The following is an 85,826-nucleotide window of genomic DNA, read 5'->3' on the forward strand; positions in this document are numbered from 1 at the left end:
TAAGGAGCCCGACCCCATGCCGATCCCCGATGAGCTTCGTGATTACACCACCCGCTATATTCTATCAATGGATCATGTGGTATCACCCGATCTTGAAGTTCTTTTTCCTGAAGGAACCCGGTTAAACAGTCACAATGGATTACGAGATGAAATCAAAGGGCTCTACTTCAGGGATAATCCACTGGAAAAGCAGCGAGTAATAAGTACCATAGTGATGCATATCATCTATCAAACCATACCGGAATGCATGGTAGGAGAAACGGCTTATTATTGGGAACCCATAGCCAATAAGGTGTATCTGAAAGAGGGAGAAAAGCTTGTCGAAACAGATTTTAAGGCTGAACCTGATAATAGATACAAAGTGTTGCATCACAACATGTTATCCAAGATGCAACAGGATTCAATCCATCCTGAAGGATCAACCTATTTGACCCGAACCTTTAAAAACAGTCAGCTGAGTGAAGAAAAAATTGTATCATTGTTGGAAACCGTTTTAAGCGCGACAGAAAAGAAAGCCGTAGCGTCGGTGATTGAAAAAAAGATTGGGAGAAAGTTAGAACCCTTCGATATATGGTATACGGGATTCAGCGACAATACGAATTATAAAATGGATGAACTGGATCAGTTGATCAAAGAAAAATATCCCACCCCAATGGCATTCCAGCAAGATATTCCCAACATCCTCAAAAGAATTGGTTTCCCGGATTTTGAAGCTGAATTTTTTGGCAATCACGTGGTTGTTGATCCCATTCCCTCCGGAGGACATGCCAATGCGCCACAAATGAAAGGTGCTAAAGCACATTTGCGTATCCGTTTTGAAAAGGATGGCCTGGATTACAAAAATTACAGGGTAGGGATGCATGAAATCGGCCATACCATTCAGCAGAATGTAGGCACCTACATGTCGGATTATTATTTACTGAAAGGCATCCCAAGCAGCCCGTATACAGAGGCGATGGCAGATCTTATTGCTTACCGAAACTTGATTGCCTTAGGAATAAATGAGGAATACAGTGCCCGGGAAAAGCAGGATAATGCATTGGCCGCATTTTGGTTTGTTTGTGAAATGGGATCAGAAGCGCTTCACGAGATCAGGGTTTGGCATTGGCTGTATGATCATCCGGATGCTACGGTTGAAGAGCTTAAGGCTGCAACCATTACGATTGCGAAGGATATCTGGAACCAGTATTTTGCAGAAATTTTTGGTGTTAGGGATGTCCCTATCTTAGCCATTTATAATCATTTCATTTCCGGGGCGCTCTATTTGCACAGTTATCCCATTGGAAATATTGTCGTCATGCAATTGGAGGAGCAGTTCGAGGGAAAGGATTTTGCGACAGAAATGATACGAACATGCAAAATCGGAAAACTTACTCCGGATCTGTGGATGATTGAAGCAACGGGAGAGCCTTTAAGTGCTAAACCACTACTGAGTGCCATGCGAAATGCGCTTGAAGTATATAAATAACTTTTGTGCAAGGCTTTACGGCATCTCCGGAATAATTGTAAAAAATTTAACCCCTAAATAAATACCCTATTATGTGTAGTAAAACCAGTAAATTTCGCCATCAAATAATCTTCCCTTTACTTTTTTTAATTGGGTGCGTCACTACTGTGCATGCCCAAAAGAATAAATTACCGGCCGACACTTCTCTTGTCTCTTCCAATGAAGTAACGGTTAACGGGAAAAGAATACCCTATCAAGTTACCGTAGGTACGCAGCCGGTATACGGTGAAGATGGAGAGCCTGATGCAGCGCTGTTTTATACCTATTACAAACGAAATGATGTCGATCAGGTCGAAAATCGACCCATTGCATTCTCATTCAATGGGGGGCCAGGAGCTGCATCGTTATGGATGCATTTGGGTTATACAAGTCCGAAACGGCTGGAAATAAGTGATGAGGGATATCCCATACAACCCTATGGTATCGTCGATAATCCCCATTCCATTATCGATGTGGCAGACATCGTATATGTTGATCCCGTTAATACGGGTTTTTCCCGCCTATTGAATGACGGCAAGCGGGAAGATTTTTTTGGGGTGTATCAAGACATTACCTACCTGGCTGACTGGATTGACAATTTCCTATCACGACAAGAACGTTGGAGATCCCCAAAGTATCTGATTGGGGAAAGTTATTCGGCAACACGTGTAGCGGGCTTATCTGATGAACTGCAAGACGACCATGGGATTTACCTTAACGGAGTAGTTATTGTTTCCGGGACTAAAATGGAACTACCTATCGCAAGTAATGAAGTACTACAGTTGCCTAACTACACTGCGGTAGCCTGGTATCATAAAAAGCTACCTGAAGATTTACAGAAAAAAAGTCTTACGGATGTTCTCTCAGAAGTTGAAGCGTATGCCATTGAGGAATATTTACCGGCAGTCGAACGAGGTGGATTTATTGGTGAAGATCAGAAACAAGCCGTTGCAGAGAAATTAGCCCGTTACACAGGTCTCAAAAAGGAACTCATATTGGACCACAATCTGACAGTCTCCAGAAATGCTTTCAGAAAAGAGTTACTAAGGGACGAAGGATATTTCCTGGGTCTTTCGGATGCACGGTATAAAGGTATCGATAAAATGGATGGGGGTGATACCTTTACCGGAACTGCACCGGAGTCAGCTGCCTGGGATAATGCCTTCACTCCTGCAATTAATACGTATCTTCGAGATGAGTTAAATTTTAAAACAGACCTGCAATACCATGTTTCCGGTGCTGTATTTCCCTGGCCCTGGGATAGATTTACGGATGGGACCGGAGAGAAATTGCGTAATGCCATGATGCAGAATCCCCATCTTCAAGTATTATTTCAAGCAGGATATTACGATATGTTGGTCAATTATTTTAGACAAATGAATGGCATGTGGAAGCTAGATCCAAGCGGTAAAATGAAAGACCGTTTGCATTTTAAAGTGTATGAAAGTGGTCACATGATGTATGTGAGGGAGGAAGATTTGGTAACGTCTACCAATGATCTCCGGGAGTTTATTCAACAATCAATTCCCTTGAAGGGTGAAGCGGCAACGTATTGATGTAGGCTTTCTGTCTCGGCCAACTTTTGCAACTAACTTAAAATTTTACCCATAGCTCGGCGAAACCAGACAGCATCCAGTTACGGTGTTTTGATAAAAAAGGGATTGGGTTTGTCAGCAAATTCTTCGCCAGTCACCTGTGCAGAAAGATAGTCAACCTTCTTGTCGATGGTTTTTCTAAACCGCTCAAAAGAAACAGGCTTTATCAGGTAATCATTCACATCCAGCGCAAACCCATTTACCACCTATTCCTCATACGCAATCAGAAAACAGCTCCTCCAAATTTAATACAAATCCCTCAACAGCTTTTGAAGACACCATGTCTCCATGGGTAAAAATCTTCGATGCATCATACCGTCCGTTGATTAAGGTATACACCAATAAAGTGCACTCATTCGGATGTATCACCCAATATTCCTTGACACCCGATTCTTCATATACCTCATATTTATGTTGCAGCTCCTTCTTGTTATTGCCTGGAGATAGGACTTCGACTACTAAATCCGGCGCACCTAGGCAACCGGCCTCGTCGATTTTGCGAGCATCACAAATCACGCAAATGTCCGGTTGCACTACTGTATCAATATCTTCGTTTCGTTTTGATTTTAGCGGAAGCCGGACATCAACCGGAGCAATGAATACCTCACACTTTTTACCTCTTAGATAATTAGAGAACTCCACAAAAACGTTCCCGGCAACCCGTTGGTGGATTACCCGAGGTGCAGCGGCTTGTCTGAATACCTTACCGCGAATCAACTCCACCATTTCATCTATCTGCCAGGTCAGGTAGTCAGCATAGGTGTATCTTCCATATTCGGAAAATGGCTCTTCAACTTTGTTGGGAGTATCATGATCATTCATCGTTTAAAAATGCGTAACTCATTTAGTTGTTGGTCAACCTCGCCGATAGGTTGTTTGGACATGGCTCCCTTGTATCGGCCCCAGTCTGTAGCATCCTTTTTACCAGCCTTTTCTTTCCTTATTCGAATCAATTTAAGCAATTCTAAATCCTGTAAAAGATGGATGGCCTTTTCGTTGATAATATCAATAGTGATCGATTTCATTTCTCAATTATTTAGTGACAAAAACCTGTATGGTTTTGTGATAACGCTGAGCTACGCTTCATTCTCCGAAAGTTATAAAAAGGAACGATAAGAAACCTGAAATAAAGGCTTTTAACAAAAATATGGTTTCTATTTATACGAAACAAATGCTAAAGGTGTTGTTTGCTAGCGCCTATTTGCTTGTCTTTTAACCAAGAAATACGATTCAAAAAAAGTTTGATACAGAGAAAAAATACACTCACTTGGGTGTAATTTGCAATTTCACCTTTCTATCGCCCTGATTTTATGTGTTTTCAATCCTGATCACGATTTAGGGTTTAAGAATATCGAGCATTGATTCACCCATAAATTTCCCAATCAGAAAATAAGATTCGGCATTTCTATTCCAGTGATAGGACTGATTGGCGGGTGAGTCTTCCGCTTTACGCCAGAAATCTCTTGTTTCCACCACTTTGACATTACCCATGAATTCCGGGAATTCTGCTACAGCCAATTGGGCCTCCATCAAGGATAAGGCCCTTGGATGGGTTTCATTCCAGCCTGACATTCCTGTCGTGGCAATGACAAACGGAAGTTTCGGCACACCAAGGTCTTTTCGTACATCTTTGATAAACTGGATCATATTCTCCTTGTAGGCATCATTAGCCTCTTGATTGATCCGGTCATTCCATCCCTGATGCCAGCCAAAGCCCATAATTTCATAGCCCTGACCTTCATAAGAAGGCACATAATCTTCCAAATGGCCTACAACTTCATTAACTGTTGATATCATCTGAACATAAAAGTATCCGGTATCTCCGGCAGCTAAAGGTGGTTTTGTATCCGTAAGGTCACCGGAAGGGAAAAAATCAACGGCAAGGCTTTTTCCACCCCAGGCGGTTTTTATAATCAAAACATCGCCATCGTAATGATCTCCTACAACATGGCCAAATTGTAATTCGGGGCCTATTGTATTTTCATTGGCACCATAGCCAACGGTCAATCCACCCGTACGAATTTTTTCCTGATGGTTAAAGTAAATAAATACATCATCCCGTATCTTCCAATCGCCTTTTTCATCTAACAGGTGCTGGTATTCTCCGTTTTCATCATTTCCAACCAGGTAGTTAAGATTTCCCCGATCTCCCTTTTCAACCTCCCCATGACCTACCATATTGGATTGTCCGGCAAGAATAAACACTTTCAGAGGGGCAGGGCCTTTTGGCGTAAATGACGTAAATAGCAAGATGGTAATTAGGACCCCTAAAAGGCCAATTCCTGGAGTATTTACCGATTTTTTTTCCATTATATTCAGAGGCTAAAATTAATTAAATACCTGTATTGTCAACTGATGGCTAACACATTCAGTTGCCGGATTAGGACATGTTTATCTGGTAGATTAAATTCCTGAAGTAGCTTTTTTAAAATTGTGACACAGCATATTGGTCTAAATGAAGTTTATTGTGGCCCTGCCGGTAAATGGTTAAGCAAATACCTCACCATATAAAGCCTCAAATGCAGTGAAGTGCCTTTTCCCTCACTCAGACCGTGGTTTCGGTTGGGATAGGCCATATAGTCAAATGGCTTACCCAACTCGATCAGGCGATCCACCAATCCTTCGGTAATTTCAAGGTGGGTGTTGGTTTCACCTGTTCCGTGAATGATCAGAAGATCCCCCTTTAATCCTTCTGCGAAGTTTATTGGTGCCGATTTGCGGTAGCCTTCAGGATTCACCTCAGGAGTTTTCATGTATATCTCCTGAAACCAGGCATTGTAAAGGTGTGGTTGTGGCTTAGGGGCAACAGCGATTCCCACATCATATACGTCCGGTTTACGAAACATGGCGTTTAGGGTATTTGACCCGCCGCCGCTCCATCCCCAGATCCCTACCCGGCTAAGGTCAACATAGGACCTGTTTCGCCCAAGCTCCTGTAATGCTGCTGCCTGCTCATCCGTTGACAGGGGACCTAAACTTCCGGCTACCGCCCGGCGCCATGCTGCTCCTTTTGGGGATGGGGTTCCCCGGTTGTCAAATGACACTACCAAATATCCCAGATCGGCGATAACACGGTGATATTCAGTCATGGCATGTCCCCAGGAATCCATTACAGTTTGCCCGTGAGGTTCTCCGTATACGTAAACAAACACAGGGTATTTTTCAGCCGAATCAAAATCGGAAGGCTTGATCATCCAGGCGTCCATAACCACCCCATTGCCTATATCAAGGCTAAAAAACTCTTTTGGCTGTGGGACCAGCAATTTGACTTTTTCATGGAGCTCAATGTTACCTTCAAGTACACGTTCCACTTTATGCTCCGGAAGACTGACAAGTTCAGTTACAGGAGGTGTATTTGCAGAAGAAAACGTGTGAAATGCCCAGTTCCCTTCAGGAGAGATCGTATAATTGTGCGTCCCCGGCTGATCTATTGGAGTTATCCTTTCCGCTTTTCCTTTTCCGTCAATCCGTACCCTGTATAAATACTTTTGGGTCCCATTGTCAGGAGAGGCATAATAGTAAAACCACCCTTTTTGCTCATCCATCCCTACCCTTCCGATGACATCATAATCTCCTGGTGTTAGTAATACCTCTTTCTTTTCATTACGAGATACCAAATACGCGTGTCTCCAACCATCCTTTTCAGTCAGGACAATAAAATTGCGGGTATCAGTAATCCAATCCACTCCTCCGTTAGTTCTATAACTTGCCACTACCCATGCCGGATCAGATTCTTCGTAAGTAGTGCTTATACTTCCATTATCAATGTCGGCAATCAAAAATTGTCTTTGGTCCCTGAATCGGCTTCTTTTTTCCACAAGAACCTCCTCCGAATTTCCTGCCCAGCTAACCTCTCCAATATAATATCCTTCTTTTGGTATGGGTATTGGCAACCATCGAATGGCTTTTCCTGAAGTGTCCACCACACCTACACGCAATACAGCGATATCTCCACCCACCCTAGCAAATCGCTGCTCTTTTATTTCCGGATAAGAAGGATCACCCGGAACCAAGGAAGTCCTTTTTCTCACCTTTTTCACATCGGATTGAACAAATGCGATATGCGTACCATCAGGACTCCAAACAGCCCTGCCGTTGGTAACCGTTTCCGAATGGGCATCAAACGTAAGTCGGGTAGTATTTTTAGTAATCAGGTTATACACATAAAGATCTCCCCGTTCGGCGTAGAGAATTTGCGTGCCATCCGGAGAAATACGGTTATTTGCTCCGGCCACAACTTTTTCATTGGTACCTGTTTTCCGATCCACCATCCAATAATCGGACCCGGTGAAATCGTTGTCCTTACCGGACATTTCTACTAAAATTTTGTCACCCTCCGAAGACAAAACATAGTTTTCAATGATAAAAGGGACTGAATAACCAAACCTGTCAAAATCCTCTGGGGAAATCAGCACCGTTCGGTTGCCCCCGGGCACATCATAATTTACCAGTGCCTGTGTATCCTCTCCCGGTAGATTTTCAAGTAGAAGGTATCCCGAATCATCAGGAAGCCATCTGCCATTAAATGATTTTGCTGAAAAAATATTTTGGTCATAAATTTCTTTCAATCTCTCTTTAGTGTGGTCAGGGACAACAATCTGGCAACAGCCGATGTTCGATAGGAAAGCAGCCTGAACCAGCAAAACCAATACAAGTAATAATGAGTTTTTTATCATTTCATTTAACTATATATTTCTATCTAAAGCTTACTCAATAGGCCTGTTACATGAATTCTCCCTTACATTTTTGCCAGTATTCCATTCAAATCATTGAGCTCTAATAGCCAGATTACTCCAATCCCTGTCGAGTGACGATTGGCACATACCCTACCTCCATACCCGCCGGTGGACTGACGATCAAGGCCGGATCAATATTTGCCAGCTCTCCTATCAACGGTGGAGGCAGGTATTCCTGGTCTTTTTTCCAATGCTTGTGCAACAGTTCCACCCTTCTTTGCATTTCTTCACGTGCTGCTTTGCTCATGTCGGCATTGAGCAAGGCAGGTTGGTCGGCAAATCGATACCAGTAATAGGTAAGGGTACTACCATCGCCCAGTTTGGCCTTGAAAGGCCCAGCCGCCGGGCCTGGGTTTTTCCAGCTACTATCTCCCTCTTCAGGAGTAACATAAGTAAGGGAGGGCCTGTCGTCTTCAGCCCTATTAAAGCTCACAGTATGGAGTCCTGTTTCAGAAGGGACCTCTTTCGGAGCCACTGCCACCCATTGCCCCATATCGTCCTCGCTGGATTTCTCCATTTTATAGTATTCAGGAAGTGTGATCAGGTCATGGCTATTTGTTTTTCTTTTTGTAATCAGGTCTCCTTCCCAGCGAACCCTTAAGGTAGCCGAATCAGTGACATTTGCGTCCATGTAGGAAGTAATATTCATTAAGGCACGTTTGTCCTTGGGAATATGCTCTCCATAAAACTTCCAGTTAGACCTGACACCTTTGTTAAATTTTTGCATGAGCGCATGCTCCACGTTTATTTTACCATCAACAGTATCACCTCCGTCAAACCATGCTTCGACATCGTCCCAAAGGGCCTCCTTTTTATAGACCATCAAGCGGTGAAGCAGATCCGAGTTGCCATCTGGACCTGCCGGATATTGTGTCGGAGACATACGTGCATACGTTTGACCCTTGGAGTCAGTCGCTTCATAGGAGTGAATATGCTGGGTTTCCATTTGAAAAGGTTTATTCGGTTCTGAGGGACGTTGATCTAAAAACAGTCCACTCAGACGAGGGTCCTCCACTGATGCTTGACTCCAAAAATAAGGAGTGAAGAATGCCACGGGGCCCTTAAAATTTCCGGTATTTAAAAATAAGGTCCAGCACTGATTGCCAGTGGGTACAGCTGTACCTGCGGTGGCAGGTGTCGGCTCAGTCAGCGGTAAAGGCAGGTATCCACTACCAAATAACTCACCACTGGTGCCTTGTTTGAGATTCAGACCATCAGGAGGCCAGAGTAGCCATGGACTCAGTTGAGCTACGCCGTATTTCCCTTTCGGGTCGCTCCAGTCCCTTCCTCTACCGGCCCCTGGACCGTTGGCCCATCCTGCAAAATTAAGTTGTACACCGCCCATTATAAATTTAGGCGTTGTTGTTGCAAACTCGGTATCGCGCCACCAGCCAAGACCTCCTTCAATATCCGTATACAACTTTTCTACCGGCAAAGGCCCGTCATGCTCCGGGTGCATCCAGGTACCAAACAAGCCTGATTGAAAACTCCTTCCTGAATATTCCCTTAATAAAGGCCAGGCCGCTGCATACATGGAGTAGCCTGCATTGTATGATTCATCAACCTTTTCCCTTTGAGTAATCATGTAACCGCCAACATTTGCCTTTCGGATCTTACTTGCGTCGGATTTATCTTTATTATTCTGTGCAGTAACAGCAGTGAAAAAGAACAAGAGTATAATAGAAAGTCCCATAGCCACTGTTCTGGTATCCGCCGGATTCTTACAACTAAAATAGGATAGGCATGTCCCTTTAAGTCGATGCCCGTACAAGTTGTTTTTCTTAATTACAGTCATTTGATATCGTTTTTCTACCTGCTGGGAAAATGGATGCTATATGGAAAGCAGAAGTCCGTTATCCTATGACATTCATCAACAGAAGCAGGTAGAGGGTAATAAAAGCTTTTTGCGGGTTTATTAAATTTACCGCCTCTTATGGTTCTGATTATTTCGAATAACGGTTCAGAACTGAATAGTCGACACCTGAAGTGCCGAGGACCAGCAGAATTAATCTAAAAAAACCACTAAGGGAATATAGTAATTTTCTGTAAATTATTCGCAATAAATATGGGACGGTGTTTTTTCTTTACTTGACTCCGATAGCAGGAAGCGAATCTATTCATCAAAAATTCATCTTCAAATTAGGCTGGTGTAAAAATTGATCGGTTGGTTTATGGTAAGGTGCTTTTTGTTTCCGTAAAGAAGAATATTATGTATTATGCCTCGTCTAAGTCTCCTCCAAGAGTGGGAGGGAACAAAAATTCAGATTCCCTGAAGGAATAAACAGGAGAAATAAGTAGCTTATTTATGAAGAGGAAATAATCACCTTTTTTAACGTGACTCGTCCTGAATTTGGTTTACGCAAAAAATGAGGAAAATGGAAAAAAGGAGTAAAACTAACTTAGGACAATGGATAACTTTGGATTATAAATAAGCAAGCTGCCTAATAGTAAAAGAAAAATTGTAGTGCCTTATTGAGAAATAATTTCACACATTAGTAAAGGGAAAACATGCATAAAACCCTGTATCCGCTTTTTGGCATCGTGACGGTTTTGAACACACCCTTCAAAGCAGACGGAGGTATCGACCATGCTGCCCTCCGGAAAAATGTCCGGGAGGCGCTGGAGGCCGGGGTGGCTGGATTCCTCGTGCCGGCAATGGCTGCAGAAGTGTACTCCCTTTCCCATCCGGAACGGATCAAACTAGTGGAAACCGTTTTGGAAGCCGTAAATCAAAGAGTTCCGGTCATTGCAGGGGCAGGGGAGGCGGACCCGGCAAAAGCAAAATCCCTCCTAAAATCCTATATTGATATAGGCTGCAAGCAGGTGCTGTTTCAAATCCCCTATCAAAACGAACAACAATTTAAAACTGATTTTTATCGGTTAGCCGAGATCGACGTGGAAATGATCATGTTGCAGGATTGGGATGCTTCGGGCTATGGACTGCCTGAAAGCCTGATTTGCGAATTATTTGAGAGTGTGGAGGCATTCAAATGCCTGAAGATCGAAACGGTGCCGGCTGGATACAAATATTCCAGGATACTTTCGCTGACCGGCGGACGTTTGAATGTAAGCGGGGGATGGGCGGTGACCCAACTGATAGAAGGACTGGAAAGGGGAGTGCATGCCTTTATGCCCACCGGTATGCATTGGATTTACACGGAAATCCACCGGCTCTGGATGAAAGGGAAAACATCCGAGGCAGCGGAACTTTTTGAAAGCATCCTTCCCGTACTGGCATTTTCCAACCAGCACCTGGAGATTTCCATTCCCTTTTTTAAAAGGCTGCTTTACCGTCAGGGAATGTACCCTTCCGATCTTGTCCGCGATTCTGCGATTTCTTTTGATGCTTATCATGAAAAAACAGCAGACAGGTTGATCCAAAGGGTCATCGAATTGGAAAATCGGATAAAGAACCAACGAGCAGGCCTTTAAAACAGGCAATTTGGGTACCTGTTCGGCAAATGGAAAATCTTTAAAAATAATGGAACCATATCAGGCATTTAAGGAAATATAAGGGGTTTTTTAGCACTCCTGAGATAAGTATACCCAATTTGCCTGGGGCATTTTTGTGAATCTCCGCTTCCTTCGGCTCCGCTCAGGGACCTGTAGGGGGCCAACAGCACCCGCGGCAGTCTTTCGTTGCACGTATCCAATTCTCGTTTTCTACTTCATTCATTTCTACGAAGGACTCGCGTTTTCGCTCCGGATCAGATTGCTCCCTTTTCAGGCTGAGCCTGGCGAAGCCCGACAGGCTCAGGGACCAATGATGGGTTTCTTCATCCCGGCGGAAACTGCCATCACTGTGAGGCAAAAGGGTTAACATACCATGCCTTTTGGTTAAGATCGTGGAAGATTTAACCGATGCCTGGCCTTACATTTATAATCTTTTCGTCTTAATCCATTTATATTCCCTTGGTTCGCATAGTCTCAGGCCTGTACATATTTGATATTTCTTTCCGTAACCCGGCAGTATCCCCACTTTTGCTGGTAATATGGCTGTTCGTTTTTACAGGCTCTGGCTGTACGTCCCGGCAAGAAAAAGAAAAACCGGATGCCCTTCTTTCGGAAGAAATTTTTCGCAATCCGGCTACCGAATACCGTCCGCTGGCATTATGGACCTGGATGAATGGGTATGTGGATACCGTAAAACTGGTGGATGAGCTAAGGGAAATGAAAGACAAGGGGATGCGAGGCGCCATTATTTGGGATATCGGTGCCCTGATCAATCCCGATGACCTGATTCCGGATGGTCCGGCCTTTCTCGGGCCTGAATCCTTACAATACATTTCGTTAGCCTTAGATACCAGTCATTCATTGGGGCTTGACCTGGGCATTAGTTCGGCCAGTAGCTGGAATTCGGGGGGTGGATGGATTGAAATATCGAATGGTTCTAAAGAGTTATTAACGACCTCTGATTCGGTAAGGGGTCCTTCCAGGATGAAGTTAGCCCTGAAGAATCCCGAATCATCCAGAGGAATAGCCGAGAATTGCGCACTCCTCACCGTGATAGCGATTCCTCATAATTCGGCAAAGGTTTATGATCCGAAGGATGCCATCATTCTTTCAATCAGCGAAAATGCAGGAGAGCCAATAGAATGGCAGGTACCGGAGGGACGGTGGGAAATCCGTTCATTTTTCAGCTGCAATACCCTGCAGCCTTTGGTCGTCCCCAGTCCCAATTCATCAGGTTTAATCATCGATCACTTGAGTGAAAAGGCCACTGAGCATCATTTTGAAGAATTATTCTCAAGGTTAGACCAGGTCAGTACGCCTCAGAAACAGATGGATTTCATTTTTCTGGACAGTTATGAGGTGTGGGAAATGACGGATTGGACACCGGCATTTATGCGGGAATTCGAAGACCGGTACGCCTACGATCCCCGGCCCTATCTACCCTTATTGCAGGGATTTCACCATTCCGATTCCTTGATCCAGGACCGGTTTGAAGCAGACTACAGGCGTTTGGTCAGTGATTTACTGATCGAAAACCACTACGCAAAAACGGTGGAGATGGGAGAGGAACAGGGCGTTCAGATGGTAACCGAAGCGGGCCATGGAGGCAGTCCGAGAGTGGAACCGCTGAAAGCTCTAGGGAATTCCCACATTCCCATGGGGGAATTCTGGAACCGTCAACGGCACTGGGTTACGAAGGAAGCCGCCAGTGCTGCGCATATTTACGGAAAGAATATCGTTGCCTCAGAATCGCTAACGGGCTGGAATCATTGGCAACACGGCCCGACAGACTTTAAGCAGCTTATTGATATTGCCTTTTGTGAAGGGCTGAATCAGGTGGTTTTTCATACATTTTCCCATAATCCGGAAATTGCCGGAAAGCCCGGGTTTGTGTACCATGCTGGGGAACATGTCAATGTCAACGCTACCTGGTGGGAAATGGCCCGGCCTTTTATGGATTATATAGCCAGGTGTTCCTATATGTTACGCCAGGGCCATTTTGTAGCCGACGTGCTCTTATACTACGGAGACGAGGCACCTAATTTGGTGCCTCCCAGAAGGATGGATCCCAACTATACCCCCGACATGACGGGCATTTTCCCTCCTTATTTTTACGACGAAAGTAAGTGTCCCCACTGCGGCAGGCCCAAACCGATCAACCCCGGGAATCTGCCGGGTTATCAATCCGATTATATCAATGAGGACGTGATTACCAAAACCCTGGAAACCGAAAATGGAAATTTGGTATTACCGCATGGATCGGCCTATAAAATGATGGTGCTCCCGGACCGGGCGGATATATCCCTTGAAGTGTTAAAACGGCTGGATAAATTGATAGCTGACGGAGCAGTGGTGATTGGGAGAAAACCCGAAAGAAGCACCTCCTTAAAAAATTATCCGGCAAGTGATCAGGAAGTGAAGCAAATTGCGGACAAAATTTGGGGCGATTGTGATGGTGAAAAGGTCCTTTCCCACGAGTACGGAAAGGGCATCGTTTATTGGGGCAAGTCGGTGCAGCAAGTTTTGGAGGAGCAGTCCATACCACCGGACCTTCAGGTTAACGGGATCAATAATCAGGACCTCCATATCGATTTTGTTCACCGGCAGACGGAGGATGAAGATATTTTTTTCCTGTCCAATAGCAGCGAACAACAAGAAAAAATCACCTGTATTTTTAGGGTAGATCCGGACAGCAAACCCGAATTGTGGGATGCTGAAACAGGACTAATACAGCGGCAGGTCGAATTCACAAAAGAAGATAACGGATTGCAAATGGAGCTTACGATGGATCCGCTGGCATCCAGATTCGTGGTTTTCCGGAGGGATACGGATGGAAGAGATTATGAGGACTTGCACCAAGACTTGCAGAATGGATTAATAGAACACCTCCATTCAAATGAGAACCTCCGGTCAATTGATCTTTCCACCAATTGGGATATTGCCTTTGATCCCGTAATGGGCGGTCCGGATTCACTGAAATTAGACAAGCTTATTAGTTGGTCTGCGTTGGAAGATGAAGGGGCCAGCTACTATTCCGGTTCCGCCACTTATACCCGGGAATTTACAATCAATGCGGATGTGCTAGCTGCCGAGGCAGAGGCTTTCGTTTCATTTGAAGACATTCAGGAAATGGCCAAGGTATTTGTTAATGGGAATGACTGTGGGATTTTATGGCTTCCTCCTTACGCAACCCGTATCACGCCGCATTTGAAGCAGGGTAGCAATACCATTACCGTAAAAGTAATCAATACCTGGAATAACCGAATTGTCGGGGACCTGAGGAACCCGGATAAAATCCCGTTTACCCAAACAAATGCCCGGGGGAAATTTACGAGCAAGAGCCCATTATTGCCCTCTGGCTTGTTGGGTACAGCCGCCATCAGTTTTATTAGAAAAAAATAAGATGATAATGAAAAACCGATACCGTTTATTTTACGCTAAGATTATGCAGCATTTTCAGCGCTTTGTTACCTTTTTATTTTGTACATCCATCTGTTTGTCAGTTAGCTGTGCTCCCAATACAGAAGAAAAAAAGCCCAATATTATCTATATTTTGGCAGACCAATGGCGGGCTTCGGCCACAGGATATGCAGGAGACCCGAATGTAAGGACACCTAACCTGGATCAACTGGCAAAAGAAAGTTTCAATTTTCGTAATGCAGTCTCTGTGATGCCGATCTGCACGCCCTATAGAGCGTCCCTGATGACAGGCCGTTATCCTACTTCCACCGGTATGTTTTTAAATGACCTTCACCTTCCGGCCTCGGAATTATGTATTGCGGATGCCCTGGTTTCCGGAGGGTATCAAACGGCCTATATCGGTAAATGGCATCTGGACGGGCAGGGCCGACATTCCTTTATCCCTCCCGAACGCCGTCGTGGGTTTCAGTACTGGAAGGCAGCCGAATGTGATCATAACTACAACCATTCGCATTATTATACAGGCGACTCTGATGAGCAATTATATTGGGAAGGTTATGACACCTTTGCCCAGACAGCGGATGCCCAGCAGTACATTCGGGATCATGCCGGCAGTGATAAGCCATTTGCCTTATTTCTTTCCTACGGCACACCGCATTTCCCTCATCACACGGCACCTGAGGAGTATAAATCCCGCTATCCGTTGGATGAGATTACCCTGCCCGCAAATGTACCGGAATCTAGAAAAAGCGAGGCACTCCAGGAAGCACAAGGATATTATGCACATAGTGAGGCCCTTGATAAAAGTATCGGGGATTTGCTAGCCACCTTGAATGAAATGGGCCTTGATGAAAACACGCTGCTGGTATTTACCTCGGATCATGGTGAAATGCTCGGCGCTCATGGCGTAAGGCCAAAGGCAAAACAGGTACCCCTTGGTGAATCCGCAAGCGTTCCGTTTTTGCTGCGGTATCCGGCTATCCATGGAGAGAAAGGAATGGTAGTAGACATGCCTATTACTACGCCTGATATTTTCCCCACCTTATTTGGATTGGCCCGCTTACCTATCCCCGAGACGGTTGAGGGAGAAGATCTTTCATCTGTGGTACGAGAGGGGGTGGAAAAGGAAGACCGAGCCGTCCTATACATGCAAGTCGCCCCCTGGGAAAGAGGGGAATACAGCCGGGAGTATCGGGCGGTAAAAACAGCCAGATATACCTATGTACGGTCCCTCGATGGCCCCTGGCTTCTTTTTGATGATCGTACCGACCCACTTCAAATGAACAACCTGGTTTCGAATCCGGAGAACTCGGATTTGGTTCAGGAGTTGGATGCAAGGCTTCAGGATTTGCTAGCAGAGATCAATGATGACTTCAGACCTGCCCAATCCTACATTGATGAATGGGGGTTGGTATTGGCACCCCATGGAAGTATTCCCTATTCAAACGACAGTGATGCCGGACCCCAACCACCGCAAACACCGCAGAGAAAAGGGAACGGTGAGTAGTCATCTATTTTCTGTTTTACAAGCTGGAAAAAATAAGTACATTTCGCACATGGTAAAAATCAACCTCTTTTTCTTTTTTACGCTAAGTAGCCTACTTTTTTTAAGTTGTGATCAATCGGGAACAAAAGAAGCAGAATATGCTCCGGTCAATATACTTTTGATAACGGCGGATGACTTGAATTATAATTCACTTGGCTGCTATGGTAATTCGATAGATCAAATTTCTCCAAATATTGATAAACTGGCCCAAAGCGGCACGCGGTTTACCAATGCCTTTGTCAATATCGCTGTATGCCAACCCTCCCGTCAGTCCATTTTGACGGGCAGGTATCCGCATAATAACGGGGCTCCCGCTTTCGACCCCATCGATAAAGCCGTCACTACCTTGCCGGAACAGCTTCACAGCGTCGGCTACCTGAATGGGATTCTGGGAAAGGAAATACACCTCAAACCCACGGAAAAGTTTTTCTGGGATTATTACATCCGGGAAGGAGATCTCGCCTCCGGGCTGGGTATTGGAAGGGATCCGGATCTGTATTACCAGTATGCCCTGGAATTTTTCACGAAATCAAAGAAAGAAGCGAAACCCTTTTTTCTTATGGCAAACAGCCATGATCCCCACCGTCCCTTTGCTGGCAGTGATCAGGAAAAAAGGCTTTGGGGAGAAGACTTGCCGGAAGTCACCCGGACCATTCTCCCTTCGGAGGTAGAAGTGCCGGCTTTTCTTCCCGATTTGCCGGAGATCCGGAAGGAGATTGCGGAGTATTATACCTCTGTTCACCGTCTGGATCAAACTGTTGGGGCCCTGCTGCGAGCTCTATCCGACGCAGGAATGGACGAAAATACCATGGTGATGTTTATTAGTGATAACGGCATGGCCGTTCCGTTTGCCAAATCAAACTGCTACCTCAACAGTAACAAAACCCCTTGGATCATTAAATGGCCGGGGAACGTACCGGAAGGACTGGTGGACAGTACCCATTTTATATCAGGTATTGACTTTATGCCCACGGTCCTTCATGCCTTGCATTTACCGGTGGTGCCAGATATGGATGGTGCTTCTTTTTTACCTGTACTCCAGGGGCAAACTCAGCAATATAGGAACACCGTTTTTACGGAATTTCACCGAATTTTTGCCGGGATTGACTACTCAATGCGCGCTGTCCAAAAGGAAAAATTTGGGTATATTGTCAATTTCTGGAGCGATGGGGACCATGAAATCAGGGGCGATGCGGCCAGTGGCCGAACGTTTCAGGCCATGAAGGAGGGGGCGCGAGAAGATGAAGCCATCAAAGAACGCCTGGACATGTACGTTTATCGGGTTCCGGAGGAACTGTATGATTTTAAAAAGGATCCCGATGGGCTGGTAAACTTAATTGATGATCCGGCCTATCGGGAGGAAATCGTCCGGCTCCGGGAGCTTGTCCGGAAAGAAATGAAACGAACAGCAGATCCCATTCACGATGAATTTGTAGAACGGTTTATGAACGAATAGCACCGGGCTTTCTCTATATACCAAAAACTATAGTTAGTAAAAATGATGAAAAAACACCTGTTATTAATCCAACCAAGGCTGCGGAAGCATTCCGGAAATTTGCTGAGTTTATTGTTTATAGTAAGTTTTTTTCTTACCAGTTGTCAACAAGAAGAAGTGACTGAGAAGCAGCCCAATATTCTTTTTATCATGACGGATGACCACACCCAGCAGGCCATAAATGCCTATGGACACGGGTTGCTGGATAGTGTTTATTTTCCAAATATGGATCGCCTGGCGAAAGAAGGAGCCCTTTTTAAAAACAGTTTTGTCACCAACTCTATTTGTGCCCCCAGCCGTGCGGTCCTGCTGACAGGAAAATACAGCCACCTCAACGGGAAGGTAGATAACGTGGGTCCTTTCAACTGGGATCAGAGTATCTACCCCAAGTTGTTGCAGGAAGCGGGGTATGCAACGGCACTTATCGGAAAAATACACCTGGGAGGAAAACCGCAAGGGTACGACTTTTCGCTCACCCTACCCGGGCAGGGAAGTTACTATAATCCTGAATTCATAAAAAACGGAGAAGAGGAAGTAAAGTTTGAAGGGCACTGCGAGGCGCTGATCCCTCAGTTTGTAGTCGACTGGATAGAAAAGGATTGGGACCGAAGCAAACCTTTTGCCATTAACTACCATACCAAAGCTCCTCATCGGGACTGGATGCCGGAAGAAAAATACCTGTCTTATTTGGAAGATAAGGAATTTGAGTTCCCGGATAATTTCTTTGATGATTATGAAGGGAGAGGGACTGCTGCCCGGGAACAGGAAATGGAAATTGTCGACAATATGTATTGGGGCTGGGATATGAAATTTAAGGAAAATCCCTTCACCGGTGAGCAGAGTCGCCTGGCTGCGCCTTTCGGTCGCATGACGGAGGAGCAAATGGAAGCTTGGAACGCCGTATACGGTCCACCCAATGAAAAATTCAAGGAGGACTTGCCCAGGGGGGAAGAACTTGCGAAGTTTATGTTTCACCGTTATTTGCGGGATTACCTAAAAGTAGTAAAATCGGTAGACGATGGCATTGGGGAGGTCCTGGACTACCTGGAAGCAAATGACTTACTGGATAACACGATCGTGGTTTACACTTCTGACCAGGGTTTTTACCTGGGCGAACACGGTTGGTATGACAAGCGCTTTATGTACGAACAATCGCTAAGCACGCCCTTGCTGGTGAGGTATCCCAAGGAAATCAAAGCCGGCACGGTCGTCGAAGATCTGGTGATGAACCTGGACCATGCGCCAACCATACTCGATTATGCAGGATTGGAAAAGCCCGATGATATGCAGGGAGAATCCTGGCGTGGTCTGGCTGCCGGAGAGGAAATTCCCTGGAGGGATGCCATTTATTATCACTACTACGAGTACCCGGGTCCCCATGCCGTCAAACGGCACTACGGAGTTCGGACAGATAGGTATAAATTGATTCATTTCTATTACGATGTTGACGAATGGGAAATGTATGATTTGGAAGCCGATCCGAACGAAATGAATAGTGTTTATAACGATCCCGACTACCAGGAGGTGCAGGAAATGCTCCATAAGCGGCTGGAAGAGCTTCGGGAACAATATGGCGATTCGGATGCCTTGAATCAGCAATTTATCGATCAATCGCTTTCCAAAAATTAACGATCATTCTATCCCATGCAAAGTCAAATGAAAAGGAACGTTCTTTTTCCAGGAGGAAAAAGCCTGGCAGTCCTACTTTTAGTAATCGGTTGCTGGAGTTGTCAGGTTCCGGAAAAGGAGGGTGCCACCGAAGACGAAAAGCCAAATATCATTTTTATCCTGACCGATGATCAGCGATGGGATGCCTTGGGATTTGCCGGAAATGACATTATTCATACCCCGAACATGGATAAATTGGCCGCTGAAGGCTTGTATTTTGAAAATGCCTTTGTCACCACGCCTATTTGTGCGGCAAGCCGTGCTTCTCTGTTTACCGGGCTGTATGAGCGGACACATGATTTTACGTTTGGCAAACCTCCTTTACAGGATGCCTATATGGCCAATAGCTATCCAAACCTTCTCAAAAAGGCCGGTTATCGTACCGGTTTCGTGGGGAAGTTTGGGGTGAAGGTCAATGAAGGGATTGAGGATTCCATTTTTCACCAGATGGACAAAACCTTTTGGCCCTACTTAAAAGAAGTGGAAGGTGAAGAGGTTCACCTGGCAGACATCAATGGGGACCTTGCCATTGACTTTATTAATGCTAGTGCGGATCGGCCTTTTTGCCTTTCCCTATCCTTTTGGTCTCCGCATGCAGATGATGGGGCAGAAGAGCAATATTTTTGGCCGGAATATATGGATCATTTATACCGGGATGTGAGCATCCCGGTGCCGGAAACAGCCGATCCTTCTTTTTATGATAGTCTACCTGAATTTTTACAAAACACCCTGAACCGGGAAAGATGGTATTGGCGATATGATACCCCGGAGAAGCACCAGAAAATGGTAAAAGGCCACTACCGAATGATTAGCACCGTGGATAGCGTTTTGTCAAGGATTCGATTGACCTTGGACGAAGCGGGAGTGGCCGACAATACGGTTATCATCTTTATGGGGGATAACGGCTATTTTATGGGGGAAAGAGGCTATGCCGGAAAATGGCTGTTGCACGAAACTTCCATTCGGGTTCCTTTGATCATTTACGATCCCCGTCAGCCTGAGAGCAAGCGAAGCAAGACCCTATCCCAGATGGTATTGAATGTGGATGTCACACCTACCATTTTATCCTTGGCGGGGGTAACCATACCGGACGATTATCAGGGAAAAAGCCTCACCCCGTTCTTTGAGGGGTCCCCCGACTCATGGCGCAAGGGGGTTTACCTGGAACATCGGCTTGAAAACAATCCCAAGTTGCTTAAGACATCCGGTTACCGGGATGAGGAATTTAAATTTATTCGTTACGATGACAGTGATGTGATCGAATTGTATCATCATCAGTCGGATGTTAATGAGGTCAATAACCTGGCGTTAGAGGAGAAATATGCTGAAAAAGTAGCCTATTATTCAACCAAATGTGATTCCATTGTCCACCAATTAGTCCAGAAAAGAGTCACGAATCAATGAAACCAAAAGCTAAAATTCTTGATCTCTTAGTGAGATGGCCCCATGTCTTTCCAGTCCTGGTTCTGGTATTTTTTTCATGTTCCGAGAAACTGGAGAACAGCGCTCCAAACGTTGTCATTATCTATGCGGATGATATGGGGTACGGAGATGTCAACGTCCAAAACCCCAACTCGAAAATTCCGACACCTCATTTGGACCAGCTGGCATCAGAAGGGATGCGCTTTACCGATGCCCACAGTTCCTCCGGGATTTGTTCTCCGAGCCGGTATGCCTTGCTGACGGGAACGTATCATTGGAGACGGCAACATGGAATCGTCGGCGCTTTTGGAAAGCCCTTCTTTAATGCCTCCGATGTAACCCTTCCACAGGTACTTCGAGAGAACGGCTATGCCACGGCCTGCATTGGGAAGTGGCATTTGGGCTGGAATTGGGAATTTAAGAATCCTCCGTCAGGTAGTGTCATGCAATGGGGAAGAGAGGTAGCTTTTTATCGCCCGGAAGATGTCGATTGGAACAAACCCGTTTCAGGAGGCCCCCTTGATCGCGGATTTGACTATTATTTCGGGGACGGGACCATCAATTTTCCGCCGTATGCCTGGATGGAGAATGACCGATTGATTGAAGCGCCAACAGAGGTCATGGATATTCATGAGATTGGCTATGACACGAAAGAGGGAAATTGGGAGTTTCGACCCGGACCTAAAGTGGAAGGCTGGAATCCCTACGATGTATTACCTACGATTACGGGGAAAGCGACCGAATGGATCGGTCAGCAAACCGCTGATAAACCCTTCTTTTTATATTTTCCCTTACCTTCACCCCATGCTCCCATTATTCCAAATGACGAATTTGATGGCAAGTCAGAGGCAGGTGCATATGGTGATTTTGTTTATCAATCAGATTGGGTTGTGGGGCAGGTTTTAAATGCGATTCGGGACCACGGTTTTGAGGAGAATACGATTGTGATCTTCACCTCCGACAATGGTCCGGAACGGTATGCCTTTGAAAGGGCTGAAAAGCACGAGCATTTCAGCATGGGATCCTTTAGAGGCCTGAAAAGAGATATCTGGGAAGGAGGCCATCGTGTACCGTTTATAATAAAATGGCCCGGGCACATACAGGGTGGAGGGATATCCGATAAGCTGGTTTCCCAAATAGACATCATGGCAACCCTTGGTGCCTTGACCGGCATTAAACTTCAGGATGGTGTTGCTCCGGATAGTTATCATTTCCTTCCTTTCCTAAGTCAAAATTCGGATAGCGTATCTCAAAGAGCGGTTTTGATCCATAATACAATGGAAAATAGATGGGCGGTTCGTGAAGGAGATTGGTTATATATCAATGACAGTACGGGCCAACATTCGATGATGCCGGAATCCTTTTCTAAACTCAGGGGATACGTTACCGACACCACGCCGGGCTTGCTTTTTAACCTTGCTATCGATCCCGGGCAGCGCAATAATAAGTATGAGTTGCAACCCGAATTGGTAGCAAAAATGGACAAGTTGATTTCGGAAAACAAGGCCAAAGGGTATCTGATAAAAGATGAATAAGGTCTGGTAAATGAGAAATACGAACAAACTACTTAAGAAATATTGTATATGATCTTTAGCATAAAATTTAGAAAACTCCTTTTGCCCTTGTGCTTTGTTTTTTGGGGTAGCCTTTCTGCGCAAGAGGTGATTGTTATTGATGATTGGAACCAATTTGGCGACATCCCTAAAACATGGGAATTGGTAGGAGGGGTGACGACCGATTGGGAGCAGGATTCGTTTTTGTCAACAAATCCGGGAACGGGCATTCTGGTGAATCCACCAAAGTCAAAAAACGGCCCGCATTTGATTTCAGGATTTGAACATGGAGACATGGAATTGGAACTGGAGTTTATGGTTCCCAAAGGGTCCAATTCCGGAATTTACCTGCAAGGGCGCTATGAAATTCAGATTTTGGATAGTTGGGGTAAAATCAATCCCAATTCCGGAGATGCAGGAGGGATTTACCAGCGCTGGGATGAAGAGAAAAAACAGGGCTTTGAAGGAAAGCCGCCCCGGACCAATGCGAGCAAGGCACCTGGCTTGTGGCAAAAGGTAAAAATCGATTTTGAAGCGCCAAGGTTTGATGCGGCGGGCAAAAAAGTGAAGAACGCGAAATTTAATCAGGTGTATTTGAACGGTGTATTGGTCCATGAAAACGTGGAGGTGACCGGACCGACCAGATCTGCTTTGTTTGAAGACGAAAAACCGCTTGGCCCGCTTATGATTCAAGGGGACCATGGTCCGGTAGCGATCAGAAATATAAAGTACAAACCCTACGGAGATCCGATTCCTGAAATATCGGACTTGAAATTTGCCTATCATGAAGGAAAGTTCCAGTCAAATGAGGAGTTCATGGCGAATACCCCAAACGAAAGCGGGCAACTCAACAAAATAACCTGGGACCTGGGCCATGGGGTGCTTGATTTTGCATATGTGTATTCCGGGAATTTAGAAATTCCGAAATCGGGGGATTATACCTTTTCCCTGACTGCTTTCGGTAAGACCAGCCTTTATTTGGATGGTGAAAATGTTTTGGACGATCAAATCCAATTCCCGAATAATCCTCCCAGGAGCAGCACCTTACCACTAGAGAAAGGTACGATCCCTTTTCAGTTGGTGTTTTACAAAAATAATTATCCGGGCAGAAGTCCACAACTCGGCGTTTATATAGAAGGTCCGGGGATCAAAAAAAGCCCTTTACACGATCCGAATTCTTACAAAGAATCCGCTATCCAGAAACCGATTTATTTAGAACCGTTGCAGAAACCCATGATTACCCGCGGGTTTTTCCAGCATAAAGACGAGAAAAAGACGCATACGGTAGCGGTAGGAGAACCATCGGGTTCAAACTTTGTCTATGATCTTCAACAAGGAGCGATTTTGAGCGTTTGGAGGGGAGGCTACCTGGACACCTCACCCATGTGGAGACAAAGGGGGACCTCGCAGTTGATGCTGCCCACAGGAGCGGTCGTCGAATTGGCAGACGGCCCCTTCCTGGCCAAATTAGAAAACAAGAATAGCCCCTGGCCGGATTCTCTCAGTAGTGATCTGATTCAAATTCAGGGATACACCTTAGATCGGGACAGACGGCCTACTTTTAACTATGCCCTTGAGCAAATTGCTGTTGAAGACTTCTTTGAACCGGAAAGGGGTGGAAAATTTTTAACCCGGACCATTCGCTATACGAATCCTCAAAAAACGCCGGATGTCTGGGCCCGGATTATCGCTGCGGATAAAATAGCGGATCTTGGCGAGGGAATTTACCTGGTTAACGAAGGTGAATACTACGTAAAAACAGCTGCACCCATGTTGGAGGGTTCCTTGTTACGAAATACGGCTAAGGGTCAGGAATTGTTATTTCCGCTTAACTCAACAGAAGAAAACGGACAAATGAAATACAGTATTATTTTCTGATGGGTTTCGGATATTTAAAAAAAGAATTTATTGAAAAATAAGCATATGAAATTAGATGATAATGGATTGTTGATCAGGAACGCTAGCTTAAATTTTTTACTCCAAAAATCGCATTCCAATCGGTTTTTGGGATGCTTATTAGCTGGGTTTTCCTTATTTATTTCGGTTTCGTTGCCTGCCCAACAGGCAGCGGACCCGGAGGATTTGATTGCCCAGGAAGAAGACTACTATTCGATAGTGGATATCCCTATTCCTGATGGTATTGAACTTGAGGTGGGTGGCCTGGCCGTTATTCCAGATGGTAGTTTGGGGGTAGCCACGCGAAGAGGGGAGGTCTGGCTAATCGAAAACCCCTATATGACCGGTTCGCGGATTCCCCGGTTCAGCCGGTTTGCATCTGGTTTACACGAACCGCTAGGACTTGCCTACCACGAGGGAAGTCTGTATACCAGCCAACGGTCCGAGCTGACCAGATTAACAGATAAAACCGGAAACCGGGAGGCGGATGCTTACGAGACGGTCGTTTCCTGGCCCCTTTCGGGAAACTACCACGAGTATTCCTATGGACCCCTATTCACTCCGGAGGGGGATATGCTGATCACCTTGAATTTAGGTTGGATAGGCCATGGGGCCAGCCTGGCAAAATGGCGCGGCTGGATGATGAACGTTGCTCCGGATGGTGAAATGATTCCGGTGGCGTCCGGGATGAGATCTCCTGCCGGCTTTGGCTACAATGCAGAAGGGGATGTTTTTTACACGGAAAACCAAGGGGACTGGGTGGGTTCCGGCCGCATTACCCACGTAGAGAAAGGTGATTTTGTGGGGAATCCGGAAGGCCTGGTTTGGAGTCATCTGGAAGAATCCCCCGTTAAATTGAAGCCCGAAGATATACCCGATACGGGACAACCCATGTCCAAGGTAGCCGCCGACATTCCCGGATTCAAGACCCCAGCCGTCTGGCTTCCTCATGGGCTTATGGGGATTTCCACCTCCGCTATTCTTACCGATCAATCCGGTGGAGCATTTGGGCCCTTTACAGACCAACTCTTTGTGGGAGATCAGGGGCATAGCAAGATCGTAAGGGTCTACCTGGAAAAAGTAAACGGTGTCTACCAGGGAGTGGCTTTCCCCTTTAGAGAAGGTTTTTCTTCCGGTATCCTGCGAATGGTATGGGGCAAGGATGCTTCCTTATTTGTGGGCATGACGAGCAGAGGCTGGGGATCCACGGGCAAGGATCCGTTTGGATTGCAACGACTGGTTTGGACAGGTAAAGTACCTTTTGAAATCAAAACCGTAAAAGCCAAACCTGATGGATTTGAATTGGAATTCACCCTTCCTGTTAAGGAATCGGTGGCCAAAAATCCGGACTCCTATCAACTATCCAGTTTTAACTACAAGTACCACCATAATTACGGGAGCCCTGTCATCGAGTTGGAAGACCTTGACGTCAGAGCGGCGATTGTTGCTGAGGACGGGTTGTCTGTGAGATTGGTGGTAGATGACCTGAAGAAAGGATATATTCACGAAATTAACGCTTCGGGGATCAAATCTGAAACGGGTATGGATTTATTGCATGCCGCTGGATATTATACGCTTAATGAAATTCCGGCCGGTGAAAAAGTAAAGCTTTCGGTAGTAGATAATTCACCTGTCAACTCCCATCAAGGCCACCAAAATAGCGATGGAAGTACATCCAAAAAAGAGGTAAGCGCAGCTACTTCAGCGGCAGCAAGGACGAAAAATTCTCCGAAAAGAATGACAGAAATGCCTGAATCCTGGTCGGACGGGCCGGACCAAACCATTGTGGTGGGCACAAAACCCGGCTTGAAATACGATCTGGATAATTTTGAAGTAAAGGCAGGGAGCAAGGTAAAGGTCACCTTTAATAATAATGACGATATGATGCACAACCTGGTGATCGTACAGCCAAATACCGCCATCGAAGTAGGAGAGATGGCCTTAGAGATGGGATTGAAAGGCTCCCAAAACGACTATATCCCCGATTCTGATAAGGTACTCTACCATACCAACATTCTTTCCCCGGAAACTTCTGAAACCATCTATTTTGAAGCGCCGGCTGTTCCTGGAGAGTATACCTATGTATGCACGTTTCCAGGGCATGCGTATGTGATGCAAGGGATTATGAAGGTGGTAAAATAAGGGAAAATAGTAGGCGAATCGTAAGTTCTTTCCGCCAGTAATTACGCCGCTAACCCATACAAAAGATTAGTTCTCCCTTGACCCATTTTGCCAATGGCTTGATGGCTGAACGAGGAACTTTTTACCTTTTATCAAGAAACGAGTTTTTGGGATTTAGAGGACAATCCATGGCGTTTTGGGAAACTTCTTAGACATCAAGAAGCTTTAAGAGGACGAAGCGCCGAAAATTCCTTGTGCTTACATCCCCAATAAATTCCCGGGCCAGCATCAGCAAAAAAGCGCTGGGCTATTGCCCAGCGCTTTGACGATTTATTATTTTAGGATAGGGGCTGTTTTATCAATAGATAAATACCTTTTTTGTCAGGATTTTATTACTGTCAATCACTTGAATCAGATACAATCCGGAGCCAAAACTACCAAAGTTAAAGCCTGGCGTATTTGCGATTTGACTTCCATGAATTAACCGACCATTGCCTTCATAAATCATTACCCTCGCATTTTCCTTTAAGAAGGATGGGTATAGAATATTCACAAAATCCTGGGATGGCTGAGGATAAACTTTCAGATCTTCTAACTGATCTATGCGGCCTGCCCCATTTTCAGCGGCTTCGGACTCACGCTGGTTTACATTTAGAGTGTTCAGTCTTAAATTATCTCCGTGGTTAAACCCGGCTTTAAAGTTTATCGTCAGCATTTCCCCCTTCATGTTGTCGCCACCATAGGGAGTGACCACCAACTGATATTCTCCTTCTGGTAGGTATTTTCCACTGTAATTGCCAGCAGGATAGTCACCGAATAGGGCATAGGGCAAAACCCTTTCCGTGGAGGAATGGCTAATCGGTCCGGTGAGATGGAATGTCATTGACGAAATTCCGTTTCCTTTACCATCCGCGCGAATATTCAACCTGACATTTTTAAATTGATTCAAATCGATATAGGACCCTTCTGTTAGCGGCATGATGTCTTTATCTGTATCGGCATCCACCAGCGTCAGTTCACCAACTTTAATGTTTCGAATCACTTCAAAATGGATCGTCACCTCTTCCCCGCCAATACCAGTGTTTGTACTGGATGTAGTTGGAAAAGCGGTAACAGACAGGGTATACATTCCCTCAGGTAGGTCTTTTCCGAGATAGTCTCCACCATTATCTCCGAAAATTGCGAACGGAGCTAGTTTCTCAAATCTTGCAAAGGTTACAGGACCATCAATGCTCATTTCCAGTCCACCTTCCTGACCATCCGGAACAGATGCTCTAATGTTGAACTTTTTACCATAGAAGCTGGAAAGGTCCACCACGTCACCGTCTTTTATTTCGGTAATATCGGAATGGTCGGTGGCATTGACCAAGGTGAATTTTTCCACCGTTCCATCAAATAGTACTTCAAAATCGACGGCCTGCTCGCTTCCCTGATTTCCTGAAAGGTTTTTCATTTCATAAGGGGTTGCACTGAAGCGGAACGAACCAGGTGCTATCGTTTTGCCCAAATAATCCCCATTGGTATCTCCAAACAGGGCATAGGGGACGACATTTTCTGTTCTGCCACTAGTGCTGACAGGACAATCTGGGCATTGTGTTAAGGATTCCATTTCCAATTTCACGCTTCCCACTTTTTCCGGGTCAGTCATTACCATGAAGTTGACCGATTTGTCTTTTACAAGCGAGTAGGGAATAATATCCCCGTCTTTGATCTCACGGATAATCGTATTGGTCAGGGCATCCACTAGCCAGAAACTTTCAATTTTCAATTCTTGGTTCTCGGAAACGATGCTAATGGTGGCATTTTCTTCTTCGCCACCCTCAAAATAGGCGGTTATAGCTAATGTAGCCTCCTGCTCAAGGGTTTGGCAAAATTCTACCCGACCATTTTCATCCGTAATAGCTTTTCCATAAAATACCCCATTGACATCAAAGGATACTTCTACGCCTGCTAATGGAATCCCAAATTGATCCAAAATGGTGGCCGCCAGACAAACCTTCTCTCCAATCATGCCCTCCACCTCGTTGTCGACAAAAGTAATAATGGTTGGTACGGGGGTTTGGTCAAGGACCGAAATGGTAGCGGTAACGGTATTGTCGCTTGAATAGTAGAAACTGTATTCAAATTCACCAAGATCCTCCAGGAGGTTGCAATAGGTCAGCATCCCTTGCTCATCTGTTATTACGGAACCGGAAGGTTCTCCATTTTTGGTAACAAAAACTTCAATTGCTCCTAGTGGATTGTCGAATTGATCCAAAACCTGCACTTCCATGCACACTTCCTCACCGGGAATTATTATTTTACTGGTAGGATTAACCGAAATCGTAGTAGGTATGAGTAATACCTGAGTTACATTTATAGTACCTACAGCAGGGACCCCGCCTTCATAAGTAGCAGAAAACGCCAGTTCGCCCAGGGTGTCTGTAATCAAACAATACTCGACGATTCCTTCATCATTACTGGTCAGCGTAGCGACAATAGCTCCATTCAGTGTTATGAAAACTTCTGTGTTGGGTAATGGATCTCCGTTTTGATCCAAGACCAGGGCTTGAACGCAAGCCTCACTTCCCAAAGTCACTTCGGTTATCAAATCGGTAAACGAAATGGAACTGGCAATCAGCACTCCACCGCCACCATTGCCGCCGTTACCGCCGCCTCCGGAAACTACCACATTAACGCTGGTGATCGCAGGGGTACCTCCTATATAGTTAGCAGAGAATTCAATAACTTCCCCGTCTTCGCCCTCAGCCGTTTTGCAAAATTCGGCAACTCCGTTTTCATCGGTTATCTCAGAACCGGCGGGTTCTCCGTTGATCTCCAACTGGACTTCCACACCTTCCATCACCTCGCCATACTGGTCTCGGATAGTGGCGGTAACGCAGATTTGTTGCCCTGCATTCACTTCATTTGCCGAGGGCGTTAAGCCGACTGATGAGGGTATCGGTGCCGGGATTGCAACGGAAACAATCGTTTCTGCTTTCTCTCCTCCATCAAAGTAGCTGCTAAATTCCAGGTCCCCGCCGTCTTCAGGTTCGAAACAGTAGAAAATTTTCCCCTCTTCATCCGACTGGGCATTGTACAATACCGTATTCATGTATTCAATAAATAATTCTTCGCCTTCAATCGGGTTTCCGAACTGATCCAATACTTGACTGGTTAGGCATAATTCCTCCCCTATGGTAATCGTTTCAGGCAAGGGGGTTAGCAGTACCGTTTCGGGTCTTGGAAATGAAGTAACGATCGTTGCCTCAGCAGTAGTAATACCAACGGAAGCGACAATTTTATCCGTTCCTTCGTTCACAGCATCCAGGCAAAAATTTGCAATACCCTCGTTATTGGTTACTGCAAACCCCACTTTTCCATTAGGTCCCTGTACTTCAAAATCCACCCTGACTCCAAATATGGGAGCCCCATTGTCATCCGTGACGGTTGAATTAAAACAATAGGTGGTTCCTTGTTGAATCTCCTGCTCCAAATCCAGATTTATGTTCCGAACTTGTTCAACCCGGGCTAAGGCCTGACCTCCAGGATAGCCGTACGAATCATAGCTTCCAAATCCATACATAAAAGATCCAAATGCCAGGTTTCCGGATAAATTGTGGGTACCCTCAGACACTTCGACTTGTGCCCCGGCGAAAGTTGATCCGGGTATATCTGTAAAAATAGATGCGGGTAATAAGGATCCATCCAATACTATCTGGCCTTTTTGAGAGATGGGAACCGCTAAATTGATAAAATGCTTATTAAAACCCGTGGCGGGCGTGCTGACCGTATAGCTGTTCTGAAATTGTTCAAAGGGTGGTATGAGCATCATAAAGGGGTCAGAAATGACATTGTCTGAGGTCTGCCCTTTGGAATACTGTGCCACCAAAATAGCCTGGTCAGAAACAATTCTTGAGTAAACGTCACTTGGAATATCTAATTCTTTAAACTCGCCTCCGTTTAATGAAAAATTCTCCGAATAACCATTTGTTCCGTTTACTGTCACGTTGGTCCCATCTTTTGTGGCGATGATTCTAAAAATATCTCCGGCCCTTCTGGAAGCCAGGGGAACGGTCACAAAACTTTCTCCCAATGAGTTAGCCGGAGGAATCTGTTCGATCAGATGGTCACAATAGGTGGTGTTCTGCGGAACATTACTGCAAGTGTGACCACTAAATACGGCCACGGGCTTATTTGATGAAACAATACTTCCGGTAAGATCCGAACCGACTATTCCTGCAGCCAACTGATAAGTTTCTCCCATTTGCAGGGTAAGCTGGTAGGGTACGCCAGCTTGCCTGTTATTAGTATTACTGGCAGGGGTGATCGTTACTACGGTATTATCCATCGTAGCCACCACTCCGATCACCGAAGATAAGGTATTACCGGATCCCCACGTAGTATAGGAGGCAATAATGTACTCATTACCCAAAATATCCGTGGGCAAGGCTAAAAAGGCATCCGTAGAGGCTCTACGTTGATTCAATCCATAGACGGTAATCTCATCTTCCGCAATAATGTGAATTCCCCGATTGTCAATGCCATCTGCCAGGACGGCAATAAGCGAGCTGGGAATATCCACGGTGGTCACCACCCCCGGAGTCACCGAGAAGTTCAACACCGTTGAATTAGGAAGAATAACTTGTCCCGAAGTGGCCGTTTCTCCGGAGATAAAAAGATCCAGGTTAATGCCTAGATTATCAATATTTCGGTTAAACATTAACCAAAATTCCTTTCCCTTATTATCGGGAATCTCGTTCTGAGAATACACCATCACGGTTGGCAGCATAATCAGCAGAAAAATGAAGCTTAAAATGTGGTAGGATTTCTTCATGACATACATGTTTATGGGTTTATTATACATAAATATATATTTAAAAACCTAATAAACAAGGGGTTGTCTTTATATTTTTAAAAAAAAACATTTCGTTTTTATTTTAATATAAATCGTAAAATAGCCTCCAAATAAGTCACCAAACCCATCAAATGTTATCTAAATAAAAAATGAAAAAAAGCGATTTTCTATTACCAGATGAAGAAGTATTTCCGCTTAGATTTTTTGAAAGGGGATTAGTCCGATGATGATGACTGCAAAGCAGGAATCCAATAGTAGGGACACAAACCTCCCCCACCTAAACTGCTCCAGGTAGTGTAGTTGAATTTTTTATTCAGATAGTAGCACTTTCTTCAATAATTTTTTGCAGCATTTTTGATAAACTACAAACCGCAAACAGGAAAAGAACCAGGCCTGCAATTATCGAACGTATAATGGCAACCATTGGATAAATGGAAAATAGGTAAAAGCTTGCTGGAGTGGTCTGGGTACATGTTATGCAAAAATAAAATTTTACAAACCTGGCTCTTTGAAGTTAGTTTTTAATCTTTTGCAATTTCCTGCCAGACAGGTGGTGATCGGATCGTTGCTGTAAGTGGCTCATGCCACAGAGTGTAAATTTCCCCTGCCCATGCTGGTACTGGTGTAGGTTTTCCATCACCGTATGGTCTATCAAATTGGCATTTGTAAAATCAATCCGGATACTTTTTCCTTTTGGGAGGGTATCCAGGGATTTTTTAAGGTTGATGTAGTTGCTGAATACAGCAGAATGATGTACAAAAACGGTATACTCCTCCTTTTCTTTCTCGAAACTAACGGTAAATAGTGGCTTGAACAGGTATTTCAGCGGGAGCCCATTAGCAAAGTGAATGATCAGTTTGAGCAGAATGCCTGCTGCAATTCCAAGTAGTAAATCCGTAGCCAGGGTTACCAGCAGGGTGGTCAGGAAAATGGATAGCTGCTCCTTTCCGATTTTGTAGGTATTGACAAATTCCTTTGGGGAACTCAATTTATAACCCGTATACACCAGCATGGCAGCCAGAGCCGCTAGCGGGATCTGGTGAATCAGCAAGGGGAAAAAGGCCACAAAAAGAAGCAGAAAGACGCCGTGGAAGAAATTCGACCAGGCGGTTTTTGCTCCATTGTTGATATTGGCCGAGCTTCTCACAATTTCTGAAATCATGGCTAATCCACCGATCATTCCAGCCAGGACATTTCCCAGCCCCACACCCATCAGGTCCCTGTTCATATTTGATTTCCTGCGGTATGGATCCAGACTGTCTACCGCCTTTGCACTGAGCAGCGACTCCAGGCTTCCCACCAACGCAAACATAATGATGTACTTAATGGAAGTCATGGTCAATACCTGTGAGAAGTCAGGAAAGGTCACTGCTGACAACATGTTTTCTGGTAAGGTGACCAGAAATTTTGGCCCAATGCTGTATTCGTGTCCATCCAGAAACAGGTACTTATGTTCGTGTTCCAGATCAAAATAGATCCCCATGGGGATGGCAACCAAAATAACCAGCAGCGGTGCCGGAAACATCCGCAGGTATTTATTTTTGATTAGGGGAAATAAGAAGAGGATCAGTAAACTGATGCCACCAATGATGGCAATATCCGGATTTGTTGCTGTCAGCGCATGAGGGAGTTCCCTGAACAATTCCAGCGTTTCATTGGCCTCCGGTTTAACTCCGACCAGGGTAAATAATTGCTTCGCAATAATGATAATGCCGATAGCGGCCAACATGCCATGTACGGCAGCCGAAGGAAAGAAATCGGCTAAGATGCCAGATTTAACCCAGCCAAATACGACCTGCAATAAGCCGGCAACCACAATGACGGCTAAGGTCAGCCGGTACCCCATTAGGGCATCGCCCTGGCCTAAATCGGAAACGGCCCCGATAGCGATGATGATCAATCCGGCAGCAGGACCTTTGATGGTCAAATGAGAACCTCCCAGGAAGGTCACCACCAATCCACCGATAACCGCAGAAAAAATCCCCGCCATCGGCGGAAAGCCGGAGGCCATGGAGATGCCCAAACTAAGCGGTAATGCAATAAGGAATACCAGGAATCCCGATACCAGATCTGATTTCCAGTTTTCACGAAGTCCGGCCAATCCGGACTTGGGAACTTCCAATAGACGATTTTTCATGAGTGTAGTTTTAAGAAGATTTTAAAGCGGTGGTATGGTAATTTTTGATATGTGGGCCAAGGAACAGCCGGGCATAGATCCGGATAAGAGCAATGCCCCCAAAGATGAAGCTGATGGCATTAAATGCCGCCAGGACATACTGGTCTTCATGGATATGGCTGAATAGTAAATCCACTCCTATGAAGGTAGGACTGATAGGAAAACCCATTAGCGCCAGTGCGGCAAGCAAAAAGATCAGGGCAAGTTTGGGGTGCTAGTATACATGCCCATAATATTGATTCAGGTCAAAATGATCCTTCTCCTTTTTCCTTAGCCGATTCAGTATCCAATATCCCGTGCCCCCCGCCAGTACCACTCCACTGAGGTAAATCAAGGTCTGCTTGTAATCGAAGGTTTCATTAAAGGAAACTGCCAGGGCTATCCAGAAATGATTGGCCATCACCAGCATCAAAGCCAGCCTGGGATGATTTCTCTCCGAAAAAGCCTTGAATACCATCATCAAACCTAAAAACCCAAAAAGCCCGGGCATGAAGTACTGAGATGTTTCAGGAATAACACCCTGATTGAAATACAGTAACAAACCGAGTAGATAGAGGGGTAAAAAATACTGTAACAGATTTTTGGGTGTCAGGAAATCAAGTTTTTGTTCCCAGTCTTTTGACCGGCTTGAAGACCAGCTTGTTCAGCATCGTATCCAAATTCCATTCTTTGAGAGATAGGATATAAAGGCTGTAAGCCAGTCTTTTGGAGAAAGAATCCTTTAGACGGATTGGTTTGGGCGTGAAATGGTAAAACTGATCCCTGATCATATAAGCAACCACCGAAGGAGATACCAGTAGTTGATAGGTTCTTAGAAAGGCATTTCCTGCGAAGTGAATCAATACCAGCGTCTGAAGCCCTAAGGCAATTTCGATAAACATGATCCCTATCTGGGCGATGGAAGCGTAGGCTATCTGGGTTTTAATGGTCGTTTGCACCCTCGCAATCGGATAGGCAAGCAAGGCTGTCAGCAGGCCCAAACCAGCAATTAATATTCTAGCCATCAGTTGATGCTCCCAAAAGGGGAAGGTTCGAAGCAGGAGAAAAACCCCAAAATGTACCGAAAGGGAGCCATAAAATATGGCCGAAGAGGGTGTCGGTCCTTCCATGGCTCGCGGCAACCAGGAAGAAAACGGAAACTGAGCAGATTTGGCTGCAGCGGCAATTGCCAAACAAACGGCAATGAACAACCCGATACCCCCGTGAGCGCTCATTTGTTCGGATACCAGATCCCCATCCAATAATTTGATAAAGGTGATGTTTTCATGCCATAGATGGTGGCTAGCCCACATAGCGAGGATAATGCCTATATCCCCAATCCGGTAGATGGAGAAAACCTTTACCGCATTCCTTACCGGTAAATAGCGATCCCTGTAGAAAGCGATCAACAGGAAGGAAGCGATTCCCAGCATTTCCCATCCTATAAATAAGGTTTCGAAATTCCCAGCTACCACGGTAACGTTGTAAGCCAGGTAGAAAAAGAGCAAGGTATTGAAGTATCGCTTGTACCCTTCTTCCAGGTGCATGTAAAACCGGCTATACCGGGTTATCAGAAATGTAATAAAGGCACCCACCCAGAGGTAAACCGCTGTAAGGCTGTCAAAATAGAAATCCAGCAAAAACTGGTAATGACCATTATTGTAGATTTCCCACTCCCGGATGTTCACCGGGTGCATCCCACTGAAAATCCAGTAGAGAACATAGCCTGTGATTCCCAATAGCTGCAAACTTACCGATCCCATTGCTAACCTGGAAAAGCGGGTTTCATGGCCGTCCGGAATCAGCAGGGATAAAACAAAAGCTACCAGTGGCAACAAGACGAAAAAAGCAATCATTATGTGATGTTCCATGGTATCAGGAGATTTGGTAAACGGGGAGGTTTTCAGCAGTGCTGGCGAGGAGCTCATCCAGGTTTTGAATCGCTTCGATTGTTTGTGTAACCGGCTGGTACTGGGCAAACGCTCCTTCCTTGAAAACAAAGGCTTTTTTGCTTTCCGGGTGAATGCAAACCAGCTTCACCCAATCGTTGAAAAACCACTCATAGGTTTGCTCATGGGTTTTGATGGTTTTCAGGACGACCTCGGGATAGTGCTCCACGGTGATCAAAATCCGAAGCGGGTCGTGGATATTGACCATTTGCGAGGGCAATCCTGTCCGTAAGTCCCCATCCATCCCATTAGCTACACCGATCAGTCCCATTACGTTGTGCGGTAGCTTACTTCCTGCACCCAACCTGTCGTTATCTACTTTGGAGAAGTAATACTCCAAATTGATTCCTCCGCATACAGGAGCTACCGCTTTGAGTATGCCGAACAGGTAACTTCCCTGCGGATCAATGCGGTGGTCATACGAATTTAAGAAGGCGCGCTTATCTAAAAACAAGTGCCGGTTATTTTCCCGTTTTCCAATTACGCAGAGTGCATTCGTAGCGTGGTTCCATTCCGGCCGGGTTACAAAAAGGGACAGGGCTCTTTTTTTCACCTTTTCATGGACCTTCCTGGCATCCTGACTGGAGTCGACGGTATGAAATCTTCTGGACCTTTCTTTGGCATTGTAATCCAATGCCGTATCGAAGGTCTGTTTATTTCTTTCATGTAAGCGTCTGTTAGCTTTGAGCAGCAGCTCCTCATCATAAAACTCCATTTCATCCTTGGTAGTGTCATGCAGCCCACCAACAAATTGGGTCGTGTCGGGAATAGAAATTCCTCTTTCAGAAAGTATTTTCCTTACTTCAGGATTGTTGCCAATTGAAGCTGCCACGCGGGCATTGACCGATCCGGCACGTCCGCAGCAGGCTCCACAATCGTATCCGGCATAATGCGTATTATTTACCGAACTGGCTCCATGCCCGATTACATAAATCAAGGGAGCAAAATCCTTCACCAACCCGATGCTTTTTAGCAAGCCTTCCATTGCATCAGCCATTTCTACCAAGGTAAAGCCGACCTGAAGGCCAAGTTGTTGCTGTTTCTGGTTTTTGATACTGAGTTTACCTTTGGGGTCCATGTGCTTGAAGGAAGAGACCATGGCAGGCGTTTCCGCTGGGAAAAAGATGCTTTTGGCCATTTTCAACGCGGACCAAAAACCCATGGTCTGACTGATGGCCCATCCGCCGAAGACCCCCTTGGTGTGCTTACTGAAATGCACATCTTTTTCATGTCGGATGTTGGATTCGGTTTCTTTGATCAGAAGTCTGGGAGTGATTGGTGCAGGACATACTTTGGTCATAAACTTCCCATGTTCCGGCTGAAAGTAGAAGGGGAGGTTAAAGAAGCCCGCAGTACCATAGGTTTGCGCATTCGGGTCAAACCTTTCCACGTAGCGCCGGATCGAACAACACCTGTCATCTATGCAAAACATGGCCTGAAAGGATGCGGCTTTTTGAAAATCCTCCTCATGACTAAGCTGTAATCCCCTGATGACCTGGTCGTAATAGGTCCATTCCAGCGCTTCTTGCCATAATTTATGAACTTCAAAAAATTCAGAATACCTGGATTTTTCAAATAATAGGGGTAAATCTGTGGGGATCCAGTCCGCCAAAGTGCCCCATTGATCCCCTCTTCTTCTGTCCAAGGCATCGATTTCCAGCAGACACTCCAGAAAAATCAGGTCTTTGAGGCAAATCTTTCTTTTGTCCAGCAGGCTGCTTTCATTTTGCTCCAACGCGGCCACCATCCCCGACCAACCCGGGTGGGCAAATTGCTGGTCGAAAAGGTACTGGCCGTTGTATTTGTCATTACCCACCAATAGCTGTAGCAAATCCTCCAATTGGGTGTGGGGGTCACGAAGGAGTTTTCTTGCGCGCTCGCTTTTGATAAAGGTACTGAAACTGTTTTTTTCCAAATCCCTTACTGCGGCTAAAAGCCCGTTGGTTTTGGCAGGGAATTTCCAGATAGCAATTCCCTGATCCAAGTAGGAACTCACCAATCGAAATAACGTCTGATGGACCTCCTTGTCCAAATTGAGGTTGTAGGCTTTTCTCCAGAGTTTTCGGATTTGGCCCACTCGCGGTTCAGGATAGTCAGAGACGGGTTGATGAAGCAGCAGGTGAGTCCAATGGGCCAGATCATCTGCACCTTTATGGGAGATGATTACTCGTTTCAGAATTTCTGCATTTATTTTCTTTTCGTGAAATTGAGCCCTGTATTTTTCAAGGTTCCAATAGACTTTGAAACCGAAGTTTTCAGCGGCATCTTGTAAGGCTTCATGAAAAGGCAACCGCTGGAATGCATGCAGCGTATTGTGGTGCACAAAATCCCTTAGCGGGGATTGTGCAGGAAGGTAATGGGCCAATTCGTGGATAGCATGATCCAGGCCCGATGACACGCGATGCGCCATAAGTAACGAAAATTAAGGTGGAAGGATAAAATTTAAAAGGCTGATAAAAAATCAGCTTAGGCATTGGCTTCAGGCCAGATCCAGTCGGAGGTTTTGAAAAAGTAGGTAAAAGGGGACCTTGGGATAAATAACAATGGCAGGACTAAAAAAGGATTGTGCAATCAGGAACGGTTTCATTCCATGAAATCCAAAAGGAGTACTTCCGGTACCCAGGGAATGTTTAGATGATTTTTCTTCCTGATTCTCTTCCTCTTTTTCTTCCGCTTCCTCCATGTAGAAATCCGCAGTTTTTCCGGGGATTTCGTAGGGATCGGTGGCCGAAACCCTGGTTGGATGTAATGAAATGCCTCCATCTTCCACCACCATATCGGTTAGTTGGAAACCTAAAAAACCTAAAAAAAACAAACCTATGAAAATTCCAAGTGCGGGGGATTTCCAAAAATTTGTCTCTCTTTGAAGTTCGTTGGACATTGCTAAACGTTAAAATCCAAAAGTAACGTAAATTGAATATAATCTCGTTAATTTTCTTATTTTTTCGAATCATAAAGTTAGACCGATCCGGGTGAATTGGTGGTGATTATTATCACTTAGGCGTCTGGTGTCCCTTTAAAAACGCCAGCAAAGCAGCCTGGGACGATAAAACGCCCGGATTATTACTAGTTGCTTTTTTATTGATCAATCGGCAGCTTTTCCAATTCTTCTCTATTCCATTTTGAGGTGATCGCTGCGGCCTCATAGGTGCTTTGCAAAAAACTCAGGAGCATTTCCTCCGGATGATCCGATTGTTGCACGTCTTCGTATTTCAGCATAAACTCTCCCATTTCAGTGCTGTAAAAAGCGGCGTTCGGAAGGACCTTTTGTTCCCCAAATTGCGGGTCCGCAGGATAGGCGTAGGAATAGAAGATAGCAGAGGGGAAATCTTTTGACCCCGGCCAAAAACCGGCACTGCTGACCTCTTTAGAGTAGGCTTCCTGCATGACATCCAAGGGCATGTTGGGAACGCCTCCCGGGTGCTGCGGTGCAGGTCTTCCTGAAAAGCGGGTGACCGCCAGGTCGAAGGCACCCCAGAACAAATGAACCGGACTGCATTTTCCGATAAACGCACTTCTGAACCGGCTAAAAACGTCGTGTACCCTGGCCATGGCCATCCATACCGTATGGGCAGCAGTGGGATCATAGAATCGGTTAATCGTATTTTCCTGGAATGGAATGGCGGTTTCCAGTTCATTGGGACTCCCATGGATATCCACATGGATGCCCAGATTGGCAAGCTTCTGGAACAGCTCCACGTAAAAATCAGCTACCGTCATGGGCCTAAGATCCATACTCAGACTTGCCCCATGGGCGCAGGAAATAAATAGTTGGTGCTGCCTGAAATCAAAATCGATCTGAAAAAAACTTCCCTCATAGGGAATGACCTGAGTAGTGTACCCATGCGCACTCAGGTATAAGGTGGTATGCCAGGAATGATTTTGCCAGGGCATGGTTTGAAGACGAATCTTGCCTACAATTTGAATCCACTGGTGCAGGGTTTCCAAGGTATCTTGGATTTCTCCGAAATTCAAGACAGGCCAGGCTAAAGGGTTTTTTTCTGATTCCATGTATTAATTTATATAATTTTTTTTGGATCACCAATAGGCCAGCAAGTCTTCAGGTATTAATTTAATCAATCTGTTGATTAAAATAGTTAATCGCCAAGTTACCGATCAATGAACTCTGGGCAAACCGACTTTACATGGTTCAAGAATAATTGCTTTCGATCTTGCATGAGAATTTCTTGTTTCGTTAACTCCGAGATTTAAACTGGAAGCGGGCCGGTCCCGCACCCCTTTTTTCTGGTATTTGTTGGATTTTATAACCAATTTTATTTCTGGAAGACACGGGGCAAAAAGCAAGTTTTGGGTATATTGGTATTAGTTTAACAATCAGAATTAGTTGAAGTCTCCTTAATATCTGCGAATAACTTTTTTTATGTAATATAGATAGGGTTAAAAAAATACAACAAGTATAGATGGATCGGTGAATCTTAATCATTTTGTGATACACGTTATAGGAGAAAAAATATCTATATAAAGATCAAATCTAAATAACAATTATAAAAAAAACCTATAGTTAAACAGGTAACCATAGGGTTTTAAATGTTTATGCGCTGGCAAATTGATTGCATCCGAATCCGGCACCCGTAATGAATTCTATTGATTTGGTATTCTGATCGATGGGTTTCCCATCGTTCAATACCGGGATGATGTAATCCGGATCCATCTTAGACTCCAGGTGACTGAGTTTGTTACATTCACCAAAATTTTCTTTGTTGGCAACTACCGGCGCTTTAGGCTCCCAATAGTTGCAGTTAGAACATACATTATCCATAGTTTTTTTTCTTTGTTTGTTTATATATACTGCAACAATAAAGAAATGTTCACGGTATACCATGAATAAGAATAATTTATAATTGAACTAAATTACATCTTATAGATATATACATATTGTTTAGATATAGTCTATATAAAAATAATTGCGATCGGTATTAGGTGGAGTGGGGGTGGATGATTCGGTGCAGTAATTGTTTATCAGATGCATCCGGGAATAAGCCCCATGATGGCTTTTTTAGAGGATTTTGGTGGAAGTGCTATGCGGTGGATGGTAGCTTTATTCTATAAACGAAGACGTACTTGGTAAGCCAGCCCGTCAGTCTAAAGCCAGCGGCTCCCAGGATAGCGAATACAGAAAATCATAAAAAATGCATAGAACCGACCATTTCGGACTGGTTTTGAACGGATACTCCGTGGGTCTCCTGCAGAAATTGATTGAACGTTCATTATGGTCGTACTTGCACCTGCCACGCATGCCATTGGAATCAGGTGAGTTGAGGTCAAATCGTTGGTAGCTTGGTTTCCATCTGAATCCATAACCTAAATTAGCAGCATTGGCCGGATTGTACACATTTGTGGCGTTGCCATGCTGCAGCCTACCTGATAAAGCAATCTTAATCTTCGGGCTGCGAAATGCTGGAAATTCGTTTGCCTTTTGTATCTTTCCCACTTCAAACCCTAAAAAATTCAAATATATGAAAAATCCAAAATACCTCAATTTAGCGGCAATCTTGACCCTTATGTTATTTTTCTCAGTGGTCTACCAATCCCATTCCCAGATTCAGGCTCCAGCTCCCAGTCCGGCTGCTTCTGTCTCACAAACCGTGGGGTTTACCACCATCCGCATGGATTATTCTTCCCCGGGCGTAAAAGGCAGGATGGTATTCGGGGAGCTCGTTCCCTATGGTGTTCCCTGGAGAGCCGGCGCCAACGCACCGACAACCATTGAATTCAGTACCGCTGTCAGCATTGGAGGCACAACGCTCGGTCCTGGAAAATACTCTGTATTCATTACCCCCGCCGTTACAGGAGACTGGACCGTCCACTTCAACAATAAGGGAAATGCTATTTACGCTTACATGCAGGGGGATACGGTAGATGCCGCCGCCCTGTCGAAAGACGATGCAGTAGCCATTAGTGTGAGTCCGGTAATTACCGGAAAGCAAAAAGAAAGACTTTCTTACAGCATTTCCGCCGCCGATAACAAAGTCGCCGAGGTGGTTTTTGAATGGGACGATGTCATGTTTTCATTTGAGGTGGACACGCAGGTTGACCAGAAAATGGAAAACTTTAAGGCAGCCTTCAATTAAGAGAAAGGTGCCGCATTTGGGCGCGTCTTTTTCAACGGAATTGGAACTGAAAAATGACAAAAAAACCTCCAAACGGAGGTTTTTTTGTGAGGAATAGTTCAAAGCCGACAATAACTGGTATTTCAGGTTTTCGCTGCCGGATACCATCGGCCGAAGCAAATCGTTATCAGCCCCTGGAGCCCTACTCCTTCCTGCGTGCTGCTGCCACAGCGAGATTCAGGTTGATATGCGCATTCATTCCCAGCATAACATGTTGAACAGTTATCAGTGGCTTGTCCACCTGATCAAAGGCATAGGCCCAGGCGGCGCTTATCTCTTAGTTTTTTTTTAGGCGCTGTAGGCATCCAGATATAATTGGGCAAATACCACGTCAAATTTTTCCAGGTGTTTGTTATCGTCAAAAGGACCCAAAGCAATTTCGCAAGCGATCTCAAAGGTAGTACGCTGGTAGACATAAGCAAACAAGCTTATCATGCTGTTGTTATCGATACTCTCCTCTATGATACGATTAAGCTCCTTAAGGAAACCCTGAATGGTAGTGGTTTTATCAATTTTGATGACCGAACCTTTCTAACTCAAATCACAAGTCAACCATTCGTTTTTAGCGGCTAGTCCGATCTTTTGGGTTGGCGGATAAGCTAAAAAAAAAGCCAAACCATCATGGAAACAGCATACCAAATGTGCTGGGGTTTGCCTTGCAATCCGAAGGTTTGCGAAGGGGTTGACCTTAGAGTTAAAGCAATTTACTCATAAATTCAAAGTTCGAGAGACGGTTAAAATTCCTGTCAAGATTTTAATGCTGCAAAATAAACTAATGGCCTTCCATTGGTTTTATAGGCAGGCATTCCATAAGCATAATCTTCAGTTATTTCGCTGTCTGCATTTATCACCTATGTTCTAATTTTGTTTAGAATTTCCTGAACATCTTTTGGGAAGGAGCCTATGTTCTTGTCTACTTCATTCATAGGGTTAAATTTTTTTTAATAGTCATTGTTGTGATTTATTCTTTTTATTGTAAAAATAGCCTATAAGAAAAAAAGTAAGCGTAAGAGCAAAAGATATACCTGTAAAATAAATAAGCCCCATCTTTTGTATAATAAGTGGAGAAAGCCCTGTAATTAAACCACCTCCGACAAAAGGTTCAAATAAAAGCTGTTTTAATGCAAATGCTTCTTTACCGTTACTTTTATTGTTTTTGTCTACAATAGATTGAAACATTAAGCCAATAGATGTGGTCCCCATCGACTGCCCATAATCAGCGATGCCCCTTTCGAACGCGTAATTTGGAATAAGAATTCTATATGTTAATAGAAAGCAAGATATATTCCATAAAAAACCGGCAACCAGCAAAACAAAGACTAAAATAATGTTATCCTTTATAACGGTTAAGTTTATGGTCCCAATGGCCATAATGATGACAGCATCCAGAGAAAAGGTTTGAATTTGCTTCACAGTTCTTCTATTAACTATATCAATCGAAATAAATCTATTAATTAGGACTTGTAGAATGGCCCCTCCAAGTAAGGCCAACGGAAAAAATGGGATGTACTGTACAAATTCGGTTTTATATAAAAACTTTAATAATACCGTACTTTCGATATAGTAAAGGGAGTCCAATAACAACTGACCCAATACTATGGCGATTCCGATGATAGCCAGTTGTATAATGAAAGTGTTTTGAAACCTGCTAATTTTTATTACTTCTTTATTACTTTCCTGCTGTTCAAGATGGATTATTTTATCTTGATTTTTAAAATTAATTAAAAAAATACCGCTTAAGATTCCGGTTAACATAGCCAACGGTGCAAGAGCTACTGTTATAGACTTTGCGTCAGTTAGACCAATAGACCTAAATGTCTCATCCATTCCTACGGCAACTCCCACGCCTCCTTGAAAACTTATCTCAATAAAACTAGCAACACTTGGGTCCAGGTCAAAAATGGGAATCAATACAAAAAATGTGAGTAAACCTCCTATTAAATACTGCCCCCAAGCGAGCGTCTGTCCTAATGAAGCTTGTGGGATTGCCAACCTCATTGAAGTTTTAAAATTGGGGATTTTTCTTCCCAGAAAAATGCATGCAAAGACTATATTGACAAAAAACAATGCCAACTCATTCCATGAGTCTTGTATGTCCTGAGAGATAAAATTTAAATCGAGAGTTCGCCCAAAAACCTGAGGACCAGCGAGAAGAGCGATTAACCCTCCCAAGAAGGCCCTTGGGATGTGATATTTTTTTAGAATTGGAACAAAACTTAAAATGAATTCTGCTAATAGTGCAAAAACCGTTGCGAGAAATAAAGCTTTAAAATAAATTGGGATGGATTCATGCATAAAAACATTTATTTGTATGTCATACTTAACAAAATAATTGTTTTAATTAAAGCTCTTTACTGATTCAATTATTTAGCATGTTTCAATTGGTTTATTTCAAGGCAAATGCTGCGCTTTCTTTTCAACCAAATGGATCAAAATGATTTTGAATAAACGACAAAAGGCACTTTAATAGGCTCTAAGGTACGAAATGTTTCTCTGTATACTGCAAAGCTTCGACCAGACTGAGATAAAACCAATTTTATGTAAATTTTGTTTTTAAATATTTACCCAGATTTTTATTTTTTAAAAAGTACTTTGTTTTGTGTTTTGTACGGTTTTAATATTTATAATTATTAAGGTCTTTGTTGATCAGGTATTGGACAGGTTTGTAAAAATCTGGCAATAAGGTTAAGTTGGCGCGAGGTTAGGTCTTCAGGCATATTCTGACAGAATAGAAAAAAGCCGTAAGGGTTTCCCATAATCTAATGGTCCCGACAAAAAAACTGGTACAGTTATAAAATGAAATAAGTGCTCAATAATACTTAAACGTGTGGACCGATTTCGGGTTAGAAAGAAAGTTTCCAATTATCAAAAACGAAATGAATAGTAAGCTAAAAACCTTTTAGAAACAAGCGCAGACTTTACCGATTTAATAGTAAACCTTTTTTAGAAATGCAACACAGACAAGAGTATGATAAAAAAGCGATGGGCCTATGGACAGCCACCTCGATCGGAGTAGGTGCAATGATCGGAGCCGGGATTTTTGCCCTCATGGGCATTGCCGTTCAAATTGCTGGAAAATTTGCCTATCTCTCATTTATAGTAGCCGGAATAATTGCTGCCTTAACCAGCTATTCGGTGTCCAGACTTGCCGTAAAATTTCCCAGTAAAGGCGGGCCCGTTGAATATTTAAACAAGGCCTATGGTAAAGGTACATTTGCAGGAGGATTGAATATCGCGATGTGGTTAGGTTACCTGATTGTAACCTCTCTCTATGCCAAAGCCTTTGGCGAATACGGAACTGCGCTTTTAGGAATGGAGAATAGTTCATTCCTGTTACCCATTTTGAGTAGTTTCATTGTGATTTTTTTTGTTTTTATAAATTTTATAGGTGCCTCATTGGTAGGTAAATCGGAATTAGTTACCGTATTGGTCAAAACCGGGGTTCTCCTGTTGTTTTGTGCAGTTGGCTTAACTACAGTTCAGACCGAAGAGCTGATGGCAGCAACATCATTTCGTTTTTCAGATGTCGTGTTCGCCAGTGGAGTAATTTTCATGTCCTACGAGGGTTTCGGCCTTGTGGCAAATACAGCTGAAGATTTAAGAAAACCATCTAAGAATCTCCCAATAGCGCTGTTTTTAAGTGTTGGCATTGTCATGCTTATTTATATTTTGGCCACAGTGGTTGTGGTGGGCAACCTTTCTCTACCTGAAATAGTAAACGCTAAAGAATACGTGCTGGCAGAGGCTGCCAGGCCTTTGTTGGGGAGTTTAGGGTTTGAGATAATGGCTATTGCGGCTTTATTTTCGACTGCATCGGCCATAAATGCCACTATCTATGGTCCAGTGAACATGGTCCAGGAGACGTCTAAGGCCAAACAGTTACCATATTTCTTTACGAAAGATCTTTTTGGACACCAGTCCGGTATAGCACTATTGATAACAGGAGGAATTGTACTGCTGATCACTAATACGTTAAATTTAGAATCGATTGCAGAGGTAGGGAGCTTGGTGTTTTTGATGATTTATACCGCTGTGAATATGGCCAATTTTAAACTGCGACATCAAACCAAAAGTAAAATTTGGCCGGTAATGCTGGGAATTTCAGGTACTACCTTTGCTTTTGGTGCGCTTTTTTATTACCAATGGCAAAAAGACAGCCTCTCTATATCTGTTTTTCTTGGCTTAATTCTGCTCTGTTTTATGTATGAGTGGGTTTTTCAGCAGAAGAAAGGATTAAGGTGAGTAATAAAAGGGGCCGTTTCCAGATAGGGAAAAGATGATGCCAGCCGTTGATCACCTAGTCGGAGGCTTTTTGCTATTAGGCGAATCTTCTGAACTTACTTAGGGTCTGCTTAGAAAATAAAAAAGTGACGTTATAAGGATATTTAGCGGTTTTTTTCACAATTTAATGGTGGACAAGTGCAAGCAACTATGCGAAAGACCACTAAAAGGCGTGCACCACGCAGCGAATATACCAGCCCAAGTCAGCTTTCCTTTTCGGGATTTGAGACACCTTCCTGACTGCCGCAGGCGGGTTTACAACCAACTGGATCCATCCAACTGCTGGGTGGTGCTCAGTAACCAAATTCCTTGGGATGTCCTGGTTAACATGTACAACAAACGAAACCCACCTTAAAGCAACCGGCAGGCCTGCCCTTAATCCAAGAGTCTTGATCGGAGCAGTGATTATGAAGCATATGCTCAATCTGGATGACCGGGAAACCATTGCCCAGATTACCGAAAACAGGTACCTTCTGTACTTTCTCGGGTACAGTTCCTATAACAAACAACCTCCTTTCGATGCTGCACTTTTCGTAGATATCAGGAAGCGACTGGGGCAAGAGCTGATTGCGGAAATGAACCAAAAGATCCATGGATTCTACCTGGAAAGAACGGCTGTGAAAAAGGATAAAAGCCGTAAAGACGATGATGAGCCTCCGTCGGGAACAGATGGAAACAAAGGGGAGGTGATCTACGATGCCAGCGTCTGTCCCCAGGACATCGCCTATCCCACAGATCTGGGACTGCTCAACAAATCCAGGGAGATCACAGAGGAAATCATCGATGAGCTTCATGCGGCAGACCGATCAGGAAAGAAGCCCCGGACTTACAGGGAAATAGCGCGAAAAAACTATCTGAAGGTGGCGCAGAATAAAAACCCCTCAAAAAAAGTAATCCGCAAAGGCATCAAATCCCAGCTTCAATACCTGAGACGAAACTTCAGAACCATTGAAAAAATGCTGGACAGCTTTGAGGTTTTTCCCCTGAGCCACAAGTTACAGCGCAAATACTGGATCATTCAGACTGATTATGAACAGCAGCTCAAGATGTGGGTATGCCGCGGCCATCAGGTGGACGACCGCATCGTAAGTATCCACGAACCCCATGTACGGCCCATAGTACGTGGGAAAGCAAGAGCAAAGACCGAGTGCGGAGCCAAGATACATATGAGTATGGTAGACGGTTTTGCGTTTCTGGACACACTGTCCTGGGATGCCTTCAATGAGGGTAGCCATCTTAAAGATTATGTAGAAGAGTACCGGAGCCGGTTTGGGTTTTATCCGGAAAAGGTGCTGGCGGACAAACTGTACTGCACCAGGGAAAACCGGAAATGGCTGAAGGAAAAGAACATCAAACTGGCGGCCAAGCCCCTGGGAAGGCCCTCGGCCAAGGCAATGGAAAAACACGTAAGACCCGGGGAAAGGAATCCGATAGAGGGCAAGTTTGGACAGGCCAAAAACGGATACGGTATGAACCGAATCCGGGCACGGCTCAAAAACACCAGCCAATCATGGATCGCCTCCATCATCCTAGTGCTCAACCTGGTCAAATTGGCCGGGATGGCACTCCCGTGCCTGAGTTTTTCAGCGTGGAGAAAGCTGAAATACATCATCAAGAGCATCACAATCCAGATTATAGAAAACCTGAAAGCACAAAACAAGCCCAGAGAGCTCTCTGGGTTGGTTATATGAACTTGTCTTTTTTGAGTTTTTCAGCAGACCCTATCGTATTGATAAAATGGGGTTTTTTGAGGACTAATAGCTTATCTCTACCCGAAACCCTTGCGATGTTTCGGAATTGTCGGCCTGTTTACTGTCTGCATTTCCTACAAACAGGTATTGCGCATTTGTTGGGACCACTATTTCCATACGTTCCTCGTCAATTCTAAAATCTTCCTCAATGTCCGTAATGTGGTTATTTTCGAAGGTGTTGTCAGTGACTCTATTTTCTCCGGCATCAATGGCATCCACCACCCGACTTCGCTCAGAGATACCTAATAGTTGCATGGAACTGGAAAAAACCCCGATAGCATCGTTTCTCCTTGCACCCGAAGGGCTATTGATGAATTCGCCCAGGGTCCGCATTCGTAAACGGGTACCGGGAGCAATACCAATTGCTTCCAGTTCAATGATCAGTGGGTCGGATGGGGTGTCTGAACTGTCCGACCGCAGAAAAGTGGCGGTAGCAGGAACCTGAAAAACTTCGCTTCTTAATTCAGGTTCCTCCTGGCAAGCCGTAAAGATTAAAATTAACATCGCTACCAAAATAATGGTCCTTACGTTACCGGGTTCGATTTTTTTTCTTCTCATTATTCCTGTGGTTTCTTTATTTCCTATTAAATATCGTATGGATTATTAAAATGTCATCGTGAAGTGTAAAATTATTTTTCACCGAATTCACTAAAATTGATTTTCCGGATAAACCATAACCCCTTGCCGGTTGGCCCGATATTCCCAGCCGAAACGATCCGTTCATTTTAAATTTTATATTTCCATAATTGACTAACCGAAAGCATTCTGCAAGCGCAGGTTAGTGGCCGGGTAAAATGTCCCAGCTGATCGGGCATTACCGACCTGAATTCATTTTTGCTTGCAGAATCCATCTCCTGAACTCATTTAGTCCAAAAATCAGATCGTTGGATCAAGGGTTTTTTGCCTTAAGTTGAGACAAATAGACACCCATAAATACTACTGCAAGTCCGACCATATCCATGGGTTGGATTTTATCTCCAAAAGCAAGCCAGGCCATAAACATGGTTACGGGAGGCCCCAGGTAAAACAAACTGGCCACCCGGGTAGCTTCAATTCGTTCGATTAACAGCCATAACAATACATAGGCTCCCAGTGAAACAGCAAGCGTTAGCCAGATCATGGCGTAGATGAATTCGGCCTCCCATTGGGTAGCTAATTTTTCAATAAAAATAGCGGGTAACACCAAGGCCAAAGTGGTTGCCAGGCTTTGATAGAACAAGGCGAGGTCTACTGGTAATTTTTTACTTCTTTTTTCTACTTCCATCCGTCGCTGTATCAGACTTGCCCCAGTCATGCCAATAACAGATCCCAACGGAATAAGGTATCCAAAAATGGATGAATAGCTCCCAAAATCAATTCGGAAAGCCACGGTGATAACAACGCCCAAAAAGCCCAATACCAGTCCTAACCATTGATACCAATTTGCTTGTTCCCCGCCAACAACCACTCCGGAAAGTGCACCAGTAGCCAAAGGCTGTAATGCCACTATTAATGCTACAATACCCGCCGGAACCTGGTAATCCAGTGCTAGCAAAACACAAGTAAGCCACAGGCCGTGAGCCAAAATACCAATCAGCATATGGGGAGCTGCCAGGTTCCAACTTACCCATCGAAAACGCTGTCTTAGCAGCAAGTATAAAACGATTACCAACGTTAGCGCCAGGTACCGCCAAAAAACCAAGGTGAAAGGTCCGGTGTAGGGAAGCCCATAAACGGCACCGATAAATCCCGAATTCCATAGGAGAACAAATCCCGTGATTAGTATAAGCGTGGTTCTTTTCATCAAAGCCGACACCGTATAAGCAACATTATTTTTATTTTGGGTTTTCTTTTACATCAGTCCGGTTGTCAATTAGGGTTTTTAGGACGGACAAGCATCGATAATAAAAGATAAATTCGTTTTTAATTAAGAGGCTGGTTCGATTGTAAATGAATGATGTTCATGTTCCCTCGCCCGGTATTGCTGGGAATAAGTTAACAATTCCATTCAAAAAACAAAGCGAACCGATTTCATGTAGGTAGGAAACGACCAGGATACCATCGTAGACCAAATTGAATGGTACCCGAAAGGTATTTTTCTTGTTTTCGCACGAAAATGGCTTTTCTTGTCCAAACGGCATCGCACTCTCTCGGGAAAGGACCCATGGATGTGCCTCATTTCCATTTTTGTCTAGCGTAGTGGTTTACTTTTTCGGTAACAATCTCCATTTGGGATAAGATACCATATTTTTTGGCTAAGATGTAGCATAGGTTTCGCCATACAGAATTCTAAATTAGCCTATCCTTTCACATCTAATCAACGCTTATGAAAAATGTTACCCTACATCCCCTATTTCACAGGACTTTCCTTTGCATAGGGGCAATGCTGCTTTTGGGGCTGTTGGCCTCTGAGGCATTCGCACAGACCCGGGTCAGTGGTACGGTTCGCAACGAGTCCAGAGAGCCCTTACCTGGAGTCAGTATATTAGTGGTGGGCACCTCCATTGGAACCGTTACGGATATTGAAGGCCAATATGCCCTTTCCGTTCCCGAGGGCTCTCAACGGCTTTCCTTTTCCTTTATCGGTTTTGAATCCCAGACTATGGATCTTAATGGCCGTAGCAACCTGGATGTGGTGATGCAGGAAGATTCGCAGGACCTGGGTGAAGTGGTGGTCACCGCCTTTGGTGTACAGCGGGAGCGAAAAGAACTGGGCTACACCGTGCAGGCACTGAAGCCGGAAGACCTGACCACGGCCAATGACTTTAACCTGGTCAATTCCCTGAGCGGAAAAATCGCCGGCGTGCAGGTAACCAACAGTGGTTCCCAGGTAGGCGCGTCTTCCCGAATCGTAATTCGGGGAAATGCTTCCTTCTCCGGAAACCAGCCCTTGTTTGTCGTAGACGGAATTCCCATCGATAATTCCAGCAGCAATCTGGGAGGAGCCGGTGGACTGGATTATGGCAACACGGCCGCAGATATCGACCCGGAGAACATTGCCTCCCTGACCGTACTGAAAGGGGCCAATGCAGCCGCCCTGTATGGCAACCGGGCTACCCATGGGGTAATTTTGATTGAAACCAAAAAAGGAAAGCAAGGAAAAGCCGGATTGGGCGTGGAGTTCAATACCTCCATGGTTTTTGACGTACCCAGTTTTTTTATGGATTTTCAGAACGAATACGGCCCCGGTCAGCGGGGTGGCGAATACGACTGGCAACAGTACCTGGAAAATAACCCTGGATCCAACCTGAGTTACAACGAATACGCCAAGCAAAACAGTTACAATTATGTCGATGGCATCGGGGGAGGTGTCAATGAAAATGCCACTTCTTGGGGACCGCGATACGATGCCGGCTTGCTTTTGGACCAATGGGTAAAGGGACCCGATAGTCCCTGGGAATCCATCCCAAATAATATACAAGACCATTATTTTCAGACCGGAAAGAACTTTATCAATCAGGTGGCGGTGACGGCCAGGGGAGAGGATGCCTATGGTAGGGTGGCCTTTTCCAACCGGCAAATGAACGGGACCTTTTTCAATACCGATCAGACGGTCAATACCTTCAATGCCAGCCTGACACTCCTGCCCACCGACAAGTTGAAAGTGAGTACCGATTTTAACTATGTCAATCGATACAGTGATAATATCCCGGTGGTTTCTTACGGGTCCATGACAAAACTGGCCTGGGGGGCTTTTAGAAACATTCCCCTAAACGAGGTCAAGAAGGTTTATGAGGAGCATGGAAACGAAATGGGAAGCGGCTATAATAGGAATGCCAATAATTTCTACTATGACCTGGAAAACACCAACAGCATGGACCGGAAGCGGTTTTTTGGTAACGTTAATCTGGATTACCAGCTCAACGACTGGCTTTCCGCCAATATGGTCACTGGTTTGGATTACTATAATGAGGAAAGGGAATCCATCACCCTTTCCCGCACCCGGGCCAATATCAACAATGACCGAGGAGGGCAGTTTTCGCTTACCAATCTGAGCCGGCAGGAGTTTAACAGCGATATCCGACTGAATATCAACAAGCAATTCATGAATGATTTTTCCCTGGTGGCATTGGTTGGAGGAAATTTCCGGCAAAATAGGTCTGATTTCTTGTCTCTGAGTGCCCCGGACCTCGCGGTTCCGGACCTGTTTAATATTTCCAATGTCAGAGGAACCCCCGGTACCGGGATGTCTGAAAGCCAGCGCGAAACCTACAGTGTGTATTCTTCCGCGACACTGGGGTACAAAGGATACCTGTTTCTGGGTGCTACCGGCAGAAACGACTGGAGTTCCACCTTACCGGAGGAAAATCGCTCGTACTTCTATCCTTCGGTAAACATGGCCCTTACGCTTTCCGAAGCCTTGGATTTGAATTCAACTACTTTAAGCCACGCCCAGGTTCGGGCCAGTTTGGCACAGGTAGGTTCGGATACGGATCCCTACCAACTCATGGGAACCTATGGGACGACTACTTTTAATAATATTTCCCTATTTACGCCCACGGCAGTAAAGCCGCCAACCAATCTATTGCCGGAGATGACCACTTCCTTTGAAGTGGGTGCCGATCTGAGGTTTTTCTCGGACCGCCTATCCCTGGACGCAACCTATTACCGGCAGGTGACGGAAAACATGATTTTGCAGGTACCGACAGCTCGGTCTACCGGCTATGCCTCACAGTTGATCAATGCTGCGGAGATCGAAAACAAGGGAATCGAACTGATCTTACGGGGCAGCCTGATGCGGCGTGGAGACTTTTCCTGGGATGCTACGATTAACTGGGCCAAGAATACCAGTACGGTGGTTTCGCTGTATGAAGGATTGGAGAACATTACCATCAGTTCCGGATTTGGTGGCGTACGCCTGGTGGGTACTCCCGAGCAGCCCTGGGGTGATCTCAGCGGATTGCCATACGTGCGGGATGACGCAGGCAATATCATGATCAACCCCAACGGGACACCGATGACTACCAATCAGCAGGTAATCCTGGGAAATGTAACCCCGGACTGGATTGGAGGCATTCAGAATACGTTCCGATACCGTAATTTTACCTTTGGGGGTTTGCTTGATTTCCGCATGGGTGGAGATTTCTTTAGTACCACTTACTGGCATTCCTATCCCACCGGAGCCTTTGAAAACAGCGTGCAAAATGACGTGAGAGCAGAAGGTATTGTAGTAGAAGGGGTTCAGGGAGATGGGTCTCCAAACGACATACGGATCTCGGCGCAGGATTATTACAACGGATCCTGGGTATGGAACAACCACGAGTATTCGATCATTGATGGTTCTTTCGTAAAACTTCGGGAACTAACCTTTGGATACCGGTTCAACATCTGGAAATTACAAAATGTTACGTTCTCTGTTTTTGGTCGGAATCTAGCCATCCTTCACCGCAGCGCGAAGGCAAAGGAACTGGGACTTGATCCCGAATCTGCTTCCCAAATGGGGGGCGGAGAAGCCGGTACCGGATTTGAAAACTTCATGCCGCCGACCAACCGATCCTATGGATTTAACCTTCGGATAGCCCTTTAATGGTACATCCTACAAATGTTACTTCGCTAAAACATGCTAAAAATGAAACATACAATCACATATAAATTCTTCGGGCTGCTGGCAGCTTCCGCAGTGCTTTTTGCCTCCTGTACGGAAGAATGGAACGAAATGAATACCAACCCAAACCAGCCCTCTGAAGTCCCGGCCAGCAATGTATTGGGAGCTGGCCTGACGGTGGTGGCTGGTCAGTTATTCGGGGAGCGTATAGGGATCTACTATGCCGGGACATGGTCAGGACAGCTAGCCGCGATAGGAGCCGGAGATTACGAATTCCGCGTAGATATCAATAACGGTCAATGGGACAACCTGTACAGGGGCATGGCTTATTTTGTGGATGCTGCTGAAATCGCCCGGGAAGAGGGTAACCAAAACCTGGAAGCCGTTGCCCAGATTATGAAAGCTTATACGGCCCATCAGGTAACGGATATGTGGGGAGATATCCCCTACACGCAAGCCTTCTTATTAGATGAGGAGGGAATCTTAAGCCCGGAATTCGATTCTCAGGCAGCGGTATACGAGCGGATTTTGTCGGAATTGGAGGAAGCCAACACCATGCTTGATCCTAATGGTGGAGCGTTGGGAGTGGGAGATTTCATTTATGATGGCGATATCCAAAATTGGAAAAAGTTTGCCAATTCCATTCGGTTGCGAGTGGCCATGCGCATGTCTTCTGTAGCACTGCAGGAAGCGGCCCCGGTGTTGAGTCAGATCATTGGAAATCCCGCAACCTATCCCGTGTTTGAGGATCATTCGGACAATGCTTATATGGATTGGCCTGGAATCGGTGCGAATATCGAACCCTGGCGACAGCGGCTGGGAGCACCAACCAATAAAACGGACCAATACCGGACGAACCATGAATTGATCCAAACCTTGAAAGACCTGGATGACCCCCGTTTGCCAGTATATGCGGACGAGAATGAAAACGGAGTCTACAACGGATACAGAATGGGGATCGGACAGACCAGTGATCCCATGAATACCCAGGCCAATGTTTCCCATATCGGAGACCGTTTTGGGTACGATGACATGGGTTTTTCTCCCTTCATGAATGCCGCTCAGGTTTGGTTTATCAAAGCCGAAGCGTTCGAACGAAACCTGGTTTCGGGAGGAAATAGCCAGGAAGCCTATGAAATGGGGATTACCGTCTCCCTGGAAGAAAATGGGATTTCTCAGGAAATGATAACCGAGTACCTCCAAAGCCCCGGAGTTGCCTGGGATTCCGGTGCTACCACTAATCTGGAAAAGATCCGGCTGCAGAATTGGATCGCCTTGTTTAAGCAGAGTGTAGAGGCCTGGGCAGAGGTGCGCCGGACCGATGTACCGATGCTGGATGACGTTTCCAACGATTACGCTGCCAACCACAACCGGCCTCCCTTTCGCATGTCCTATCCAGCCAATGAAATTGCACACAATCAACGTTTTCCATCTGATATAGTGGAGGAAGATATTTTCTATGGCATTCAGGTTTGGTGGGATACCCGGACTGGGGTTGAATAGGGTGCCTTGGATAATTAAGAACGACATAAAATTCAAACGCCAAAATGGTTGAATCAACGGTATTATCCCATGATTTAGAATTAAAAGTACTATGCATATACGAATTTTAGTAAGTGGATTGTTATTGGGAATAAGTGGCCTCGTAATCCATGCTTCTGACCCTGACAAAGGCAAGTCCCCACCTGCATCAGAGCTCTCTCAGCAAGCGAATGGACTGCATGGTTATATCGGTTACAGTTCACCGAAGCGGCCGGAGGGGTTCGGAGCGGGAATCGGATTTTATACAGCGGTCTGGCCACTGGTGGAACAGCCGCTAGCCGGTTTTCAGATTGGATTGCCGGGAAACTGGATCATTCCGGATAATCCGGACAACAAAGACATGGCCTGCTGTCCGGAAGGAACCATTGCGCGGACCTGGGAACCCCGGGGGCCGACCTGGGCCAGCGTGTTTCAGACCCAGGAAGGTGGGTTGGGCTATTGGAGGGGAAACCGCTACCATTATGGCCCGCCCAAATTCAGTATGAACGGGGTGCCGAATTGCTACAATTCGGAAATTGCCTCTCCGGGCTGGCCGTTCTTTTACCGGGCAGAAGCCTTGCCGGAGGACGAGTTGGGAATTGCCCAGCTAAGCAACCGGATAGTGGTACCACCGGATGGAATAACCTTTGTAGAGGATCTGGAGGGCAAATTTCTAGGTTACACTCACATGATGCTTCCCCTGACCGAAAAAAGGGAGGGGCCACCGCCCACCGGGGATCAAAGCTGGACCTTGTTTCTCAATGCAGCCAATTTTAAGGGACCCGTGGCCTACTACATTCCGGAAATGTGGAGCCGGTTATCAAAAGAATACCCTGCCATTGAGGGGATGGGGCTGGATGCCCGCCCAGGAACCATGGGCGGGGGAGGTGCCATGGAAATCAATACCGTGCCTTCCTTTGAAATGAAAACAGAGCAGGGAGAGTTGTTCATCAAAATCCCGCAATTGCAATTTCCAGTAGATGAAAAGGGCCGCTCTGTTTTGGTTCAGGACGTGACCTATTATTCGAAAGATGCCTTATTTAACCCGGTAAAAGCATGGAAGAATGGTGGAGAACCGGTGTCCGGGGCATTTAGCGAAGCCCATTCCTGGAAGCCGTCCATCAGTCCCCGAAAAATCTCATTGGATCAGGGAGCCCGGTTAAATGCTGGAGGAACCCGTTTGGGAGGGCTGGATAGCGTGGTGGAAACCATCGTCAACGAATCCAATGCGTTTGGTTTGCAATGGCAGGAAAATCCTTATGGGTCCAGGGGCTTATTTCCCCAATATTTCAAGCAGGTAGGAGAGGAGCGCATCCCGGTTTCAGAAGAAGAGGTTCCGGCGGAACTAAAAGGCAGCTCCTTTGCCTTGGCAGGGACGGAGAAAGCGTACGTCAATTGGAGGGATGGAAACGAGATCGTTCCTGGAAATTTTGTCATTGATAAAAGCCTTCCTTATTCCACTCCGGAATCAGGCGCCTGGACTCGTCCGGGACCCGCTTCCAAGGCCTATACCATCGACCTGAAAGACGGCTCTACCGTAACCTACAAATGGTATCGCTTTATCGATCAACCTTCCTTTCAGCAATTTGACTGGAGCCAGGCCGAAAAAGAAGCCTTACAGCAGTTGGTAGAAAAGATCCACCAAAGCTGGACCATTGACAAAAACTACATGGCACCTCCCACAACGGGGGAACTGGTGCAAATTGATCCTGCCCTAATCCTGACACCTCCTCCAGGAATGGAAGTAGGCTACGTACCCATTGTGGTCCGGCAGGAAAGAAAGGTGCAGGCTGCTGAAGATCCGATGATGCTTCCATTAGCTGATCTATAGTAAGGTCCAATAGTTGAGTACTACCTGTTTGCTGATAAGTTGCTTAATCACCTCTCTTATCAGTGACTACGATCACCAACAAAAACCCAAAAGATGCAGGTAGCTTTTGGGTTTTGTTAAAAAAAATCAGGTAGCAACCCGTGCATTTTGTTACCAACTAACTTGAAGATGAGGCATATTTTACGTTTTACTACATATTGGACCCTCGGGCTGATCATTTTTTGGAGTTTTTCTCCTTTGAATTCGGTAGCCGAAAACCAGGATCCGCCTCGCCCCAATATCATTATTTTCCTTACAGATGATTTAGGATACGGTGATCTGGGTTGTTACGGGCATCCCCTTATCAAAACACCGCATCTCGACCGATTTGCCAGCGAAGGGGTTCGAATGACCGATATGCATTCAGCGGCGGCCGTTTGTTCTCCCTCCAGAGCGGCCATACTTACTGGAAGAAACGGGTACCGGAGTGGCTTTTACAATATCGCCGGTTTCTTTGGAACCACACTGGATAAAAATGAAATCACCCTTCCTCAATTGCTTCAGGAAGAAGGGTATGAAACGGCCTTTTTTGGAAAATGGCACCTTTCTAAGTTAGAGTCTCCCCATGAAGTCTCGGTAAACGAAATGGGTTTTGACTACTCCCTGGCCACCTCGGTCAATGCCTTCGGTACCGGACCCAAAAATCCGGATAAATTTCTTAGAAACGGAGTCCCCGAAGGTCCGATGGAAGGCTGGTATGTAGACATTGTTTCCCGGGAGGCAGCCGATTGGATTGCCGAAAAACGTGATACGGAAAAACCGTTTTTTCTCATTATCTCCACCAACGAGCCGCATACTCCTATCGATCCTCCAACAGATTTTGCCGAACAATACGACACAGGGGAAGTTGGGGAGACGATCCAACAGGTTTCCTACGGCGGAGTGAACCGGCCGGAAAGGGATATATCCCAGTATGCTAATGAATATTACGGGACCGTATCGCAGGTAGACGATTCCTTTGGTTCCTTTATGCAATTTATAGACGATCAGGGATTAAGGGATGCCACCTTGGTTATCTTTACCAGTGACAATGGTCCGGAATACCCGGTGACCCTGGAAGAATCGAATGGGGAATGGGAAGACCCGATTCGGGATAAATGCTTTGGTACACCCGGCAACCTGCGGGGAATGAAGCGGTATCCCTACGAAGGAGGCCATCGCGTTCCCGGGTTGATTCGTTGGCCAGGGCACATTCCTGCCGGCACCATCAGCGATCAACTCTTTAACGGTACGGATTTTCTTCCCACCCTATGCAAACTAGCGGGAGCTTCCATTCCGGTGGATAGGGCCATTGACGGCACGGATGCGTTCAATGCTTTTCTGGGCAAGCAATACCAAAGAGAAGTCTTACCTATCTGGTTTTTTCTGTTAAATTCCTCCCACATGCCGGGCATGGCTCAAATGGCCATGCGCCATAAGGACTATGTACTCGTGGGAAGGTTGGGCCCCAAGCGGGAAAATTTCAATGGAATCTCAAACGACGGTACCTTTCCAGCCGTTGATTGGCTAAAAACAGCCATTCCGGATTCTTTTGAACTGTACAATGTCAAAAAAGATCCGGGTCAAACCACGGATATTTCCCGGCAGGAATACACAACCTTCCTGGAATTAATTCCCAAAATGCAGCAACTCTGGCTGGATATCCGGGATGAAGGCCCCTGGTGGGGAAGAATCCCCGATTAAACCAGTCGAAATAGTTTTTTTATTAATCCTATTTGATTTATATTTTCAAAATAGAATACTTGTAAAATAACATGACGTTGAAATTTTATCCCTGGCAAACGATTTTAATCCTGTTAATTTTCGTTGCCTGCCAAAGCAAATCTGAAAAGCACTCCCAGAATGAATCCGTTGCTTCTGGTTTTATTCTTCAGGAATCCGAGCTTCCCGAATACGAAAAAAACATTGACCATAGGGGGCTGCTGGAGGCCTTGGGAGACAGGCATGGAGAATCCATGCGAACCGGTGAACATATCTATACCAATACCTGTATCACCTGCCATGGAAATCCGGAACAAGAGGGTTCCCTGCCCACCGCTTTTAAATTTTGGACGGACACCTTTAAGGTGGGTCAAGATCCCTATGCTATTTATCAAACCCTGACCCGTGGGCATGGTGCCATGCCGCCTCAGGTAAATCTGACTCCGGTGGAGAAGTACGATGTGATCCATTACATCCGGGAGACTTTTATCTCAAAGGAAAATCCGACGCAGTATTTTGATTTAAATGAAGAATACCTGGCGAGTTTGCCAGCCGGTACCAGCGAGGGACCTGCTCCCAGGGAATACAAGCCCTGGGCGGAGATGGATTACGGTAATTTTTTAATTAATACCTATGAGCTGGTCGATGCGGACGCTCCTCCCCGGGAAAGGTCCACCGGACCCGTTCAGCCTCTTCCGGATGAAGACTTTGGAGATGCCAATTTTGCTTACAAGGGAATTGCAGTAAGATTGGACCCCGGTGCCGGGGGAGTGGCTGCCGGGAAGGCCTGGATGATGTTCGACCATGATCTGATGCGTATAGCCGGGGCCTGGACCGGAGAGGGATTTATCGACTGGGAAGCCATTTTATTTAACGAAAAACACAACATCTCGCCCAGAACCATCGGTGAACTTCACTTTGAAAATGAGACGGGTCCAGGCTGGGCACACCCTCAGACGGGAACCTTTGAGGATCCACGGTTTCAAGCGAGGGATGGAAGAAGGTTTGGTCCCCTTCCCCGGGATTGGGCTCATTATAAGGGGCTTTATCCGTTTGAGGACCGGTTAATCCTATCGTATACGGTAGGTGAAGCCGAAATTTTGGAAACGTTTGGCTTGGATTCCCTGGGAGACCAGCCTGTTTTTACCCGCACCTTAAATACCACGGTTTCGGATGGCCTGCTTAAAATGCGGGTGGCTCCGGTCGGAACATCGGTGGCCCTGACCGGGACAGGGGCCGAACTGGAAGTAGAAGACGACTTCCTGGTGGTCAACTTTACCGGCAAGGGGCCGGGTAAGATCAAGTTATTTCTGGCAGCTCCGGGAGTCAAGGGCCTGGATGCCCATGCAAAGGCGGCTGCTCCTGCCGAATCCCTTGTAGGTTTTACCAAGGGAGGACCTGCCCGGTACCCAAAAACCCTGGAGACGGCCATTTTGCCTGGACAGCAGGAGGGGGCCTTCCAGGTTGATGTCCTGAATCCTCCCTTTAACAGCCCCTGGAAAAATCAGCTGCGATTAAGTGGGTTGGATTTTTTCGAGGACCGAAACAAGGCCGTGATTTGTGCTACGGACGGAGACGTATGGCTGGTAGAAGGATTTACAGAAAATGAAGAAAAGCTGACCTGGCAGCGGATCGCTTCCGGATTATTTCAGCCCCTCGGAATAAAGGTAATCGACGAGGAAATTTTCGTCACCTGCCGGGACCAAATCGTCCGCTTGCATGATCTCAATGGGGATCGGGAAGCGGATTTCTATGAGAGTTTCAATAACGATCATCAGGTAACCGATCATTTCCATGAGTTTGCCATGGGCTTGCAAGCCGATGCGGAGGGAAACCTTTATTATGCCAAAAGTGCCCGGCATGCCCGGGAAGCCTTGGTCCCCCAACATGGAACCTTATTAAAAGTCAGTTCCGATGGGCAACAGACGGATATTGTTGCCACCGGTTTTCGGGCGGCCAACGGTGTATGCCTCAACCCGGACGGGACCTTTATTGTGACAGACCAGGAAGGGCATTGGAATCCCATGAACCGGATCAATTGGGTAGAAGAGGGAGGTTTTTATGGCAACATGTTTGGCTTTGACCCACCGGCAGATAGCACCGATTCCGGCATGGAGCAGCCCCTGGTTTGGGTGGAAAGAGAGCGGGATCGTTCTCCTTCCGAACTGCTATGGGTGGACAGTGAAAAATGGGGTCCGTTAAACGGGAAACTTCTGAATTTTTCCTATGGGTATGGGAAAGTATACCTGGTACCCTTCGAAAAAATTGACGGGCAGGTTCAGGGAGGTATCGTGGAACTGCCTTTACCTCGCTTTGCCACAGGCGTGATGCGTGGAAGATTTAATCCGGAAGATGGTCATTTGTACCTTTGTGGCCTTTCCGCCTGGGGTTCTACCCAACCCCAACTGGGAGGACTATACCGGATACGAATGACCGATTCCCCGGTAAATTTACCGGTTGGCATTCAGGCCCAGAAAGACGGGGTATTGCTAACCTTTACGGAGAAGCTGGATGAAAGCAGCGTAAACGAGCTGTCGAATTACACGGTTGCCACCTGGGATTTATTACGGTCCAGAAAGTACGGTTCCAAGCATTACAACGAGAAAGAATTGGCAGTTTCCGCTGTTGAGCTGGGGCCGGATAAAAAATCGCTCAAGCTAAAACTACCCGAGATCGAACCGACCTGGGTGATGGAAATCCAATACCGATTGGAAAGTGAGCAAGGCGAAACAGTCGAGGGCCTGATCCAGAATACCATTCACCAGTTAGGCGGAGTGACTTCTTTATAGTTTGGGTTTGATGTAGGTATTCACCGTTAAAAACCTATCCGACCATCCAAACAAAACAAAAAGAAAGGAGGCAAGAGGAATTTCCTATCGTAGATCACATTATGTTTAGCGTGTTATCAACCAGACTTGCTCAAAACCAATCCCCAAATCAGGGATAGTATGTTCTCTTAAACGTTTTGATTTTATCAAAAGGGAGTTTTATTCGTTATGCCTGCCTGGCGTGAATATACTAGAAGTACTTAAACCGTTTTATAACCTTATTTCTTTTAGCAAACCTTCCAAATCCAGTCTTCGGGTATACATTTCAAGGGAGCCATCGGGTTTTTTAGGCCATTGCTCTCTGGGCCGGTCCCAGTACAATTCCACTCCATTGTTGTCCGGATCGTTCAGGTAAAGTGCTTCGGATACACCATGGTCTGCGGCACCGGTCAAGGGATACCCGGCTTGCAGGATTCGGTCAAGAATGGCAGCCAGGTCTTTTCGGGTTGGGTACAGAATGGCTGTGTGGAATAGTCCGGCGTTGTTTTTAGGAGCTGGAGGAGCATCTTTGCTAAACCAGGTATTCAATCCGATATGATGGTGGTAACCTCCAGCAGAGATGAATGCAGCGTCCTCCCCATAGGTGGTGGTCAGTTCGAATCCCAACATCCCGCAATAGAAGTCCAGCGCGCGCTGTAAATCCGCCACTTTCAGGTGCACGTGCCCGATGCCGGTACCGGCTGGGATTTTATAGGTATTTTTGTTTTCTGAAGGCAATCTTCTTTTTTTAAATTAAATGGTTGTAGCTCAAATTGGTGAATGGAAACACATCCTCTGACTTTTTCCGTTAATAAAAAAGCATTTTCAGTCACTTTTTATCCACTCCTTCGGTTCAATCAATATTTTCCTGTTTCTCTGACTCGCTTTTTCTCCAAACCTTTTCTAGTTCATGAAATCTGAAAAATCGTATCCGGCCTTTTTGTCCACAAGTAACAATAGAAAATCACTTCCCCAACCACTGGCCCATGGCGTGAAAGTCCGAGACTCGTTGGTCCCCACATCGCCAATTTTCAGGACCATACCATTTCTGGGATTAAACCAATAGGCATCGGCTCTTTCCGTATTAAGTCGGGTTAAATCAAGGGTTAGCGGCGTTCCGGTAGGTGTATAGACAAGTATTAGGTCAGCCTTTTCTGTTCTGGAGGCCAGCATGTGGGACTCGTTTTTTGGATTATCCCCCAAGATCAGGCTTTGATCTAGTTGCAACTGCTGCCAGGGAAGCGCTGAAAGGATTTTTTTAAGGTAGCCCATCTGGGAGGAGCCGGGCAGGTCCAGGGCCACTTGCCAACCCGTACGGGCATTGATAATTGGCGCCCTGCCGCTTTCGTACATTTGCCAGACATCATTGCAACCGTAGGTGTAGCCGGCAGCTCCCGAAAGCATGCTCCAATAACCCGCAACCCGGACATCGGCATCATCCAGCCAGCCGTAGTCTTTATTTTCCCAGAACCGATCCCGGATATTTTCGTACCGGGGCTCCCCGTTGATCACTGGCCGGGCGGGGACGGCGCTTCGCGCATCCAGTACGTATTGATAATCCGTTGCCAGCCGGCTGTGACCGCTCTGAAACATATCCAGGCTCAGCCAACTATCCTCCCTAAAATAATCCGTTGCCTTTTTCGCTCCCACGGGATGAAACGTCAATAAATGCTTCTTGTCAATGGCCCGGATTCCTTTAGCCATAGAGCGGATAATTTCATAATGGGTTTCGTTTTCTATGGGTCGGTCCCCGCCGAGAATCCAGACCAGATTGCTGTGGGGTTGATAGCGTTTGGCCAATAGTTCGCCGTAGGTTTCTGCATTATCCGGAGTGAAAATTTCCGGGCCAACACCCCATTTTTTGTTAAACTTATCTCCCCAGGTAGGCAAGAGTCCAACGTACATGCCCAGTTCAGCGGCTCTCTCCACCACGAAATCCACCAGGTCAAAATAGGCTTCGTTAAGCTTCTCCGGATTGTTGTCGATCAATGGGGTGTCTCCCAGAGCATTCGGTGTGTTCAACCCATCCAGTTCTGCCAGGATGACGGTTTGAATAAGTGTAAAGCCCTTGTTGGCACGGTCCTGCAGATAGTGGTCGATTTCTGTTTTGTCCAGTCGGTGAATCAATTCCCAGGCCGTGTCTCCTAGCCAAAAAAACGGTTGGTTGTCCGCTGTTACGAGGTAGCGATTATCGGGGGAGACCTTTAAAAGCGGGAGCTCTTGTCCCTTGGTGAAAAGCGCTAGAAATAGTAGGGCTAATAGCAAGGATAGTTTTTTCATTTGTTTTTTTAAGGTTTATTTCGGTTTTTGATGGCCGGAGAATGGAAATGGCGTGCAATTTACATACTGGCAGGCAGTAAGAAAATAAATATCGTTTAAACAAGAATTAATTGCAACGGAGTGTGGGAAAAGCTCATGGATGACAAGAATATCTACGTTTTTGTACGTTAGGGATGAAAATCCAAAACCTGCTAATGTGAATGAGACGATCAACGCGATCAAATGAATTGGCACATTTATTCACTATTCTCCAATGCTCTTTTTGCAGCGTTGTCAAGACTGTCCTTTGCTTCCCGGAAGGCCTCATCTAAACGCTCCTCGATAAGCTCTTCAAGTATGCTCCCTTCCATTTCGTTTAACACTGATTTTATAGAGCCTAAAAGGTATTTGAATGCCGGTAGGCCCTTTGAAATTGGAATGGGAGTGGTTGAAATGTATTCAAGCATACTTCTCAAAGCGGCGATGCCAACCACATTGTCTTGCATTGCAACTGCTTCCTTAATTTTACTTGCTAGTTCTTCCTTGCTACCATCAACGATCCCTGCTTCCAGTATATCATCTATTCGACGTAAATTTAAGATGTGTAGGTTTCCATCGGGCAATCCTTGCTTCTTGGCTTCATTGAAATAGTCTCTAGTTGTTGCCCTTATTTTTTGCGCAATTTTTTTTAGTTCAACTTTGTCTAGTTGATCTATCAAGTCATCAAAATCAGTTCTAAGAAATTTTGAAGGATGGTAATGATAAATTTGGGAACCATTGGAAATAGTCAATACCGTGAGGAAGCACCAAAAAACCAATGTCATTCTAAGGATTGAGTTCGGTACCTTTATTTTTTCAGTAACCATGGCTGCTGGTATTTATTTAACACACATATTGTCAATATTTTACATATTAATTAAAATAAAAAATCTAGTTAAAACAAATTGAATGAGCAATGGTTCTCGTGTTTGTGATTCACTTTTATGAAGAAATAAAAGAGTATTTAAAAAGACTCATTTTTTTTATTAAGATCCCAATTGAATAGTTCAATGATAAAAAAGTTGGTGTTTCCCTTTCTTTCATTTGAAAACAAATGTTCTTAAGCGGCCATAAATCTGTCCCGGACGTCGGGAGATTCTCGTGCCTGCCAGCGGGCAGGTGTTAAAAATTATTTCCACCGTTGACGATTGCGCCACGGTCGTTTTAATTCCTGTGTTTACCCTGATACCTTAAAGTCGAAAACATCAATTTAGTCCATTTCAATGATTTGCAAGTTTTCCACCAGGCGATTCTTTAACGTTTCATAAGGCAGATCTTGAACGGTGCGCTGTTTCTCCAGGCACAGGTCCGCCGCAATACCGACAGCCTCACCCAACAGCATAAAGGTCCATTCCAGCCGGATGGCTCCATAGGCAATATGGCTGGCGGACAGGCAGGTGGGGGTCAGTAAATTGCTGCATTCGGATTCCCGGGGGACGAGGCTGCGGTAAGGAATGGGAAAGGGTTTCCAATTATCCCCTCCAAAGACAAAGCCTTCGTTGTAAGCTTTTCCATCACGGACAATGCGCCGCACATGATGCACATCCGGTGGCCAAAAGGCAATGGCTACCGGATCCTCAATAAAGATGGAAGTGTCGTTTCGGGTATGATGTTCTGTAATCACATAGTCCGACTGCATTCTTCTTCCATCCCGAATATAGAGCATTCGCGGCCAGCCCTGATTATCGGTAAACTCGTCTTTGGTCGTGCCCCATTGGCTCCATGCCTGCCGGACGGTTTCGGGCACCTCCGGGTCGTTGGCCAAAAACCAGAAGAGGCCACGGGTAAAGTCCAGGTGGTATTGGTAAATCTCCTGCCGTTTCTTGTAATCCCCTTCCGGGTATTCGTGGTTCATCCCGTAGAGGTTGTGCGAGAGGTCGTGCCAGGCACCCAGGTCGGTTTTGTTATTAGGTATGGAATAGGAGGGTTTGTACAAGGTACCGCCTGCTTCCAGGTAGCGCAGATAAATTTCGTACCAGTCACGGTTGTAATTTTCAGGTTTTTCGAAAGGTACTTTATTAGCCGGATCCTTGGTCAGGCAGGCCCGGAAGCAATAGGCCTGAATACGCCGATCCCCGGTACCGGCTTCTCCCAGGGTGTCTTCCTGAATGGTATGAATTAGCCCGCTTTCGGGATTGCCGGGCTCCAAATAGGGGTCCACCGTAACTTCAAAATTCCGGTAGGTATTGGTTTCGCGGATGCCGTTTTTGGTTTCCCCATACCGGCTGTTTGGTTCCCTTCCGACAATGGTTGAAATGCCCGCATAATGCAGGAGGTCGCCCTCGTAGGAAGCGTCGATAAAGAGGGAAGCCAGGAAGGTTTTTCCGTTGCCGGTCTCAAAGGATATGATTTTCCCATGTTCTTTTTTTACGGCATCCGATGCCAGGCGTAGTGGGGATTCCGTGTAGACGGGGATTTCCAGCTCTGCCAGCCAGCGATCAAAGATCCCCTTAGCGACATGGGGTTCAAATCGCCAGGTGCTGGCATGAGCTCTTGCTGAATCGAAGTCGGTAATCCCGTAATAACCAGCGACCTCTTTGTAAAAATTCAGGGTAAGCCCGCCGATCACAGCATCGTTTTTGAAGCCTGCATGATTGTTGATATCCGATCCGCCTAGGCCTTCAATGCTCATGCCACCTACGTATTTATCCGGACTGACGATCACCACTTCCCTTCCGCGCTTTTTTAACTGTATGGCAGCCAAAATAGAAGCACTGGAATTACCATAGATGCAAACATCCGATTGGATGGTAGGCTCCGGCTGCCGGCAGGCAATAAAGATAACTAAAACCAAAAGCAGGCAACTTGCCTTTTTCAAAAAAACAACTTTGACTATGGGTATCATATGCAGGAGTGGTTTGCAAACAAGTTACATAATATATCGATCTCTTCCAGAAGCTGCAAGCCGGTAAAGGTAACCAGTTCTAAAAAAACAGCCGGAATTTTCTATTTTGCCACCTAGGATCCCATATAGCTATTTTTGTTCAATAGCTTCCTGATTCAGGTAAAGTAGGTGGTTTATAGCATCATGTATTTTAATACGATTCCAATAGCTAACCAAAAGTAGCAGGCTAATGCTATCCACTTTAACACTTTTTACAGTAGTGGCGTTTTTTTAGTTACCAGTCAACTGTTTTTCATCGGTTCGTGTGGTACTTAGCCAAGGTATCCCAACCGCTTCCTTTTACCTTATCACTAATACAAGTTTTTTTCCTTAAAAGATGGATATAAGGTAAGAATTGGACCGTTCCAATGAATGATAGCAAGGCCCACAATCGGTTAATGCACGGACAAGCCTGGCGAATTCCAAAACGATGGCTAATCGGTAAGGGCTCAACAGGAATGGCGAATACCAAGGAGAGATTATGTATTAAAAGTCACCGTGCTATTTTACAGAAATCCCTAGCTTTGTCAAAAATCGAGGTCTATGAACTGGAAAAAAGAAGTTAAGAGTTGGGGGATTATGTTGGGAATTTTTGCGGTGCTGTATTTTACCGGGCTGGTGACACCCATTATAGGGGGCATTCAGTCACTGGTCCTGTCCACCGGCCTGATCAAACCCAAAGTGCTTTTGGAAGATAAATCCAGTGAGGCTTTTGATTTTAGCGGACAGTTTTTGGATACGGAAGGAGACCGGGTAGGCCTCTCCCAATATCGTGGTAAAACGCTTTTTATCAATCTTTGGGCTACCTGGTGCCCTCCCTGTAGGGCAGAAATGCCCCACATTTCCAGCTTATACGAAAAGGTGCAGGGGAACGACTCCATTGAATTTCTAATGATAGCATTGGATGAAGATTTTAGTAAAAGCATTCAATTTGTGGAAGACAAAGGGTTTTCTTTTCCAATCGTACACGCTGCTTATGGATTAAATCCTTCCTTGCAAAGCCAGGCCATCCCTACCACACTGGTGGTCAATCCCGAAGGAGAAATCGTCTTTTATCAGGAAGGCATGAGTAATTTTGACAATCAGGAGTTTCAGGATTTTCTGCTGGGCTTATAAGAGTAATTAACGGACAAATTAAACAGCTGTGTAACCATCTGTAACGGCAAAGCGAGAACGTTCCATGAAGTAATTTCTAATGGTTAATCCTCCATCAAGCAGCGTAGTGTTACCCATTCCTTAATATCCTTCTTTCTTTCTAAGTTTTCCCAGTCTTTTGTTTTCTGGTCCGCAATTCCTATCACCTACTATGGAGGCGCCTGAATAGCCCGGTAAGCAGCGTACTATCTGAACAGCCAGGCATTGAAAAATAAAAACGGAATGTAGCAATAAAAGATAAAAAAATATGGTAATCGTTTTAAACAATGAAAATAGTTTCAATGCTTAGCTGAATATTTTTCACTAGAAAGAAAGAACAATACCTTCTTACTGCAATTAATTTTTATTAACCAACTGATTAAAAAAAAATATTTTTTCAACTTTTTTCAATTTGTCACTAATTCATGTTGTTTTCAGACTAAAAAAATAAAAACTTAAAATAATATGAATATTCATAGAATTTAAAATTTTTTTATTTGCGAAAAATGGGTCTAAAAAACGGGCAAATCGTAGGATTTTTTCCCCATAAAATATTTTTAAAACAAAAAATTTGTTTTTTAAATACACATATACGTTTTTGAATTTGGACTAGGTCTGATCTAGTGATACAATTGTCTACGGTCGCCATATTGACAGGATGCAATTTTCATTTCTAGGTTCCGAATCCAATAGTAGGTCTATCACTTTACTTTCATTACAATGAAACACCGTTACCTGTCTTATTCATTCTTTCTCTTGCTGTTATTTTTTAACACGGCAGAAATTTCAATTAACGTAGCTCGTTCCCATTCCCCAGCCCTTGGTGAGGTGCTTCCCATGGAAGATTCCCAGCCGGAAATCCGGAGGGAGGCTACGGAAAGCATTCGTAACCTGCTGGCTCCCTGCCCTGGTATCAGTCCCCTGGATTGCAACCAGATTCTACAGGGACTGCAGGTAAATTTTGATTTTACCCAAGACCAGGGAGGTCTTTCCGAATCCGGGTTTACCATGGTATTGGAGCCTAGTGCTCCCCTCAGCACCCCTAGCGATCCGGACGTACCCGGATACGAGCCAGGTTTGATCAGCCGGGATGCCAGCGGATTGACCATTACCAGTACGAAAGGGATCTTTTTCAGCCAGCCTTCTGGCACTCCTTCCAGTAATAATACCAATTCTCAGGTAAATGCGCTGGGTGTCGGATTGGAAGTACCCACCGGTACGTTCAGTGTTTCCTCCACCCTGATCAATCCCAATTTTGAGGTGAGTGGTGTGAGTCAATCCCAGCAGGCGGGTATCTGGCTGGGTAAAGATGAAGATCATTATGTAAAACTCGTGGTGGTAAAAAATGGAACCACCAACCAGCGAAAAATCCAGCTGCAGGTGGAAAACATGGACAATACCACCCAGCAAACGGCATTTCTGGAAATAAATACGGCCAATTTATCTACGAATACCGGCCCCATAACCCTGCGCCTGGAGTTTGACCCTGTAGCCAATACGGTACAGGGTTTTTACCGTTTAGGAGCAGGAGAGGAGGTACTGGTTACCGGTCCCGAGGGAGACGTTCGGGCGGTTCCGGCAACGTATTTCTCAGGACAGACCTATTCCGGGATATTTACGTCACATCGCAATGCGCCGGAGAACGAACCCATTACAGTACTTTTTACTGACTTCTCGATTGAGGAGGCACCGGTAGCCGATCCGGATTTAGTGGCCATCCCTTACCGGATGAACGTGGCCGGATTTGACTACACAAAAGATGGAGACTTGTTTTTGCAGGAAAATACCGATTTCCTGGTGGAAACGGAAGAAACGACAGCTTCCCTTGGTGCCATTCAGGAACCTTATTTGGTTCCAGGAGGCCATGAGGACCTTTATTATCCCAGAAGGTTCGGAGAAAATTTTGGTTACAACTTCCCGATAGCCAACGGACAATATACCGTTCGGGTCCACATGGTCGAGAATTTCCATCAGGGTTCGGGGCTTCGAGTTTTTGACATCCTTATGGAAGGAGAATTGGCCCAGGACAACCTGGATCTCTTTGCACTTTATGGCAGAGGTGTCTTGGGAATTATCCAAAATGACGTGACGGTTTCAGATGGAGAACTGAATTTACAATTCCTGGCCTCAACCAATAATGCCCTGATCCAGGCCATTGAAATTTTACCGTTGACCGCCAGTTCGGAAAAGGATATTCTGGGTTTTTCGGTAGATGGCCAAATCAGTGCAGAAACAGATTTGGGAGCGGGCACCATTGAAGTAGTGATGCCTTCGGGAACAGATCTGACTGCTTTAGCACCCAGCTTCACCCTATCAAATAACGCAACGGTAACCCCAGCTTCCGGTAGTACTCAGAATTTCACCAGTCCGGTTACCTACACGGTCACGGCGGAAGATGGCAGCAGTAAGGATTGGACGGTCACCATTACGGCCCTTCCTTCCGATTTTTCCTTTATTGAAAATTTTGATACCTACGGAACAGGCAACCTGCACGAAATAGCTCCTACGCAATGGCTAAAAGAAAACGCAGGAGATGCATCCATTCCGGTTGTAAACGAAGGTCTAAGTGATAATACCAGCCATTACCTGGATTTTTCCCTGGGCAACCATGCCCATGACCTGATTCCCCTTACGGACAACCCTGTATCCCTTACTCCAAACGTTCCCTTCTATTTTGCTACCTATTTTCAGATAGATGGATTCGGAACGGGTTCGGGTGATAGAATACGAACAGCTATTCGGATCGATGAAAACTCCGGTGCTACTCCTTGGGTGCGATTACAAATGGCCAAAGGGGGCAGTACGGGACTGATCGCGCGTGTCGGCCTGGGTGGACCCGCCTCCGACAACGGCACCCAAGAAGTACCCTTTGGTGAAACCATTCAATTTTTGGTGAAAGGAGTCTGGGATGGTGTTAACAGCATCGCCTATGAATGGACACTGGCCCCAACGCTTTCTGAAGGAGCCAATACCTGGACAAGTGCCGGGAGCCAAACGGTTTCCGGAACACCTCAGATTGGGCGGCTGTTTATCAGTTCTGCTTCTACCAATAATGCCAAAGTCGGGCCGGTGCGCTTAAGTACCGATTATGCCCAGGTGGTGACCGAAGACCTGACTGTGGTACCCCTACTTACAGGAAATGACATTACTTCTTTTTCACTGGCTGAACAAGTTGGGGAGGCATCGATTGATGTCGAAAATCGTACGGTGTCCGTGCTTGTTCCTTTTGGCACCGATCTTACTGCACTTTCCCCAACCTTCGCTCTTTCTGAAGGGGCTAGCTCCTTGCCTGCCAGTGGAGAAAGCCAGGATTTTACCAACACCGTAACTTATACGGTTACAGCAGAAGACGGGACGGAAACGGATTGGACCGTATCGGTAACCGAAGAAGCGGAAGTAGCAAAAGGCTTTCAGACGTTTGCCCTTTCGAATGGAATAGGGGAGGTAAATATCAATCAGGTAGATCAGGAGGTGACGATTCTGGTGCCCTTCGGTACCGATGTTACGGCGCTTTCTCCGGAATTTACTTTTGACGGTTCAGGGGTTAGCCCTGCTTCAGGAGTGGAACAGGATTTTACTAATCCGGTAGTCTATACGATCACAGGTTCAGATGGATCCAGTGCTGATTGGACGGTATCGGTAACGGTGGCCTCCGGTTTTGCGGCCAAAATCAACTTCCAGAACCGCACGACGACTCCTCCTGCCGGCTACCTGGTAGATTATGGCAAGCAGTTTGGCCATGCCTCAGTTACGTTTGAAGAAACGGATTATGCTTATGGCTGGAAGCTGAAATCTGACGGCACTCCAATTGACGCTTCGGATGAAGCAGCCAATAACGGCCCTGGAGTAGGCAGAAACCGCATTGACGGTACCTACGCCTCCGCGACCGACCAGGAGAAACTGGAAGGTACGCTGGTCCATTTTCAGGGGGACAACATTTTGAATGCCACTGGTGGCGTTCAATCCTGGTCCGGGCAACCCAGAGGCAATGAACTGATCTGGGAAATGGAAATTCCCAATGGAACATATGAAGTAACGGTTGGCCTGGGAGATGCAGGAACCGATCTGGATAGCCGCCACAGTGCCACTGTGGAGGGATATACTGCCATTGCGGCCTTTGTGCCGGAAGCAGGAGAAACCAGAACCGGAACCATTACGGTGGAAGTGACCGACGGACTCCTGACCATCACCGGGCTTGGAGGATACAACAGTAAAATCACCTACCTGGACATAACCGCCAGTAGCGGCACCGCTGCCAGTGGGCAATTGAGCTTTGAGCCGGCAGCGGTAAATAACAGCCTGGATCCGGGTGAAGCAGGTACCTTCAGTAGCAGCTTAAGCGGAGTTGGCGCAGGAACCATCGGTCTGGTGATTGATGACAACATCAATGCCGAAGACAAATTTATAACCGGCAGCAACGATTGGTTGACTTTGCCGGAAAGCGCAGCGGCTGGCGCCATTGATTTTGCTATGGATGCTTCCTCTCTCAGCGATGGGGAAAGCAGAAACAATACGATAATTGCCACTGCAGAGGGATTTGCACCAGCATTGCTGGAGGCAAGTCTTACCGTTTCCACTACCCTGAGCGATGAGAAGTCCTTGCTGACTTTTGCATTTCCAGGTGATATCGGGGAAAGTACGGTAGATGCCACCAATTTTGCAGTGAATGTAGAAGTGCCGTTTGGTACGGATGTAACGGCTCTTGCCCCTGAATTCACCCTATCCGAAGGAGCCAGTGCTTCCCCTGAAAGCGGGCAGGTGCAGGATTTTACCAACCCGGTGGTTTACACGGTGACGGCAGCAGATGGCAGCGAGCAGGAATGGACCGTGACAGTGGCCGTAGCAGACCCGCTACCTTGTTCGCCTTGGAGTTTACTGGATTGTGACGGCATACCCAAGGCCCTTCCATTGCGATTGGAATTTGATGGTACGGAAGGTGGATTGGAAGATGGAAGTGGTGTTGGTACCGGGTTTACCATGGTAGATCCTCATTCCGAAGCCCGATTATCGGCTGATTTGCCGGTGACCTATCCGGAAGTTATTGGGTATGAACCCTCTAAAATTTCGATAGGTGGAGGCAATCTGACCCTCACCGCCTCCAAAGGTATTGCCTATCTCAATCCCGGGCAGAGTGGTAATACCAACACCCAGGTAAATAGCCTCGGGGTAGGAATTACCGATCTGTCTCAGCCATTGGTGATAGAAACGCAATTGCTGAACATCAATACAGGAGGAAATTCGGCACAGGCCGGTATTTGGTTTGGTTTGGACGAGGATAATTTCGTGAAACTGAATGTCAATGCGAATAACGTAGAACTACGCAAAGAGCTTAATGCCCTATCAGTAAACGGAGCCGATTCGCCGGATCAGATTCAGGTGGATAATGTCGGCGTTTCAGGCCAGAATGTAACGTTGCGTCTGGTCGTCGATCCTATTGAAATGACCCTCACCGGGTATTATGCCATCGGTGCGGGTGATTTTGTCCAGTTGACCAAGGCGAGCTTGGATGCCATGACCCTGCCTCAGGAATACCTGAATGGTTTGAGCGTAGGAGAGGAGACAGGCCTGGCTTTTGCCGGTATTTATTCTTCCTACCGAAACGGAAGCACGGCATTTGATACGGACTTTGCCTATTTCGCTGTAGATCAGGAAACTCCCCCGCTGAGTCTGAATTTCTCCGTTTCGCAGTTGAATTTTTCCGGTGAAGAAGGGGCGAGTATTGCCGCTCAGTCAGTGGAATTGACTTCCAGTACTGGAAATCCAACCGTCGTTATTTCGGATGATCCGGATTCAGGCGAATGGTTGACGCTCCCCATCAACCCTGCTTTGGGAACACTTGAATTCAGTGTGAAGGAAGGCTTGGAACCGGGGACCTATTCCACCATGGTCATGGGGATAGACCAGCCGGATATGGGATATAGCAATGCAGAAATGGAGGTAAGCCTGGTGATCACGGAAGCAAACGTCGATCCGGGTACACCTGATTTTGAAGCAAACATCAATTTCTCTGATCCCGAAACGGCAGCCCCTTCTGGCTATGTGCGAGATGCAGGTGATACTTTTGGAGCTAGAGGCAACGGCTTCAGCTATGGCTGGCTGGATGCAACTGATGATTCTCCTGCGGACCTTACCCTGAACGGCAGAAACCGTGCAGTAGCCGGAGTATCTGTTTTAGAAAATACACTTTCCCACATGCAGTATGGGGATGTTTCAGCCAATGCAGCCAATGGTTATTTGCCGGATGCCAAATGGGAAATTGAAGTACCAAATGGCACCTATAACGTAACGGTAGGTGTAGGTGATCCAAATATTGATGGCTCGGTGGACGACACGCCTTCCCATACGATTAATGTGGAAGGTACCAATGCCATTAACGCTTTTGTTCCCGAAGGGGAAACAGGAGCGCCTGGCCGATTCACTACCGGTACCGTTCAGGTAGTTGTTGCAGATGGTCGTCTGACCCTGGACCCTGGAACCGGATTCAATACTAAAATTAATTTTGTCCGTATTACTTCCGGAGAAGGAGGCGTACGAATCCCTCGAATCCTCGGGGTGAATCCGGAAGATGGAGCTGTTAACGTATCGGTTACTACCAGTGTTTCCGCTAATAACCTATTCCTACCCAATCCGAATGAAAATGGATTGACTAGTGTAGACAACAGTACCATTACAAACAGTACGGTTAAGTTGTTTAAACAAAGTAATAGCACCCCAATTGGTGCCACCGTCAACGGAACCGGAGGCGGGGATGCCATTAACCTGGTACCAAGCCTGCCATTGGAATCAAATACTACCTATGTTTTTGAGGTAGATGGGGTAAAAGATCTTGCCGGTGAAACGTTTGAGCCCTTTACTTCCTCCTTTACCACTGGTTCCGGAGGAACCCCCGGACCCACCACTGACCTGGACAACGTTTCCTTTACCAAGCAAGGTGCAGTAGCTTCGGGGGCTAAGTATACCACACTTACCATCGGGCCTGACAGCAAATTGTACGGATTGACCATTGGAGGGGATATTCATCGCTGGACCATAAATGCGGATGGAACCCTATCTGGAAAGCAGACGCTTTCTGGCTGGAAAGCCGGGTATGATGGTCGCACGGCAGTAGGCCTGGAATTTGATCCGACTGCTACCGCCGGAAACCTGATTGCCTATGTATCGCACAATTCCGCCGGACTTAGCAGTGCTCCGGATTGGGATGGCAAACTATCCCGATTGACGGGAGCAAATCTGGAAAATGAGGAATTACTGGTAACCAACCTGCCTCGATCTTTGAGAGATCACCTGACAAACAGCATCGCTTTCCGGCCTGGAGAGCCAAACATGCTTTATTTCAATCAGGGTAGTAACAGTGCCGGTGGAGCACCTGATGGTGCCTGGGGTAACCGGGAAGAAAGCCTGCTTTCTGCGGCGACGCTGAAATTGGATTTGACAAAACTTCCTGCTACGCTTCCATTGGACGCGATGACCACCCGGGACCAGTCGGCCATTAATAATGTGGACGTAAATTCTCCCACCCTGGATGGCATGTACAATCCTTATTACGTGGATGCCCCGATAACCTTGTTTGCTACAGGGGTAAGAAATGCCTATGATTTGGTATGGCATTCCAATGGACAGTTATATGTGCCTGCCAATGGTACTGCGGGGGGTAGCAACTCACCTGCCTCTGTCAGCGGTACCCGCAGACCGGATGGCACCATTTATGACCATTCCGATGCCGACTATCCTGCAATTTCTGCCTCAAATAATAACAATGTTCAGCGAGACTGGCTGTTCCGAATGAACCCTTCAGCAGGATTAGGCTATTATGGCCATCCAAATCCATTCAGAGGGGAATTTGTTCTGAATCGCGGGGACGCAGATGTGGATAATTCTGTATATAATGGCGTGCAACCTGACGTGAATTATAGGGGTGCAGCCTTTGATTTTGAATTCAATAAATCTCCAAACGGAGTTATTGAATACCGAAGCAACGCCGAAAATGGAAACCTAACTGGTGCCTTATTGGTAGTCCGATACAGCGGAGGCAGTGATATCATTGCCCTGGTACCCGATGGACCGAATGGAGACATTTCCACCTTCAAGGAAGGCATCCCCGGATTTACCGGATTTGGTGATCCGCTAGACCTGATAGAAGATGTTAGCACCGGAAATATCTACGTTTCGGATTATGCCAGAAACGAGATTGTGCTGCTAAAGCCGAGTAACCAGGCTGCTCCGACACCATCCATTGCGGTGGGTACCGAAGCGGTAGTGGGCGATGCTGTTGTTGGAGAATCTATTTTCGAAGAAGAGATCCTGTTGTCGAATCTGGGCAATGCACCATTGGAAGGAATTACCGCAACGGTAACGGGTACCCATAGCGCTCAGTTTACCGTGACCGGGCTTCCTACGGTAGTCAATGCTCAAAATTCGGCATCCTTTACCGTGGAATTTACTCCAGCGAGCGCCGGACCTAAGTTCGCACTATTGACCATTTCAGGTCAGGGTGCCGATCCGGTGCAGATAAGCTTGAGTGGATTGGGTAAAATTGGTATTGGCGGAAGCGAAGAACCATCTCTGCAGTGGATCCTGGATACCCAATTGGGACAGGGATTGATTGATGTGGGAGATACCGAACCGGCTACCAACCTGATTAATTTACCTGCCGGAAGCTCGTATAACAACCTGCTTGGAGACGAACTGGATATTCAGTACTTCCAGCGGGCTACCGATGCTCCAGTGGAATTGGAAGTATTGAGCGTTTATGGTCCGCAAGGCAGCAATCCAATTGTAGGATTCGGCTGGTACAACAGTACGGATGGCGGTTCTACCCAGGAATTGTTTACGGTACAGAATACCATTTCCGGAAACGGACAGACGCTGAATCCGGTTATCAACGGCGACACTTCGTTTGATCCCGGAACCGGAAGTTTCGGTTTCTATAACCGTTGGCCATTCTTCGAAAATCGATTCCTGTACAGTGAAGATGCCCTGAATACGTTCAGCGGAGCCATTCCTCACCATATCAGGGTATATGCCCTGCCCGGGGAAGCAAACGCTTACATCATAGCCACGGAAGAACACGTCAGTGGATTTGATTATCAGGACATTGTGGTCATTGCAAGAAACGTGAGGCCATTTGATGGAGAAACCACAGGATGCTCGCCTATAAGCTTGCTGGATTGTGACGAGCTGGAAGTTGGCTTACCATTTAGTCTGCAGTTTAGCGGAGACGAAGGTGGATTGGGCAGTACCGGCTTTACCATGGCAGACAACCCTTCTGCCCGTCTGGAAATAGATGGACCGGTGGCTTATTCGAATGTACCTGGATACGAACCTGGAAGACTCAACCTGACAGGAGGAAATCTGGAGGTGAATGCCGCAAACGGAATCGCTTACAGAACCAACGGCAGCACGAATACTACCAGTACCGAGGTTAATTCCCAAATCAATACACTTGGTGTAGGAATGGATGCGGACGGACAAGGTAATTTCAGTATTAGAACTACCATTTTAAACCCTTACAGTGATGGGTCCGATAATGCCGAACAAGCAGGAATTTGGTTTGGATTGAATGAAGACAACTTTGTAAAACTGGTTGTTGCCAATGGTGGAAAAGTGGAGATTCTGAGAGAGATCAATGGATTGGCTCCTGCAGACGTTGCGAATAATATACAGGCAAACGGTGTTTCGGCCATTCATAGCAGTGCGGTCACCTTACGATTGTATGTCGATGTAGAAAACAACCTGCTCACCGGTTACTACAGCCTCAATGGAGGAGCAGAAGTTGAATTGGGTTCAGTAGCACTTCCTGCAGTATATCTCAATGGTAACCCTGCTCACCAGGACCTGACTTTTGCCGGTATTTTTGCCAGCAAGCGACGGGAAGCGGTATCCGAGGTAGTGTACACTTTTACGGAGTTCTCTGTTACTCCTGATCAGTTGCCAGATACGGACTTTGATCCAATCAAGATAAACTTCTCCAGACCAATCGATGATATTCCAGCAGGATATATCAGGGATAGCGGTGCTCCTTACGGGGACCGGGGAGAAGGAAGGACCTATGGCTGGTTGACCACCAATGGTCAGACGGGACTTAACCTGACAGACAATACCCGAAACAGGGATTTGGCCGGGGTAAATTTAATCCAAAATACCCTTATACACATGCAGTATGGGGATGCAGGAGGCACCAATGGTGTCACAACTGAAGGAATATGGGAAATGGATGCTCCTAATGGTACCTATGAAGTAACCATTGGAGTAGGAGACCCTGAGGTAGACGGGCAGGAAGGTACGACTCCTTCCCATACGATCAACGTAGAAGGGGTCAATGCCGTGGATGGCTTTGTTCCAACAGGGCCTGACGGTGCTCCAAGCAGAATGACTTCTGTTTCAGTCACGGCAACCGTACTTGACGGGCGATTAACCATTGATGCCAATGGCGGATTTAACACGAAGGTGCATTCGTTGGAGATCGTTCAAAAAACCGATTCCAATGTTCCGCTGTTTACCAACGTGACACCGGCGAATAATGCCACAAATGTTTCCCTGAATGACCTTCAGGTAAACGTGGAAATCCTTACTCCGGAGGGATACGAGTTGGATAATGGTACGCTTGCTGGAAACATCAACTTGTACGAGTTGACCGTGGACGGAGAGGTATTTGTACCAAGTAACTCCAACGATACCGGTGGAGGAGATGCCATTACGCTTACCCCCATCGAGCAATTAAAAGAGAATACCACCTACTTGTTCCGTATTTCTGGAGTGGAAGCGAATCGCACCGGTGATTTATCGGATCGGTTGACCTTTGCCACCTTTGAATCCAGGTTTACAACAGGTACAGAAGACGACCTGCCGGTTCCGATTAGGGATCTGGAAGGGGTAGCCTTTACGGCCGTTCCTGGCGGAACGGATCTGGGAGACGGTACGGTCAACGAACGATTCTCAAGTTTGGTAATCGGACCTGACGGAAAGCTGTACGCCAGTACGATTGGCGATTTCCAGTCTGACGGGAAGATTTTCCGTTGGGATATGGAGGCCGATGGTACCTTGAGTAACCTGGAAGTATTGAGTCCGGAATTAAACGGTTCACAGCATCCGGAGACCGGCGTGATGGCTGGAAACAATCGCCTGATCATCGGTTTGGTATTTGACCCTGCATCTACTGCGGATAACCTGATCGCCTATGTAACGCACAGTGCAGCCTCGTTAACTAACGGACCGGCATGGGACGGAAAACTGACCAAATTGACAGGTCCCGATCTGAATACCGTGCAGGATTTGGTGATTCACTTGCCGCGTTCTACCAAAGATCACCTGACCAATAGCCTGGCCTTTGACGAGGAGGGGCTGATGTACATTGCGCAGGGAAGTAATTCTGCAGGTGGAGCCCCCGATCCTGCCTGGGGCAACCGGGCGGAGCGATTGCTTGCCGCTGCAGTACTGAGAGTAGACCTGGATAAATTGCCGGCAAATCTTCCGCTGAGCGTGCATACCACGGACGATATCGGAGTGATCAATGCAGCTCCTGCAAATGGGCTATTGATGGGAGATGGAACAACCTATAACCCCTATTCGGCAGACTCTCCGGTGACTATATTTGCCACCGGTATCCGGAATGCCTACGATTTGATCTGGCACTCTAACGGTTGGCTCTATGTGCCCACAAATGGTACGGCCGGTAACAATAATAATTCACCTAATTCTCCAACAACTGCGGATTATGCGCTTGCCAGGAGAATTGATGGGCTGACCAGTATTCCTTTTGCGCCTGCACTTATAGGTGGAGAAACACAGAAGGACTGGTTGTTCAAAACCCAGGGGGGCAGTTATCACGGACATCCCAATCCATACAGAGGAGAGTTTATCCTGAACCACGGAGGTATGCCGTATAGCGGTGTGCCTGGCCAGGAAACCGAGCCTTACAGGGATGTAGCGAAGTACCCAACTACTTTGGGCCCTGATCCGAATTACAGAACACCAGCTTATGATTTCGGAAATAATAAATCTCCGAACGGGGTGATAGAATATAAAAGTGATGCTTTTGAGGGCAAACTTCAAGGGTTACTCATGGTGGTTCGCTTTAGCGGACAGAACGATATTTTGGTAATGGATCCTAATAATAATGGAAACATCGCTGAAGTCTATAATCAAATTCCTGGAATGGGTGGATTTGATGATCCGCTGGATTTGGTGGAAGATCCCAAAACAGGAAACATTTATGTTTCAGAATATGACAGGGACAACAATGGCATCGCCAGACTTACCCTGTTGCGTGCCGCCATCCCAGCGACATTGAAGCCAGAACTGGTAGCTGCGCCTGAGGAATTGTTGTTTGAAACGACCAACAATACTGCGGGAGATCAGTCTCAGACCAAAGTGGTAGAGATTACCAACGAAGGAAACGAAGGCGTGACCATTACGGGTGTTTCGGTATCAGGACCTTTTGCGGATCAGTACGATCCGGTAAGTCCTGCCGGTACGGCAACCCTGGCACCAGGAGAATCGATCAGCTATTCGGTGACCTATGCACCCGACTTGAATACCAGCAACCTGGGATATCAGGAAGCGGTATTGGAAATTGCCACCGATAATCCGGACCAGTCAGTGCTGGAAGTAGGGCTGCATGCCTTGAAGAAAACCGGATATGAAGGTGGAAACGAGCCTCCGCTGCAAGATGTGGTAGATGCCCTTGGCATTGGTATCAATGTAGGCTGGACTTCCCTTTCAGATGGCACGCAGCCAGTATTGAAAGGCGAGGAAGTGCTGGTACAGCAGTGGGTGAAAGCGGGTGCTGAGGACGTGAAAATCACGCCGGTCGGTAGGTATTCGCCAAATGAAGAAATTCCTTTTGGCTGGTATACCCGGAACGAATCGGTAACGCTTAATGAAGTAGGCGTGATGTCCGGAGAATTTGGACAGCATCAAACCCTTTATCCCGAAATTTCGGAAGGCACTGATACATTTGATCCTCAGGGAGCTGTTTTTGGGGTATACGTCACCTCTCAGGTATTTAACCGAACCAATTACACAGAAGACGACCTGAATACCGGAGGCGTAGCCAGAAGGGTGAGGACCTACCCTGTAAAGGACAGGGAAGGTAATCTGGTAGAAAACAGTTACATCATCAATTTTGAGGATGCAACGAACGGAGACTACCAGGATTACATGTTTGTTATTGAAAATGTGATTCCGTTTGAAGACGGTACCCTGCGATTGGAGTTTGATCCGGACGTACTGGCATTGAACGGAACCATAAACGATTCGGATCCTGTCGTACAGGAAGTAACCCTTTCAGCGAATGGGGGATTGACCGCAGGTGAAGTAAGCTTGAGCAGTTCGGACACCAGGCTCAGTCTGCCTGCGAGCTTCGAATTGGGTACCCCATTTGAGATCAGTTTTGACAAGGCCGGGTTGGCTATCGGTAACTATACCACCACGCTTACCGCAGACGCGCCAAACTACGAGCCAGCAACGCTGGAGGTGAGGGTGAATATTACCCAGGAAGCGGTCTACGTGTACCAGTTCAATTTCCAGACACCGGAACAAGTATCCGCATCTCCTGAAGGGTATATTGATGACTTGGGTGCGCCTTATGGTTTGCAAACCACGGATTTGGGCCAGTTGAATTTTGGGTGGGTACTTCCAGGTAGTGAAACACCGGCCGATGCCAGCGTTAACGGGCGAAACCGTAACACGGCTGCCGATGAAGATCCTTTGCTGAATACCTTCACCATTATTGGTCACCGTACGACGGCCACCTATCCGCAAAGAGACTGGATGGTGGAACTGCCAAACGGGTTGTACAATGTAAATATCAGTGTTGGAGATCCGGATTTCGCAGATAGTTACCATGCATTGGATGTGAATGGTGTACGAGTCATAGACTTTAATCAGCAGGGCAATAATCCGGAAAATCTGATTTTTGCTGAAAATACCGAATTGGTGGAGGTTACCGACGGAAAATTGCGGTTGAGTCTGGCTGCAGAAGGTGTAAACGCCAAGCCAAATTACATCCGGATTGCGCCTATCAATACAGCTGCTCTTCCGCCAACCCTTAGTGTTGAGTTTGAAGGTCTGCAGGCAACAGAGGGCGTTTACAGAGGTCCGGTTTCTATCAGTCTGTTAGCCGAAGATCAAAGTGAGAGCGGAGCGATAGAGCGATTGGAGTATAGCATCAATGGCGGTGCCTTCGCAAGTTTTGATGGGCCTTTCGTTCTGGAGGAAACCGGTGATTACGAATTGCTGGTAGAAGCGGAAGATGCCAACGGCAATATCACTTCCAGAAATTACTCCTTCAGTATAGAGGAACCTTCCGACGCATTGTTGGATATGGAAAACATGACCAAAGTTCCAGGCACGGATAGGGGATTCCCGGCAGAGGATTACTTTACCTTCTACAGAATCAATAACACCGGATCTACCGGGGCGAGGTTCCATGACAATAATGTCATGAGGTTGACTAATTCGGGCACCGAACCGTTGGTTATCGATGAAATAAATATTTCCGATGAAAATCGGTTTATCTATAACATCGTACCTCAGGGTATTGAATCTACTGAGTTGCCGTTGACCATACAGCCAGGCGCTTCAAGGGATCTTTCGATCACATTCATAGGTGTAAATGGAAACAATACCACCATGATGAAAGAGACCATAGAAATCATTAGTAATGCCGACAATGGAGCCAATGCTCTGGCAACGCTTCATGGCGGCTATGTACCGGTGCCGGAAGGTGGCAAGGAGATTGATGCGCAGCAGGTATTTGATGCCTTCGGTTTCAAAACCAGCATGCTGAGTATCGTGAATGACGATGGCACCATCGATCCGCCTAATAACATTACATACAGACCGAGTTCGAATTATCCGGTTCCGGCAAATATCGATGCCGGTTACGAAGGTGACATGATCTTATCGGACAATTTCGTACAGGCAGATCCGACCAAACCGGTGATAGGTATTCAATTATCAGCACTTCATGGAGGACCTTCCAGCAATGGATCCCGATTTGTAGAAGTAAATGGCACCGGCACGGTAGGTGGTATGAGTTTTAGCCATCAGGCGAATTGGTACCAAACGTTGCTTCCAAAAGCAGGAGACAATGAGACCATCAATTTCGACGTGTCCAACAGCATCTCCCAGGCCTTCCGTATTTCGGTTGCCGGATACCTATCCAGTGGAGGAAATAACGTCAACGGGGATCGTCCTGATTTACTTGGATTGAGGATTTACAAGGCAATTGATCAGGATGGCAACATCATTCCCAACGAGTACATTGTTCTTCAGGACTTTGTACAGAACGGATGCGGTGCCGGCTCGGCCAATTGTGACTGGAATGATAATACCTTCTATTTTATCAATATCCGACCGGAAGCAGTTCCGACTGCAGCTGCCCTGGAAGATTACCTGGTAGACCTTGGAGACACCTTTAGTACGGACCTTTCCGGATCCTTTGACAAAGGATATCCTGGCAACAAGCTTCAATACAGTGCTACACTTGTAGGGGGCTCAGCGCTCCCGGAATGGCTGACCATTTCCAGTGAAGGAGTGTTGGCAGGAACAGTGCCAGAAGACGAGGAGAATAATTACAACCTACTGATTACGGCGACGGACCTTAATGGATTGACTGCAGATGCCGAAATGAACCTGCTGATCAATAAAGCTCCGGTAGTCGTATTGGAAGCAGATGTAACGGAGGGAAGAGTGCCACTCACCGTAGCCTTCAGCAGTGATAATTCTACTGACGAGGGTGAGATCGTGTCCTACGACTGGGATTTCGGAGATGGAAACAGCTCTGAAGAGCCTAATCCAACACACACCTTCACTACTATAGGTGAATACACGGTAGAACTTACGCTTAAAGATGATAGAGGGCTGTCGAATTCAGCTACCCAGCAAATTCAGGTAGTGGATCTGGCAGAGCCAATAGCGGTAGCAACAGCAGATGTGCAGCAAGGAATTGCACCGCTGACCATTCAGTTTGATGCCAGCGAGTCTGAAGCCAATGGCAGCATTGTAGCTTACGCCTGGGATTTCGATGATGAAAGCAGCTCTACCATGGTGAGTCCTGTGCATACCTTCACTAGTCCAGGCACCTATACGGTCAGCCTGACGGTAACGGACGATAATGGAGCAAATGCGCAAACGTCACTGGTAATTGAGGTAGAAGAAAACCTGCCGCCAGTCGCCGTGCCAGAGGCAAATGTTACCACAGGAAATGCTCCGTTGACCGTTTCCTTTACTGGAGATGGCAGCAGTGATGATCTGGATGATGTGACTTACTTCTGGGATTTTGGAAACGGTGACTCGTCTACAGAAGAAAACCCGTCCTATACCTTTACCCAACCAGGAACCTACACCGTAACCCTGACCGTAACGGATGGAAACGGGAATGTAGACGAGCAACAACTCGAAGTGGTGGTGACTGATCCGGGAGTACAACCTTCGTTCGAACTGCGTATAAACGCAGGTGGCCCGGAAGTCTCCTTTGATGGAAAAGTGTTTGATGCCGACAACTTCTTTGAAGGAGGTAAAACGTACACCAACACCAGCGCAACCGTACCGGCATTGTATCAGACAGAACGCAGCTCAACACCCAAAGTGTTTGGCTACAACATACCGGTGCCGAATGGGACTTACGAAGTGATTTTGCACTTCGCTGAGATTTACCACGGAGCTACTGGTGGCGGTGGTACTGGAACGGCAGGTCAGCGTGTTTTTGATGTAAGCATTGAAGATGCCCTGTTGCTGGATAATTTTGACATCAACGCATTGGTAGGACCGCAAACTCCGGTAACGGAAGTATTTGAAGTAGAGGTCAATGATGGTCAGTTAAATATGGATTTCTCGGCCTTATCAGAGGTTGGGGGAACAGATCAACCTAAGTTAGCTGCATTTGAAATTCTCAGTGTAAATGAGGAACCAGTGGCACCTGACTTTACCCTGTATCTGAATACCGGAAGCGCAGCGGATGTAAGTCTGGAAGGTAAGACCTTTATAGGTGACATTAACTTACCAGACTATTTCGATACGGACCATACCTACACGAATGCTTCTGCAAGTTCAGAACCCCTCTATCAGACCGAACGAGGGTCGGGTGCAAATCTTGCGCCACTGAATCTAAGCATTGAGGTTCCCAACGGAACCTATACGGTAAGCACTTACCATAACGAACTCTATTTCGGTAAGGTAGTCGCAGGTAGTGCCGGAAGCAGGGTGTTTGATATCCTGATGGAAGGACAGCTTGTCAAAGACGATCTGGATCTTTTCCTTGAATCAGGAAATACGCCGGTTAAATTGACCTTTACCAATATTGAGGTAACCGATGGATTATTGGAGATATCGCTAAATCCAAGTGCGAACAGACCTAGTATTTCAGGTGTCGCGATAGAGGGAGCAACCACGGCAAACGAGCCTCCGGTGGCGGTAGCAGAAGCAGATGTAACCTCCGGCTTTGCTCCGCTGACGGTCAACTTTACCGGTGCGAACAGCACGGATGCAGAGGGAGAAGTGACTTATCTCTGGGACTTTGGAACCGGGGTGGCCTCCACCCAGGCAAACCCTGAATACACTTTTGCTTCTGCGGGAAGCTACGAGGTATCACTGACCGTGACGGATGAGTTGGGTGCCAGCAATGCCGCCACCATTACTATTGAAGTGGCGGAAAACCAGCCACCGGTAGCAGTGGCAGAAGCAGACGTAACCTCCGGCTTTGCCCCACTGACGGTTAACTTTACGGGTGCGAACAGCACGGATGCAGAAGGCGAAGTGAGCTACCTCTGGGACTTTGGAACCGGAGTAACCACGACCCAGGCAAACCCTGAGTACACTTTTGCCTCTTCGGGAACCTACGAGGTATCGCTGACAGTCACAGATGAATTGGGTGTTAGCAATGCCACCACCGTTACTATTGAAGTGGTGGAAAACCAGCCACCGGTAGCAGTGGTAGAAGCAGACGTAACCTCCGGTTTTGCTCCATTAACGGTCAGCTTTACCGGAACTAACAGCACGGATGCAGAAGGAGAAGTGACCTACCTCTGGGACTTCGGAACCGGGGTAACTACGACCCAGGCAAACCCTGAGTATACCTTTGCCACAGCCGGTACCTATGAAGTATCGCTGACCGTGACGGATGAATTGGGTGCGAGTGATGAGGCTACAATTAGCATAGAAATAGCTGATAACCAGCCTCCGGTGGCGGTGGCTACTGCCAACGTTACTTCCGGAACCGCCCCATTAACGGTGAGCTTTACCGGAGACAACAGTAGTGATGTGGAAGGTCCGGTTAGTTATCAGTGGGATTTTGGAAATGGATTTACTTCCATTCAGGCAAACCCGGTTTTCACATTCAATCAATTAGGTACCTATAATGTAACGTTGACAGTAACCGATGCGCTGGGTTCAGAAGATACAGATGAACTAGTGGTTACCGTCTCGCCAGATATTGTAATACCAGTAGACCCTTCCTTCGAACTGCGCATCAATGCCGGTGGCCCGGCACTGAACCACGATGGTAAGGCCTTTGAAGCGGATAATTACTTTATCGGCGGACAAAGCTACACCAATAGCAGTGCGACGGTACCGGCTCTTTATCAGACGGAGC

46 protein-coding genes (1 of these 46 only partly in view) are annotated in these 85,826 nt (G+C 46.2%); 21 read left to right on the plus strand and 25 right to left on the minus strand.

Features of this window, described 5'->3' with window-relative positions:
* Together GJQ68_RS17110 and GJQ68_RS17115 are read left to right on the plus strand one after the other, a co-directional pair.
* Positions 1–1,468, plus strand: partial view of a carboxypeptidase M32 gene (locus GJQ68_RS17110; protein WP_162418518.1) — the 3' portion only. The gene continues 566 nt to the left of window position 1, outside the view; 1,468 of the gene's 2,034 nt are visible here — the last part of the coding sequence; its start codon lies off the left edge, out of view; it ends in the stop codon at positions 1,466–1,468.
* A gap of 146 nt (positions 1,469–1,614) precedes the next feature.
* A complete protein-coding gene (locus GJQ68_RS17115; RefSeq protein ID WP_235941681.1) occupies positions 1,615–3,042 on the plus strand; it encodes a S10 family peptidase in 1,428 nt (475 codons plus the stop codon).
* Positions 3,043–3,122: 80 nt separating this feature from the next.
* Here GJQ68_RS17115 and GJQ68_RS17120 read toward each other — a convergent pair whose 3' ends face one another.
* The 6 genes from GJQ68_RS17120 to GJQ68_RS17145 all read right to left on the minus strand — a co-directional run bounded on the left by GJQ68_RS17120 (position 3,123) and on the right by GJQ68_RS17145 (position 9,612).
* Positions 3,123–3,287 (minus strand): response regulator, encoded by a 165-nt coding sequence (locus tag GJQ68_RS17120; protein WP_162418520.1) that lies wholly within the window; start codon positions 3,285–3,287, stop codon positions 3,123–3,125.
* Between the two features lie 7 nt (positions 3,288–3,294).
* Complete coding sequence (locus GJQ68_RS17125) at positions 3,295–3,903, minus strand: Uma2 family endonuclease (protein WP_162418521.1); 609 nt, start codon at positions 3,901–3,903, stop codon at positions 3,295–3,297.
* Positions 3,900–4,106 (minus strand): hypothetical protein, encoded by a 207-nt coding sequence (locus tag GJQ68_RS17130; protein WP_162418522.1) that lies wholly within the window; start codon positions 4,104–4,106, stop codon positions 3,900–3,902. Before GJQ68_RS17130 ends, GJQ68_RS17125 begins: the two co-directional genes overlap by 4 nt.
* A 310-nt stretch (positions 4,107–4,416) precedes the next feature.
* Positions 4,417–5,391, minus strand: coding sequence for a sialate O-acetylesterase (locus GJQ68_RS17135; protein WP_162418523.1), 975 nt, complete (start codon positions 5,389–5,391; stop codon positions 4,417–4,419).
* Between the two features lie 152 nt (positions 5,392–5,543).
* Entirely contained in the window at positions 5,544–7,757 is a 2,214-nt protein-coding gene (locus GJQ68_RS17140) for a S9 family peptidase (RefSeq protein WP_162418524.1), read from the minus strand.
* Between the two features lie 112 nt (positions 7,758–7,869).
* Positions 7,870–9,612 carry a hypothetical protein gene (locus tag GJQ68_RS17145; RefSeq protein WP_202927962.1) on the minus strand — a complete coding sequence of 581 codons (1,743 nt, stop codon included), beginning with the start codon at positions 9,610–9,612 and terminating at the stop codon, positions 7,870–7,872.
* Between the two features lie 713 nt (positions 9,613–10,325).
* On the opposite strand from GJQ68_RS17145, the gene GJQ68_RS17150 reads away from it, so the two are divergent.
* Positions 10,326–11,249: a dihydrodipicolinate synthase family protein gene (locus GJQ68_RS17150; RefSeq protein ID WP_162418525.1), complete on the plus strand. Its 924-nt coding sequence runs from the start codon at positions 10,326–10,328 to the stop codon at positions 11,247–11,249.
* Between the two features lie 163 nt (positions 11,250–11,412).
* On the opposite strand, the gene GJQ68_RS17155 is transcribed toward GJQ68_RS17150, so the two are convergent.
* Positions 11,413–11,640 carry a hypothetical protein gene (locus tag GJQ68_RS17155; protein ID WP_162418526.1) on the minus strand — a complete coding sequence of 76 codons (228 nt, stop codon included), beginning with the start codon at positions 11,638–11,640 and terminating at the stop codon, positions 11,413–11,415.
* Between the two features lie 89 nt (positions 11,641–11,729).
* On the opposite strand from GJQ68_RS17155, the gene GJQ68_RS17160 reads away from it, so the two are divergent.
* The 8 genes from GJQ68_RS17160 to GJQ68_RS17195 are packed head-to-tail and all read left to right on the plus strand — an operon-like array spanning position 11,730 to position 26,412.
* A complete protein-coding gene (locus tag GJQ68_RS17160; protein WP_162418527.1) occupies positions 11,730–14,672 on the plus strand; it encodes a glycosyl hydrolase in 2,943 nt (980 codons plus the stop codon).
* Between the two features lie 7 nt (positions 14,673–14,679).
* Positions 14,680–16,197, plus strand: coding sequence for a sulfatase family protein (locus GJQ68_RS17165; RefSeq protein ID WP_162418528.1), 1,518 nt, complete (start codon positions 14,680–14,682; stop codon positions 16,195–16,197).
* A gap of 49 nt (positions 16,198–16,246) precedes the next feature.
* Positions 16,247–17,692 (plus strand): sulfatase family protein, encoded by a 1,446-nt coding sequence (locus tag GJQ68_RS23395; protein ID WP_235941699.1) that lies wholly within the window; start codon positions 16,247–16,249, stop codon positions 17,690–17,692.
* 42 nt (positions 17,693–17,734) lie between these two features.
* Positions 17,735–19,360, plus strand: a complete 1,626-nt coding sequence (locus GJQ68_RS17175) for a sulfatase family protein (protein WP_235941684.1) — start codon at positions 17,735–17,737, stop codon at positions 19,358–19,360.
* Positions 19,361–19,387: 27 nt separating this feature from the next.
* A complete protein-coding gene (locus GJQ68_RS17180; RefSeq protein WP_162418530.1) occupies positions 19,388–20,803 on the plus strand; it encodes a sulfatase family protein in 1,416 nt (471 codons plus the stop codon).
* A complete protein-coding gene (locus GJQ68_RS17185) occupies positions 20,800–22,356 on the plus strand; it encodes a sulfatase family protein (protein WP_162418531.1) in 1,557 nt (518 codons plus the stop codon). The genes GJQ68_RS17180 and GJQ68_RS17185 overlap by 4 nt, the downstream gene beginning before the upstream one ends.
* 48 nt (positions 22,357–22,404) lie before the next feature.
* Positions 22,405–24,252 (plus strand): family 16 glycoside hydrolase, encoded by a 1,848-nt coding sequence (locus GJQ68_RS17190; protein WP_162418532.1) that lies wholly within the window; start codon positions 22,405–22,407, stop codon positions 24,250–24,252.
* Between the two features lie 45 nt (positions 24,253–24,297).
* Positions 24,298–26,412: a plastocyanin/azurin family copper-binding protein gene (locus GJQ68_RS17195; protein ID WP_162418533.1), complete on the plus strand. Its 2,115-nt coding sequence runs from the start codon at positions 24,298–24,300 to the stop codon at positions 26,410–26,412.
* Between the two features lie 337 nt (positions 26,413–26,749).
* Here GJQ68_RS17195 and GJQ68_RS17200 read toward each other — a convergent pair whose 3' ends face one another.
* The 9 genes from GJQ68_RS17200 to GJQ68_RS17230 form a co-directional block, all read right to left on the minus strand.
* Complete coding sequence (locus GJQ68_RS17200; protein WP_162418534.1) at positions 26,750–31,207, minus strand: T9SS type A sorting domain-containing protein; 4,458 nt, start codon at positions 31,205–31,207, stop codon at positions 26,750–26,752.
* A 535-nt stretch (positions 31,208–31,742) separates the two neighbouring features.
* Positions 31,743–33,365, minus strand: coding sequence for a SulP family inorganic anion transporter (locus GJQ68_RS17205; RefSeq protein WP_162418535.1), 1,623 nt, complete (start codon positions 33,363–33,365; stop codon positions 31,743–31,745).
* A 10-nt stretch (positions 33,366–33,375) separates the two neighbouring features.
* Positions 33,376–33,594, minus strand: coding sequence for a hypothetical protein (locus GJQ68_RS23615; RefSeq protein WP_317174448.1), 219 nt, complete (start codon positions 33,592–33,594; stop codon positions 33,376–33,378).
* Between the two features lie 24 nt (positions 33,595–33,618).
* Positions 33,619–33,945 (minus strand): hypothetical protein, encoded by a 327-nt coding sequence (locus tag GJQ68_RS23620; RefSeq protein ID WP_317174449.1) that lies wholly within the window; start codon positions 33,943–33,945, stop codon positions 33,619–33,621.
* Between the two features lie 55 nt (positions 33,946–34,000).
* Positions 34,001–35,254, minus strand: a complete 1,254-nt coding sequence (locus GJQ68_RS17210) for a proton-conducting transporter transmembrane domain-containing protein (protein ID WP_317174450.1) — start codon at positions 35,252–35,254, stop codon at positions 34,001–34,003.
* A gap of 4 nt (positions 35,255–35,258) precedes the next feature.
* Positions 35,259–37,742 carry a YbcC family protein gene (locus GJQ68_RS17215; RefSeq protein WP_162418536.1) on the minus strand — a complete coding sequence of 828 codons (2,484 nt, stop codon included), beginning with the start codon at positions 37,740–37,742 and terminating at the stop codon, positions 35,259–35,261.
* 69 nt (positions 37,743–37,811) lie between these two features.
* Complete coding sequence (locus tag GJQ68_RS17220) at positions 37,812–38,213, minus strand: hypothetical protein (RefSeq protein ID WP_162418537.1); 402 nt, start codon at positions 38,211–38,213, stop codon at positions 37,812–37,814.
* A 197-nt stretch (positions 38,214–38,410) separates the two neighbouring features.
* Positions 38,411–39,343, minus strand: coding sequence for a DUF5996 family protein (locus GJQ68_RS17225; RefSeq protein WP_162418538.1), 933 nt, complete (start codon positions 39,341–39,343; stop codon positions 38,411–38,413).
* Positions 39,344–39,884: 541 nt separating this feature from the next.
* A complete protein-coding gene (locus GJQ68_RS17230; RefSeq protein ID WP_162418539.1) occupies positions 39,885–40,112 on the minus strand; it encodes a hypothetical protein in 228 nt (75 codons plus the stop codon).
* Positions 40,113–40,809: 697 nt separating this feature from the next.
* Between GJQ68_RS17230 and GJQ68_RS17235 the strand changes: the two genes are divergently transcribed.
* Entirely contained in the window at positions 40,810–41,424 is a 615-nt protein-coding gene (locus GJQ68_RS17235) for a DUF2911 domain-containing protein (RefSeq protein WP_162418540.1), read from the plus strand.
* A 181-nt stretch (positions 41,425–41,605) separates the two neighbouring features.
* Here GJQ68_RS17235 and GJQ68_RS23705 read toward each other — a convergent pair whose 3' ends face one another.
* From GJQ68_RS23705 to GJQ68_RS17245, 3 genes are all read right to left on the minus strand, one after another.
* Positions 41,606–41,737, minus strand: coding sequence for a DUF5995 family protein (locus tag GJQ68_RS23705; RefSeq protein ID WP_394351324.1), 132 nt, complete (start codon positions 41,735–41,737; stop codon positions 41,606–41,608).
* A gap of 14 nt (positions 41,738–41,751) precedes the next feature.
* Positions 41,752–41,982 (minus strand): DUF5995 family protein, encoded by a 231-nt coding sequence (locus GJQ68_RS23555; protein WP_317174452.1) that lies wholly within the window; start codon positions 41,980–41,982, stop codon positions 41,752–41,754.
* 429 nt (positions 41,983–42,411) lie between these two features.
* Positions 42,412–43,758 (minus strand): sodium/glutamate symporter, encoded by a 1,347-nt coding sequence (locus GJQ68_RS17245; RefSeq protein WP_162340212.1) that lies wholly within the window; start codon positions 43,756–43,758, stop codon positions 42,412–42,414.
* A gap of 654 nt (positions 43,759–44,412) precedes the next feature.
* On the opposite strand from GJQ68_RS17245, the gene GJQ68_RS17250 reads away from it, so the two are divergent.
* Positions 44,413–45,705: an APC family permease gene (locus GJQ68_RS17250; RefSeq protein WP_162418542.1), complete on the plus strand. Its 1,293-nt coding sequence runs from the start codon at positions 44,413–44,415 to the stop codon at positions 45,703–45,705.
* Positions 45,706–46,058: 353 nt separating this feature from the next.
* The gene (locus GJQ68_RS17255; protein WP_235941686.1) at positions 46,059–47,435 is read left to right on the plus strand and encodes an IS5 family transposase; all 1,377 of its coding nucleotides are present in this window, start codon (positions 46,059–46,061) and stop codon (positions 47,433–47,435) included.
* Between the two features lie 63 nt (positions 47,436–47,498).
* Here the strand turns inward: GJQ68_RS17255 and GJQ68_RS17260 are convergent, their stop codons facing one another.
* Positions 47,499–48,053 (minus strand): hypothetical protein, encoded by a 555-nt coding sequence (locus tag GJQ68_RS17260; RefSeq protein WP_162418543.1) that lies wholly within the window; start codon positions 48,051–48,053, stop codon positions 47,499–47,501.
* A 331-nt stretch (positions 48,054–48,384) separates the two neighbouring features.
* Positions 48,385–49,278, minus strand: coding sequence for a DMT family transporter (locus tag GJQ68_RS17265; RefSeq protein WP_162418544.1), 894 nt, complete (start codon positions 49,276–49,278; stop codon positions 48,385–48,387).
* A 522-nt stretch (positions 49,279–49,800) separates the two neighbouring features.
* Here GJQ68_RS17265 and GJQ68_RS17270 point away from each other — a divergent pair.
* The 5 genes from GJQ68_RS17270 (at position 49,801) to GJQ68_RS17290 (ending at position 60,900) form a co-directional block, all read left to right on the plus strand.
* A complete protein-coding gene (locus tag GJQ68_RS17270; RefSeq protein WP_162418545.1) occupies positions 49,801–53,001 on the plus strand; it encodes a SusC/RagA family TonB-linked outer membrane protein in 3,201 nt (1,066 codons plus the stop codon).
* A 42-nt stretch (positions 53,002–53,043) separates the two neighbouring features.
* Complete coding sequence (locus tag GJQ68_RS17275) at positions 53,044–54,522, plus strand: SusD/RagB family nutrient-binding outer membrane lipoprotein (RefSeq protein ID WP_162418546.1); 1,479 nt, start codon at positions 53,044–53,046, stop codon at positions 54,520–54,522.
* Between the two features lie 91 nt (positions 54,523–54,613).
* Positions 54,614–56,371, plus strand: coding sequence for a hypothetical protein (locus GJQ68_RS17280; protein WP_235941687.1), 1,758 nt, complete (start codon positions 54,614–54,616; stop codon positions 56,369–56,371).
* A gap of 168 nt (positions 56,372–56,539) precedes the next feature.
* Positions 56,540–58,093 carry a sulfatase family protein gene (locus GJQ68_RS17285; RefSeq protein ID WP_162418547.1) on the plus strand — a complete coding sequence of 518 codons (1,554 nt, stop codon included), beginning with the start codon at positions 56,540–56,542 and terminating at the stop codon, positions 58,091–58,093.
* 71 nt (positions 58,094–58,164) lie between these two features.
* Entirely contained in the window at positions 58,165–60,900 is a 2,736-nt protein-coding gene (locus GJQ68_RS17290) for a DUF6797 domain-containing protein (RefSeq protein ID WP_162418548.1), read from the plus strand.
* 249 nt (positions 60,901–61,149) lie between these two features.
* Here GJQ68_RS17290 and GJQ68_RS17295 read toward each other — a convergent pair whose 3' ends face one another.
* The 4 genes from GJQ68_RS17295 to GJQ68_RS17310 all read right to left on the minus strand — a co-directional run bounded on the left by GJQ68_RS17295 (position 61,150) and on the right by GJQ68_RS17310 (position 66,061).
* Complete coding sequence (locus tag GJQ68_RS17295; protein WP_162418549.1) at positions 61,150–61,656, minus strand: VOC family protein; 507 nt, start codon at positions 61,654–61,656, stop codon at positions 61,150–61,152.
* Between the two features lie 165 nt (positions 61,657–61,821).
* Positions 61,822–63,198: a glycoside hydrolase family 140 protein gene (locus GJQ68_RS17300; RefSeq protein ID WP_162418550.1), complete on the minus strand. Its 1,377-nt coding sequence runs from the start codon at positions 63,196–63,198 to the stop codon at positions 61,822–61,824.
* Between the two features lie 236 nt (positions 63,199–63,434).
* Positions 63,435–64,043 (minus strand): hypothetical protein, encoded by a 609-nt coding sequence (locus GJQ68_RS17305; RefSeq protein ID WP_162418551.1) that lies wholly within the window; start codon positions 64,041–64,043, stop codon positions 63,435–63,437.
* A 383-nt stretch (positions 64,044–64,426) separates the two neighbouring features.
* Positions 64,427–66,061, minus strand: a complete 1,635-nt coding sequence (locus GJQ68_RS17310; protein WP_162418552.1) for an FAD-dependent oxidoreductase — start codon at positions 66,059–66,061, stop codon at positions 64,427–64,429.
* A gap of 582 nt (positions 66,062–66,643) precedes the next feature.
* Between GJQ68_RS17310 and GJQ68_RS17315 the strand changes: the two genes are divergently transcribed.
* Complete coding sequence (locus GJQ68_RS17315; protein ID WP_162418553.1) at positions 66,644–67,216, plus strand: TlpA family protein disulfide reductase; 573 nt, start codon at positions 66,644–66,646, stop codon at positions 67,214–67,216.
* Between the two features lie 738 nt (positions 67,217–67,954).
* The coding region (locus GJQ68_RS17320; RefSeq protein ID WP_162418554.1) for a PKD domain-containing protein at positions 67,955–85,826 on the plus strand (17,872 nt) is incomplete at its 3' end.

The sequence above is a fragment of the Cyclobacterium roseum genome, assembly GCF_010119225.1.
In the GTDB taxonomy this organism is placed as follows: domain Bacteria; phylum Bacteroidota; class Bacteroidia; order Cytophagales; family Cyclobacteriaceae; genus Cyclobacterium; species Cyclobacterium roseum.

What these genes read in the sequence shown, in the direction of transcription:
- GJQ68_RS17175 (WP_235941684.1), top strand. Translation starts at nt 17,735, where the DNA reads ATGATGAAAAAACACCTGTTATTAATCCAACCAAGGCTGCGGAAGCAT.
- GJQ68_RS17190 (WP_162418532.1), top strand. Translation starts at nt 22,405, where the DNA reads ATGATCTTTAGCATAAAATTTAGAAAACTCCTTTTGCCCTTGTGCTTT.
- GJQ68_RS17290 (WP_162418548.1), top strand. Translation starts at nt 58,165, where the DNA reads ATGACGTTGAAATTTTATCCCTGGCAAACGATTTTAATCCTGTTAATT.
- GJQ68_RS17230 (WP_162418539.1), bottom strand. Translation starts at nt 40,112, where the DNA reads ATGGATAATGTATGTTCTAACTGCAACTATTGGGAGCCTAAAGCGCCG.
- GJQ68_RS17275 (WP_162418546.1), top strand. Translation starts at nt 53,044, where the DNA reads ATGAAACATACAATCACATATAAATTCTTCGGGCTGCTGGCAGCTTCC.
- GJQ68_RS17285 (WP_162418547.1), top strand. Translation starts at nt 56,540, where the DNA reads ATGAGGCATATTTTACGTTTTACTACATATTGGACCCTCGGGCTGATC.
- GJQ68_RS17300 (WP_162418550.1), bottom strand. Translation starts at nt 63,198, where the DNA reads ATGAAAAAACTATCCTTGCTATTAGCCCTACTATTTCTAGCGCTTTTC.
- GJQ68_RS17305 (WP_162418551.1), bottom strand. Translation starts at nt 64,043, where the DNA reads ATGGTTACTGAAAAAATAAAGGTACCGAACTCAATCCTTAGAATGACA.
- GJQ68_RS17200 (WP_162418534.1), bottom strand. Translation starts at nt 31,207, where the DNA reads ATGAAGAAATCCTACCACATTTTAAGCTTCATTTTTCTGCTGATTATG.
- GJQ68_RS17180 (WP_162418530.1), top strand. Translation starts at nt 19,388, where the DNA reads ATGAAAAGGAACGTTCTTTTTCCAGGAGGAAAAAGCCTGGCAGTCCTA.
- GJQ68_RS17135 (WP_162418523.1), bottom strand. Translation starts at nt 5,391, where the DNA reads ATGGAAAAAAAATCGGTAAATACTCCAGGAATTGGCCTTTTAGGGGTC.
- GJQ68_RS17250 (WP_162418542.1), top strand. Translation starts at nt 44,413, where the DNA reads ATGCAACACAGACAAGAGTATGATAAAAAAGCGATGGGCCTATGGACA.
- GJQ68_RS17260 (WP_162418543.1), bottom strand. Translation starts at nt 48,053, where the DNA reads ATGAGAAGAAAAAAAATCGAACCCGGTAACGTAAGGACCATTATTTTG.
- GJQ68_RS17315 (WP_162418553.1), top strand. Translation starts at nt 66,644, where the DNA reads ATGAACTGGAAAAAAGAAGTTAAGAGTTGGGGGATTATGTTGGGAATT.
- GJQ68_RS17255 (WP_235941686.1), top strand. Translation starts at nt 46,059, where the DNA reads ATGTCCTGGTTAACATGTACAACAAACGAAACCCACCTTAAAGCAACC.
- GJQ68_RS17215 (WP_162418536.1), bottom strand. Translation starts at nt 37,742, where the DNA reads ATGGCGCATCGCGTGTCATCGGGCCTGGATCATGCTATCCACGAATTG.
- GJQ68_RS17205 (WP_162418535.1), bottom strand. Translation starts at nt 33,365, where the DNA reads ATGAAAAATCGTCTATTGGAAGTTCCCAAGTCCGGATTGGCCGGACTT.
- GJQ68_RS17145 (WP_202927962.1), bottom strand. Translation starts at nt 9,612, where the DNA reads ATGACTGTAATTAAGAAAAACAACTTGTACGGGCATCGACTTAAAGGG.
- GJQ68_RS23395 (WP_235941699.1), top strand. Translation starts at nt 16,247, where the DNA reads ATGGTAAAAATCAACCTCTTTTTCTTTTTTACGCTAAGTAGCCTACTT.
- GJQ68_RS17210 (WP_317174450.1), bottom strand. Translation starts at nt 35,254, where the DNA reads ATGGAACATCACATAATGATTGCTTTTTTCGTCTTGTTGCCACTGGTA.
- GJQ68_RS17235 (WP_162418540.1), top strand. Translation starts at nt 40,810, where the DNA reads ATGAAAAATCCAAAATACCTCAATTTAGCGGCAATCTTGACCCTTATG.
- GJQ68_RS17265 (WP_162418544.1), bottom strand. Translation starts at nt 49,278, where the DNA reads ATGAAAAGAACCACGCTTATACTAATCACGGGATTTGTTCTCCTATGG.
- GJQ68_RS17125 (WP_162418521.1), bottom strand. Translation starts at nt 3,903, where the DNA reads ATGAATGATCATGATACTCCCAACAAAGTTGAAGAGCCATTTTCCGAA.
- GJQ68_RS17155 (WP_162418526.1), bottom strand. Translation starts at nt 11,640, where the DNA reads ATGTTAACCCTTTTGCCTCACAGTGATGGCAGTTTCCGCCGGGATGAA.
- GJQ68_RS17165 (WP_162418528.1), top strand. Translation starts at nt 14,680, where the DNA reads ATGAAAAACCGATACCGTTTATTTTACGCTAAGATTATGCAGCATTTT.
- GJQ68_RS17140 (WP_162418524.1), bottom strand. Translation starts at nt 7,757, where the DNA reads ATGATAAAAAACTCATTATTACTTGTATTGGTTTTGCTGGTTCAGGCT.
- GJQ68_RS17130 (WP_162418522.1), bottom strand. Translation starts at nt 4,106, where the DNA reads ATGAAATCGATCACTATTGATATTATCAACGAAAAGGCCATCCATCTT.
- GJQ68_RS17280 (WP_235941687.1), top strand. Translation starts at nt 54,614, where the DNA reads ATGCATATACGAATTTTAGTAAGTGGATTGTTATTGGGAATAAGTGGC.
- GJQ68_RS17270 (WP_162418545.1), top strand. Translation starts at nt 49,801, where the DNA reads ATGAAAAATGTTACCCTACATCCCCTATTTCACAGGACTTTCCTTTGC.
- GJQ68_RS17150 (WP_162418525.1), top strand. Translation starts at nt 10,326, where the DNA reads ATGCATAAAACCCTGTATCCGCTTTTTGGCATCGTGACGGTTTTGAAC.
- GJQ68_RS17220 (WP_162418537.1), bottom strand. Translation starts at nt 38,213, where the DNA reads ATGTCCAACGAACTTCAAAGAGAGACAAATTTTTGGAAATCCCCCGCA.
- GJQ68_RS17225 (WP_162418538.1), bottom strand. Translation starts at nt 39,343, where the DNA reads ATGGAATCAGAAAAAAACCCTTTAGCCTGGCCTGTCTTGAATTTCGGA.
- GJQ68_RS17185 (WP_162418531.1), top strand. Translation starts at nt 20,800, where the DNA reads ATGAAACCAAAAGCTAAAATTCTTGATCTCTTAGTGAGATGGCCCCAT.
- GJQ68_RS17245 (WP_162340212.1), bottom strand. Translation starts at nt 43,758, where the DNA reads ATGCATGAATCCATCCCAATTTATTTTAAAGCTTTATTTCTCGCAACG.
- GJQ68_RS17310 (WP_162418552.1), bottom strand. Translation starts at nt 66,061, where the DNA reads ATGATACCCATAGTCAAAGTTGTTTTTTTGAAAAAGGCAAGTTGCCTG.
- GJQ68_RS17195 (WP_162418533.1), top strand. Translation starts at nt 24,298, where the DNA reads ATGAAATTAGATGATAATGGATTGTTGATCAGGAACGCTAGCTTAAAT.